The sequence below is a fragment of the Caulobacter sp. GW821-FHT10F06 genome (genome assembly GCF_058809215.1).
Genome location: NZ_JBXASK010000002.1, coordinates 559,122 through 665,384 on the forward strand (window position 1 = coordinate 559,122; position 106,263 = coordinate 665,384).

Below are 106,263 nucleotides of genomic sequence, written 5' to 3' on the forward strand. Positions count from 1 at the left end.
AGGTGTTCGCCATCTCCGGTCTTGCCCATGGCTTGCGCGTCCCCCCTGGTTTGCTACGACCGCTCCAAAACAAGGAGACGGGCCATGAGCCTTCACGGAACCTACGACCCGGACAACATCTTCGCCAAGATCATCCGTGGCGAAATGCCGGCCGTGAAGGTGTTCGAGGACGACCAGGTCCTGGCCTTCATGGACGTCTTCCCGCAGGCGCGCGGCCATATGTTGGTGATCTCCAAGACCTCCCAGGCCCGCAACCTGCTGGAGGCGGAGGCCAAGACCCTGGGGCGACTGATCGGCGGGGTCCAGAAGGCGGCCGCCGCCGTCACCGCCGCCCTGAAGCCCGACGGCGTCATCGTCACCCAGTTCAATGGTGCGCCCGCCGGCCAGACGGTCTTCCACCTGCATTTCCACATCATTCCCCGCTACGACGGCGAGGCGATGGGGCGGCACGGCGATGGCATGGCCGATGTCGAAGAGCTCAAGGCGCTGGCCGAGAAGATCGCCGCGGCGCTCTAGCTGAACCTTTCTGCTGCGTCCTCGTTCAACCGGGGTGAGGGAGCTTCACTGCATGATTGAGTTCGAGGACCGTCCGCGCGGTCTCATGAGATTGATCTACGCTAGCCGGTCCACCGGCGGTGTCGTATCGGGCGAAGTCGCCACGGCGATCGTCGCCAAATCCATCCAGAACAATCGCGTCGCCGACATCACCGGCCTGCTGGTGGTGGGCGGCGATCGCTTTTTGCAGCTTCTGGAGGGCCCCGCAGGCGAAGTCGAGCAGACCTTCGCGCGCGTCAGCCAGGATCCGCGCCACACCAACGTGACGACCGTCGCGCAGGGGCCCGGCGAGAAGCGCCTGTTCCGCGACTGGAACATGGCGCATCGGCAGTTGGGGCCCGCGGACGTCGGGGCGCTGAACGCGGTGGGTCTCGACACCTTCACGCCGGAAGGCCTGGACGAGGATCGGGCGCTGAAGCTGCTCAAATCCATCGGCCAAGCTCACCTGCGCTGACGGCCTAGGCCATCTCTCCTGACAGGCTTTCACCGAGCTTGTCGAGCAGCCAGTTGGTGCCGTGCTCGCGACTGCCGGCGTCGTCATAACCGTCAAGGAACGCGCCTTGCTCGGTCATCACCAGCTTGGTTCCTGTTCCGTCCGGTTTGATTTCGATGGTGGCCACCGAGACCGAGATTCGCGTGTCACCCAGTTTCATGTCGTAGGTGTAGATGATGCGCTGGTCGGGGACGATGTCCTGGTAGACGCAGTTGAATGCGTGCATCACGCCGCCCTTGGGGCCGCCGATGCTGGTTTCGCGACCACCGACCCGGAAGTCGAATTCCGACGGCCCTTTTTCCCACTCGTCGGGACCCCCGAACCATTTGGCCTTGGCGACGGGATCGGCGAAGGCCTTGAACACCCGCGCCGGCGAGGCGGGATAGGTCCGCTCGACGGTGAATATGGCGTGGGTGACGGAGCGTTGCGTCATGGTCTTCTCCCTTGGTTGTCAGTCGTCTTCGCCCTGGGCCAGATAGTCGCCCAGGCGGTCCAGCCGGCGCTCCCAGCCGATGCGGCGGTCGTTGATCCAGCGCTCGACAGCCTGCAGGGCGTCCGGCTCGATCCGGCAGGTGCGGACACGGCCGACCTTCTCGGACTTCACCAGCCCGCTGCCTTCCAGAATGGCCAGGTGCTGCACAACCGCCGACAGGGTCATGTCCAGCGGCTGGGCCAGTTCGCTGACAGACGCCGCGCCCCGGCTCAGGCGCTCGACCATCGCCCGGCGCGTGGGATCGCCCAGGGCCTGGAACATCAGATCGAGCGGCTGCTGATTGTTTAGCATACGCTAAAGTATCAAGGCGCGATGCAGCGCGTCAAGGGCGTGCGATGGGCGCCGGTTTAAGGAACGAGTTTGATGAGTGCGGTCGATACCGCGAGGAGCGTCGCCATCGCGCCAATCAGCGCCAGCCCTTGAAGGCGGATTTTTTCGCTGAGACGGGCTTCCAACGCGGAGATGTCGGTTCTGACGCTGGCGATCTCGCCCTTCAGATCCGCCCGAGCGAGCGCCAGTTCGGTCTTGGTGGCCAAGTCGGTCACATCGGGCAATTCCGTGGTGTCGCGCATGATGTCCACGATCGCCTCGGCCGCGCGTTCGTCCATGCCGGCTTCACGCAGGCGTTTGGAGGCGCTCAGGGTGTCGAAGGCGATCGCAGTCATGCTGGCACATTAATCGGTTGTTCTCGTTTTGTCTACATGTCCTGCGTGAGCGAAATCGAAAGAGGCCCGGATTGCTCCGGGCCTCTTGTTAGTTCCAGTCCTACTCGGCCAGGGCCGGTTCGGCTTCGTCCTCGGGGGCGGCGGAGCCCTTGGCGGGTTTCTCCGGGGTGCTCTCGATCTCGAAGTCGATCTTGCTGTCCTTGAGGATGACCTTTACGTGGCCGCCGCGGACCAGGCGTCCGAACAGGATGTCGTCGGCCAGGGGCTTCTTGATGTGCTCCTGGATGACGCGACCCAACGGGCGAGCGCCGTACAGTTCGTCGAAGCCGTTCTTGGCCAGCCAGTCGGCCGCGTCGTCGGTCAGCGAGATCGTCACGTTCCGGTCGGCCAGCTGGGCCTCCATCTGCATGACGAACTTCTGCACGACCTGGCGGATGATCTCCGGCGTCAGCGGCTTGAAGGCCACGACCGCGTCGAGGCGGTTGCGGAATTCCGGCGTGAACAGGCGCTTGAGGGCGGCCTCTTCCTCGCCGACCACCTTGTCGCGACCAAAGCCGATGGACTGGCGTTGGGCGTCCGAGGCGCCCGCATTGGTGGTCATGATCAGGACCACGTTGCGGAAATCGACCTTCTTGCCGTTGGAGTCGGTGAGCACCCCATGGTCCATGACCTGCAGCAGGATGTTGTAGACGTCCTGGTGGGCCTTCTCGATTTCGTCGAGCAGGACCACGGCGTGCGGGTGCTGGTCGACGGCGTCGGTCAGCTGGCCGCCCTGATCGTAGCCGACATAGCCGGGAGGGGCGCCGATCAGGCGGCTCACGGTATGGCGCTCCATGTACTCCGACATGTCGAAGCGGATCATCTCGATGCCCAACGTCGAGGCCAGCTGCTTGGCGGCTTCGGTCTTGCCGACGCCGGTGGGGCCGCTGAACAGGAACGAGCCGATCGGCTTGTCCGCGTCGCGAAGGCCGGCGCGGGCCAGCTTCATGGCCGAGGACAGCTGCAGGATCGCGTCGTCCTGGCCGAACACGGCGCGCTTCAGGTCCGTTTCCAGCTCCTTGAGCGCCTCGGTGTCCGACTTCGAAACCGACTTGGGCGGGATGCGGGCGATCTTGGCCACGACGGCCTCGATCTCCTTGACGCCCAGGACCTTCTTGCGGCGGCCTTCCGGCAGCAGCATCTGGCCCGCGCCGGCCTCGTCGATCACGTCGATCGCCTTGTCGGGCAGCTTGCGGTCGGTGATGTACTTGGCCGACAGCTCGACGGCCACCTTGATGGCGTCGTTGGTGTACTTCAGCTTGTGGAAGTCCTCATAGTAGCTCTTGAGCCCCTTGAGGATCTTGATGGTGTCTTCCACGGTCGGCTCGTTGACGTCGATCTTCTGGAAGCGACGGACCAGGGCCCGATCCTTCTCGAAGTGCTGACGGAACTCCTTGTAGGTGGTCGAGCCCATGCAGCGCAGCGAGCCCGAAGCCAGAGCTGGCTTCAGCAGGTTCGAAGCATCCATCGCCCCGCCGCTGGTCGCGCCGGCGCCGATGACGGTGTGGATCTCGTCGATGAACAGCACCGCGTTGGGGTGGTTCTCAAGTTCCTTGACCACCTGCTTGACGCGTTCCTCGAAGTCGCCGCGATAGCGGGTGCCGGCCAGCAGCGCGCCCATGTCGAGCGAGAAGATGGTGGCTTCCGCCAGGACTTCGGGGACCTGGTTGGTGATGATCTTGCGGGCCAGACCTTCGGCGATGGCGGTCTTGCCTACGCCGGGCTCACCCACCAGCAGGGGGTTGTTCTTGGTGCGGCGGCACAGGATCTGGATCGCGCGTTCCACTTCGTTCGCGCGGCCGATCAGGGGGTCGACCTTGCCCTGGCGGGCCTTTTCGTTGAGGTCGACGCAATAGGCTTCGAGCGCCTCGCCACCGGTCTTGGTGTTGGGCTTTTCGGAGTCTTCTTCCGTCGTGCTGTTGCTGGCGCCCTTGACGGCCTTGGGTTCGGACGCGCCGGCCTTCTTGGCGATGCCGTGGGCGATGAAGTTCACCGCGTCATAGCGCGTCATGTCCTGCTCTTGCAGGAAGTAGGCGGCGTGGCTTTCGCGTTCCGAGAAGATGGCCACCAGCACGTTGGCGCCGGTGACTTCCTCGCGACCCGACGATTGGACGTGGATCACGGCGCGCTGGATCACGCGCTGGAAGCCGGCGGTCGGCTTGGCGTCTTCTTCGTCATCGACGACCAGCGAGGCCAGTTCGACGTCGAGATAGTTGGCCAGACTCTTCTTCAGGGCGACGAGATCGACGTCGCAGGCGCGCATCACCCCGGCGGCGTCATCGTCGTCGGTGAGAGAGAGGAGCAGGTGCTCCAGGGTGGCGTACTCGTGCTTACGCTGGTTGGCGTAGGCGACGGCGCGGTGAAGGGATTCTTCGAGAGGGCGAGAAAACGAGGGCAATGGGGGAGGCTCCTCAGTCTTTTTCCATGGTGCACTGCAAGGGATGCTGATGACGGCGCGCCGAGTCGATGACCTGCGCAACCTTTGTTTCAGCAACTTCGTAAGTATAGACACCGCACACGCCGACACCGTGTTGGTGGACGTGAAGCATGATCCGGGTCGCGTCTTCGCGCGACTTGTTGAAGAAGCGTTCGAGTACGTACACGACGAATTCCATCGGCGTGTAGTCGTCATTCAGAATCAGTACTCGATACATCGACGGCTTCTGCGTCTTCGGCTTCACCTCAGTGACAACCGAAGATCCAGATCCGTTATTCTGTCCGCCTTGCTTTCGCTCGGCCATCGACCGTTTTCTCCCGACGGGCCGAACCACCCGCCTGCTTAGGATTAGATATGGAAACACGCCGGCTTTGGAAGGGGCCGACGCACCGCTGCGCCGCTTTAACACAGGGGCGCCTTGCAAAATGGCTTCACGATTGGGAGAACGGAGACCGTGCGGTGGCGGTTTCCTGGGCGAGGCGGGGAAATGGTGCGCGGCGATCCGTCGCGCAAGGGGTCTCGTTAACGAACCCACCCAAACGAGTTCACCGGCTCTTCAGGGCTCGTCCGGTGACAACTGCCCCGGCCCCGAACCGACCGCGCAGCGAGTCGATGGCGGTTTCGCTCTTCAGAGCCTGACGCTCGGCGTCGGCGAAGAAGTCGGCCCCCGCGGTCTCAGCGTCGACGAATTCGGTCAGGCCGGCCCCGATCAGCCGGTAATAAGTCCCGCCCGGCTCGGCCGCCAGAAGTTCCCGCGCGACCTGGAACAGGGTGCGGGCCGTCTGGGTCGGCACCGCCAGGGTCCGGCGGCGGGTGTGGACCTTGAAGTCCGGCGTGCGCAGCTTCAGCGTCGCCACGCGCCCGGCCACGCCCTCGACCCGGGCCTGTTTGGCCACCCGCTCGCAAAGCGGCCACAGCTGGTCCTCGAGTTCGTCGCGCTTGAAGAGGTCGTCGTTGAAGGTGGTCTCGGCGCTGATCGTCTTGCGCACCTGGTCGGGGTCGACGGCTCGGGCGTCCTGGCCCTGGGCCAGGCGATGCAGGCGCAGGCCGCTGGAGCCCAGCACCGCCGCCAGATGCTTGAGGTCGGCCTCGGCAATGTCGCCGACCGTGCGGAAGCCCTCGGACGCCAGGGCGGTCACGGTGGCCGGGCCCACGCCCGGCAGGATCGACACCGGCTTGCCGGCCAGGAAGCTCTTGGCCTCGGCCGCGCCGATCGCCGAGAAGCCGCGCGGCTTGTCCAGTTCCGATGCGATCTTGGCCAGGAACTTGTTGGGCGCCAGGCCGATCGAGACGGTCAGTTGGATCTCGGCCTCGATCTCGCGTTGCAGCCGCGTCAGCATCACGGCCGGCGGCGCGCCGTGCAAGCGCTCGGTGCCCGACAGGTCGACCCAGGCCTCGTCCAGCGACAGCGGTTGGACCAGCGGCGTCAGGGCCTCCAGCTTGCCCATGATGTAGCGGCTGGCTTCCTTGTACTTGGCGAAGTTCGGCTTGATGACCACGGCGTCGGGGCACAGCTTCAGCGCCTTGAACATCGGCATGGCCGAGCGCGCGCCGCTCATGCGGGCGATGTAGCAGGCGGTGGTCACCACGCCGCGCTTGCCGCCGCCGACGATCACCGGCTTGTCGCGGATCGAGGGATCGTCGCGCTTTTCGACCGAAGCGTAGAAGGCGTCGCAGTCCAGATGCGCCATCGACAGCGCGCCCAGTTCTTCGTGGAAGACGGTGCGCGGCGAGCCGCAGGACGGACAGCGGGGGGGCTTCACCGCGCCCGTCCAGTCGCAGTCGCGGCACAGCGCCTTCACGTCAGGCCTAGGTAGGCCACAGCCAGACCGCGCCGCGCACGCCGGAGCTGTCGCCGTGCACCGCCTTCCGCACGGGCGTCTCGAAGGCGTCCGAAAAGACATGCGGCGCGATGGCGGCCGGCAGGCGCTCGTACAGCGCCTCGACGTTGGACATGCCGCCGCCCAGCACGATCACGTCCGGATCGATCAGGTCGCACATCGCCGCCAGCGATCGGCCCAGGCGATCGACATAGCGATCCAGCGCCGCCATGGCCGAGGCGTCGCCGCTGTTGACCGCGTCCATGGTCGCCTGGCCGGTCGGATGGCCGGCGTCGCGCGAGAAGGCCGGGCCGGAGATCCAGGTTTCCAGGCAGCCCCTGCGCCCGCACCAGCAGGTTGGGCCGGGATATTCCTCCGGCGCGGGCCAGGGCAGGGGCGTGTGGCCCCATTCCCCACCGACGCCGTTGCGGCCCTCGATGATCCGGCCGTCGACCACCAGTCCGCCGCCGCAGCCGGTGCCGATGATCGCCGCGAACACCACGCCTTCTCCGGCGCCCGCGCCGTCGGCGGCCTCCGACAGGGCCAGGCAGTTGGCGTCGTTGGCCAGGCGGACGGGGCGATCCAGGCGTGTCGTCAGGTCCTGCGCGAAGGGGCGGCCGTTCAGATAGACGCTGTTGGCGTTGCGGATCAGGCCGGTGCGCGGCGAGATCGAACCGGGAATGCCCATGCCCAGTCGTTCGGCCTTCGCCGCGGCCATGATCTCGGCGTCCGCCAGCAGGTCGGCCACGACGTCGAGGGCCGCGTCATAAGCGCCTGGATTGGGCTTGCGCACGCGGGCCACGAACTGACCCTGGGCGTCCAGGGCGGCGGCCTCGATCTTGGTGCCGCCGAAATCCACGCCGAACCGGATCATGCGAACAAACGCGCTTCGATCGCGGTCTTGAGGTCGGGCCAAAGGTCGATCCGTGCGTGACGGTCCGGCGCGCTGGGAGCGAGGGGACGCAGGCGCTCGTCGCTGACCATCTGGAAGCGGCTGATCTCCGGCGCGCTGCCGGCCACCGAGTCCAGCTGCGGCAGGAGGTCGTCGATGAACACCGACTGTCCCGAGGTTCGCTTGGCCAGTTTCGCCGCCGGCGGGCCCTTGGGGCCGCTGTTGATCACCAGAGGATAATCGAAGCCATGGGTCTTCAGCCACTGGATGCGGGCCAGTCGGCCGTGCTCGGGCGCATTGGTCAGGATCACCACCCCGGCCCGGGTCGACAGGTCGGCCAGGGCGTCGGCCGCGCCCTCGGCCGGAGCCAGGTCATCGGCCCCGTCCCGGAAGAAGTCGTCAAACAGCGCCTTGCCGGCGATCAGGTCCAGATGCTCGGCCTCGCCGGGGCGATAGATGTTCTGGAACAGTGCGAAGCGGTCGACCCGCAGTTCGAACCCGTGCCGCCCAATGAACGCGCCGAAGCCGCGCATGAACTGGGCGAGCACCTCGTCGACATCGACGATCACCAGGGGCGTCGACGGATCGATGGTGCAGGCTTCGATGTCGGAGTAACAAGGTTCCATGGTCTGCGAGCAGCCGGTGTTAACGCGATTAGCGGGGGCTTAAGGATATTCGTGCGATCTGGATGCAGAAGACGGCGCGAATCCCTCAGGCGTCGCCACGGACCGTATGGTCGGGGTCAGGATGACGAAGAAGGTCCTCATCGTGGAGGATAATGAGCTGAACATGAAGCTCTTTCATGATCTGCTCGAAGCCCAGGGTTATGAAACCCTGCAGACTCGCGAGGGTCTGCAAGCCCTGTCGATCGCCCGCGACAACCGTCCCGACCTGATTCTCATGGACATCCAGCTGCCGGAGATCTCCGGCCTGGAAGTGACCAAGTGGCTGAAGGAAGACGACGAGCTCGCCCATATCCCGGTGGTGGCTGTGACGGCCTTCGCCATGAAGGGCGACGAGGAGCGGATCCGCGAGGGCGGCTGCGAGGCCTACATCTCCAAGCCGATCTCGGTGGCCCACTTCCTGGACACCATCAAGCGCCTGCTCGAGAAGGAGCCGGCATGAGCGCGCGGATCCTCGTCGTCGACGACATCGAGGCCAATGTCCGCCTGCTCGAGGCCAAGCTCTCGGCTGAATATTATCAGGTGAGCACCGCCAGCGACGGCCCAACGGCGCTCGCCATGGCCGCGCGCGACCTGCCCGACATCATCCTGCTGGACGTCATGATGCCCGGCATGGACGGCTTCACCGTCTGCAAGAAACTCAAGGAAGACCCCGCCACCCGCCACATCCCCGTGGTGCTGGTCACGGCGCTGGACGGCCGCGCCGACCGCATCCAGGGCCTGGAGGCCGGGGCCTCGGACTTCCTGACCAAGCCCATCGACGACGTCATGCTGTTCGCCCGCGTGCGCAGCCTGACCCGCCTGAAGCTGGTCATCGACGAGCTGCGCCAGCGCGAGGCCTCGGGCCGCCGCATGGGCGTGATCGCCGGCGCCGCCACCCGCCTGGACGGGTTGGGCGGACGCGTTCTGGTCGTCGACGACAACGAACGCCAGGCCCAGCGTATCGCCGCCGAGCTGAGCGTCGAGCATCGCCCCGTGGTCGAGTCCGATCCCGAGAAGGCACGCATCAGCGCCGGCGGTCCGGTGGACCTGGTGATCATCAACGCCGCGGCCAAGGGCTTCGACGGCCTGCGCTTCGCCGCTTCGCTGCGGTCGGACGAGCGCACCCGCCACTTGCCGGTCCTGGCCATGGTCGATCCCGACGAGCGGCCCCGGATGGTCAAGGCGCTGGAAATCGGCGTCAACGACATCCTGCCGCGCCCGATCGATCCGCAGGAACTGGCGGCCCGGGTCAAGACCCAGATCCAGCGCAAGCGCTACACCGACTATCTGCGCAACAACCTCGACCACAGCCTGGAGCTGGCCGTCACCGACCAGCTGACCGGACTGCACAATCGCCGCTACATGTCCGGGCAGCTCGACTCGCTGGTCAAGCGTTCGGCGATGGGCGGCGAGCCCGTGGCGGCGCTGCTGATCGACATCGACCACTTCAAGAAGATCAACGACACCTTCGGCCACGACGTCGGCGACGAGGTGCTGCGCGAGTTCGCCCTGCGCCTGGCCTCCAACGTCCGGGCCATCGACCTGCCTTGCCGCTACGGCGGCGAGGAGTTCACGGTGATCATGCCCGACACCCAACTGGCCGACGCCATGCGCATCGCCGAACGCATCCGCATGCACGTGGCCGGCTCGCCCTTCCGGGTGGCCCACGGCAAGGAGCTGTTGACGGTGACCATCTCGGTCGGCGTCTCGGCCACCCTGGGTGAGAAGGACAGCCCTGAAGCCCTGCTCAAGCGGGCTGACGAGGGTGTCTACGAAGCCAAGGCCTCGGGCCGCAACGCGGTCGTCGGCCGCGCGGCCTGACGGCTTTTAAGGCCAAGCTGCTTTTCCGACGCCGCTGATCGTCTCCGTCCTTGCACGGAGCATGCGATCGGGCATTTTGCGTCAATGAATAAGCTTCTTACTTCCGGCGCGCTTGCCTGCGCCGCGCTTGCGTTCGGCGTCTCCGCCTCGGCCCAGGTCCCGATCGCTAAGCCCAACCCCAAGCTGGTGGTCGTGATCTCGGTCGACCAGTTCAGCGCCAACCTGTTCGCCCAGCACCGCGCCGAGTTCACCGGCGGCCTGGGCACGCTGGCGCGGGAGGGGATCGTCTATCCCAACGGCTATCAATCACACGCCATGACCGAGACCTGTCCGGGGCACTCGACCCTGCTGACGGGCAAGCATCCCAACAAGACCGGCATCAGCGCCAACGACTGGTACGACCGGGCCACCGGCAAGCAGGTCTATTGCCTGGGCGACGACGACAGCCCACTGGCCAATGACCCCAAGGGCAGGGCGGTCAGCCCCAAGAACCTGATGGCGACCACCTATGGCGACTGGCTCAAGGCCGTCTCGCCGACCAGTCGGGTGTTCGGCGTCTCGGGCAAGGATCGCGGCGCGATCACCATGTCGGGCCACCACGCCGACGGAGCCTTCTGGTACGTGCCAGGCTTCGGCTTCACCACGTTCGTGCCCCCGGGGACCAGCGCCGAGGCGCGCCTGAAGCCGGTGGCGGCGTTCAACGCCAGGCTGGCGGCCGACCTGAAGAAGCATCCGTTCGTCTGGGACTACGCCAAGAGCCCGATGGACGCCCTGACCGGTGGCTCGGCCAAGCGCTGCAAGGCCCTGGAGGCCGACTACAAGACCGGCGATCGCACCTGGCGCGCGGCCCTGCCGATCCCGGTCGCGCCAGACGAGGCGGGCAAGCTGCGCGACCTCGGCGCCAGCCCGTTCATCGACCAGGTGTCGCTGGAGCTGGCCGCTCAGCTTCGCGATACGTACGGCCTGGGCGACGGCCCTCAGGTCGACGTCCTGACCGTCAGCCTGTCGGCCACCGACTATATCGGCCACCGCTACGGCACGCGCGGGCCGGAAATGTGCGATCAGATGGCCCGCCTGGACGATCGCCTGGGCGAGTTCCTCAAGAGCGTCGGCAAGGCCAAGGGCGAGGTGCTGGTGGTGCTGGCCGCCGACCACGGCGGCGCCGACTTCGCCGAGCGCCTGAACGGCGAGGGCTATGATATCGAGCGCGTGATCGGCAAGCCGTGGCTGGCCAAGCTGAACGCCCAGGTCCGCGCCGATCTTGGCCTATCCTGGGATCCGCTGATCGCGGACGGCGGCATCGACCAGATCTATGTCGTCGGCCCCGACCGCCGCACGCCCTCGATCACCGACCGCGCCCGCATCGTGGCCGCCGCTCTGACCCTGGTGAAGCGCCAGCCCGAGGTGGCCGAGGCCTTCGACGCCAATGCCCTGCTGACCACCGAGGCCGTGCCCGACGCTGTCTCGCCCGAGGAACTGTCGGTGGCCGAGCGCATGCGCCGCAGCGTCTATCCGGGCCGCACCGGCGACATCCTAGTGGCCTTCAAGCCCAATCTCGTGCCCGCCACGCCCAGCGCGACCTATGTCTCCACCCACGGCAGCCCCTGGGACTACGACCGTCGGGTGCCGATCCTGTTCTGGTGGAAGGGCGGCGCCCCCCGCGAACGCATCCTGCCGCTGGACACGGTGGACATCGCGCCGACCATCGCGGCGGTGACGGGTGTGAAGCCGCCGGCGGACGTGGATGGGCGGTGCCGGCCGTTGGGGTCAGGGCACGACTGCTGAGTCACTAGCCCCCTCCTGACCGCTTCGCGGTCTTCCTCCCCCATAGGGGGAAGATGAAGTGCGGACTTGTCTTCCCCCTATGGGGGAGGAGCGCCGAAGGCGCGGAGGGGGCAAGTCCGCAGACACCAGAATCAAAAACGCCCGGCTATCGCTAGCCGGGCGTTTTCGTGTGTCGTCTCGGATAGGCAGATCTTACTTGATCTTGCCTTCCTTGAATTCGACGTGCTTGCGGATGACCGGATCGTACTTCTTCAGCACCATCTTTTCGGTCTTCGTGCGGGCGTTCTTCTTGGTCACGTAGAAGAAGCCGGTGTCGGCCGTGGAGTTCAGGCGGATCTTGATTGAAGCCGGTTTGGCCATGAGAGAATCCCTGCGGTGTCGCGCAGGGTACCCGCGCGTTGGAAATGAGAGGCGCGGAACATACTCATCAACTCGCCAAAGTCAATTGCCGGCGGGACACCGCGTGTAGGGATAGTCCACCGATCGCGCCAGACCGCCGATCTGGCCCTCGATCCGGGCGATGATCGTGTTGGCGTCCACGCGTTTATACAGAATTCGCTGGGGAAAATCGTGGGCGGGCTCCTCGAAGACCACAGAGTCGTCGGTGATCTCCTTGAGCGGAAAGGTCGCCTCGGCCTGTCCCGACGGGTCGGCGACGAAGCCCAGCTTGCCGTCGGCGCCGGGGGCGATTCTCAGAAACTCGTACTCGCGGACCTTGCCGTCCTTCAGCGTGCGACTCATCCCCAGCATCACGCCGCCGCCGGGCGCCATCCACTGCTCGTCGACGCGGCCGTTCGAGCGGACCTGCATCCAGCAGCCGGTCATCCAGTGCAGGCGGTTGATATCCGAGACGGGTAAGGGCGGCGTGGCGGCCATCGAGGCCGCGAAGACCAGAGCCAGCATGTTCGTTCCCCCGCGCGAGGGGCTCAGACGTAGGTGAGCTTCCGCGCGCCGTTAAGGAAACGCATGAAGGGGGCCGGACGTCCAGCGTCGCGCAGCCTCTGGCCGATCTCGCCGACCACGAAGCGGGTGATGTTGGGCAGGTCCAGCGCCATGGCCTCGTCGAAGTCGACCCAGGCGATCTCGTCCAGCTCGCCGCAGTCGGGACGGCGGTCCAGACTGAGCAGCGCCTCGGCCGGGGCCATGAAGAACCGGGCGTCGAAGCGGCGGGTGCGGTAGGGCGGGGTGATGGCCCGGGCCACGAACTGTAGCGGTTCCAGGTCGGGCAGGGCGCCTTGGGCCAGGAACGGCCGCCAGGGCCCAGCGCCGGGCCGTACGGGCGCGGCCTTGGCCAGTAGAAGCCCGGTCTCCTCGAAGGTCTCCCGCACGGCCGCCAGGGCCAGGGCGCGGGCCAGGGCGGCGGGCGACGGGTGACGCGGCTCCTGGGTGAGGCGCGCGACGGTCTCGGGGGCGAGCTCGGTGGCGGCCGGAGCGCGATAGTCGCCGCGATCGACGCGACCGCCGGGAAACACCCACTTGTCAGGCATGAAGGCGTGGCCGCCCGCGCGCCGGCCCATCAGCAGGCGCGGCTTGGCGGCATCGGTGCGGACGATGATCAGGGTGGCGGCGTGGCGCGGCTTGAGCACGCCGGTTCCGGGATCGCGCACCGCCGCGTCGTTGATCGTGTCGAATTTGGCGTCGATCGGCTCGTCCATCCGGCAAGGTTAGACCGATTACGGCAATCGCAAAGCCGCCCCTTACGTCAGCTTGACCGCCAAGCGGCAAGCACCCCAATGTCCGCCGGCTTTTCTGAAGGGATGACGGCTATGCTTGGACGGGTTTCGACGCTGGCGATGATGGCCGGCTTGGCGTTCGGCGCGCCGGCCCTGGCGGCTCCCTCCGCGAAGGTCGAGGCCGCCGCCAAGGCGGTGCAGCCCAAGGTCATCGCCTGGCGTCGCGACATCCACGAGCATCCCGAACTGGGCAACCAGGAGGTCCGCACCGCCGCCATCGTCGCCAAGGAACTCAAGGCCTTGGGCTTCGAGGTCCGCGAGGGCGTCGGCAAGACCGGCGTGGTCGGCATCCTGAAGGGCGGCAAGCCCGGCAAGGTCGTGGCCCTGCGCGCCGACATGGACGCCCTGCCGGTCGAGGAAAAGACCGGCGAGCCCTTCGCCTCCAAGGTCACCGCCACCTGGGAGGGCAAGACCGTCCCCGTCATGCACGCTTGCGGGCACGACACCCACGTGGCCATGTTGCTGGGCGCGGCCACCGTGCTGGCCGGCATGAAGGCCGACATCAAGGGGACGGTCGTCCTGATCTTCCAGCCGGCGGAGGAAGGCCCGCAGGCGGGTGAAGAAGGCGGCGCCAAGCTGATGATCCGCGACGGCGCGCTGGACCAGCCCAAGGTCGACGCGATCTTCGGCCTGCACATCGGCCCGGCTGATGCTCACGTGCTGAACTACCGCGCCGGCGGCTTCTATGCCGGGGCCGACCGCCTGACCATCACCGTCAAGGGCAAGCAGACCCACGGCGCGCGGCCCTGGGCCGGCGTCGACATGGCCAGCGTCTCGGCCGACATCATCCAGGCCATCAACCAGATCGCCGCCCGCCAGGTCGACGTCGGCGTCTCGCCCTCGGTGGTGACGATCGCGACGATCAACATGGGCCTGCGCAACAACATCATCCCCGAAGACCTGAAGATGGAAGGGACGATGCGGACCTTCACGCCCGAGCGGAAGGCCGAGCTGATCGACAAGGTCACCAAGGCGGTGGCCTTGATCGGGGATCGTTACGGCGCCAAGGCCACGGCGGTGTTCAGCCAGCCCTATCCGGTGACCTACAACAATCCCGAGCTGTCCAGCTGGGTGAAGACGTCGCTGCTGAAGGCCTCGCCGGGCAAGGTCGACGACCAAGCCCCGTTGGTGACGGGCGCCGAGGACTTCTCGCTCTACGCGCTGAAGGTTCCGGCGGTGTTCGTGCAGCTGGGCGGACGTCCCAAGGGTGTCCCCGCCGCCGGCGCGCCGGCCAACCACTCACCGTACTTCACGGTGGACGAGGACGTGCTGGAGACCGGCGTGAAGGCTGAGGTGTTCATGGCGCTGGATTATCTGGAGAAGAAGTAAGCGGCTAAATCCTCCCCCTCTGGGGGAGGTGGCCCAGAGGGCCGGAGGGTGTCCTCTCCGGCCTAACCGTTGAGGACCCCCCCAGTCACTCCGTGACAGCTCCTCCAAAAGGGGGAGCATCTGGCTATTTCGCGCTCTGCCCCGCGAACCACGGAACCAGCCGCCGCACCGCCTCCTCGACCTCGGCCGTGGACACCGCGAAGCTGATCCGCATGAACCGATGGCCCTCGACCGGGTCGAAGTCGATCCCCGGCGCCGTCGCCACGCCGGTGTCGCGCAGCAATTGCTGGCAGAACCCCATCGAGTCGTCCGTCAGGTGTCCGATGTCGGCCCAGATGTAGAAGGCCCCGTCCGGCGGCGCGATCCTGGCCAGGCCCAGGGCGGGCAGGGCGTCAAGCAGCAGCTGGCGATTGCGCCGGTAGATCTCGACATGGCCGTCCAGTTCGTCGGCGCAGTCCATGGCGACCAGGCCGGCGTGCTGGCTCAGCGACGGGGCGGTCAGGAACAGATTGCCCATATAGGCTCGCGCCCGGTGGACGTGGTGCTGGGGCGACAGCAGCCAGCCCAGGCGCCAGCCGACCATGCTGAAGTATTTGGAGAAGCTGTTGACCACGAGGGCGTCGGGCTCGAACTCCAGCATCGAGCGGGCCGGACCGACGTAGGAGAGGCCGTGATAGATCTCGTCGCTGACGATGCGGATCCCGCGCTCGCGGCAGACGGCGGCGATGGCGGCCATCTCGGCGTCGGCGATGACGGTGCCGGTCGGATTGGCCGGGCTGGCGACGATGACTCCGGCCGGGGTGGGCTCCAGCGCCGCCAGATGCGCGGCGGTCAGCTGGTAGCGATCCTCGGGCCCGCAGGCGATCTCGACGGGGACCAGGTTCAGGGCCTTCAGGGTGTTGCGATAGGCGACATAGCCGGGGCGGGCCAGGGCGACGCGGTCGCCGGCCTCGAAGTTTGAGGCCAGGGCCATCACCAGGGCCGGCGAGGCCCCGCAGGTCAGGATGATCTGCTCGGGATCGACCTTCACGCCGTGCTTGTCGTCATAGTGCCGGGCGATGCGGGCCTTCAGCGCCGGGCTCTCCCAATAGCCCAGGCCGTCGGTGTCCAGCACGTGGTGGGCGCGTTCGATCGCGGCCTTGGGCGCGCCGGTCGAGGGCTGGCCAAACTCCATGTGGATGATCGAGGCGCCTTGCCCCTTCAGCTGGTGGGCCAGGCGGCTGATGGCGATGGCGTGGAATTGGTCGAGGTCGGGACGCATGATTTCCTGTTAGCGGGGATCGCGCCGCTATGACAGATGGAGCGGCCTGCCTGTTGGAGTCGACCATGCGATCCATCTTTCTCGCCGCGCTCGGCGCCCTGACGCTGTCGGCCGCGCCCGTCGCCGCCCAGACCGCTCCGGAGACCGCCTTGGTTCCCTCTATCGGCGGTCGGGTCGCGCCGGCCCCGCAAGGCGGCCTCGTGTTCGGCTGGCCCGGCGTCTATTTCGAAGGACGGTTCTCGGGAACCTCGGTGACCGTGGCGGTCGAGACCGGCGCCGAGCACCTGGCGATCAGCATCGACGGCCAGGTCCGCGCCGAACTGGACCAGCCAGGCCTGGAACGACGGACCTTCGATAACCTGGCCCCCGGCCAGCACGTGGTGCGGCTGGACAAGCTGACCGAGAGCCAAGCCGGCGGCGCGCGCTTCATCGGCTTCTTCGTCGGACCGGCCGCCAAGCCGCTGGCGGCCGTGGCGCGCAAGCGCCGCATCGAATTCATCGGTGACTCGTTCACCGTCGGCTACGGCGTGCGCTCGACCAGCCGCGACTGCTCCGAGCAGCAGGTCCATGACCTGACCGACACCAGCCTGTCCTTCGCGCCGATCCTGGCCAAGCGCCTGGACGCCGACTATCGCATCATGGCCGTCTCAGGGCGCGGCGTGGTGCGCAACTACGGCGGCTTCGCGCCGGGCGAGACCCTGCTGACCCTCTATCCGCGTCTGATCCCGGGGCAGGCCGCGCCCCTCGTCGATCCGGCCGAGGCCTGGCGGCCGAACCTGATCGTCGTGGGCCTGGGCACCAACGACTTCTCGACGCCGATCAAGGAGACCGAGGGCTGGACCGACGAGGCCGACCTGCGGTCCGATTACCGCGACGCCTATGTCGCCTTCGTCGCCACCCTGTCGCGGCGCGATCCGCAGGCGCGGTTCGTGCTGATCGCCGGCGACACCTTCGATCGCGACGTCGAGGAGATCGCCAAGCGCCTGAACGGCGCCACCAAGGGCCTGGCCACGGCGGTGCGGATCACGGGCATGGACCGCAAGGCCTGCCACTATCACCCCTCGGTCGCCGACCAGAAGATGATGGCCGACCGTCTGGAGCCGGCCGCGCGGGCGGTGCTTAGGCTGAAGTAGGCCGCTACCGCCGCTTCCCGCGCCGCACGCCCTTCGGCAGACCGCCGCGCGGCTTCACCGCCGCCTGGCGTCGCGCGCCAAGCCTCGGCAGCGGGGCCTTCGGATCCGCCGGCAGCGGATCGCTCAGCATCTCGAACAGCAGGCCGCCGGTCACCGGCGTGGCCTCGACCAGCTTGACCTCGACCTGCAGGCCCAGCGGCCAGCGCTTGCCGGTGCGCTCGCCGACCAGGGCGTGCATGCGCTCGTCGTGGACGAAGAACTCCGCGCCCAGGCTGGAGATCGGGATCAGGCCGTCGGCGCCGGTCTCGTCCAGCTTCACGAACAGGCCAAAGCGGGTGACGCCGGTGATCCGGCCATTGAAGGTCGCGCCAACCCGGTCGGCCAGGAAGGCGGCGATGTAGCGGTCGGTGGCGTCACGCTCGGCCGCCATGGCCCGGCGCTCGGCATAGGTGATGGTCTCGGCCGTGTCCTTGATCTGGGCCACGTCCTGGTCGGTCAGGCCGTCGGTCCCCAGGTTCAGGGCGCGGATCAGCGCGCGGTGCACGATCAGGTCGGCATAGCGGCGGATCGGGCTGGTGAAGTGGGCGTACTTGGCCAGGTTCAGGCCGAAGTGACCCAGATTATCGGCGCTGTAGTGGGCCTGCATCTGGGTGCGCAGAACCACCTCGTTGATGATGGCGGCGTGCGGCCCCTCCCGGGTCTCGTCCAGCAACTTGTTGAAGCGCGAGGTCTGCGGGGCCTCGCCCTTGTTCCACTTGATCTCCAGGGTCTGGAGGAATTCGGCCAGGTTCTGGACCTTCTCCTGGCTGGGCGTGTCGTGGACGCGATAGATCAGCGGCGTGCGCTTGGCTTCCAGGCTCTCGGCGGCCGAGACGTTGGCTTGGATCATCATCTCCTCGATCAGCTTGTGGGCCTCGAGGCTGGCGCGGCGGTTGATCGAGGCGATCTCGCCCTCGCGGGTGATGACGATCTTGCGCTCGTCGCTTTCGATGGCCAGCGGCGAGCGGATGTCGCGGCCCTTGCCCATCAGGCGGAAGGCCTCCCAAAGCGGCTTCAGGATCGCGTCCAGAAGGGGCGGGGCCTTGTCGGCGTCCTGGCCGTCGGGCGGGATCACGCCGTCGATGGCGGCCTGGGCTTGCTCGTAGGAGAGTTTGGCGGCGCTGCGCATCAGGCCGCGCACGAAGCGGTGGCTCTTCTTGCGGCCCTGGCTGTCGAACACCATCCGCACCGCCAGCGTGGCGCGGTTCTCGCCTTCGCGGAGCGAGCACAGGCCGTTGGACAGCACCTCGGGCAGCATCGGCTCCACCCGGTCGGGGAAATAGACGCTGTTGCCCTTCTCGCGGGCCTCGCGGTCCAGGGCCGAGCCGGGGCGGACATAGGCCGCGACATCGGCGATGGCCACCCAGACCACCCAGCCGCCCACATTGCCGGCGTCCGGATCGGGATGGGCGTAGACGGCGTCGTCGTGGTCGCGAGCGTCGACGGGGTCGATGGTCACGAACGGCAGGTCACGCAGGTCGTCGCGGCCCTCCAGCGTGGGCGGCTGGGCGGCGGCCGCCTCTGCCTCGGCTGCTTCGGAAAACCCGACGGGGATGCCGTGGCTGTGGATGGCGATCAGCGAGGCGGCGCGGGGATGGTCCTCGCGGCCGACGACCTCCAGCACCTTGCCCATCTTGGGGCCATAGCGGCCCGAGGCCGAACCCACCTGGGCCAGCACAAGGTCGCCGTCCTTCAGGTCCTTGGCCTCCTGCTCGTTGAGGATCAGGACGTCCTTGGACTTGCGGTCCACCGGCTCGACGCGGGTCTCGCGGCGGTGCTTGCGGATCACGCCCAGGACCTTGTGGGCGCTCTGGCCCAGGGTCTTGATCAGCCGGGCTTCCAGCTCGCCGTTCTCGAGGCGCTCGAAGCGCACCAACACCCGGTCGCCCATGCCCGGCGCGGGGCCGGCCTGGCTGTTGCGGGCCGGCGACAGGCGCACCAGCGGCACGTCGTCGTCGGACTTGGTCAGCTTGACGAACATGTCGCCGTCGGCGTCGCGCTCGACCACGTCGGCCACGCCCACCGGCGGCAGCGAGCCGGCCTCGGCGAAACCGCGGCGGCCGCGCTTGCCCAGGGCGCCCTGAGCTTCCATCTCGCGCAGCATTTCCCGCAGGGCCCGGCGGTCGGCGCCCTTCAGCCCGAAGTGGCGGGCGATGTCGGCCTTGCCCGTCTCGCCGGCGTCGCGAAGGAAGGCCAGCAGGGTCTCGCGGTCGGGCAAGCCTTGCGGCGGCTTGGCGGGCTTGGCGCCAGCGGGGAATTTCGAGGATTTGGGCGTGCGCGGTTTGGCCATGTCCTTGCCATAACCCGCCAGCGGGCTGGATGGCCAAGGGAAACACGTCGAACGCCGCGATACTTCTTGCGTTACCAACCCGGCGCGCGGTCATCTTCGCCACCGCAAATTTGACGGGCGATCCAGCGCCTGTCGCACAGGAACGACCCATGACCTTCCAAGCCCGCGGCCGCGCCGTCCTGCTTTCGCTGCTGCTCTGCGGCGCCGCCGCGCCCGCCCTGGCCCAGACCGCGCAAGCGCCGATCCCGGCCATCCTGAAGACCGCCGAGGCGCGCGATATCCACTCCTACGCCCAGCCGCTGGCCGCGCGTGTCACCCACATCGACCTGGACCTGACCGCCGACTTCACCGGCCAGAAGATGACCGGCACGGCCGCCCTCGACATCGCCGCGGCGCCAGACGCCAAGGAGGTGATCCTCGACACCAAGGGCTTGGTCATCCACGCCGTCACCGACGCCAAGGGCAAGGCCCTGCCGTGGACGGTGGGCAAGGCCGACCCGATCCTCGGCGCGCCGCTCTCCGTCCAGCTGAACGGCGCCAAGCGGATCATCGTCCGCTACGACAGCGCCCCGGACGGCGCGGCCCTGCAATGGCTGACGCCCGCCCAGACCGCCGGCAAGAAGAAGCCGTATCTGTTCAGCCAGGGCGAGGCGATCCTCAACCGCAGCTGGATCCCCACCCAGGACAGCCCCGGCATCCGCCAGACCTGGACCGCCCGCATCGTCGCGCCGGCCGGCCTGAAGGCGGTGATGAGCGCCCAGATGCTGACCCCGAACGGCGAACCCGTCGCCGGCGGCGCGCGCGCCTATCGCTTCAAGATGGACAAGCCGGTCGCGTCCTACCTGATCGCCATCGCCATCGGCGACCTGACCTTCACGCCCCTGGGCAAGCGCACCGGCGTCTATACCGAGCCGTCGGTGATGAAGAAGACCGCCTCCGAGCTGGTCGATGTCGAGAAGATGGTCGAGGCCGCCGAAGGCCTCTACGGCCCCTATGCCTGGGGCCGCTACGACCTGCTGGTGCTGCCGCCGTCGTTCCCGTTCGGCGGCATGGAGAACCCGCGCCTGACCTTCGCCACGCCGACCATCATCGCCGGCGACCGCTCGCTGGTCAGCCTGGTGGCGCACGAGCTGGCCCACTCGTGGTCGGGCAACCTGGTCAACAACGCCACTTGGTCGGACTTCTGGCTCAACGAAGGCTTCACCGACTATTTCGAAAACCGGATCATGGAGAAGCTGTACGGCAAGCCCCGCGCCGACATGCTGGCCGATCTGGGCTGGAGCGACCTGCAGGGCGCGATCAAGGACGCCGGCGGCCCCACCGGCGCCGACACCAAGCTGCACCTGGACCTGACCGGCCGCGATCCCGACGATGGCATGACCGACATCGCCTACCAGAAGGGCGCGACCTTCCTGCGGACGATCGAGAAGGCCGTTGGCCGCGCCCGCTGGGACGCCTATCTGAAGGCCTATTTCGCCCGCCACGCCTTCCAGTCGCAGACCACGGCCGGCTTCGTCGCCGACCTGCGCGAGAACCTGATCAAGGGCGATCCCAAGCTGGAAGCCGCGATCGGCATCGACAAGTGGGTCTATGAGGTCGGGCTGCCCGACAACGCCGTCCACATCAAGTCGGCCGCCTTCCCGGCGGTGGACGCCCTGGCCGCCGCCTACGCCAAGGGCGGGCCGGCTCCCGCCGCCAAGTGGAAGGCCTGGAGCACGCCCGAACGCACCCGCTTCATCGCCAGCCTGCCACGCAAGCTGTCCGACGAGCGCCTTGCCGCTCTGGACAAGGCGTTCGGCCTGTCGGCCCAGGGCAACAGCGAGATCCGCTTCGTCTGGCTGGAACTGGCCATCGCCAATCGCTACGCGCCGGCCCTGCCGTCGCTGGAGGCTTTCCTGACCGACCAGGGCCGCCGCAAGTTCGTCGCGCCGCGGTTCAAGGATCTGATGGCCCAGGGCGACTGGGGCCAGCCGATCGCCAAGCGGATCTACGCCAAGACCCGGCCGCTGTACCACGCGGTCACCCGCCAGACGGTGGATGGGATCGTAAAATAGCATCCGCGATGGCGGCGATGGGCTTGAGCCGCGCCGCCATTGCTCGCTCGTTCGGAGAAATCGTGCGCCAACGCCTCGCCAAGGGTCTGCGGACCTCGGTCCTCGCCGCCTGCGTCATGGCCGCAGCGTCGGCTGCCGCGGCCCAGCCAACCGCTGCCGTCCCCAGCCTGGACAGCATCTCCAGCGAGGCCTCGCGATACTCGATCCTGTCCGATGCGCTTTGGGCCATGGGGCTAGACGATCTTCCCGAGCCGCTGGAAGTCGCCCGAGCCGCTGTGGCGGCCAATCCCGACAGCGCCGAGGCCCACCTGCGGCTGGGCCTGGCCATGAGGATGGAAAATCCTCGGGCCGCGCCGCTGATCCGGCTGCAGTACGAGCAGGCCCTGCGCCTGGATCCCAAGCTGCTGCGCGCCCGCGCCCTGATCGGCGAGTTGCTCAGCCACGAAGGCGATGTGGCGGGCGCGGAGTTGAATTATCGGGCCTGGCTGGCCCTCGCACCCAACGACCCCAAGGCTCACCTGTCCTATGCTGTGGCCCTGGCGCGCCTGGAGCGACCAGAAGAGGCCGGCGCCGAATTCGAGCGCTCCCTGGTCCTGGGCCCCACGTCCGCCGCCTATCTGTCCAAGGCCATGATGGTCCAGGGCGACTCGCCCGACGCCGCGCTGGCCGAGCTGGACAAGGCGCTGGCCGTCGGCGGCGGCGAGGCGCGGATTTATCGCTGGCGGGCCAGGATGCGCTGGCAATGGGGGCAGCCGGATTTGGCGCTGGCCGATGTCGCCAAGGCCATGACCTACGCGCCCGACAGCTTTCGCCTTCGCCAACTGCGCGGCGAGATCAATGCCGATGTCGGGCGATACGATCTGGCGATCGCGGAATTCGACGCCCTGATCGCGCAGCAATCGGGCTGGTCCGATCTGTTCAACGACCGGTGCTGGGCTCGAGCCCGGGCGGGAACCGAACTGCCGAAGGCCCTCACCGACTGCGACACCGTGGTCGGCTGGGAACCAGAAAGGTCGGAGGGCTTCGATAGCCGAGGCCTGGTGAAGCTGCGCCTCGGCGATCTGGCCGGTGCGATCACTGACTATGACGCCGCGCTGAAGATCGATCCCGAAACGCCGACCTCTCTGTTCGGTCGCGGCGTGGCCAAGCATCGCGGCGGCGACAACACCGGCGGCGACGCCGACCTCGAGAGGGCTCGTGCTCTGGATCCCGAGATCGAAAAGCGGTTCGCGGGTTTCGGCGTCACGCCGTAACGCTGGGAGGCGCTAGTACAAATCCTCGATCCGCGTCGCCGGCGGGGTCTGAGCCGGCGGCGGGGCGGTGGTGGTCTGGGCCGGGGCGGTGTTCTCGGCGGGCGGCGCCTCGACCACGGCCGGAGCCTCGGCCTCTTCGGTCTTGACCTCGACGGCCTTGACCTTGGGCTTCTCGGGCGGCGCGGGCACATATAGCGGCGCGGGCGCGGCGTCCTTGACGGGCACGCCCGACACCTCGGCCAGAGGCGCGGTCGAGGTGACGTCTGCCCCGCGATCCTTCAGCGCGTTGCTCAGGCCCATGGCGAAGCCCAGGCCGCTGATCAGGATCAGACCGGCGACCACGGCGGACAGCGGCAAGGGTCGTTCGAGCGTCGTCATGACCGCAAGTCTAACCCCGGATCGCCATCATGGGTAGATCAGGCCTCCGCCTTCTTGGCGGGGGCCTTCTTCGGAGCCGCCTTCTTGGCAGCGGGCTTTTTCGCCGGCGCCTTCTTGGCCGGAGCAGCTCCGTCGGCGGCGGCTTTCGCCTTGGCTGGAGCCTTCTTGGCGGCGGCCTTCTTCGCTGGCTTCTTGCCGCCGCCCTTGGCGACGCGCTCGGCGATCAGGGCTACGGCTTCATCCAGCGTAAGCGCGGCGGGATCGGCGCCCTTGGGCACGTTGGCGTTGGTGTCGCCGTGCTTGATGTAGGGCCCAAAGCGGCCCGACAGCACGCGGATCGGCTTGCCGTCCTCGGGGTGATTGCCCAGTTCGGCCAGCGCCGCGGCCTGACCGCGCTGCGGACGCCCGCCGCCGGCCCGCTTGTCGGCCAGCACCGCCACGGCGCGGTTCAGGCCGATGTCGAACACGTCCTCGGGGTTTTCCAGATTGGCGTAGGTGCCCTCGTGCAGCACGAAGGGCCCGAAGCGGCCAAGGCCCGCGGTGATCTTCTTGCCGTCGTCGGGGTGCAGTCCGACCTCGCGAGGCAGGGACAGCAGGCGCAGGGCCTTTTCCAGGTCCAGGCTGGCCGGCGTCCACCCCTTGGGCAGACTGGATCGCTTGGGCTTGTCGCCGCTGTCCGGCGCCGCCGGCTCTTCGACGTAGGGACCGAAGCGGCCGTTCTTCAGCCAAACGGCGCGACCGGTCTCCGGGTTGAGGCCCAGCTCCTTGTCGGCGGCCTCGGCCTCGCCTTCGCCTTCCGACGTGGCCAGCTGGCGGGTGAACCGGCATTCGGGATAGTTCGAGCAGCCGATGAAGGCCCCGAACTTGCCGACCTTCAGCGACAGCTGGCCCGTCCCGCAGGTCGGGCAGGTGCGCGGATCGGAGCCGTCGCCCTTGTCGGGGAAGATGTGCGGACCCAGGGCCTCGTTCAGGGCGTCCAGGACGTTGGTGACGCGCAACTCGGCGATCTCGCCGACGGCGGCGTGGAATTCCTTCCAGAAGTCACGCAGGAACTGCTTCCAGTCCAGCTTGCCGTCCGACACCAGGTCCAGCTGCTCTTCCAGCGAGGCGGTGAAGTCGTATTCGACATAGCGGCGGAAGAACTGCTCGAGGAAGGCGGTGACCAGGCGGCCCTTGTCCTCGGGGACGAAGCGCTGCTTCTCCATCTTCACGTATTCGCGGTCGCGCAGCACGGTCAGGACCGAGGCGTAGGTCGACGGACGGCCGATCCCCAGCTCTTCCATCTTCTTGACCAGGCTGGCTTCAGAATAGCGGGGGGGCGGTTCGGTGAAGTGCTGGTCGGCGCGGGCGTCGAGCACCTTGGCGGCGGCGCCTTCGGTGATCATCGGCAGACGGGCGCTGTCTTCATCACCGTCGTCGTCGCGGCCTTCTTCATAGACCGTCAGATAGCCGGGGAAGAGCACCACCTGGCCGGTGGCGCGCAGACCGGTCTGGCCGTCATGGCTTTCGATGTCGACCGTGGTGCGCTCGATGCGGGCGCTTTCCATCTGCGAGGCGATCATCCGCTTCCAGATCAGCTCGTACAGCCGGCCCAGATCCGGCTCCAGCCGCAGAGAGCCGGGATTGCGGCCCAGGCTGGTGGGGCGGATGGCTTCGTGCGCTTCCTGGGCGTTCTTGGCCTTGACCTTGTAGTAGCGCGGCGTCTCGGGGACGTAGTCCGCGCCATAGACCTTGCCAATCACGTCGCGGGCCTCGGCGATGCCTTCGGGACCCACCGACACGCCGTCGGTCCGCATGTAGGTGATCAGGCCGACGGTCTCGCCGCCGATGTCGATGCCTTCATACAGCTTCTGGGCGGCCTGCATGGTGCGCTGGGCGGAAAAGCCTAGCTTGCGCGAGGCTTCCTGCTGCAGGGTCGAGGTGGTGAAGGGCGGGGCGGGCGAGCGCTTGCCCGGCTTCTTCTCGACGCCGGCGATCTTGAACACGGCCTTCTCGACCGCCGCCTTGGCGGCTAGGGCCGAGCCTTCGTTGGCCAGGTCGAACTTGGTGAGCTTCTTGCCTTCGTGCTTGATCAGGCGCGCGGTGAACGGATCGGCGCCGGCCGAGACGTCGGCGTCGACGCTCCAGTATTCCTGGGTCTTGAAGCGCTCGATCTCCATCTCGCGCTCGACGATCAGCCGCAGGCAGACCGACTGCACCCGGCCGGCCGAGCGGCTGCCCGGCAGCTTGCGCCACAGCACCGGCGAAAGGGTGAAGCCGACCAGGTAGTCCAGGGCGCGGCGGGCCAGATAGGCCTCCACCAGCTCCATGTCGATGTCGCGCGGATTGGCCATGGCCTCCAGCACGGACGACTTGGTGATGGCGTTGAAGGTGACCCGCTGGACGGTCATCCCCTTGACCGCCTTCTTCTTGTTCAGGACCTCCAGCACGTGCCAGCTGATGGCTTCGCCTTCGCGGTCGGGGTCGGTGGCCAGGATCAGGCGGTCGGCCCCCTTCATCGCGTCGACGATGTCGGAGATGCGCTTGGACGACTTGGCGTCGACTTCCCAGCTCATCGCGAAGTCGTTGTCGGGCTCCACCGAACCGTCCTTCGACGGCAGGTCACGGATGTGACCATACGAGGCGAGAACCGTGTAGTCGGACCCGAGATACTTGTTGATGGTCTTGGCCTTGGCCGGGCTCTCGACGACGACGACGTTCATTAGGACTCTTGTACCTTGGGAGGATCGCCTTGGAGGCGAGCGCCGGAAAGTGGGGGCGCGACGGGGGGTCTGTCAACGCGGGGCGGCGAAACAGTGGCGTTTGGGCCGATTTGGTAGCCGCTTGTTAAGGGTGGTTATGCATTGTTCCAAGCTCAACCCCTGACCCTTGCTGGGACCAGCCTTGGATCTGACCGTCAACAGGATCGCGCAGGAAGCGTACGTCTCGCCGATCCGGCCCGTCCGGCCGGTGACGTCGAACGCCGACCGCGCGCAGCTTGCCGACCAGCTCAAGCAAGCCGTGCGCGCCGCGCCGGCCCAGGGCACGGGCCTGATGATCGACCTCTCGGTCTAGATTTTCCGCATCATCTCGTTCGCCAGCGTGTGGCGAAGATTTGAAAAAGCGCCGTCATGTCCGCCTGCTGGAGATAGGGGCTGACATGGTTAGCGGTCGCTCGGGGTGGCGGAAGTTGAGGCCAAGTTGAATTCAAAGGTCCGCTACGAGTGGATGTCGGACGGCTGGCTCAGCAGCGCCCCCTCCGTCACGTCGCCTATCGGCGCCGCGCCACCTCCCCCGCTTCGCATGGGAGGAGAAGACACGCTTCCTCCTCACCCGTGCAACGGGGGAGGTGGCGCGATGCGAATACGCATCGTGACGGAGGGGGCGTCGAGTGGGGCCGCATCGCCAAACATCCGCTCAGGGTCGTAAGCGGTCATCGGCACGAGCGGCCGCATCGAGCGTCTAAACCTTGACGCTCCCTACCGGCTGCGTCGCATCACGTAGAGGCCGCCCTCGGCCGCGCCGGCGCCTTCGCGGCGCAGGGTCGTGATCGCGTGTTCCAGAACCTCGAACGCGGGCGCGGCCAGGTCGCGGACATAGGCGTCGGCGTGGGCGAAGCGGCCTGACGGCAGGACGGTCCAGCCCTTGGCGGCGATCTCGACGCTGAAGGCGAAATAGCTGCCGGGTTTCAGGGTGGTGGCCAGAACCTCGAACAGGTCGGCCACGTCGCCCAGATAGATCAGCACGTCTGCGGCCAGCACCAGGTCGAAAACGCCGGGATGCTCGCGCAGGAAATCGACGACATCGGCCTGGACCAGCTCGGCGTAGGCGCCCCGTTCGGCGGCCTTGGCCAGCATGCCGCCCGACAGGTCGACGCCGGTCAGCCGTCCGCCGAACCGGGCGAACGGCTCGGCCGCCAGGCCGGTGCCGCAGCCTAGGTCTAGGATCTCCGGCAGGGTCTGGACGTGTCTGGCCACCATGTCGGCCAGCAGCGACGGGGCCTGATACTCCAGCAGCTCGACCAGCTGGTGGTCGAACTGGTCGGCGAAGCCGTCGAATTTCGCCGCGACATAGTCGGCCGGCGCGCGGCTGACCGACGGATCGTTCAAGACCCGCAGGTTGTAGGCGTGCACCACGTCGTCGGGACGGCGCTCGGCCAGCCAGGCGCCGACGGCGCGGGCGGCGTCCAACTGGTCGAAGGCCGAGAACACCGCGAAGGCCTCGCGCGCAGCGCTCATCTGGTCATCGGCCTCGCGGCTGTAGAGCGACAGGGCGTCGTCGATCAGCACGCCGTTGATCATCGCCACCATGGCGCGGGCCCGAGCCCGGACGAGTTCGGCGTTGGCGGGCAGGCCCCCCAGTCCCTCGGCGCGGTCGAAGGCCTCGACGGCGCCCGCGAAATCGCCGGTCAGATAGAGCGCCTGGCCCAGGCAGACCAGCCAGATGGGTTCGGCCCGCCGCGAGCCGGCGGCGCGGCGCAACGGCTGGACCGCCTCGGTGAAGCGTCGCGCGGCCATCAGGGTCAGGCCCAAGCCGAACAGGGCCTCGGCGTGATCCGGCTCAAGGGCGAGAACGCTTCGGAAATCGGCTTCGGCTTCGACGTGCCGACCCTCGCCGCTGGCTTGAACAGCGCGGTTGAACGCGTCGATGACGGTCTGCTGGCTCACCTGCGACTCCGGATAAGGGCGGGCTTGCCGCCGATGTCGGGTCTTCGCCCGCCCGGGCGCAAAGTTACAGTCAAATATCAGCGAAGGCGGCGCTTGCCGGTGAACTTGGGCGTTTTGTCGTGGTCGTCGGTCAGACCGAAGATCTGCATGAAGCCGACCACGGCGGCCGGCGGCGGCGTCGGTCGTGTGGCCAGCACCGCCAGGGGCGTCGGCGCAACCACCTGCACCATCAGCGGGGCGACGACCCAGCGGGCTGGAAAGGGCTGGAGGTCGGCGTCGGCATGGGCCCGCAGATGGGGGCAATGCTCCATGGAATGGCGGGCGCACGCTTCGTGCAAAGGCGGGATCGAGCCGGCGTCGACGATGATCTGGTCGTCGGGCATGGCCGGCGGCAGATAGACGCCCAGGCCCTTGGCGCGCAGGGCGGCGGCGGGCTTGCGATGGGCGATCTGGGTCCAGCGGTCGCCGTCGGATGTCGGCTGACCGCACATCGGGCAGCGCATCTGGATGACGGCCTCCCGCTGCCGCCGGAAGTGATTCATTGAGTATTCGGGCCGCCCGAAGCCCGGTCGCTCGACCTGGCAGACCGCCAGCCGCCCACCGATGCTGGGGCAAGGTCGCACGCCCAGGCCTTCCTCCTCGGACCAGCTGGTCATCCAGGGCACGTCGACCCCAACCTTCAGTCTGGATTGCGGCATGGCGGTCCCTTGGCGGCGCGAGAAACCCACAACGCGCCAATCGGCCGAGCGTGGCAATGTTCTGGCGTTTTCAGACGCCGGCCACCATGCCGCCGGCCAGCAGTTCGGCGCGGTCGGCCAGGGACAGCTCGACCAGCGCCGCCATCACCGCCGAGGTCGGGGCGCCGGTGGCGCGGACCAGTTCGTCGCGGGAGACGGCGGTGGGGGAGAGGAGGGCGGCGACGGCCTCCCGAAGGGCGTCGAAGTCGACATCGGCCTCCGGCTCGGCGTCGTAGCTTCGGTCGCGCTCGCGCAGGTGGGTGTGGCCCGACAGCGACCGCAGCACGTCCTCGGCGCCCTCGCACAGGATCGCGCCCTGGCGGATCAGGTCGTTGGTCCCCCGGGCCCGCGGATCCAGCGGCGAGCCGGGCACGGCGAAGACGTCGCGGCCCTGCTCGGCGGCCAGGCGGGCGGTGATCAGCGAGCCGGACTTCAGCTCGGCCTCGACCACGACCACGCCCAGCGACAGACCCGAGATGATGCGGTTGCGGCGCGGGAAGTCCTTGGCCTGGGCCCGGCGGTCGGGGGCGCTTTCGCTGACCACGCAGCCCTCGGCGGCCAGGCGGGCGTGCAGCTTGTCGTGCTCGGGCGGATAGACGTCGCCGATGCCGCCGCCCAGCACGGCGACCGAGCCGGTGCGCATCGAGCCCTCGTGCGCCGCGCCGTCGACGCCGCGCGCCATGCCCGAAACGATGACGTGGCCGGCCTCGCCCAGCTCCATGGCCAGCTGGCGCGCGAAGCGCTGGCCGCCGGCCGAGGCGATGCGGGCCCCGACGATGGCGATGCTGGGCTGGGGCAGCAGCTCGGCGCGGCCCAGCGTCCACAGCACCGGCGGGGGCGGATCCAGGGCGGCCAGGCGGGCAGGGAAGTCCGGCTCGCAGCCGCACAACAGCCGGGCGCCCATCTTGGCCCCGACGTCCAGTTCGCGCTCGATCGTCTCGCGCAGCGGAATGTTGAGGGGCGTGGCGCGACCGCCGCGTCGGGACAGGTCAGGCAGGGCGGAGAGCGCGCGTTCGGGCGTGCCGAAACGCGTCAGCAAATGGTCGAAGGCGACGGGGCCGACCGTCTCGGTGCGCGCCAGCCGCAGCCAGGCCAGGCGCTGGATGTCCGAGAGGCGGCCCTGAATCATGCGGACTCGGGCTTCTTCTTGCCGATGCGCGGCTCCTCGCCCTTCAGCAGGCGGGCGATGTTCTCGCGGTGGCGGATGAAGATCAGCACGGCCATGAACAGGCAGAGGGCCAGCATCGGATAGGGCTGGTCGGTGGCCAGGGCGAAGGGCGCGGCCAGGGCGGCGGCGACCAGGGCGGCCAGCGAACTGATGCGCAGCAGGGCGGCTACGGCCAGCCAGGTGATCGCGGCCAGCACGCCCACGGGCCAGCAGGCGGCCAGCAGCACGCCGTAGAAGGTGGCCACGCCCTTGCCGCCCTTGAACTTCAGCCAGACGGGGAACAGGTGGCCCAGGAACGCCGCGCCGCCGGCGAGGGCGACGATGGCGGCGTTGTTGTGGGTCAGGTAGCGCGCCAGCAGCACCGCCAGCACGCCCTTGCCGGCGTCGCCCAGCAGGGTGATCGCCGCCAGGTCCTTGCGCCCCGAGCGTAGCACGTTGGTCGCGCCGATATTGCCCGACCCGATCTTGCGGATGTCGCCCGCTCCGCCCAGGCGGGTGGCGATCAGCCCGAACGGAATGGAGCCCAGCAGATAACCGCCGATGACGGTGATCGCGAGAGTCAGATAGACGGCGGCGGCGAGATCTTGCACGTTTCGACCCTAGGGCGAGTTGCGCGCGATTTCAACCGCTGCGCAAGAATTGCGTTCAGGGCGAAGGTGTAGAGCAGACTCAGGGTGGGAGCAAAAACGAGAGGGCTTAGCTCCCCTGCAAGACCTTCATCAGCGCCAGGGTCGGCGGGGTGAACGCCAGGGGGCCGATCAGAACCATGCTGAGCAGGATCGCGCTCACGCCCCAGAAATAGGCCGGGTGGACGCGCTTGCGGGCGATCAGGTCGGCGATCGGGCCGGCCAGGGCGAAGGCCAGGATGACGCCGAACATCACCAGGGGCGCGGCCTTCCCGAACGAGGCCATCGGCAGCAGGCGACCCAGGCCCGGACCCAGGATCGAGATCGTCGCGCACAGCATCAGGCGCTTGTGCCATTCGGACTTGCGCCGAAGCGCCACGCCGCCGGCCACCAGCCCGCCGAACACCAGGATGCCGATCAGGTTCATCACCAGGAAGATGCTGGGCGGGAAGAACGGCGGAACCATCTTGTAGCGGATCGCGAACAGCGTCGCGGCCACGCCCATGATCACCATGGCTCCGGCCAGGCCCGCGCCAACCATGCCGATCTGGCGATGCAGCTTGATCGATCCGCGCGCGATGAAGGCCGGCTGTGCGACGAAGACGAGCACCCACAGGGTGAACACGGCCCCATGCACATGTAGCAGCAGCGGCAAGCCGGGCGTGGGGGCGAAGTCGCCGGGCACGGTCTGGGAAAAGCCGCCGATGAACACCGCCGCCATCAGCAGCGACATGACCAGGTAGAACCGGCGGCCCACGCCAGTCGCGGGCGCACGGCCCATATCCACTGCGGTCATCTCATCCCCCAGGAAACGCCCACGCCCGATGCGGGAGGGTGCGCGCGGTTCAAGGGGTTTTCAATGGTGTAACGGCGATATTCGAGCGTGGGCCGACCGGCGCCTGTTCCTTTGGCGGCTTATCCCTCCGCCCGGTGAACCACCCGTCCATCCACCAGCGTCATTAGCACCTGCCCCTGCAGCCGCCGCCCGTCGAACGGCGAGTTCTTGGACTTGGACAGCAGCTTGCCGGCGTCGACGATGATCGGCGCATCGATGTCGCACAGCACGAGATCCGCCGGAGCGCCCGGCGCGATGCGGCCGCCGCGCAGGCCCAGCAGCTCGGCCGGAGCCAGGGTCACGGCGCGGATCAGGTCGACCAGCGGCAGGCGCTCGTCGTGATACAGCGACAGCAGGGCCGGGAGCAGGGTTTCCAGACCCACCGCCCCCGGCGCGGCCTCGTCGAACGGCAGGCGCTTGTCCTCGGCGGGAGCCGGGGCGTGGGCCGAGACGACGATGTCGATCAGACCCGACGCCAGGGCCTCGATCAGCGCCTGGCGGTCGTCCTCGCCGCGCAGGGGCGGGGTGACCTTGGCGAAGCTTCGATAGTCGCCGATGTCCAGTTCATTGAACGACAGGTGGTTGATCGACACCGAGGCGTGCAGGCGCAGGCCCTTGGCCTTGCCGCGCGCCAGGGTCTCCAGCGCGCCGGCGCTGGTGATCTGGTCGACCAACAGTCGGCCGCCGGTGGCTTCCAGCAGGGCGATGTCGCGCTCCAGCATGATCCGCTCGGCCATCGGCGAGATCGACGGCAGGCCCATGCGGCCGGCGAACTCGCCGCCGATCGCCGCGCCGCCCTTGGCCAGCCACGGGTCCAGCGGCCGGTGGGCCAGAAGGGTGTCGAAGCCCTTGGCGTAGGTCAGGATGCGTTGAAGGACCTTTGAGTCGACGATCGGGCGGTCAGCGTCGGTGATGTAGACGCAGCCGGCCTCGCGCATCAGGCCGATCTCGGCCATCTGCTCGCCGCGCAGGCCCTTGGTCGCCGCGCCGGCGCAAAGGATGCGGGCGCTGTCGATGTCGCGCGAGCGGCGCAGGATGAAGTCGACCACGCTGGGATCGTCGATGGCTGGATCGGTGTCGGGCTGAACGACGATCGAGGTCACGCCGCCTGCGGCGGCCGCGCGCGCGGCCGAGGCCAGGGTTTCCTTGGTCTCCGAGCCCGGCTCGCCGGTCTTGACCCGCAGGTCGATCAGGCCCGGCGCCAGCAGCGCTCCGCCGCAGTCGATGATCCGCACGCCCTTGCCCAGCTTGCCGAACTCGCGGCCCTTGGCGACGTCGGCGATGACGCCTTCGGAGACGATGACCCCACCGGGACCGTCATAGCCGCTCTCGGGATCGACCAGGCGGGCATTGGTGAAGGCGAAGGGCTGGGGCGAGCTCATTGGTCGGCCTCCAGGCGCGCGGCGAGGCTGGTGAGGACCGCCATCCGGGCGGCGACGCCCATCTCGACCTGGTCCTGGATCAGGCTGACGGCCGGATCGTCGGCGACGTCGCTGTCGATCTCGACGCCCCGGTTCATCGGTCCGGGGTGCATCACCTTGGCCCCGGGCGCGGCGCGGGAAAGCTTTTCGCGATCAAGGCCGTAGAAGCGGAAGTACTCGCGGGTGGACGGCACGAAACCGCCCTGCATGCGCTCCAGCTGCAGGCGCAGCATCATCACCACGTCGGCCCCGGCCAGGCCCGACTTCATGTCGTTGTGCACGGTCACGCCCCAGCGCTCGGCCTGGGCCGGCATCAGGGTGGCGGGGCCCACCAGCCGCACGCTGGCGCCCAGGGTGTGCAGCAGCGAGACGTTCGAGCGGGCCACGCGGCTATGCAGCACGTCGCCGCAGATCGCCACGGTCAGGCCAGAGACGCGACCAAAGGCGCGGCGGATCGACAGGGCGTCCAGCACGGCTTGCGTCGGGTGTTCGTGCTGACCATCGCCGGCGTTGATGACGTGGCCGCTGACCTTCTGGCTGAGCAGGCTGGCCGCGCCCGACGAGGCGTGGCGGATCACCAGCAGGTCGGGCCGCATGGCGTTCAAGGTCACGGCGGTGTCGATCAGGGTTTCGCCCTTGGTGATCGACGAGGTGCGCGGGCTCATATTGACGACGTCGGCGCCCAGGCGCTTGCCGGCGATCTCGAAGCTGGACTGGGTGCGCGTGCTGTTCTCGAAGAACAGGTTCATCAGCGTCCGGCCCTTGAGCAGGTCCAGCGACTTGGAGGTCTGGCGGTTGAAGGCGACGAAGGCCTCGGCCAGGTCCAGCAGGTCCGCAGCTTGCGGCGCGTTCAGGTCGCCGGCGGACAGGAAATGGCGTTTGGGAAAGGCGAAGGCGCGCTTGCGGATCGCGTCGATCGCCGCGCTGGCGGGGTCATGGGCTGTAGCCGTCATGAAGCGGTGTCTTAGGCGGCTTTGTCGGGCGAGGGAAGGCGGAGCGCGCGGTTCACCGAAGGGGGCGGGGATAAGTGACCCTCTCGCGGACCATTGCGGGTCCCGCTGCGATCAGCTGATCACCTTCGCCCCCTCCACCGCTCATCCCCGGGAAGGCGGGGACCCAAGCGGTGACAAGGGTTTAGCCACGATTCAGCTCTGTCGGCTGATTCAACTTGGGTTCCCGCCTTCGCGGGAATGAGCGGTGTTCTAGCGTCACGCTCCTTCCGAAGAGCGTGAGCATTCGCGCCGACTTATCCTACGCATCCAGAATGGCCGTATTCTATGTCCACCTCGTCGCGAGGAAAGGGCGCATGGCCAGCGACCGTTGCGACGGCGGGGGTGATCGAGCGGGAAGCTCAATCGATGGCGGGTGAAAGCCGCCAACCTCGTGTGTTTCCTTGGCGGCGGTCGGCCTTGCAGCACAGAAACGACAGGAGCACGAGGGTCGAGAGAGCGGCAGGCTGGTCCGGAAGGGTCAGCGGTCCGGGTTGGAGGCTAACCAGCCCGCCCGTCGGAGGCTTCAAGGCGGCGAGGCTCTAACAGAGCTCGGGCGCCGCGCGCTTCCGGATAACGGTCACGCGGAGCGGACGGCTTCGTCGAAACGGTACTTATCTATCTCTTCCCGGACGTCGTCCGGACGCTCCGCGACCCTTTCCATTCCTCAGCGAGTTGATCGCGTGAGGCTGCGGACGCACGTCTTCTCCCTGCCATCCAAGGCGGAAGGGCGTGCGCGGAGCTAATGGAGACCAGCCTGCCGCTAAACCTTTCCCGCCGCCTCGCGAATCCCCCGCATCCGCTCGAGGGCCCCTTGCAGGATCCACCCGGCCGCCATCTTGTCCACCACCTCGCCGCGGCGCTTGCGGTTGACGTCGTGCTCCTCGATCAGCACCCGGGTCACGGCCGCCGTCGACAGGCGCTCGTCCCAGAAGGTGATCAGCAGGTCGGGGTTCAGGCGCAGCAGGTTGCGGCCCAGCGCGCGGTTGGACTGGCAGCGGACGCCTTCGGTGCCGTCCATGTTCATGGGCAGGCCGATGACGACGCCGGCGGCCTTGCGGCTGTCCATCAGCTTGAACAGCGTGGCGGCGTCCTCGCTGAACTTGGTCTTCTTGATCAACGCCAGCGGGCTGGCGACGGTCAGGGTGACGTCGGACACGGCCACGCCGATGGTCTTCTCGCCGGGGTCGAGCCCCACGATCGGCTTGTAATCGGGAATGGCGGCGGAAAATTCTTGGATGTCGAGGACGGGCATTGCCTCTCTTATCACGGGGAAGCGCTTGTCAAAGCGCCCCTCCGGCGGCTAACCCACGCGCTTGGAATTCAGGAGGCACCCATGGCCATTGACGTCGCCACAGTGCGCAAGGTCGCGCGGCTCGCGCGGATCGCCACGCCCGAAGATCGCCTGGAGCCCCTGGCCCAGGAACTGAACGGCATCATGGCGTGGATCGAACAACTGGCCGAGGTCGACACCGACGGCGTCGAGCCGCTGACCAGCGTCGTCGGCGCCGGCGCGCCGCTGCGCGCGGACGTGGTGACCATGGGCGGCGACGCCTCGATCGTCACCTCCAACGCCCCCAAGTCCGTCGACGGCTTCTTCGTCGTGCCCAAGGTGGTCGAATAATGAGCGCGCTTACCTCTCTGACTCTGAAGGGCGCGGTCGACGGCCTGGAAGCCGGCGACTTCACCTCGGTCGAGCTGACCACGGCCCACATCGAGGCGATCGAGGCCGCGCGCGTCCTGAACGCCTTCATCGTCGAGACCCCGGAGCAGGCCCTGGCCATGGCCGCGGCCTCCGACGCCCGTCGCGCTCTGGGCGCGGCGGGTCGCCTGGACGGCGCGCCGCTGGGCATCAAGGACCTGTTCTGCACCAAGGGCGTCCAGACGACGGCCTGCTCGAAGATCCTCGACGGCTTCGTTCCCGAATACGAGTCGACCGTAACCAGCCAGCTGTGGCGCGACGGGGCGGTGATGCTGGGCAAGCTGAACCTCGACCAGTTCGCCATGGGCTCGTCGAACGAGACCAGCGCCTTTGGTCCCGTGACCAATCCCTGGCGCTCGACCGCCAGCAACAAGGCCCTGACCCCGGGCGGCAGCTCGGGCGGTTCGGCCGCCGCCGTGGCCGCCGACCTGTGCCTGGGCGCCACTGCCACCGACACCGGCGGCTCGATCCGCCAGCCGGCCGCCTTCACCGGCACCGTCGGCATCAAGCCGACCTATGGCCGCTGCTCGCGCTGGGGCGTCGTCGCCTTCGCCAGCTCGCTGGACCAGGCCGGCCCGATCGCCAAGACCGTCGAAGACGCGGCCCTGCTGCTGACTTCGATGAGCGGCCACGATCCCAAGGACAGCACCAGCCTCGACATCCCGGTTCCGGACTTCACCCAGTTTGTCGGCAAGTCGATCAAGGGCCTGAAGATCGGCATTCCCAAGGAATACCGCGTCGACAACATGCCGGCCGAGATCGAGAAGCTGTGGGAAGACGGCATCGCCTGGCTGAAGGAGGCCGGCTGCGAGATCGTCGACATCAGCCTGCCGCACACCAAGTACGCCCTGCCGGCCTACTACATCGTGGCTCCGGCCGAGGCCTCGTCGAACCTGGCTCGCTATGACGGCATGCGCTACGGCCTGCGGGCCGAGGGGCATAATCTCACCGAGATCTATGAGAACACCCGGGCCGAAGGTTTCGGCGACGAGGTCAAGCGCCGCATCCTGATCGGCACCTACGTGCTGTCAGCCGGCTATTACGACGCCTACTACCTGAAGGCCCTGAAGGTGCGTCGCCGCATCGCCGAGGACTTCGACAACGCCTGGGAAAAGTGCGACGCCATCCTGACCCCGACCGCGCCGTCGGCGGCGTTCGGCCTGGGCGAGAACAGCAACGACCCCATCGCCATGTACCTCAACGACGTCTTCACGGTGACGACGAACCTGGCGGGTCTGCCGGGCCTGAGCCTTCCGGCCGGTCTGGACGCCAACGGCCTGCCGCTGGGTCTGCAGATCATCGGCAAGCCTCTCGACGAGGCCACCGTGTTCTCCGTGGCCGGGGCCATGGAAAAGGCGGCCGGCTTCAACGCCAAGGCCGCCAAGTGGTGGTGAAATAAGAAAAGGGCGGCTCCCGCGAGGAGCCGCCCTTTGTCGTTACATCGGGTCAACCGGGGTGACCGGAGCCGGCGTGGACGCCGGAGCCACCGGGGCCGGGATGACCAGCGGGGTCGGATCGGGAACGATCGCGACCGGGGCCGGAACCGTCGCGCTCACATTGCTCGACGCCGTGCTGGCGTCCGGCGCCGAGGCTCGGGCCGGAGCGGCGCGGCGGGTCACGACGGCCTTGGGCGCGGCGCGAGCCGGAGCCGGGGCGGCGGCGCGGGGCGCGGGCGTCTCGACCGCGGCCGTTTCGTACGGCGTCGGGATCGGAGCCGGCGTCGCGGCGGCCGGAGCCACGGGCTGGGTGACCGGCGCTGTGTCGGTCACGGCCATCTGGGCCGGCTTGTCGGTGTCGGTCGGGGCTTGGGCCGGGTTGGCCATCATCGCCCAGGCCAGAGCGCCGGCGGCGACGAGAACAACCGGCGCGCCGACCAGCAGGGGCAGGTTGTTGGACGCCTTCTTCTTCGTCGTGCGGGCATAGACCGGCGCGGCGGGGAAGAGCGGCGAAGTATCCACGGTGTCGGAAACGGGCGTGGACTTGACGACGGTACGCGGCGTACGAGCGCCAACCGGTTCAATCGAGTCCAGGTTCAAGGTCTGATTAAAAGCGGGCATGGTGTCCTCCTCAGCTTTCCTTACTCAGGGAAAGAAACGGGAGGTTGGCGTTGAGGTTCCGTCGAGCAAACAATGGCGCCGTTTCCGACAAGATGTCGCCTTAATCGAAAATCTAACTTGGCTGTTGGTTCCATGTCCTCAAAGCTTATTTGAAGTCAGCTGCGACAGCGGCGCTTTAGTGATCCGTGGCGTGCGAAGGCGCGTTCGGCCACTGGCTTTGAAAGCCGGCCGCCTAAGGCTTTTCCGTCCAGCCGCGCTCGGTGTAAGAGAGGCCCCATGACGCAAGATTCCAAAACCATCCAAGGCCGCACCGGCCCCTGGGAAATCGTTCTGGGCCTGGAGATCCACGCTCAGGTGGCCAGCAAGTCCAAGCTGTTCTCCGGCGCCGCCGTCGGCTTCGGCGCGGGTCCCAACGAGCAGGTGAGCCTGGTGGACGCGGCCATGCCCGGCATGCTGCCGGTGCTGAACGGCTTCTGCGTCGAGCAGGCGGTGAAGACGGGCCTTGGCCTGAAGGCCCAGATCAATCTGAAGAGCCGCTTCGATCGCAAGAACTACTTCTATCCCGACCTGCCGCAGGGCTATCAGATCAGCCAGTTCGACCAGCCGATCGTCGGCGAGGGCGTCGTCACCGTCGAGCGCGACGACGGCACGACCTTCGATGTCCGCATCGAGCGCTTGCACCTGGAGCAGGACGCCGGCAAGTCGCTGCACGATCAGGATCCGAACGCCACCTATGTCGATCTGAACCGAGCTGGCACGGCGCTGATGGAGATCGTCTCCAAGCCCGACATGCGCACTTCGGAAGAAGCCGCCGCCTACGTCAAGAAGCTGCGCACGATCCTGGTTTATCTGGGCACCTGCGACGGCGACATGGAGAAGGGCAACCTGCGCGCCGACGTCAACGTCTCGGTCTGCCGTCCGGGCGACTACGAGAAGTTCCGTGAGACCGGCAGCTTCAGCCACCTGGGCACGCGCTGCGAGATCAAGAACGTCAACTCGTATCGCTACATCCAGCAGGCCATCGAGTACGAGGCCCGTCGCCAGATCGAGATCCTGGAAGATGGCGGCAAAGTCGATCAGGAAACCCGCCTGTTCGATCCGAACAAGCTGGAAACCCGCTCGATGCGGTCGAAGGAAGAGGCGCACGACTATCGCTACTTCCCCGATCCGGACCTGCTGCCGCTGATCCTCGACGCCGACTGGGTCAAGGAACTGGAAGCGACCCTGCCGGAACTGCCGGACGCCAAGAAGGCCCGCCTGCAGAGCCAGTACGGCCTGTCGGCCTATGACGCCGGCGTGCTGATCATCGAGAGCGACCGCGCCGACTACTTCGAGGCCGCCGCAAAGGGCCGCGACGCCAAGCTGGTGTCCAACTGGGTGACCAACGAGCTGCTGGCCAAGCTGTCGGCCGGCGGGCACGAGATCGCCAACTCGCCGCTGCCGGCCTCGGACATCGCCGAGATGGTCGAGCTGATCGAGAACGGGACCATCAGCTCCAAGATCGCCAAGGAGCTGTTCGAGCACATGTGGGCCGGCGAGGGCCGTCCGTCCGAGATCGTCCAGAAGCGTGGCCTGGTCCAGATCAACGACACCGGCGCCATCGAGTCGGCGATCGACAAGCTGATCGCAGCCAATCCCGACAAGGCCGAAGCCGTGAAGGAAAAGCCCCAGGCCATCGGCTGGTTCGTCGGCCAGGTGATGAAGGAAACCGGCGGCAAGGCCAATCCGGCCACCGTCAACGACCTGCTGAAGTCCAAGCTGGGCCTCTAAGGGCCGGCGCAAGACAAAGGGCCCGCCGCTTTCGCGACGGGCCCTTTTTCATGGCGTGTGGCTAGCTATTGCGGCTTGGGCGCGTCCGGAGACGGCTCGGTCGTCGTCGTCGAGGATGACTTCTTGTGCTTCTTGGCCTTGGGCGCCGTCGTGTTCGGGTCGGTCGCCGTCTTCTCGTCCGCCGTGGTCGCGGAAGTCGGGCTGGCCGAGGTGGTGGCGCTGTCGGCCTGCAGGGCGGGATCGGGCGTCGGCTGAGCGGCGGGATCCTGAACCGGCGCCGGGGCGGTGCTGGTCGCCGGAGCGTCCGTGGTGGTCTGGGCGGGCGGCGGAGCGGTCTGCTGGGCGAGGGCCGCGCCGGCGTAGCCGGTGAAGCCGATGATCAAAACGGCGGCGGAGATGCGCAGGGTCTTCATCGAGAGCGCCTTCGATTGCTGCAGCGTCGGATTGTGACGCGAGCCCTACGCTGGCCGTGGATTGCGGTCGAAATGACTTCGCAATCAGGCGCTTTGGTCGGATGCGTGGCGGTGAGGCGGCGCAGATGGCGACAAAGCGGCGCCCCAGCTATTGGCCAGGACGCCGCTCGTCGACCTCAGGAGGAGTTCAGGTCTAGTAGTTGGAGATCACGTCGAAGATCAGGCCCGTGGCGATAGCCGCCAGGACATAGTCATTGCCGGTGCGGTACCAATAGTAGCCGCGGGGCGGCGGACGCAGGCGATAACGGCCATAGTCGTGCACCACATAGCCGCCGCTGCGGTAGTAGGTCGGCAGATAGGCGCCCCGACGCCAGGACTCGTAGCCCGGGCGATAGCCGGGGCGGCCGTAATAGGCGACCGGCGGTGCGCCGTAGTGGAAGCGGTTGCCGTAGTAGTAGCCGTTATGGCGACCGCCATCCCAGCGGTCGTCGCGGCGACCATCCCGGCGATCGTATCGATCGTCGCGACGATCGTAGCGATCGCCCCGACGGTCATCGCGTCGATCATCACGATGATCCCAGCGGCCGCGATCCTGGGCGGCTGCGTCCGTGGCCGTCATGGCCATGGGGCCGGCCACCGAGGCGACCGCGGCGATGGTAAGTAACAGACGTTTCATCTCGTCACTCCTTAGTGGTCGGGCGGGTGTCACGCCGCCAAGTCCCTCGACCTTGAAACCATCCTGGCGGGCGTCGGCTGAACCGCGCCTGAATGATGTTGTCAGGCGAACGCGCGATTTCCGTCGCGGCTCCCGTGACGCGACGCGTCGGTCGGGAAGGGTTTCGTCTGCGGCCAATTGTCCGTCGGCGGCTTCGCGACCCCGTTGCGGGTTGTTCCGCTGAAAAACCTGAGCATTATTTTGGACGAGTTTTCGGGCCGGGAAGCGGGGTTTGAGCCTTTCCGAAGCGCCCGAAAGCGCACAGCCGAGCTTCAGATCTGAAGCCGAGCAGCTGTCTCAAGGCCTTGTCGCAACAGGAAAAGCGGCGAAAGAGGCTCGAAAAGTGCTTTTTGGCCAGCGAGCCCGTTAACTCGCTGTATAGAGCTGTTTACGCCGAGTAATATCCTTGAACAATTCATGTATTCGTTTTTGAATTCATGATGTTCTCGCGCTTAACTATATGTTCAGCGGAGATGGACTTTTCTGCTTTCAGGCCCGCGATCGGCAGAACGTCGTAAGGGGTCTGGAAGAGGAGATGAAGCCATGATGATGAACATCGAAGCGCCCCCCGCCCACGTCCTGCCGCTGCCGACCGCTGAATCGTCGGGCGACGAGCTGTTCCGCATGGGCCTGCTGTATTCGACCGGTCAGGGCGGCGCGCCGCTGGACTACGTCTCGGCCCACATGCTGTTCAACTTGGCCGCCATGCGCGGTTCGGTCGAAGCCAAGGTCTATCGCAAGGAACTGTCGCAAGAGATGGCCAGCGAAGACGTCGCCGAAGCCCAGCGTGCGGCTCGCGAGTGGCTGGCCCACGGCTGAACCCGGTCTTCGGGTTCGGCGCTCCCGCTTGACGGCGGTCTGGCCTACTGGCCGACGCCGTTGATCGCGTAGCTGAAGCTGATGGGCAGCAGGTCGCGGAAGTACTGCTGCATGAACAAGCCCGTCTCGGCCGCGCCGCTGCGCGGCACGTAGACGATGTCGAACCGGCGAAGCGGGACAGGGTCCACGCCGCTGCCGGGATCGGTCAGGCCTCTCAAGAGGTCCGCAGTGCGCATCATCGCCCGACCATTCGGGCCGCGACGAATGATCACAACTTGGCTGCGCTTGGACGTGCTCTTGAAGCCGCCAGCCTGGATGACGGCCCTCAGGGCGTCCACATCGCCGGGCATGTCGTAGACGCCTGGATTGCCGACCTCGCCCCCCACGAACACCTTCAGCGGCGTCGCGGACTTCACCGCCACCTGCACCTGCGGGCGCAGCAACTGGCTCGAATAGGCCTGGGTGATCGCGCCCTGCAGTTCGTCGATCGTGCGGTCAGCCGCCATCACCGGCCCAATCAGGGGCAGGGCGATCCGCCCGTCCGGCTGGACGACGGTGGATTTATTCAGTTCTGCGGCCGACGGCACAGTCACCTCGACCTCGTCGCCCGGATAGAAGCGGTAAGACGGCTCGTCCTCGCTCCAGTCCGCATAGCCGATGTTCGGAAAGCCGCCCGTCGGGCGAGGGGCGGGGGTCAGGGGTTCGCCGTCCACGTGGCCGCAAGCGGTCACGCCGCTGGCCAGCAGCAGGATGGCCAAAGCCGTCGAGAGGTGCGTGCGCCTTTGCATGCGACAAGTCTTAACAGGAATGGGTAACGAAGCCTTAAGGGCGGGCGGACCAGTTTGGGATCGAGATTGAACCCTTCGGATTCGCATGTCGACGACGAGCGCCTGGACCAGTGTGCCGCATGACCCGCCGTCGCAACGCGACTGGGCGACGCGTGCGCGCTATGCGCCGACCGACTTCATCACCCTGCTGTGGCGCGAACGCTTCCTGATGCTGGTCGTTTTCGTCGTCATCGTGGCGCTGGGCGTGGCGTTCTCCACCACGCTGAAGAAGAACTACACCGCCGAATCCAGCCTCTTCGTCCGTCTGGGCCAGGAATATGTCTACGAGCCCCGAGCTGGCGACGCCGGCCGCGGCGCGGTGCCGAACGTCGACCAGGTGATCCAGTCGGAAGCCGAGATCCTGGGCAGCGGCGAGCTGCGCGAGCGCGTGATCCGCAAGATCGGCTTTGCCAACATCTTCCCCGCCCAGGCCCACAAATACGCCGGCGCGACGCCCGAAGGTAAGCGCAAGCTGATCGCGCTGGGGCGCGACAGCATCGGCAAGAGCCTGAAGATCGAGACCGCGCCCGACAATTCCATCATCCGGCTAGCCTTCAAGGATGCCGATCCGCAGATGGCCGAAAAGGTGCTCAACACCTTGCTCGAAGAATATCTGACCTACCGCAAGGGCTTGCTGATCAACAGTGACGGCGAGGTGCTGCAGCGCCAGCGCGACATCTTCGAGCAGAAGCTGGCCGACACCGACGCCAGCTATCAGTCGTTCCTGTCGACCAACGACATTGGCGACTTCACGGCCCAGAAGAACACCCTCACCCAGCTGCAGTCGCAGGTGGAGCAGCAGAAGTACTCGGTCGAGGCCCAACTTCAGGACCGCACGGGGCGGCTCGCCGCCGTCGAGGCCGAGCTGGCTCGGACGCCGTCCGAGACCTTGCTCTATCGCGACTTCGACACCACGGCGTCCTCCAAGCTGAATCAATTGAAGCTGGATCGTGAAGGCCTGCTCTCGCGCTATCGCGCCGACGCCCAGCCGGTCCGTGACGTCGAGGCGCAGATCGCTCAGCTCGAGCAGGGCGTCGCCTCAGGACGAACGATGGGCGATGGCGCGCGTCGCAGTGGTCCCAACCCGATCTGGCAGACCCTGCAGACCACCCGCAACGACCTGAAGGCCGAAGTGGCGGCGCTGCGCGACTCGCTGGCGGCCTACAACCAGCAGGTCGGCGACGTGAACCAGCGCCTGCTTCGGCTGGCCCAGCTGGAGCCGCAGTTCAACGCCCTGACCCGCGACCGCGACATTCTGTCGACCAACGTCAAGGACTACACGGTCAAGGAACAGCAGGACGAAGCCCAGCGCCGGATGTCGTCGGAAAGCAGTGACAATATCCGCATCGTCCAGCGCGCCGTGGCGCCGTCGACGGGCAAGAGCCTGAAGAAGCCGGTCCTGGCCCTGGCCATCCTGTTCGGCGCCTTCACCGCCCTTTGCGCCGGCCTGGTTCGGATGTTCCTGCGGCCGGGTCTTCAGACCCCGGCCTCGGCCGCTCGCACTCTCAACTTGCCGGTCCTGGCCACCGCCGGGGTCAAGCGTTGAGGCCAGCGCGATGTCGCCTTGCGCGGTGAGTGCTTTGGTCGCCTTTCGCCCCTCAGGGGAATGACGTTAACTAGTAAATCCTGAACGCGCGGCGATTCGACGGATGGTGGATTTGAACGCCGAGATGGCGGAGTTGTGGAGCTCACTGGGCGCGCCAGCGCCTGGGCGCCCGCACGTCATCCAGATCATATCCGCCCGGCGGGGCGAGGGTGTCTCGACGGTGGCCCGCGAACTGGCCCTGTTCACCGCCCGTCGCGCCGGTCGCAAGACCTGGCTGGTCGACATGGACCTCGGGACCTCCGCCCAATATCAGGCCATCGCCGCCGAGCCCGAACGGTTCGGACGCCTGGGACCGGCCGCCGCCGCGTCGCCCGACCACTCGGCCTTCTTCACGGTCCAGCCGCCGGCGCCCCGCGCCGATGGCGGCGTCTGGCCCGACGCCAAGTATCTGGCGGCCCATAGCGTCGGCGACGCGCGGCTGTGGGTTACGCGCTTTAATCGCGACGCCCTGCGCGGCCGGCAGAAGGTGCACATCATTCCAGGGGCCGAGTACTGGTCGGCCCTGCGTCGTCACGCCGAGATCGTGATCGTCGACAGTCCTTCGACCGATCGCTCCCAGGCCGGACTGACCGTGGCCCAGCACATGGACCAGTCGATCCTGGTGGTGTCGGCCGAGCAGCCCGACGTGCAGCCGCCAGCCCAGCTGCGCGACGCGCTGACGGCCGTAGGCGGGCGCTGCGCCGGCCTGTTCTTCAACAAGGCTTCCGTGCAGGCGCCGGCGTTCCTGAAGGCGATCCTGCCGTGACCTCGCAGAGGAGGGCCGGGCCCCTCCTGCCGCAGATCGCCGTCTTCTGCGCCGCCGTCTTCATGCTGCTGCTCTATAGCGGCGGCCTGGAGATGCCGCTCTTCGGCGAAAACGCCGATCCGTCCTCCAGCGGTCTGATGCGGGTGATGTACCTGCCGGCCTATGCGGCGGGCTTCCTGCTGATCGCGCTCAACCCGCGCAACCTGTTCCGCGCCGGCGTCCGCCAGCCGTTCCTGATCCTGGTGCTGACGGTGCTGGTGGCCTCGTACTTCTGGTCGATCGCGCCGGACGTCACCGCGCGCCGCGCTTTCGCGGTGGTCTGCACCACGCTGGGCGGGGTGGCTCTGGCGGCGCGCTTCAAATGGGCCGAGTTGGCCGAGGTGGTGGCCACCGCCTTCGCCGTGCTGATCGTCGCTTGCTTCGTGGTCTGCCTGGCCGTGCCCAGGATCGGCGTGATGGTCGAGCTCTTTCCGGGCGCCTGGCGGGGGCTATGGCAGGAGAAGAACGCATTGGGGTCGCTGATGGCTCTGGCGTTCTGTCTGCTGTCCGCGGCGGCGCTGCTGAACCCGGTGCGCGCCAGGCTTTGGTTCGGCTTTGCCTTCTTGGCCTTGATCCTGGTGTTGATGTCGACCTCGAAGACCTCGCTGGTGTCGCTGATGCTGGGAGGCGTCGCGATCGTCTTCGTGCTGATCGTGCAGTCGGGGCCGGCCGCGGGCGCGGCGGCGCTCTGGGCCGGGGTAACCGGTGTGATGATGTTGGCGGCCTTCCTGCTGCTGGCCGCCGACGTGTTCTTTGCCCTTCTAGGCAAGGACGCCACCCTGACCGGCCGCAGCCAGATCTGGGCGGCGGTGATGCGCCAGATCGAGGAACGGCCCTGGTTGGGCTACGGCTACTCCGCCGTCTGGGACAACAAGAACGCCTATAGCCCCTTCGCCTGGATCACCAAGGACGCCGGCTTCCAGGCTCACCACGCGCACAATTCCTGGCTGGAGCAGTGGCTCGGCATGGGCTTCTTCGGCCTGATCGCCTGGGGTCTGTTCTATCTGCAGACCATGGCTCTGGCGCTGGTGGCGGTGTTCCGCGACCGAGGGGCGCTGCTCGCGTTCCCGTTCCTGATCGTTTACAGCCTGGTGACCATGACCGAGAGCATCGCGGTCGTTTACAACGACTTCCGCTGGGTGCTGTTCGTGGCCTTCGCCACCAAGCTGGCCTTCTCCGATCGCCAGCAAGCGGCCTGATCGCGCTGCCCCGCACCAAGTTTTAACCGCGAAGCCCTATCCCTGGCCTGCGGGCGCCTTTGACGGCCTCGCGGAACGCGGAGCAGGATCAGTGAAACCCGCAGCGCTGCAAGGCGACACGGACGATCTCGCCATGACTTTCGCGCCGTCGCGGGAGGTCGCGCGGGCGCGTCCGGGCAACACGCGCATTGCGGCGATCCTCGGCTTCCTGGCCTATCTGGCGCTCACCGGCGCCGTGTGGTGGGGCGCGCTGAAGATCGCGCCCACCACGATCGCCTTCACGGTCCTGGGCCGCACGCTGGACACCAGCTCGGTCCACGAGCACCTCAACAACATCTTCCTGATCTTCATGCTGCTGCCCTCGGCCTTGTGGATCGAGGCCGCGACGGTCGGCTGGAGCGGCAGCTCGGCGCGCCAACTGCTGATCGCCCGCAGCGCTTCGCTAAAGACCGATCTCGCCTGCTTCTTCCTGGGCCAGGCCCATATCCTCGACGTCGCCGGCCGATTGCTGATGCTGGGCGTCTCGATGATCTCCGGGGCGTGGATCCACGACTGGCTGAAGGCCACGACCGGCGTCTCGTTGGGGCCGGCGCCGCTGCCCCTGCTGTTGCAGGTCGTGGTCTATTTCTTCGTCTACACCTTCTTCGACTACTGGACCCATCGCATCGACCACACGCGGTATTTCTGGCCGCTGCACCGCTATCACCATTCGGCGACGGAGTTCGGGGTCATCACCTCGATCCGCCAGCATCCGGCGGCGTTCACGGGCCACTTCATCGTCAACCTGCCCATGGCCATTCTGGGCGCGCCGGCCGACGTGATGCTGTACGTCAACGTGCTGGTGGTCGGGATCGGCTTCCTGATCCACTCCAAGATCGACGCCGACTGGGGTTGGGTCGGGCGCTATGTGATCCAGTCGCCGAACCATCACCGCCTGCACCACAAGCTGGACATGAGCCATCCGACCGGCCATTTCGCCATGGCTCCGATCTGGGACCGGCTGTTCGGCACCTGGTACGGCGATGCGGACGCCTCGATCGCCATCGGTGTCGACACGCCCTACAATCACGGCCTGTTCGTGCCGCGCGACATGGCGCGCGACTACTACCATTTCTGGATCGGCTTCTTCGGCGGCCGCAGCGACGGTCCGCTGTCTGACGTGAAGCTGTTCCGGAAGAAAGAGCCCGTCGAGGGCTAGAGGCCGATGCGCCGCGCGCCTTCGGCGACGGTGACGACATCGAAGCCGGCGTTCATCGCGCCGTCCACCAGCCGCTCCAAGGCGCCGACGGAGCAGCCCCACTGAGACGGGGTTTCCGATACGTCGTGCGTATAGAGGATCAGCCACGCCTTACGGGCGTGCGCACGATCCAGCCAAGTCAGGGCCGTGGCCTCGCCGTCTTCGCCCTCGACGCCGACGGCCGGAGCTTGGTTGAGATCCGCGCCATTGGCGATCAGGCCGTGATGCAACGCCCGTACGGTCTTGAAGCGTCCCGCCAGCAGGGTCTTGGCCGCCGAACCGACATCGCCGTACGGATAGGCGAAGCTGACCGGCTGGCCCGCGCCCCACGACGCCAGGGCCTGGGCGTTGCGGTCGATGTCCGCCAGGGTCGTCTCACGCGACGATTGCCCGCAATCCAGGTGAGAGAAGGTATGGCAGCCGATCTCGTGGCCGGCGGCGTGCAGGCGCGCGGCGTCCTCGCCGGTGGCGAAGCGGCCCATCGGACCGACTCGACCCGTCAGGCCGGCGGCGAAATAGTAGGTGCCGCGCAGCCCACGCGATTCCAGAATCTTGGCGCCGGCCTCGCAGGCCGTGGCGGGGGCGTCGTCGAAGCTGAACGACACCATCGGCCGCTCCAGCTTCACGCGGGCGGGACGGCGATGCGCCAGGCGGATCAGCCGGCGACGCAGCTTGCCCTTCAGCGTGCGGTCGGGCTCGTAGGCGTCGACCTTCTCGTGGGACACTTGCATCAGACGGCCTCGATATAGAGAGAGGCTCGATAGAGCCGCATGGCGAACGCGCGCAGCTTCAGGGGCGCGGCCTCGTTCAGGGCGAAGGATTTCAACATCGGCCGCCAGGTGTCGCGCAGGGGCAGGGGCTTTAGCGCGCTGGCGACCTTGTAGCTGGGATAGGCGCTGACGATGTCGCGATGCATGGCGACGACCCGCGCGAAATTGGCGGCCGACTGCTCGTACTTGGCGGCCATGGCGGGCGCGGTGTCCAGGCCCAGGTGGCTGGCGGAATTGTCGATGTGCAAGATTGGGTGGTCGCGGCCGACTCGCATGGCCCATTCGACGTCTTCCCAGCCCCAGCCGGTGAAGCCTTCGTCGAAACCGATGCCTTCGAAAACGTCGCGACGCACCAGCAGGTTCGAGGTGAAGACGTGCTTTTCCGGCTCCCGGGCTCGAGCCGGGGCGGGCGTGCAGTCGCTCTTCAGCGCCATGGCCCGATGCAGCGCGTGCTCGGGTCGGCGGGGCGTCTGATCCAGGGTGAAGCCGCCAAACGCGATCGGCGTGTTCTCGCCCTCGGCCAGGGCCGCCCAGCGCGACAGGAAGTCGGCGGGATCGGGCAGCATGTCGCTGTCCAGGAACAGGAAATGGCCGGCGCGGGCGTGGCTGGCCAGGCGATTGCGGCCACGGGCGCGGCCCTGGTTGGTCGAGATCTGAACAAAGCGCGCCGGCGTCCGCAGGCGCTCGATCCGGCGGACGATGCGCTCGGCCAACGCGGGCGCGCCGCCGCCGTCGTCCAGCACCACGATCTCGGCATGGGCGGTGGGATCGTCCAGCGCCTTGATCAAGGCTGACGGGTCGTCCTGATAGGTGGGGATCAGCACCGAGAGGCGCGGCTTGGCGTCCGCCCAGGCGGCGTTTTCGACGATGGTCTCGACAACGGGTGAGGTCATGCCGGTCGCGCCTTTCGACGGGCGAGCGTGGAAAGCTTGCCGCGAAGACCGTCTACATCGAGTCCCAGCACGACGCCGCCATAGATGACCGCGCCGACGCCGGCTTTCAGCACCAGTTCCAGGATCCCGCCAGGCGACGGCAGGGTCAGGATCGCCAACGCCATCAGAACGCAGGCGCCGCCGGCCTTCAGCAGCGTGTTCCACGGAATGGGCAGAGGCTGCGCTTGGCGGCCCAGGACCCATGCGGCCAGAACGCCGACGGCGTAGCTGGCGGTGGTGGCCCACAGCGCGCCGTCCAGGCCAAACCTCGGGATCAGCACCAGGTTCAGGATGAGGTTGGCGACGGCCGGGACCGACATGCTGGCGATCAGCATCGGCGTGCGCCGGCCTAGCGTGAAGGCCTGGAGCAGATAATAGGTCGTCACGCCCGACAGCCAGCCGCTGGCGGCGATCCAGGGGGTTACGTGCGCCGCGCCGACATGTAGCGCCTCGCCGACCATCAGTTGGGCCAGGGGCTTGGCGACCAGGGCCAGGCCGACGGCGGCGGGCAGGGTCAGCAGCGTCATCAGCGAAGCCTGCTCCCTGGCCGCGTCCTTGACGGCCGCCGCGCCGCCGCGCTCAAGAGCTGCGATCAGGGCAGGACCGCCGGCCATGCCCAGCCAGATGAAGACGACGTCGAGGATGCGGCTGCCGAGCGAATAGCCTGCGTGATAGACGCCCACCGTGGCCTCGCCCAGATAGGCGGCCAGCAGGAAGCGGTCGGTGCTGGACAGCACCAGCGCCAGAACCAGAGACAGCGACACCGGCACGCCGTAGCTGGCGTAGTCGCGGGCCATGGCCTTGTCGAAACGCCCGCCGCGCCTCCGGGCCAGATCGGCCGGCAGGACGAAGAACAGGCACAGCAGCGAGATGGCGGCCGATCCCAGCAACGGCGCCGCGCCGCCCAGGCCCAGCCAGGCCAGCAGCAGACCCAGCCCGAACGCGCCGACCGTCTGGACGATGTCGAGCAGAGCCGCGCCCGAAACCTCGCCGGCGGCTCGCCGGCGTTCCTGTGACAGCTTGGCCAGGCTCTTGACCAGCACAGCGGCGAAGGCGGCGGCCATGGCGGTCTTCATCGAGGTCGACATCGGAATGAGGACCAGCACCACCGTCGCGATGGCCGGCGCGCCGAGAGCGGCCAGGCTCCACAGCCTGTAGATCGTCGCGAAGTGGTCGGGCAGGCGTCCGTCCTCGACGCGCTTGGCGTGAAAGCGCGCCATGGCCGCTTCGGTCCAGGTCAGCAGCACGGTCTGGGTCAGGCTCGAGACCGCGAAGGCCAACGCGTAGGTTCCGTAGGCCTCGGGCGTCAGGACGCGCGTGAACAGCACGATGGTCAGCAGGCCGACCACGCCCTGGGCTATGTTGACCGGCAGATAACCGATGACGCCGCGCCAGAACATCCCGCGCCTCAGCGCACCGTGGACCGGTCCCCCAGCAGGCAGGGGATCGTCATGAAGATGATGTAGAGGTCCAGCCAGAACGACTGGCGCTCGATATAGTCGACATCCAGGGCGACGCGTTCGCGCACCAGTTCCGGCGTGTCGACCGGACCGCGCGAGCCCTTGATCGCCGCCCAGCCGGTGACGCCCGGCTTCATGCGATGGCGATGGGCGTACTGCGCCACCAGCTTGGCGGACTCCACATCGCCGGTCTTCATGCCCACGGCGTGCGGGCGCGGGCCCACGATCGACATCTCGCCGCGCATTACGTTGAAAAGCTGGGGCAATTCGTCGAGGCTGGTCCGGCGGATGAACTTGCCGACCTTGGTGACCCGGTCGTCATTGGCGCTGATCTGGCGCGCGGCCCGGGCGTCGGCCATCTCGTGGCGCATCGAACGGAACTTCCAGACGAGGATCTCCTCGTTGTTGAAGCCATGGCGACGCTGGCGGAAGAAGATAGGACCAGGACTGTCGAGGCGGACCGCGACGGCGACGATGGCCATGATCGGTGAAGCGACCACCAGGCCCAGTCCGCCGATCACCACATCCTGGGCGCGCTTGATGAAGGCCTTGCGCGCGTCGATCTTGGCGCCCGACAGCTCGGTCAGGGCGGAGTCGGCGATCCGCGACACGGCGGCTTCGCTGTCGTCGTCGCGACCGACGTCGACGAACAGGCTGATCGGATTGGGCAGCACGTCCAGCTTGGCGACCAGCTGGCGCACGCGGCCTTGGGCGGCCGAGCTGACCGCGATCACCACGCGGTCGACATAGGGCATGACCCGGTGGTCGATGAGCGCGGACGTATCGCCCAGCACGGGCACGCCCAGAATGTTCTCGGGCGCGCGATCCAGGCGATCGTCGAAGATGCCGAGCACGTTCACCTCGCCCGTCCGCATGGCCGCCTCGATCAGGTGCTGGGCGTTGGCGGTGGCGCCGACAATGACGATGTTGGGCGTCAGGCGGCCTTGGCTGCGACCGCGCGCCATGATGTGCCACCAGGCCGCGTGAAAGGCCGTCAGTACCGGCGCCAGGGCCATGAAGCCCAGGACCGGAGAAATCCGGTGACCTTCGGAGGGAGACAGGGTCATCATGGCGATGAGCGTCGCGGACGCGCCGCCGCCGAAGGCCGCGAAGACGCGCAGCAACTGGCGGGGCAGGGGCTCCCGGCGCGCGAAGACATAGGCGTCCAGTCCGCGCAGGGCCAACAGCAGCGCTCCGCCGCCGATCGCCAGGGCGAAGGCCGCGGGCAGGTTGGCGAGCGCGCCGACGGCCTCGGACTGGATCAGAAAGATCGAGACGCAGCCGACGATGACGGCCAGAGCGTCCGCGGCCCGAAAGACCCGCGACAGCGCCTGCGTTTCGATTCGTGCGCGGGCCGGCACCAACTGTTCCGGACGGAACGGACCGCGTTGCGACCGATCCTTCAGCCGCCGCGGCGGCTTGATGGCGACCACCGTGACCGCGGGCGCGGGAGACTCCGGTTTCCCCGCCTCAAGGGGGGAAACAGCGGCCTCTGGATCGCGGGTCATGACTGGCGGCATTGGGCTCTGAACCGATAAAACAAGGTTCAACCTAGCGTCGCCGTCTGAGCTTCGCGTTAACGCGCGATTTTCCGCCAACGCGTCATTGTCATGTCGCCGCGAACAGGCTATCCAGCCGCTCCTCTCAGGAGGGAGACGTGGCCGAGAGGCTGAAGGCACCGCTTTGCTAAAGCGGCATACCTCAAAAGGGTATCGAGGGTTCGAATCCCTCCGTCTCCGCCACCACCCCTTTCCAGCAATGTCCACCAGCGTCCGTCCGGGTCGCTTAAGTTCCCTGTTCTACAAGGGAAATCGCGAGATCGTGTTTAGACGCGTCCACCAAGATCCAGCACGGTCGACGCGATGACCGTGGGTAGGGACTGGGGTAGAATGGCCCGGCTCTTTGAGCGTTTGAAACCACTCAGGTGCGTCGACTCGGCAAAGGCCTGCACCCCGATGGCGGCGGCCTTTATCTGCAGGTCACCGGTGAGGCGGGCCGGTCGTGGATTTTTCGCTATTGGGTCGATGGCCGTGAGCGACAAATGGGTCTGGGCGCGACCCACGCCGTGTCGTTAGGCGAAGCCCGCGACGGCACCCACGACGGCACCCGCGAGGCGCGTCGACTGCGTGCCGCAGGCCTTGATCCGATCGAAGAGCGCCGCAAGATCGAGGTCGAGCAAAAGCTCGAACGGTCCAAGAGCGTCACCTTCGACGACGCCGTGGACGCGTTTATCAAGGCCAACAAGGCCGCCTGGGGAAACGAAAAGCACGTCAAGCAGTGGAAGAGCACGCTGACGACCTACGCCACGCCGCGCATCGGCAAGCTGCCGGTCGGTGAGGTGGAAACGCGTCACGTCGTGGCCGTGCTCGAGCCCATCTGGCAGTCCAAGACCGAGACAGCCAGCCGCGTGCGCGGCCGCATCGAGAACGTACTCGACTGGGCCACGGTCTATGGCCACCGCGCGGGCGACAACCCCGCCCGTTTGAAAGGTCATTTGGACAAGATCCTGCCGGCCAAAACCAAGGTGCAGAAGGTTCAGCACCATGCCGCCTTGCCGTTCCCCGAACTTCCTCAGTTCATGAAACGCCTGGCCAAGGTCGAAGGCGTGGCGGCGCGGGCGCTGGAATTTACGATCCTGACGGTCGCGCGCACCAGCGAGGTTCTCGGCGCGGTCTGGAGCGAGATCGACCTGGTCAAGAAGGTCTGGATCATCCCCGCAGAGCGGATGAAGGCCGACCGGGAGCACCGCATTCCGCTGAGCGCGCCGGCGATCGCCATCCTCAAGGCCATGCATGCGCGGTGGCTTGAGGTCGACGCCAGGCGCTGGCGGGGGAGGGGCGCGCCGGAACAGTCGGCCGAACCCGCCGGGCCGGTGTTCTTTGGTCTGCGGGCAGGCAAGGGCTTGAGCAACATGAGCTTGCTCAAGGTCCTCAGGAGTCTAAAACGCAGCGACCTGACGACCCATGGCTTCCGCAGCACCTTCAGCGACTGGGCAGCCGAGACCACTAACTATCCCGGCGAGCTGATCGAGATGGCGCACAAGGTCGCCAACAAGGTCGAAGCCGCCTATCGGCGCGGCGATATGTTCGCCAAGCGTCACGCGCTTATGAACGACTGGGCGAAGGCCGGCGCGCTCGCCGCTTGAGCGCGTCGCCAGCCTCTTCCAGACGATCGAGATAGGCCAGGAGTTCGCTCCGGCGCACCAACGTGCGTGATCCGTCCTTCAACACGCGGATCTCACCGGCGGCCACCAACTCGTAGAAGCGGCTGCGGCTGATCGCCAGGCTTTCGGCGGCTTCCTTCACCCGATAGGCGAGCCGCTCCGTCGTTTGAGGTCGTTCCGGGGCGGTGAGATCGAGGTGTCGCATGCCGCAAGCTCCGGGGTCATGCGATGAGTTTCAGATTTGGCTCCGCGAGGGCAAGGCGTTCGCCGGCGTCATGTACCCCACAGCGCGAAAGACAACGAAACGGCAGGATCGCAAGCGTCCCGCGCGACCAGCCTTGAAAGCGAGCTCCGTAGAACCTCATTGATGTCGCCGGGTGGGCGTCCTCCAGGCGCATAGGTTCGAGCCGACCCCATGTTTCGATAATCGCGTTCATTTTTGCCGATCTTTGCGAGTGCGAACCTTCCTATTAAGGCTATAATTTTCCAAAGGAAATTTCTCAACGACGGGCATTTCTGCCAATCTTTTTGCCGATCTTGTAGTCGGCCTTCGCCGCTAGAGGGTGGGCACCGGCGGATCGACGTATCGAAGCCTGTCTAGCAACACGGAGTCGCCGCGATTGGCCCATTTGGAGAAGATCTCGATGTCGCTCGTTTCGCCTGGCGGATAGGTGAGTCCTAGACCCTCGAACGTCACGTCGGGCAGGCTTCCGTCCGCAGCCTTCCCGATAAGCTCCAGGCTCGATTGACCGGCATAGTGTTCGCGAAAAGCGCAGTACCAAGCAACTTCCTCGACACCCGCCTCTCGGAAGGCGGCCGGTAGGCCCAGCCGCGCGGTCGTGGCAAAGTGCTCGTCATAAAGCCGGGTCAGGCCGTAAAGCCCCGAGCGGGAATAGCTTTCGCCGCGTGCGACCATGTTCACGACCTGCTCGCTCGTCATGCCGGCCCCGAACCGCTCGACCAGGGACAGCAGCGCCGGCACGAATTCGGCGGCGCGCCATAGCCCGGCGTGGGGACCTAGGCCGATCATGTCCTCGACGACCTTGGCTATGGTCCAGCTGCGGCTGGCCGGGTCCACCGCGCCCAGGACGTCCATCACCCCATTGAAGAGCTTTTGATCTCGGTTGGCTCGGGCGACCTCGACGAGCTCCCTTAGCGCCAAGACCGTGGTGGTGTTTTCCTGGCCGCGGGCGATCCGCTGCAACTGACCGCTCAGTCCCGAGGTGAGCGTCTGGGCGGCCGGGACGTGGACCGTGACGGTCTCGGTGACCGGCGCGGTGGCCAACCGGGCCTCGTTGCGCAGCATCCAATCTTGCAGCCAAACCCAGTAGGCGGCGCGCGTCGTCACGTCTGCGGCGACGAGTACGACCGGGATGCGAAACTGCATGGCGTAGTCGAGATAGTCGCGCCCGAGCGACACCGAGATCACCGAGCGAGAAATCGTCCAGTCCTCGCTGCCCTTGACCTGGATCTTGATGAGCTTGCCGGTCAGTTCCTGGCTTTCACCGACAGGCAGGGCCAGTTCGGCTTCCAGATCGACCCCGAAATCACGGTCCTGCCGCCGGCCGAGCCACGCCGGGTGACCATCGATCAGCTCATGGACGAACCCTTCGCCGCGATCACCGATCCGTTGCGGCTTGGATCTGGTCGGCGCCATATCGTTCTCCGTTTCCGGCCCGAACGCTGGAGGGCCATCTGGCGAAGGAACGCGCGCCATGCAAGCGGGCGGTCGGTGGATCGCACCGCGCGGGGCCAAATCGTCTTTCCTCCCTAGCGTGGCAATCCGTCCATGATCGCCGTCAGCGCAAGGACGTTCTGGGCTTCGAGCGCGCTGTGACCGGCGCTCGTCTTAACGAACGACGCCGGCGCGGCACCGACGGCGGCCAGGGCCGACACGAGTCGGGACGCCTGGGTCAGGGGCGCGACCTGGTCGAAACGGCCATGCACGACATGGATAGGAATAGCCGCGATCTCTCCGATGTTGCGAACCACGTAGTCGGGTTCCAGGAAGAGACGGTTGGCGAAGAAGTGCGCTTCGATCTGGGCAAAGCAGAGTGCGAAGTCGGCATGCCCGAACTTGCCCGAGTCAGCCGGCTCGGGGACGAGGTTGGAAATCGCTCCCTCCCAAACCGACCAGGCCAAGGCTGCGCGCAACTGCCGCTCGCGTTCGGTGTCGTCGGCGGGCTTCATGTCGAAGATCGCCTTGTAGGCGGCCATCATATCTCCGCGACCGTCCGGCGGGATGACTTCGACGAACGCCTTCCACTCGTCCGGATAAGCCACGTACGAGCCCGGCTCGGTGACTTCGAAAGGGTTTTCGCCGAACGTCTCGGCGTTACCCTGGTACATGTATCGAAGATCCTCCGCCGCCCCCAGGAAGACGCCACGCAAGATCAGCGTGCGAACCTTTTCGGGGTGCCGGATCGCGTAGGTTAGACCTAGGGTGCTGCCCCAGCTGCCGCCGAAGACGTGCATCGGATCGCCGATATCCAGCGCTTCGCGAAGCTTGTTGATGTCGTCGACAAGGTGGTTGGTGGTGTTGTTGGTCAATGCGACTGCCGGGCCCGCAGAAGTCACGTTCGGCTCGCTCTTGCCACACCCGCGCTGATCGAAGAGCACTACGCGGTAACGCTCCGGATCGAAAAAGCGCGAGAGGATCGGCGCGCAGGCGCCGCCGGGGCCGCCGTGGAGGAAGACCACCGGCTCGCCGTCGCGATTACCATATTCCTCCCAGTAAAGCTTGTGTCCGGCCTCGGCGTCGACGAGCAGCAGCCCCTCGCGGTTCGCTGGCGTCTGCGGGTACTTCCACTCGTCGTGGACCTTGCTGGCTGCTTGCAGTTGAGAGAAGTCCATAAGGTCAGGTCTCCCTCGATGTTAATGCTTCGCGCTGGAAGCCTTGGTGACGAAACTGCCGGCGTCTATTGCGCCGCGGTCAGGGGTTCGAGCGAGCCCAGCGACATCTTGGCCGCTAGCAGCCCGGCCTGTAGGTGACGCAGGATGAAGTTTCGCTCGACCCGATCGGACCATGAAAGCTCGGCCGACTCCGATCCAGTCTCCTGCAAGAAAGCAATCTGCTTGTTCGCGGCCGCGGGGGAGGGGGCCGCCAGATAGTCGGCGACACGCAAATAGAGTTGGGCCGACAACGGGCCATCGCCCATGTCGAACTCGGCCAAATCCTGGCGCACCTGCTCGGCGGCATGGCTCACGGCATCGACCGAGTAAGTCTCCTCGGAAAGATCGTCCATCAAGTGAGCGAAGATCGAGCCGCCCAGGAGGTTGATGGTGGCGTGCGTGCGGACGCGCCCGGCGATGTAGAGATCCTCGGTCTCGAAATCGGCGACTTCGGCCAGGGCCTTGTTCATCTCGATCATCGCTAGGTCGAACTCGTGCTTGACCTTATAGGCGTCGATGAAATCGAGCTTTGATCCCAGCTGCTTGGCTGTCTCGGGATAGGAATTCTCGATCGTCTCGGCGATGGTGGCCGTCAGGATTAGGGCCGCGCGCTCGACACGGTCCCTGGGCGTCGCCAAGCTTCGATCGAAGTTGGCGATGTTCTCGGAGAGAATGTGCCGGGCTTCCTCGACCTCGGCGCGGGAGTTCATCGTCAGGCGTAACGCCAAGGCCTTGCAGTAGTGGGCCTCGCGCGCCCATGCACCGAACCGCTGACGTCCGACGAGCGTGTCGAAGCACAGCTCCGCGCATACCCTCGCCGAGTCCCAGGCGCCGATGCCGAAGTAGATGCTGCTGGCCAGAAGGCGGCAGGCGGTCCTGTAGGAGGGCTCGTTCCAAGTTTGCTCGAGGCGGGCCACGACGCTCTCCAGAACCTCGTCCTGTCCGGCGGGCTCCTCGCGGATGGCCGAGAGCAGCTGTTCAAGGCGGATCAGCGCGCTGGCGTTTCGCGCCCCGGGCACGCGCACCGGGGCCAGATAGTCCACGCCGATGAGTTTGAGCGGCGCCCGGTGCGCCCTGGGCTGATCAGAACGCTTGCGAATACGGTTGCGAGTGCTTGTCAGCCGTCGAAGCGCCAGACCCGCCAGCTCTTCGGCATGCTGTCCGCGGATGCCGGTCAGGGTCGACGAAAGCATCTTGGCCGTGGCGGCCAAGACATCGGGCGCTTGTAGGATGTCCGTGATGCCACGCAGAACCTGCTCGTTCTCGGTCGCATCCATGGTCAGGTACTGGCCGTTGACGACGACCAGTTTCTCGGCGGCCATCGACCACTTCTGGACGTTTTCGACGACGCTCCAGTGGGTGGCATACTTTCCCGCCGTGGTCTCGACCTGATCGAACGGAAACAGCGCCTTCACCGCTTGCTCGACCTCGTTGAAGACCTGCCGGACTTCCTGGAGCTCGGGCGTGTTTTCCAACATCGTTCGGTGCATGGCCGAGAAATTGAGCAGCGGCATGTACACCCGAGGATCTCGCAGGAAGTAGTGGATGCCTTCCCGGTCCAGGCGTCTCTTGTTCTCGCGCAGGGCCGCGTCAATCGTGCTGTCGGCAGATACGAACACGAACCGCACCTGCGGTTCGCTGCCGCCGGCCTCCGGGTTTTCGCGGTAGAGCGCCTGGATCGTCGCGAGAGTCATCGCGTCGTGCTGGATGTTGCGGGTCTTCAGCGCGCGGGCGCTGCGGGGCGGCTCGCCGCGGCGCTGGTCCTGGGCTTGGCGTTTGGCGTCCTGCTTGAAGAGGCGCTTTTGCAGCTCCTGGGTCCAGAACCGGACGTCTTCGCTTCGGATGGCGTCGGAGGCCGCCGCCCAAAGATCAGAATAGCTCACGTCGCGAATGGCGGCCTGGCGATCGAGACTGCCGGCAAAGACCGTGCGCAACCGAACGTCGGCCGACGCCGCCTTGGCGACCGTGATGAAGGTGGCGCCGAGATTGAGGTTTTCGGCGACTTCCAGCAGAGCCTTGGGCGAAGAGCGGTGGTGTTGAAGCTCGGCGAGGGCTTGGGTCAGGCTTCTGCGAATGGGCTGCTGGACGGGCACGGCGCCTTTAGCGCCCTGGGCGTTCTGATCCGAACGGCTGGTTGAAGGACTGCGTCCCCGCGCGGCGATCTCGTCGGCGCGTCCCAAAACCTCGTTCCAGTGGTACTGGCTCATAAAGGCAGGGGCCTCACCCTGTCCGGGCAACTCGCCGCTGAAGAGGTATCTCAGGGTCAAGCGGCTGCTGATCGCCGCGGCGTCGGCGGTAAAGAGCTCCCCCGACCCGAAGGCCCCGCCGAGAAAAGCGCTGTCGCCCCGCAGGTAGGCTTCGACGACGTTGGTGTCGAAGAGATAGACAATCGCGTTGCCGTCGGCGGCGAACGAGCCGTCGTCCCGGTTGGTGGCGATCGCCTCCTTGAGCTGGCGCGAGGCGCGCAGGTAGCTCTTTGCCGACGGTGTGCTCATGTGCCCACCAGCCTTGCGAGGGCCGGGTGGTCGTCGGGCCTCTCGGCCTCGGGAGCCCGCACGAACCCGGTCACGCCGCTGGACTTGCGAGCTTTGGCCTTTTTTCGCAGCGCCTCGGCCGCGCCCTCGTAGGCTGTCCAGTCCTCGTCGTTCTCCAGCTCGGCTCCGATCATCTCTAGGAGCTCGTCGTCGGACTTGCCGGCGGCCAGCGACGCTTCGATTTCTTCGGCGAAGGCCGCGAGCTGACGGTCCACGAGGTCTTGGTCTTTCTCCGTGGTCTCGCCGGCCGCCTTGGCTTCTGCCTGTTCGCGCCGCATGGCGCGCATGCCCAGGACCGCGTAGCTCGGGGTCCAAAAACTTCCGTCACGCTTGAGCCACTGAAAGAACGCCGATTGGGTGGCCGAGCTGGGCCGGGACGCGTCGACGGCCTGGCAAACCGCGGCGACCACCTGATCGACTTGGCGCGTGCGGGCGGGATGGAGTCTGGCCAAGCGGCCCAGATAGAGCCGCGCGTCCGCCGCACTGGCTTTCGAGGGCGCAAGGTGGGCCAGCAACCGCCACAGGTCTTCGTCCAGTTCCAGATCTTCTCCGGTGACCAAAGGGCGTTCCTGCGCGAGAGATCCGACGACGGCCTCGCGGATCCTGAAAGGCACGCTGAGCTTGCCCATGGCACCCTCGACCAGTGCGCCGGCCAGCTGTTCGATCAACCGGTCGCTCGGGAAAAGCCGCAACGGCGCGAAAGCCAGGTGGGCCGTCGGGTAATGGTCGCGCGCCGACCTTAAGCCCGCTTCGAGCCAACTAAGGCATTCCTGGGAGGCAGCCTGGTCGAGCTTTTCTTCGAGCATCAGCAAGTCTTGCAGTTCTCGGAGAGTGGGGGTTCGCACCCCGATGCCGCCCTGTTCGAAGGTGCGCCTGGCCCCTTTGGAAAAGCCGCGAACGATCGAGCGAATGCCCGCTGCGTGACCTTCGGCCATTACGGCGCTCAAGCCTCCGCGCGCCGAGGTGATCTCGTTTTGCACCGCAGCGAGCTCCTCGGTGCTCGCGTGTCTAACGGCCATGGCCGCCAGACGTTCGAATGTGCGCACGGCAAGATCGTCGCCGACGTCGGTATGGAAATCGAAACGCGGCACGACCTCTTCCCTCCAATATCGGAGGCCCGCTAGAGGGGCCCTTTCAGCCAGTGAAAAGAGCGTCGCGAACGTTTCGGTCAGCTCTTCCCAACGCTCCTTGATTCGCGCGTTCGTCTCGTCGGTTCCCGCGCCCATTCTCAGACATAACCCTTTCGTTCCATCACCTCGGCCCAGGCTTGATGAAGCTGGCCGCCCGTGGCGCCCGTCGATTGGCGGTAGGCAATGCCGACGATGTCGCCGATGATCTCCTGACCCATGACTTGAGACCAGCTGTCCCGCACCTGCGGCTCCCGATACGGCGGCAGGAGCACGTCCTGAGTACGGGCCGTCGCGAGTTCCAAACGCCATGCTCGCGAGGCTTCTCGTCCGCCGAGGACCGACGCCACGTTGATGTCTAGGCCCTCGACCACGAACTTGCAGAGCGCCGCTCGCAGCTTGATCTCTTCCCAACCCTCGTCAGTCAGCTCGTGGATCGCGTCGATGGTGAACGCCAGGCGCTTGGAGCCGCCAAGCACCGTCTCTTGGATCGTGATCATCGCTTCGCACAGAAGGCTGACCATGGCGTCGGCGATGTCGGTGGGCCGCACCTCCTTGTCGCGGACGATATTCTGGACCCGCGGCCGCAGCCTGCTGCCGATGTGGCGCGCGAAATAGCGGCCCAAGATCGCCGCCCGGCGATCATACCAGTGTTCCGAACCCGCCTCGATCGCGGCCCCAGTTGCCTTGTCGATCACTTGGCTAAGCTTCATGATCTCTTCGATCAGGTCGAGCGCCTCGAAGAGACCGCCGACTGTCATCACGAAGATCTTCTTGCCCAGCGCCTTTTCCAGGCGCCGCCGCCGTGAGGATTGCAGGTCGATGAGAGGTTTTTGGCCAAACCTCGAAAGCTCGCGCCAGATCGCCCAGCAGATGTCGAAATCCCGGAAGTAGGCCTCGACGTTCTCGAACTCGGTCGCCTCGTCGACGGCCTGGACCATGGCGTTGCGGACCAGCACCAAAAGCTCGGGCAGCCACATGTGCCGGGTAGGGACGAGGTCGACCGCGATGGTATGGCGGGTGCTGCCAGCGAAGTTCATTTGGCCGACGTCGTCGCGGAATTGATGAAGGGTCCGAGACACCCCACCCCGCGGCGCTTGGCTGGTCACCATCGTCGACTGGAAATGGCGAAAGCCGTGTTCAAGCTCGCGATGGATCGCGTGCGGCCGAACATAGGGCGCGGTGCGGTCCTTCGCGTACGCTTTTGCGGTGCTTGGCATCTACCCCCCGAGAGTAAACCTCGATCGGCCAGGACAAGTACGCGTCTGGTCACCGCCGAGGGCGGACAACTAAAGCTTAACCATCATAGCTCGGTGTTGCTTCGATCTGTCAACCACGGGTCGCATATTCGCCGAACCGTTTCGGGTATGCCCCCGGCCAAATCCCGGGCGCCTGTTTTCGGGCAAGCGCCCGGCCGCACCGACCGTCGGTGGGCGCGCTCGCCGCGACACGCGCGGGAAGACGGACATCTATGTCGCCCGGCTACACCAATCGGGAACCGCGTCGGGGCGAGCGAAGTGAGGATTGCCGAGGCTCCAGTGGCCGTCCCGGGCGCCCGAGTGAAGGCTGGCGGCCGATTTCAATCCGCGCGAGCTGGTCAAAGCGAAGGGAAGGGCGGTGGCGGGCTTTCGCCACGCCACCAGGGTAGATCGCCGTCCTCAGGCGGCGCCGGACACCGGCGCGCGCGCGGGGAAAGTCAGCTGTTAGTCATCACGCAGGCCTGGGCGCGACTCGACGTCCCAGGACAGGAACTGTTGCCTGGGCCACAAACAGTTCCGGGTACTGATAGAACGAGCCGTGGTTGGCGGCGGGATAGAGGATCAGCTGGGCGTTCGGCAGGGTCTGCAGCAGGGTGTAGGAATTGATCGTCGGAGCGATCACGTCGTTATGGCCCTGCACGACCAGCGTCGGCTGGCTGATCGACTTGAGGTAGTCGAAGACGCTGTCGTAGCTGACGCCGTACTTGCCCAGCGCTTCGATCTGGCGCGGACCGACTTGGTCATTGACCTCCGGATCACGGCCTTCCTGGCGACGATGCTTACGTTCCAAGAAAGCGCGGCCAGCAGCCTGGCTCGCCGCCGATGGCGAGAAGTGCACGGCCAGCCACAGGTTTTCCGGCGGGTCGTAGGTGGCGCCGAAGATTTTCGCGGCTTCATCCGTCATGGGCGCGATGCCCACGCCGCCGCGAAGACCCGTGGGGTTCCAGCCGGTGCCTGGCCTCCGCTTCGCCTTGTGATGGCGGTGGTCAGCCCTGCACCATCTAGTAGGTGCAGCCGTTCGATTTGACCAAGCCACCGCCGGATGGGGGCGATTGGCTATCGAAGAATGGGGCGCGCCTGTAGCGGCCAACAATGCCCGCCCTCGGGGCAACGCGATTCAAAATTAAGAACGCCGTTCTCTCAGCTTGACGGTTAATTCAATTCACGCTCAAGCTGCAACTTGCTCGCAGAGGTTTCGCGGCGCTCTCCGCCGTGAGTACCGGAAATAACTTTTGTCGTTATCGGCGAAGGCGGGGGCGGGCCGGGGGGCGAGATGAAAAACTACGGCATGGGCGTAATCTTCGCGCTATTGGCGGCCGTGATCGGCGCGAACCTCCTGCACGGTCCGGTCGGGGTGGCGGAGATTTGGGGTGGTAATCGCGCCCAAACTTGGGCGATCACCCTGGCGCTCTTCAGTGTGATCCTTCTCGTCGCCGGAAAGGCCGGCAAAGGACGATGGGACGGCGTGTTTATCGATGAGTTCAATCGTATCAGCCTGTCCCGATTTCAGCTGATCTGCTGGACGATTGTTCTGATCGGCGGCCTTTTTACGGCCGGATTCAGCAATGCCTGCGTTGGGAAGCGCCCCCTAAGCGACATGAAAGGCGTATTGGATATCGCCATTCCGTCCCAGATCTGGGCTCTTCTTGGTTTGAGTAGTTTTTCGGCGTTTTCGGCCCCTCTTCTTCTAAAGATGAGGGCGGAAAGCAAGCAGTCTGTCGTCGCAAATGACAAATATTCTGATGCGTCGTGGATCGAGCTAATCATGTCCGATACCGTGGAGGGCACGGTCGATATTACGAAGGTGCAGCACCTAGCCTTCACCGTTTTGCTCGCCTGCATTTACGCCGGAGATCTTTGGGGCCTCTTCGCCGCTCTGACGGAAGTGCCGGCAACCAAGCTCCCGCCTGAGCCCGCCAAATGGGTCGTTGGACCGATCAGGGGATTTCCAGGCGTAAGTGCGGGGTTCCTGGCGCTTCTGGGCATCAGCCATGCGGCCTACCTCGGCGGTCGGACACCCAAATCGTGAAGGTTCGGCCAGAACGAGAGCGACCATCCCTTGCTCGATTTTCGCGGAGGCAATGCGTGATGCGACGGGTCGGCTTGTTGATCGTGGCGACGTCAATGCTTTTGGCGGGTTGCGCGACGCCGGGCGCCTATCGAGTGGAAGGCGGGATCATCTATCAGCCCTATACGCGCACCGGTGGCGACGGCCAGACGACGATCGATATCCCTGCCCCTTTATCGAAGAAGAGCCATTGCCCGCGCCCGGTCGGCACCCAAACCTTGTCGGCCCGAAGGGTCGTCCTCCAGGCGGATCATCGTATCAAGCCGGCGATCCGCTTCTACGGGCCCAAGACCAGCTTTCAGTCGGCGAATGTTCTGGCCGGCTTCTTCAATGTTTGGGCCGACGCGCAGCCGGCGGGCTGTACGCTGCAAAGCGAGGATCGGGCGATGCTGTTGCGCAATCTCGTGGCGCAGCGACCGCTCGCCATGGAGAGTGCGATCGAAGCTTGGTTCGGCACGGGGGAAGGCGATGACGCCGCCCGCGTGATCGTGCTTCGACCGGGGATGCGGATCTGCGTCAGCGACGTGGTGCAGAGTGGCGACGGCTCCACCAGCTACGCCTTCGCAGGCGAGAGTTGCGCCAGGCTCGCTGACGGCCCTAAGGGGCCCGTGCTCGATCCCATCGTCAGCCGGTTCACCGCGCCCCTCATTTCATCGGACGGACAGAACGCGAAGGACGCCGTCAGGACCGTCCAGAGCTGGCCCGAGATCTCCTATCCCGATTGGGAGAGGCGCGGCTTTGTCGTCGTTCAACCCATAAACATGCCCACCGTGCCCGGACAACGGCCGGAGGCCGGTTACTATTCCCTGCTGATGATCGTCGACTCCGATGCGGACATTCGTGTGGCTCCGTCCACCGGAGGCGCAAAGGTGTTTCCGATGATCGCCGGCATAATGGCCGCTACCCAGGTCGACGGGCGGATCGCCGAGATCTGCGGCGAAGGCGCCCAGGATTTGCGTTGTGTCCGCTTCGGCGAGCGTGGCGTCTACCGAGTCGACCTCACCATCTCGCTGAACGGCACGACAATAGACGTGCCGGTGGGGACCACACTGGCGGGCATAGCTGGCATGGTCGCTCTGGACTTCGCCGGATCCTACCTTACGGGCCGCTCCCCTCTGCGGAACGATGCGATCGCCCAGGACCGCACGCGACGTAGCTACGAAAAACTTAAGCTACGGAGGTGGTTCGACGGTCGTCGCGTCACGGTCGTGCTGCCTGCCGATCCCGGCTCCATGGTGCTTCAGCCCGGAGATCGCATCACATGGTGATGTTCCGCCGCCTGACCGGCCAAATCTACCTTGAGCCCGTCTATCACGCGGACCCCGGTAGGGCGCGGGTGGCGTTCGTGGGGCGAACGGCGATCGCGGACGATGAGATCGATCCGATCAGCAAAATCGAGCAGGGCTGCTTCGTCATATATCCGGAGCTCGCCGATTGGGCGGCGTTCGCCGCGGGCGCGCGAAAGTTGCTGGACACCGCCAACGCCTCGAAAGATGCGCGGGTCGCGATCCTGACGCGCGGCGGAACGATCCCTACCAACCAGCTGGTAAGGGCCGCTCAGCTGGGCGCGCCGATCGTCAACACAAGACTGTGGATCGGGCAGAGAGCCGCCAGCACGGGCGGCGGCTTCACGCCGCCGACGGGCAACGACAAATGGGCGATCGCGCTCAGCAACTGCGTTCTATCCGCTGAAACAGACCGCCGTGGCCTACGGATGAAGTTTCAGGACATGGCGGACAAGCCGGGGCTGACGGTGGGCAACGGCGTCTTCGTCTCGCCCCCCTCGGCTGCGCAATATGTGCGATTGGCGATCACCGGCGACGATCGCGGGCTGTGGCAAATCCCGGCGATGCTCGATGCAAGTCTGTTGGACCTGCTGGGCGTGGGCCCCACCTATTTCAAGGCCAAGTCGACCACGGTCCTCGACCGCTTCACCTACCCCTTGTTCGACTTCGCCCCGGGTATGCGCGAGCGGTTCGACTTCCATTTCGATCTCGGCGATCCGTACAACAAGCTCGGCGAGGGCGCGCGGTCGCGCCTGCAATTGCCAACCTCCGAGTTGCCGGTACATCTCCACGCGGTCCACGGGCAGCGACTTTTCCTGAAGGCGGCGCCCGGCGGTGGGGCGCTCGCTCTGCTGCGTTCTCCCGCGCAATTGGTCGGCGGCTCCGGCCCGCCGGTGCTGCGAGCGCTCGAGCACCATTTCGCGCCACAGGGCGATTTCGAGCTGCACGTCGATCAAACCGGCATCGACGCTGTCCGGTTGGGTCTCGGTGTCTCCAACCTTGAGTCGGTGGCGGTGCGCGTCGGCGCGTCCGGAGATCTTTTGAACTTTACCGCCCGAGAAGCTCTCGTTGTGGACGACAAGGGAGCGAAGCTTTCAGGGGGCGCATCGACGGGCGATCCGCTACCGCTCGATGGCTTGGGCGGGCTATGTGAAACCTCTTGGTTGAACGTGGTCAACGCGGGCAAGGCGCCTCATGCCTTGCAGCTGGCGCTCGATGCGGAAGGCATGCAGGCTTACGCGCCCGTCGCCGGCGGTTTGATGCAGTTTGACCCGAGCCGGACCGGCTTGGCGCCCGAACCGCTTCCGTGGGTGCCGATACTCGGTGTCAGGCAGGCTGCGGGCTTCGATATCGAGCGCGAGTATCTGTCGCGGGCGCGGCGGCGGCAGGCGCTTCCCAAGCGCTTGATCGTTGCAAAATCGCCTTCGACCGCCGGGGCGCAAGACCAGTTGCGTACGCCCCAGGGGTACTGGGTGTCTCGCGCCGCAGAACCCGGCGCGTTCGCCGAAATCACTTTCGGACGCACGTCTGCCTATCAGGCGGACACGGCCGCCGCGACCGAGTTGCCGGATTTCGGGCTGCGCCCTGTGCCCGGCAATCCGCAGAGCGCCGAAATCCTCGCCAATCTTCTCGCGCACAACCGACTGTTCGTCGTCACCAAGCTCAGCAAGCTGATCAACTACTTCGAGCCGACGATGCTTGAGCGCATCTACATGGCCAATTGGCGGGTGGGATGGACGCCGCACGACCGATCGGGACGAGATCCGTGGGTTATTCTAAAGCACGACAACCGTCCGGTCAGCGCCTTGGCGGAGGACGCGGGTCAATGGAGTAATCCGATCGGAGGGCTGGCCCTCGATGTCGGTCAGCGACAGACCGTGCGCCAACTGATCGCCGGGATCGTGACCAAGGCGAAAACCGATCCGCTCTATCGGCCGACGCGCGACCGGCTGACCGATCCCAACTGGAGCGGCTTGCTGCTTCTCGATCTCGATCTAAGCGCATTGCCGCCTCAACTCGGCGCGCTGGAGGCGCTGCTCGACGGGGCGCTCGCGGTGAACCATGTCGGGATCGACCTGACCGCCATTCGCCCTGGCGGCACCGACCGTTCGAAAACGGCGGTGTTCGGTCTTATCGATTTCGAGAAGTCGGACGGCTCCTTCCTGCCGGAGGACAAAACAAGTTTTCAGTTGCGACTGACTAAGTTGAAGCTTTTGGTCGACAACGATGCGGTAAGGGATTTCACCTGCCAGATACAGATCAGTGTCGGTGATTTTCTCGATACGACCGTAAAGGCGGCAAAGCCCATTACCTTGCTTGGTCGATACGATTCACGCGTTACTGAAGATGGGGAGCGGCGAGAAAGTTATAGTTTCTCGGTCGAAACCGATGCCACGTTTAAATTTGACGACGACAATTTCCTAAAATCGTTTTCGGTTCGACGTATTTCTCTTGTCACTGAAGGGCGTAAATCAGGTAAATTGCTTATAGATGGCTCGGTTTCGTTCAATACTATCGGGGGGAATTTCGACCTCCTGGGTATTGAGGAGCTAGATTTTACCGATTTGGCCGTTCGGTTCGATAAAATCAAGAATTTCGTTCTTTCTTTAGATTATCCAAATCTCCGGTTTGATTTTGGTGCGTTCAATCGGCGTGGTCCGGGGAATAAGCCGAGATCGGGCTCCTTTCTTTCGAAGCTGCCTATTAAAGTGCGGGGCTTCAGGTTCGGTGAGTTCAAGCTGCCGGACTTGGGTTATTTCGACTTCTCGGGTTTACCGAGCATAGAGCTGGTTCCGAACTTCAAGCTCGCCTTCGACTTTGACGTCGACTTGGGGTCGTTAGGATCGCTCGCCAAGAAGTTCGAGCGGTTCAAGCTCAACCTCCTGATCGGTTGGACGCCGGGAAAGGACAAGCTGCCGAAAGTCGCCTTCGGATTCCGGATCGATGCAGGCGAAGGGGGCGGGGCCCTCGATTTCGGTATCCAGGGCATCATGCGGTTGACCGCGGAGCACTTCCGGCTGTCGAGCGCCAAGTCCGGCGGTCAGGACGTCATTATTATGGCGGCCTCCAATGCTCGGCTGAAACTCTTTTCGATCGACGTGCCGTCGTCGAAATCGACGCGGTTCGATTTCTATCTTTTCGGCCCGATCAAGGGCGGCTTCCCTGGCGCCGAGAAGCTTGGTTGGTACATGCGGCTAAAGGACGACGCTCCTCAGCCGCCGATCGCCGTGCGCAGTCTAGCGCTTGGCCAGCGGATCGCCATGAAGCTCGGCGCGGTCGACGAACCGACGACGGTGAGCGACACGATCGAATGGCTGGACGCGCAGCAGCAGTTTCAAACCGACAAGGATTTCATCGATTTTGCCGCCAAGCCCGATAGCCCCCTAAACTATGCCCCTGATCGCGAGTGGTTCGCGGCGATGGCGGGCAGCTTTTTCGAGATCGCCGAAATTCAATTGTTGCTGAGAGATCCCGATCTCTACGGGGTTTACTTTAAGCTACTGGGTCAGGATTCGCTTGCAGTCGATCTTCTCTATCAAAAACTGGCCGACGGCGTCGGGCGCTATGCCGCCGAAATCATGTTGCCCGCCGAGATGCGCAACTTCGATTTTGGCGCGGTTGCACTGACGATCGGGCTCATCCGCCTCGAGCTCTACACCGACGGCGGATTCTTGATCGACTTGGGCTTTCCCGAGGAGTTTGACTACACGCGTTCCTTTGTGGTGCAGGGCGGGCCGTTTATCGGCAAGGGCGGCTTCTACATCGGCTGCGTACCGCGCGAGGCGATGCCCAGCATACCGGCCTATCCGACGGGGCGAGCCTTCCGCGTTGGCTTCGCGCTACGCATCGGCCTTGGTCGCGAAGTCGAGAAGGGGCCGCTCCGCGCTTCCCTGAGCGTATCGGTGTTCGGGCGTTTCGAGGGGTTGATCGCCCGTGCGAAGCAAGACCCCGGCGCCTCTCAGGCGCTGCAGGCTTCGAGCGCCGGAACGGCGATGCTCGCGGATCGCGGCTACTACGTCTGGCTACAGGGCGAAGTAGGGATCATCCTCGAAATCGAAGGACGCGTGGACCTCAAGCTTGTCCAAGCCCGCGTGCTCGCCCGCGCGTGGTTGGCGGTCGGCGTGACGCTCGAGACCGAGCAACCGATCCTGCTGCACGGCGTCGTCGGTATCGAAATTTCTCTGGAAATCGTGATCGGTAAGGTTCGCGTCTTTGGCAAGACGTTCAAGATCACGGTTCACGTCGGATATTCCACCCAGCTTCGTTACGAATGGACTTTGCCCGCGCGCTTCCCGTCGACGTTGGCTCTCAAGCGGCAGATGAAAACCGGCTGGAGCCTGCCGACCTCGCGCGGCGCGCCCGCTCCGTTCGCCCTCAAGCTGCTGGTGGACATCAGCCGTTCTATCGACGGCGGTCCGCCCAAAGCCGTGCTGATCCCCACAGCGTTCGTCATGGAGGACACTTCCGACTTCGAAACGCGCAATCCCTACCTTACGCTTGGCCGCGCGTTGATGAATTGGGCGGTGGAGCTTTGCGGCAAAGATCCCGCCACCGTAACGCTGCGTCGCACCGAGCCGCTGGCCGGCGATCCGAAAACCGATCTGTTTGTCGGCGACATTCAGGAAAAGCTACGCGATTTCGATACGCTGCCGGACGCGATGCTCGACCAGTTCTTTGCTGGCCTCTTCGCCGGCTCGACGATCGATGTCGCGTTCGGCACGCCCGCAAGGGGGGGCAAAGAAGACGAGCCCGCCCCGAACAACACCCCGGCTTTCGCATTTCCGTTGCCGCCGGGGCTAAAGCTCGTGCTCGGAGCGCGCCAATATGATTTCGCCAAGATCGGGCTGATCTCCGACAGCGATATCGGTACGATCAGCGATACGCTCGCGCGCCAGTTCGCCCAGCAGCAGAGCGAGCCCAAGGCCGCGCGGGCAGTCGCGGCGCCGGATCGACCGATGGTCGAGCATCTCTTCCGAGGCTGGTGCGAACTCTTCGCCTTGACCACGCTCGAGACGCTGATGGCCGACTGGGCTCCCAACGAGCCGAGCGTTCCGCTGTCGAGGCTGCTCGCCGGCTTAAAATGGCGGATCGCGGCGGCGCGCACGGGACGGACCGCGCTGGGCGGGGTTCGGATCCCGGCGACATCGGGCACGGTTCCTCTGTACGGCCGCGCCGGCCTCTTGATCGAAGCGGCGAAGGGCGACGAGGTTTTTCGGATCGCCGGGCTCTCGGGCGCAACTTGGCTTGCTCCCGGCACTAGCACCATGACCGTCATCGGCGCGAACGCGACGCGCATGGCCGACGCAGATCCCGTGATCAAGTCGACCATTGTGCAGCCGCCCGCGCGAAAGACGATCAGGCGCAGTTTCCTCCAGCCTCCCTCTGACAAGCTGCGCTTGCTTGATACTGGGCAAGAGCTTGGCCTGCTCAATCCGTTCAGCGCGGATCTTTGTGGTCGACTGCTGCTGACCAAGTCGGGGCTGTTGCCGCCGCTTGAGTATCGCGCCCGGCACATGGATACCAAGTCCGGCGAAAAAGTCGTCGAGGAACAACCGATGACGGCGCCGCTGCAGGCGCTGCATTTCGAGATGATGGTCGATACGGTGCAGCGCTCGCGCGATATCGGCGCGTCGGCCGGCACGCCGGTGCTCGATTGCCTGCAGATCTCGGGCACCAGCGAAGCCGAGCGGCGCCCTCTCGATGCGCTGCTCAGCAAGCTCGGCGGCGGCGACCCGGCGGCGCGCCTGAAGGGCGCAACGATTTACCTGGGCGTACGCGATCCAGCGGGACGCGTCGATCTCATCGAGGCCTTGCAGCCGGACCTTCTGCTCGCCCGCTCGACCGTTTCGATCGAGCGTCGTCCCGCGCCGGCTTTCGCCAAAGCCCTCCCACCGTCGCTCGACGACGACACGGTGTTTCTGGCGGGGGCGCAGGATCCGGTCAGCTTCCTGGGGCTGTTGCAACGCGCGGCGATCGTCAACTCCGGCGGAACCTATCTGCTTCTGCCGCGCAATGGCGCGCTCTACAAAAAACTCACTCAAACCCAAGGCTCCAAGCTCAGCGTCGTGGTCGTGTTCGCCGCGACGGCACTCCTACCGCCCGGCGCGGTGAACGGGATCTTGATGAAGGGGGCGGACGCGCGACTGCTCGACCAGAGCGACGGTGGCGCACCGCGGCGGCTTGCGGTTCGCGCCGCGTCGAGCGCCGATCCACTCGCTCTTCCCGAGTTCTTCGAGACCGCGCTGGTTCGCGAGCCAGGATCGGTGTTGTTGCGCGTGTGGCGTGACCGGCCCGGTACCGTCAATCCATCGGATCCGCCAAGCCCGATGGAATGTGCGGCGCACTTGGAGCACCAGCTCGACATGCTGGAGTTCGGCGTGGAGCGCGACGGCAAGTCGCTGCTCGACATCGACAGGTCGCTGCCGATCGCGTCGGAAGAAGCCATTCCGACCGAGGCGACGGCTGAGCAGAAGGAGGACCTGCTCGCCACGCTCCCGCAAGGTCGCATCACCACCGAGTTGCTGCGCTACGATCTACTCGTCCCAATCTGGCGCTTTGCGGACGCCAAGGATCCGGAGAATCCCTATGCCGCGATCGATGGCAAAAGCTATCGCGTCGTCTTTGGGTGGCGTGACGTCTACGGAAATCGTCACGGCAAAATTTCCGGCGAGGCGATCGTCGATCTTCGCTACCAAGATGCGATTATCCCGGTATCGGCTTGGCCGGGTGTGAGCGCCTGGTTTAGTGCGGGCGACCGCGCCAAGACGCTCAAGCTGGCGTTCGCCGCGCTCGACGCCGGCAGCGCCGCCGCAGACGCGCTACAAGACGGAAAGCGCAAACTCCTGCAAGTCATCCATCAGCTTGAAGGACCGGGCGTGACCTTGTCGTTGCGCTCGAGCCTTGGCGCGGTGACCGCGCCCGCCAAGCTCAGCGGGAAGATCGCGGAGTGGCTCCGCTTGGTCCATGGTGGCGCGGCTTCCGCCCCCCTCGAGATCGAGCTGCCCATCAAGATCGACGAAGTCAGTCCGCATCGAATGCTCGACCTCGCGCTCGATATGCAACGCGCGACGGCGTTTTGCGATCGTGACGCGAGCGGGGACGTGAGCGCGATGACGAGCCCGATCGCTCTGCGTCGTCGCAAGGCGAAGGCCGAAGATCCCGCCGACGATCGTGAGGCGATGCTGATCGCGACCGACATGAGAGCGACGTTCATTAAGCATTGGGCCGCGCTTGGAACCAACGACGCCGGCGGCAACAGTTGGTGGTTGGTCGACGAGCGTCTGTTCCCCAAGGCCACGGGAGAGCCCATCGCATACGCGCAGCCTCCGCTCGCGCGCGCGCCGATGAGTGTTGCCGAGGTCGCCTATCCGGATCTGCGTGACGACGGCTCGATCTCCGAGCCTCCTCCCCGCAGAAGCGGCCACGACCTGGACACCGACGCCCTGATGGCCGCGTTCCTGGAGAAGGTCGAAGCTTTCCTTGCGCCGCCGCTGGCGGTGACGATCGCTCGGCTGCCTGGCGTGGGCGGCAAGGACGGCGCCTTCGCCCGGGTGATGGGGGCCAAGCACGCGATGCTGAGCGCGCAAAGCACGACCCAACTGCTGCGCCATGTCTCACCGATCTTCGTCAAGGACGTGAAGGCGGGGAGTAGCGCCAAACAGGCCGCGACCCGAATACTGCGCGACGCCTGCGCGGCCAAGCTGACCCGGTTCCACGAAGTGGCGAGCGTAGCGGTTCAGCCTTTGGTTTATGACTCTAGCGCGCCGACGGGTTGGTTCGGTGCCGAAGGCGAGGACGATCAGCTCGCTCCGAAGCTCTACGGTCGCATGCGTTTTGGAACGGAAGCCGCCGGCCCGAAGGCCCCGAGTGCGATCAGATCCTTGGATCACGGCGTGCCGCTGATGGCGGGCTCGACGACGCTTGCCTTCGCACTGTTGCCGCCGGCCGACGCGGCGGGAGGAGCAAGCGGACAGATCGATCTCACCGACCGCGTGTCGTACGAGATTACCCACGTCGAACGTGAAGTGGATACGCGCACGGCATCCGGCGGTTCTTCGCGGATCGCGCCGCCTCCCGCGCCGTCACGCTGGCTCAGCATCGTGCCGATTGCTGCCTCGGCCAAGCTGCCGACGATCGACATCTCGCGGGGTAATCAAGTAATAGCGCCCGCGCCGGTGAGGCGTCTGCCCAAGGCTCTGGGTATCACCACTCCTGAGATTACACCCGTGGCCAAGAGCCTGCCTGCGGACTATCCCGCCGCGATCAAACAGGCGCGTAGCTGGAACTACGGTCTGGACCTGGTCGGGCTTGTAGAGAACGACCAAGCCTGCTGTCGTTTCGTCTATAATGCCGGCGTCGGATCGGACACGTTGCCGCCGACCCAAACGCCGGCCGCCCCTCTGTTCGATATGCTCCTACCAAGCCTGCTGGCGTTCGACGCGGCTATGGCGCCGCAACCAGGGGAGCTGGAACGTCCGGGGCTGTGGGGGCGCATCAGTACGATGCTGACGGGTTCTCCCGATCCTCAATTCCCCAAGGCTTGCGATCTCTTCGCCGACCTGGTCGAGGCGGTGGCGGACACGCTCGACCAGGTCGGCGTCAATCGCGTAAGCCCGCCCGCTCTGGAAGATCGATTCATCGTAAGCTGGTCTCAACTTCCGGCCGGCGCGAACAGCACCGAAACCTCGATCTTCTTTGTCGATCACCTCCCACCTCCGGAACTCAATGTTCCCGTGCAGGACGAAAAGCCGCTGGCGCCTCATGCGGGGGCAGGCGCGCCGACGGTGGAGATCGCTTTCCCCGGCGCACAGGCAAAGAGCGGCGCCGTCGATCCAGTGACGTTGCGTAAGACCTTCGCCTTTACGGAGAAAATGCCGAAGGCACCTTCGTTGACGCTCAAGCTCGGAGCCATGGACACGATCAAACTGCAGAGCATTTGGCCCGCAGCTTCGATCCGACGTAATGCGATGCTGGCGGGTTTGCCGGTCAACTCCAATTTCATCTACCGTACGGCAGAAATCTATTTGCAAGAGCCGCGGGTGCCCCACCTCAAGGAGACGCGCCCGATAAAACTTGCCACTGCGGCCAAAGCCAGCCTGGTCGAGCGGCTCACGAATGCGCTCAAGCCGATCATGCTGGGAGCGCAGCAACCGCTTCCAGTTCAGCTGCGCCTCGGCGTTGAATCGGTGCGCCTTTCGCAAGCGACGGAGGGTGCCTCGGGCTCCTCTCCGTTCTTCCCCGAACCTGACCCCAAGGTGCAGTTGGTTGTCGAGATGGGGGAGGCCGATGTCGCTGCGACGGCGCAGCGGCTTGCGAACGCGCTGACGCAAATGCTGCAGAACGAACCTCTAGGCGCCCCGGCCGACGCTCAGTTGATTTTGTCCGTCGTGGTGCGGACGGACAAGCATCAGCCGATGTTGGAGATCTCCCGGATCGTCATCCCCCTGGGGTGAGTTGGAGCGCGCCCGTAAGCTTTCAATGCAGTCCAAGGACGGTGTCGCCGAGCGCGATGGAGAAAGGTGCAATGCCATGAACGGCGATGAGGGTCCGCGACCAGACGGGTTCGAAACGGCTCGTCCCGAAAAGAAACGCCATCGTGGGGCGGCGACCGATCGGACACCGCTCACGGAAGCGGACTACAAGCACCACTTCGAACTCTTGGATCGTTATCAAGCCTTCTCGGCCGAAATCGCGCGGATCGGTCTGCTTGCGATCGGCGCTATGGGCATTTTTCTGGCGGCCGAGAGAGGCCTGGCCGAGCAACTTGGCAGGTCTCTAACCCGAGGTCCCGCCGTTGTTGTGCTGGGCTGCGGCTTAATGTGCTGCGTGTGTGCGGCGTCGGCGGCGTTGCTGCATAGGTACGTCTCCTGCGACGTCATGTACTACGTCCTGCGGGCCTATCATCGCCCCCTGAGCCGAGCGGAAACCGCTGCCCGGGATCGCATGTTCGACTTGTCCGAAGCCGCGATCTTGAGCGCACCCGTGATCCTGATCTTGGGCATCGCCCTGCTGGCCGTGGCGGTGATCTTAGGCCTGGCGCAACTGCCTCTTCCAACCTCACCGGCCTGAACCCGATGTGGCCGTCGGTTTGGGGGGCGGGTTGGACATTTGGCGCGCGCGATCGCGCGTCTTCGCAGGCGGGCGACGTTCGAGCGTGTACGCGTATCGGCAACCCAATGGGCAAGGATGGGGGCAGAAGTGGAAGAAAAATCAAAGATCGCATCTGGTATTATCGAGGCAAAGCTGGCGTCCGAAGACGTATTCTCGATCCTGGAAGCTGTCGGTCGTGCCGATCAAATACTGGATCAGCCGCGCACCACGTCGGCGCAATCTACGACCTTGCTGACCGTTCGAGGGATGCTTTTGCAGGATCTGGAGGCGATCCTCACGCAGCGCTTGATCGTCAATGAGGCCGCTCTTTGGGCTCCTCTGGAGCCCTTGGCCCAGGACGCCGTCGAATTTTGGTCGAGCTTTATGGATTTCCGCTATGGAAGCACCAACGTTACGCCCTTGGGCGCGGCCCAGAAGGCTCGACTGGTATGTATTACGCGCGCCGTGTCTTGGACCGAAACGCGACACGGGTCGGATACCGCCAATCACGGGGACCGCGACCCCATGCAGATGGGGCACCCGGCGGATGCTTGGTGGCGGTCTTTGACGAAGCAGGCTGCGGCCTTCGAGCGCTTCGTGGGCGGGCCCAACGCGAAGAACTATTGGAGCCACGAATTACCGGCAAAGGCTAAACCCGGTATCCCTGCCGACGCCGATGTGACGGGCATCGACAAGGCCAAGGGCCACGACGATCCGAACTTTCGCCCTGCCATGAGCTTCTTTTTTGGCATTCCCTACCTGATCCTTCGGATCAACGGCGATCCATTCTTCAAGTGCGGAGATCTCGCCTACAGCGCGCTGTTCGAGGGCGCGGTTCGCTACAATGGCAATCCGACGGTGGAGCCGGAGTACCGCAAACGGTTAACCGAGAATCTCAATCAGACACGCTGCCTACAATAAGCGACCTCGCGGACGCTGCGGAATCCGCGCCGCATTTCGGTCGAGGGTGTCCGGTTGGCGCGCTTTGCGGGGAGCGGCGATCGGCGGGGTAGGGGCTGCGACCCTGCTCGACCGCGGCTGCGTGTCCTGCCGGGCCGATCGCAAGTGCGTGTCGGGTCAATTCGCGCCGACCTTGATACCGTCTTGGTCTAGCGGACACCCCGCGGCCGGAGAAAAACAGAGCCGAAACGGCGATGTCGCGGCTGGCGACCGTGGGTAGGAACTGGGGTGTGGGGCGTAGGGCGGACAATTTAAGTATAGTAGAAATAGAGGGAATTTTTTATCTTGGCGGACTCCGTCTCCGCCATCCCCTATCAGCCGTTCATTTTGCTGCATGAAAATGCAGATGGGCTGATGCCTGACTTGAGGGACGGATTCATCGATTTCGCGCTTATCGATGCTGGTGGCGTGGACGTACGTTTCGTGCGTGAGGTCCATCAGATCGCCGCGAGGCTGCGAACTCCTCATCGATCACGAGGATCGGCCGCTTTCAAAACAGCCTCATCGACGACATCGCCGAAAGAACGCGGCCCATTGTCGTGGAAAGAGCCTCAGCCGTGAGGCGCGCAACGACGCGGCAGGGTTATCGCGAGCGCAAGTTTAAGCTCATACTGTTTGTGTTATAAACTGTTGTCGATCGTGGCCAGATCGATTCCGCGCGAACCGAGGTCCATGCTGGGCCTCGGTTCGCGCAGGCCAGCTCTGTCGCCCGCCTAGCGCATACGGACGTGTCGCCCATGAAAGTTTCCGCGGACCTGTCAACCGTCGAGGAGGGCGCTGATCCCGGCCTGGACTTCGACACGCTGGACCAGGTGCTGGGGTTTCATGTCCGCCAGGCCCAGGGGACCATGCACCGGCATGTCATCGCGGTGCTCAACGCGGTTGAACTCACCCAGAAGCAATCGGCCACGCTGTGGCTGATCGGCTCCAACCCGGGCGCTTCCCAAATCGCCATTGGCGGCGCGCTCCGCATGGACCGCGCCACCACCATGGCGGTGATCGACAAGCTGGAAGCGCGCAACCTGGTCGTCCGCAAGCGCTCGGCCGTGGATCGTCGCCGCCACGAACTGTATCTGACGCCAGCCGGACAGAAGCTGCTGGTCGAGGTCAAGGCCATGGTCACGGCGCACGAGCAGGCCTTCGCCCGCCGTTTCACCGCCGAGGAGCTGGACACCCTGGTCGCGCTGCTGAAGCGTCTGTACGTCTGATCACGCCAAGATCGCGACAGTGTCCCGTTCTCAAATGATTTGCGAAATAAACGATCTGATATACAAACAATTATAGACGCCTGGTCAGGGCGCGACGGATCGCCTGGAGGAACCGCATGTCTGAGGCCCGCATCGAGCCTGGCGCGCAAACGATCGCGCCAACTCCCGCGATACGCTGGCGGCCCTATCAGATCTACATCGTCGCCCTGCTGCTGCTGATCACGATATGCAACTATCTGGATCGCATCGTCCTCAATGTTCTGCAGGAGCCTATCAAGCGCGAGCTAGGGCTTAGCGATTGGCAGCTGGGGCTGCTCAGCGGTCCGGCCTTCGCGCTCTTCTATTCCGTCGCCGGCATACCCGTGGCGCGGCTGGCCGAGCGGGCCAACCGCGCGCGCCTGATGGCTGCGGTCGTCGCGGCCTGGTCGATGATGACGGCGCTGTGCGGCTTCGCCCAGGGCTTCGTTCAACTGCTGCTGTGCCGGGTCGGCGTCGGCATGGGGGAGGGTGGCTGCTTGCCGGTTAGCCACTCCTTGTTGGCCGACAATTTCGGCATGCGCCAGCGCGGCACGGTGATGTCGATCGTCAGCGCCGCGCCGTCCTTCGCCACCATCCTTGCCCCGATCATCGGCGGACTGGTCGCGCAGCAATGGGGATGGCGCAGGGCGTTCCTGGTGGTGGGGCTGCCGGGGTTGCTGCTGGCCTTGATCACGTGGCTGACCTTGCGAGAACCTCGCGACGAGGCGACCGCCGCCGTAAAGGCCGAGGCCGCCGCGCGCCCGAAGTCGACCTTCGCCGCCGACCTCGGCTGGCTGCTGCGCAACCCGGCCTTCGTCCTCGTTGTGATCGGCGGCGCCTTCATCGGCTTGGCCTATAACGGCGTCACGGTCTTCACCGTCTCGTTCATGATGCGCAGCCATGGCCTGACCCTGGCGGAGGCGGGCGGCGTGGTCGGCCTCAGCGGCATGCTGGGCCTGGCCGGCACCTTCATCGGCGGGTTCGCGGCCGACAAGCTGTCCGATCCGCGCGGTCGCGCCTATGTGCTGGTGCCGGCGGTCGGCGGGATCCTGACCTGCCTGTTCTACGTCCTGGCCTTCACCCAGCAGAACTGGAGCCTTGGCCTGCCGTTCCTGCTGGCGGCGGCGGTGGCCTACAATCTGAAGAACGGTCCGATGTACGCGGCCGTGCAGAACATCGTGCCCGGCACCATGCGCGCGACCGGGGCGGCGGTGTTCATGTTCGGCGCGACGGTGGTGGGCAGCATGGGCGGACCGCTGCTGGCCGGCGGGGTCAGCGACAGCGTCGCCTCGCGCGCCTTTCCCGCCGCGTTGGGTGCGTTCCACGCGGCCTGCCCCGGCGGACGAGCCCCGAAAGGCGCGGCCGCCGAACTGGCCGGCGCCTGCGCTCAGGCTTCCGCGTTTGGCCTGCAGACGGCGCTGGTGGTGGTGTCGTTCGGGTTCGTGCTGGCGGCGCTGTTCCTGGTGCTGGCCAGCCGGTCGCTGAAAGCGCGGGACCCGCAGGCGGCCTGAGGCCGCCTATTCGGAAACGTCGACGAAGCAGTGCTTGTAGAGCTTGTCGAGCAGGCTCTGCAGCATGAGCCGTTCGGCGTCGGTGAGGGACGCGTTGATGGCCGCCTCGTTTTGTCGCGCCAGGCCGTTCATATCCTTCAGCGCCGTCTGGCCGGCCGCAGTGACGAACAGCAGGTGCCGGCGGCGATCGGTCTTGGACCGCTGCCGCATGGTCCAGCCCAGGCGTTCCATGTTGTCGAGAATGGCCACGATCGTGGCCTTGTCGAAGCCGACCTCGCGGGCCAGCGTCTTTTGCGACATGCCCGGATTGGCGGCGATCAGCGCCAGGGCCGAGAACACGCCGGGCCGGATCTCCTCGCGGTCAAGCAGGGCGTTGAACGAGCGCGACAGATGGTTCTGAATCCGGCGGATGCGGAAACCGATTAGGTCCTCAAGGATCCCGAGTGAGATTTCGCCCTGGGGCTCGTCAGGCTCGACGGTGGCGATGGGCTCGGGTTTCGACGGCATCGGGTTCCAGGAGGCGATTGGTCGGGGGCGGAGCAACTTCCTTGTCCATTCGCGCGGCCGGGGTCAATGGCCTGCGCGTCATGCGCCGTCGGCGGCCGAGAAGATGACGCGCTCGCCCTGCCAGGCGAAGTCGGTCTTCAGCCCGGCCTGGCGGCTGATGCGCGCCACATAGTCCGCCACCGCTTGGCCGCGTTCATCCGAACCCAAGGGCTCGGGCTGGCCGGTGGGACGCATCCAGATCGGCCGGAAGCCAGGGTTGATCGCGCCATCGGCGTCGATATGGCAGGCGGCGACCATGCCGTTCTTGGCCTCGGGGTGGAACGGATACAGCGGATAGTCGGGGTCGGGCTCGAAGCCGAATAGCACCTTGCGCTTCTCGGCCCAGGCGCGACGCTCGGGGCTTTCGTTGCCCTCGACCGAGAGGGCGCGGGTCACGGTGATGAAGTTGCCCAGGCCGTGGAAGATCGGCTTGCCGCGCCAGATCTCCACGCCGCGCAGGATGTGGGAATGGTGGCCGATGATGATGTCGGCTCCGGCCTCGATCGCCGCCCTCGACACGGCCTTTTCGTACATGGCGATATGGACGGGCGTATGGACCACGCCCTTGTGGAAGGCGACCACCAGCACGTCGACCTGGGCGCGCACGGCGGCAATGTCGGCCTGCATGGCCTCGACCGTGTCGGGATCGGCGAAGGTATAGACCTTGGGCGGACCGCCGGGATTGGCGTTTTCCAGCTCGTAGTGGGTGATGATCTTCAGATAGGCGCAGCCGGCCCGTTTGGGACCCGCCCAGCCCTCCTTGGGGCCCACGCAATTATAGCTCAGCAGGCCCACGCGCAGGCCGCGCTTGGCGACCACGGCCGGCCGGCGCGCCTGAGCGAGATCCAGGCCGGCCCCGGCGCTGGCCACACCCTGTTCGGCGAGGTTTGCGACGGTGTCGGCGATGCCTTCGCCGCCGCGATCGTGGATGTGATTGCCGGCCAGGCTGACCATGTCGAACCCGGCTCGCCCGACGGCGCGCAGGTTCTCAGGATCGCTGGCGGGGGCGGGGATATCGCCGACCGACTCTGTGCCCCGGGTGGTGTGCGGCACCTCGACATGGCCGATCAGCAGGTCGGCTTCGCGCAGCATCTCTCGCGCCGGGTCGAAGAAGAAGTTGGCGTTGGGCTCGTCGAGCACCAGGTCGCCGGTCATGTAGAGCTTGAAGGGCTGGCTCATTGGCCGGCCGCCATGAACGGCAGCACCACGCTGGAGGGGGTGTCGCCGCCGGTGTGCACCGTCAGGGTCGGGGCAGGCGTAACTTCGATCCTAGCGCGCTCGCGCGGGTCCGATCCCGACACCGCCAGGCGCACCCGGTGACCGGCGGGCACGACATAGGACACCGCCAGCAGGTCGAACGACACCTTCACCGGCTCGCCGGCCTTCAGCGGCGCGTGGTCCTCCGTCCAGCTACGCCGCCACGGCGTGCCTATGGTTTCCCATTTTGCGCTGACAACCTTGCGCAGCGAGGCGCGCTGTCGGCCCTCGCTGATGGTCGTGACCGCGCCATCGGGCGCAACGTCCTCCAGATAGGCGAAGACGGGCTGCTCGGGCGCGGTCGACGAGATCCACAGGTCGGCGATCGGCGTGCCGGTCAGCTCTGTGGCCGCCTTCAGGACGGGACCGGTATAGGCGATGCTGGCCCGCGCCGGATGGCAGGGCTGGACGAAGGGGCCCATATTGGGCTGGACCGGATCGGGCGGACAGGTCGGCGCATAGTCTGCCGTTACGCTGGAGGCCTGGGCCTTCTTATCTGTGCGAGCGCGAAGCTCGTCCTGCGCCAGGAACAGGCGGTTGCGTTCCTGCGGGCGGGGCCACTGGTCGGTCGCCCGCCACTCCTGGCCCTTGGCCGCGCCGATCGTGAAATAGTGGATCGGCTTGTCGGTCTCGATGCCCGTGGCCTTGCCCTTCAGATAGTGGTCGAAGAACCGCAGCTGTTCGGCGCGCAGGTCGAAGCCGTTGTTCAAGCAATGACGCCAGGGGCCGATGACGATGCGCGCCTGGCCAGGCAGGTTGGCCTGGGCGATCAGGCCCTCGGTGCGGAAGTCGTCGTACCAGCCGCCCTGGATGTAGAGCGGCACTTTGCTGGCCTTCACCTGGTCCAGATAGGCGCCGATGCTGACCTCGCCCCAGAACTTGGCCATGACCAGCGGCGACCAGCTGTCGCGGTAGGGCATGGACTTCATCAGCTCCAGCAGGTTGGTCGACTTCAGGTGCTCCTCGGCCGCCTGGCGCAGCTGGGCGCGGTCCTCGTCGCCCTGGACGGGCGTGGCCTTCATGTCGTCCTCGATCGTCCGGGTCGGGCCGGTGCCGTACTGCGAGATGATCCCGCCGCGAGTGTGGCCGTCATAGCGATCCCAGGCGAAGCACCCGGCGAAGGCGGCCTTCAGATGAGGCGGTCGCGCGACGATGGCGTGCATCACCGCCTCGCCGGTGTTGGAGCAGCCGTACATGCCGATCTGACCGTCCGACCACGGCTGGGCCGCCAGCCATTCGGTGATCTCGTAGGCGTCGAAGCCCTCGGTGAAGTCCTCGTAGCCGCGCCGCGTGCCGAACGAGGCGCCGTTGCCGCGCCGCGCCACCACGGCCACGACATAGCCGCTGCGGGTCAGCTCCGGCAGCGGCTGGCGGTCGGCGGACGTCTTGCCGGTGTCGCGCACGCCGGCGGCTTCGATGTCCAGCGTGTGGTGCCAGATCACAGGCAGCGGCGTCTCGACCGCCTTGCCGTTGACGGCGGGGCGATGCAGCGAGACCGCGATCTTCGTGCCGTCGCGCATGGGCAGGTAGAACGAGGTCACCACCTGCTGGGCGTAGGCGTCCTGCGGCTGGTAGGCGCCGAACCCGGCCGGCGTAGTCTGCGCGAAGGCGGGCGAGCTCAAGGCGGTGGCGGCCAGCAGGGTTGTCAGGGCGAGGGCGGCGGCTCGGGTCATGGCGGGCTCACTAAAAATAACGGCGAACCGCCCCCGAAGGGTCGATCCGCCGTCAGTTGTCCGAGGGGAGAAATAGGGGTCACCAGGCCTTGGAGATTTCCAGCGAGATGAAGCGGCCGATCGCTGACGCGTTCTGGCTGTCCCACGAGGAGGTGCCGTTGATGACGATCGGCGGATCCTTGTCGAACAGGTTGATGGCGTTGGCCGAGATCCGCACGCCCTTGCCCCAGGCGGAGTCGTCACCAAACACATAGGAGGCCGTAGCGTCCCAGGTGGTCTGGCTCTTGACCTTCACATTGGGGGTGATGGCGGTGTTCTTGTAGCTGTCGACATAGTTGGCGAAGAGGTTGGCCGAAGCCCCGCCCTTGCGCCATCCCAGCGCGCCGCGCACTCGCAGGTCGACCGGGTTGCCGAAGGTGTCGAGCACGTCGATCCAGGGCGAGGCGGCGGCGCTCTTGCGTTCCAGCTTGGTGATCTTGGCGATGTCGGTCCCGACTTTCCAGTCGCCGATGGCGGTGGGGAAGTCGTAGCTGATCGACAGGTCGTAGCCGCGCTGGTCCAGCTTGCCGAGGTTCTGGCGGCGGCCGTCCAGCAGGACGTTGATGTTGGACACCGGCTCGACCGGGTTCTGCAGGTCGGTGCTGGCCATGGCCTGGGCGACCAGGGCGTCGAAGGCGGCGGTGGCCGCCGCGTCCGAAGCGGCCGGACGACGGATGAAATAGGCCGCATAGACCGAGCCGTTGGTCAGGGCGGTGGTCGGCGGCACGTCGATGCGGTTGTCGTAGACGATCTTGTACCACGTGGCCGAGACCTGCAGGCCGTCGATCGCCTGCGGCTTCCAGTCCAGGCCGGCCGACCAGGTCTTGGCCTTTTCCGGACCCAACTGGCTGTTGCCGCCGTTGGTGAAGACGCCGCGCGTCACGCCCGTCGATGAGGTGGGGTCGGTCAGGTTCTGGATGAAGATGTTCTTGATCTGGTCGGAGCTGTCGACCAGCGACGGCGCGCGGAACGAGGTGCCGTAGGTGGCGCGCACCGTCAGGTCCAGGCCCGGCGAATAGATCAGGCCGATCTTCGGATTGCTGGTCGTGCCGAAGTCGGAATATTCCTCGCGGCGACCGGCCAGCGACAGCTCCAGGCGCTGTACGCCGGGCAGGGCGTTGGAGCCGCTGACCAGCGGTACGAACAGTTCGCCATAGACCGAGTGAATGTTGCGGCGGTTCTGGATGATCTTGTATGTGGCCGCGCCGCTGGCCTGGACGTTCGTGGCCTCCAGCGTCTGCTTGAAGGTGTTGTTGTGATACTCCGCGCCCAAGGCCACGCGCACCGCGCCGGCCGGCAGGTTGAACAGCGGTCCGTCGGCCTTGATCGAATAGTCCTGGGCGATGTTGGTGCCCCAGGTCGCGCGGTTGGCGTCGATGATGTCGAGCAGGGCGGCGTTGTTGCTGCGATTGAACGTGCCGTTGCCGAACGGGTTGAACGCCGTCGCCGTGCTGCTGCTGGCCAGGGCCGCGGTGAGGGCGGCGTTGTTGAGGACGTTCTTACGATCCTGGAAGCCGCGGCTCATGCTGTGGTCGATATAGGCCGACAGGCGCCACTGGCCGCCGACGTCGAAATTGAAGCCGATGGCGTTCTGCTGGGCGTTCTCGAAGCCGGTCGAGTTGGGGTCCAGGTCGTCGGTCAGGCGGTACTCGACCGTCTCCGAGGTCTGGCCGGCGGGCGAGACGTACCAGGGATTGGTGTTGCGCACCGTCAGGCTAAACAGGGCCGGCGGCGCGGCCAAGTCGTATTTGCGGCGGGTGTAGAAGCCCTCGTACCAGACCTCCAGGTTCTCATCGACATTCTGGCGGATGTTGAAGAGGACGGTGTTGCGGTTCTGCTTGGGCAGCAGGTCGGCATAGGCGGCTTCATCGTAGCGATTGGCCGTGCCGGCCACCAGCGCGCCCGGCGTCACGCCCACGCCATTGGTGTTCGGCAGGGCGTAGCGCACGCCGCCTATGACGATATTGCCCGGAGCCGCCGTGAAGGGGCGGGCGTCCGTGCCGCCACGGGCCGTGCGGTTCTGGCTGGCGAAGTCGCGGTCCGCGCCCGACAGATGGCCGCGATCATTGTGCTCGAACGAGAAGAACAGTCCGCCGCCGTCCCAGGTCTTGCCGAAGGTCTGGCTGAACTGCTTCTGCTCGACATCGTCGGCGAAACCGTAGCGCAGGGTGGTCTCGGCCCCGTCGAAGGGGCGGCGGGTGATCAGGTTGACGACCCCGGCCACGGCGTCCGAGCCGTAGATCGCCGAGGCGCCGTCTGTGACCACCTCGATGCGGCCGATGGCTGAGGCGGGGATCTGGTCGAGGTCGCCCAGGGCCTTGATGATGCCGTTGGGAGCCAGGCGGCGGCCGTTCAGCAGCAGCAGGGTGGCTTCCGGCCCGATGCCGCGGAGATTGACGCTACGAACGGCGGTGGCGTTGGCGGCGGCGTCCTGCGCGCCGCCCGTGAAGGTGCTGCGGCTCTCGTCCGCGCCGAGGTTCAGCACCTGGGGCAGCATGCGGGTGGCGTCGCTGATGCTGCTGGCTCCGCTTGCCTTGATCTGCTGCAGGTCGACGCCGACCGTCGGCGAGCCGGCGGCCGCGACGCCGCGGATGCTCGTGCCGGTGACGACGACCTCGGTCACGGTGGTGTCCTCGACCGGCGTCGTCTGGGCCTGGGCGACCGAAGCCGCCGACCAGAGCGCGGCAGTCAGGGCCAGGCTCGAGGCGCAGGCGCGTGACATGGAATGTATGGTCTTCATAGCGTCCCTCCCGTGACCCATCCGGCGTTGCGGCGAGTCATCCTTGTTATGTGGAACTTAAAATCGTTCGCTGTAAAATAGTATGTAAGACAAACTATATTTGTTCAAGTCGGTTTTTTGACCTTGGGGAAAGCTTCGTCCGCATAGGCCTTGGCGTTGCGCCATTGGACCTCGGCGTCCGGCGTCAACAGCCAGCGCTGCTTGACCAGCGCGTCGAGCCGGGCGCGAAACTGGGTCAGGAACTGCGTCTCGCCCTCGGGATAGAGCCGCGCCAGGACCTCGGCGCTCAGGGGGATGCGCTTGACGCCCAGATAGCCGCCGCCGGGGCCGCCGCGCGGGGCGCAACCGGTTTCCACGCCAGGCTCGACATAGGTGGCCAGCGGCGCGTCCAGCTGGGCGGCGCGAACGCCGCCCCTCGGATTGCCGACCGGATCCTTCAGCGATCGTCCGATCGCGGGGTCGGTCAACAGACGTTCCGCATGCGGCGGGGCAGGGCCGCCGGACAACCAGCTGTCCATGTTCTCGAGCGCCGCGTGGGCGAAGTGGCCGATCGGTACGTCGCTGGCGGCATAGGGACAGCCGTCAGTCGGCACGCGCGGGCGATCATCGTCGCGCAGCCCGTCGCCATGGGACAGGCCGGGCAGCTCATAAAGCCGATGCCGGCTGCCCGGCGCGTCGCTCTCGGGCGCTTGAGGGTTGGTGTTGGTGACCGCCTCGTTCTCGCTCATCAGCTCAATGACCGGGACGTCGATCGAGCGTGTCGTGCGCACCGGATCGCCGACAGGACGCACCGGCTCGGCGGCGTTCAGCGCCACGTAGCCTGAGCGAAAGCCGCCTGAGGAGATGCCGATCAGATAGCCATCGATCCAGGGGCGACCGGCCTTGTCTCGAGCGCGATCGTGGAAGCCCTCGTTGATGAAGGTGCGCAGGAAGCTGCCCGTGAACGACCAGCCCGACGCGAATAGGCGACGAGTCTTGAGATCCCCCAGCACCTGGCCGCGCTTGATCGCCTCGGCGGTTTGGGCGAACGCGTCCCAGCGCACGCCGTCCTCGTCGGGCCAGTCGATCGGCGCGTAGCGCTGCGGATTGAACGGCTTGAGCACCAGGGGCGCCGAGACGGGCTTGCCGTCCTTGGTCGCGGCGCGCGAGGGACCGTCGCCGCCGGCCATCACCGCCACGAAGGCGTCGTTGTGCGCCAGCACATAGGTCCTGATCCAGGCCCAGGGCGTCTCGGACGACATCGGATGGATGGCGATCAGGTGCGTGCGGCCGCTGAACCTAGCCGGGTCGCGCGGGCGGATCACCACCAGTCGCGTGACGTACGGAACATCCCGGCGCTCAACGACGGCCTTGCCCTCAGGGTCATAGCGATAGACGTCGGCGCGGCCGGACAGGAACCGCTCTTCGCGAACAAAGCCGCGAGCCGTAAGCTCGGCTTCAGCGGCCGAACCGGGCGGCGCGGGATCACTGTAGATCGGCGAGGCGGGCGTGGCGGCGGGGGCCGGCCAGACCTTGTCCAGCGACGCGGCCTGGGCCGAAGACAAGGCGGAGGCGCAGAGCAGCATCGCAACCAGGGGCGCAGCGACGGATCGGCCCGACGACGACATGGCGTTCCTCCAAAAGCCGGCGTTGACCGCCGTTGCCGCCACCTGATCGCGCCTTCGCCATCTCGTCAATAAATAGTTTGCGACACAAACGATTTATTGACATGCTGAATTGGGTTTTCCGACATATCGCTGTCGGAGCTCGCTTTCCAGTCGTCATCTTCAGGTGAATTCGTGACCGATTCCGCAGCCGCTCCGTCTCCCCGTCCGCTCGAAGGCCTGCGCGTCATCGATCTGACGCGAGCCTTGGCGGGACCCTATGCGACCCTGCTGCTGGCGGGGCTGGGGGCGACGGTGATCAAGGTCGAGGACCCGCGCGGCGGCGACCTGGCGCGCGACAACAGTCCCTATGTGGGCCGTGACGGCGTCGGCGTCGAAAAGCGCCACGAGGACGATCTTTCGATCTCGCACCTGACCCGGGCGCGCGGCAAGCATGGGGTCAGCCTGAACCTCAAGCATCCCCAGGCCCGCGAGGTGTTCGCCGATCTGGTGCGCAACGCCGATGTGGTGGTGGAGAACTTCACCAGCGGCACGGCCGACCGGCTGGGCGTGGGCTACGCCGCCGCGCGGGCCGCCAATCCCGCGATCATCTATTGCTCGCTGAGCGGTTTCGGCGCCGACGTGGCCGAGGGCAGCAAGGCCATGGACGTGCTGATCCAGGCGCTGAGCGGAGCCATGTACACCAGCGGCGGACCTAATGAGCCGCCGGTGCGGATCGGTATTCCGATGGCAGACATGCTGGCGCCGATGTTCGGCGTCATCGGCATCCTGGCCGCCTTGGCCCATCGCGAGAAGACGGGCCTTGGACAGCAGGTCGACGTCTCGATGCTGGGGGCCCTGACCTCGTTCGTCGCCATCGAGAACTGGCAGGCCATGGCCATGGCCGGCATGGAGGCCCGCACGGGCCTTACCGTACAGCGCCTGTCGCCGTTCGGTGTCTTCCGTTGCGCGGACGGCTATGTCTCGATCGTCGCCGTGCACGAAGGCCTGGCGCGCGGCCTGTTCCGCGCCATGGAAGAGCCCGAGTTGAGCGACGATCCGCGCTACGCCTCGCGCGACCGTCGCGTCGCCAACGCCGCGAACCTGGAGGCCAGGATCGAGGCCTGGTCCAGCCAACTGCCGACCGCCGAGGTCGTGCGCCGCCTGGAGGCCGAAGGCGTGCCCGCCGCGCCGGTCCGCCGTCCCGCCGAGGGGCTGAACGATCCGCGCGTCGTGGCGCGCGGCGAGACAGTGGCGGTGGCCCATCCGTCCTATCCGCGCGACGATGGCCTGATGACCTCTGGCGTGCCGATCCAGTTCTCGCAGGGACGGACCGGCTTCGACAAGGTGCTGCCCGTCGAGATCGGCCAGCACAACGCCGAGATCTTCGGCGACCTGCTGGGCTATTCGGAAGAGCGTATCCGCGACCTGACCCAGGCTGGGGCCATCTGATGGATCTGGACGTCCCGCGCCACGCCGTCGAGGCGGCCGTGCGCGCCTACCATGCGGCGGGCGGCTTGGTGCTGGCCCAGGTCGGCGTCGATATTCCGGCCGAGCTGGTCAGGGCGGCGGGGCTTTTGCCTTATCGCCTGTCCGCCGACACCGCGTCGCGCAGCGCGGAGTTTCCTGGCCAGTCGCCACGCTCCACGGCGCTGCTGACGCGGCTGACGACGGATCCCTTGTTCGTCGGCGTCGCCATCGCCCATGGCTGCGTCGAGGACGCCCAGCTGTTCGCCGTGCTGCGAGAACTCGCGCGCCTTGGCCGGGGCGTGGGCAAGCCGGTCGCCTATGTCGACGCGCTGCATGGCCAGGGAGCCGAAACAGGCCGGTACAACCGCGCGCGCCTTGACCAGTTCAAGGCCTGGCTCGAGGGGCTGGCGGGACGACCCATCACTCCGGAGGCTCTAACCGCCGAGATCCGCGACGCCAACGTCCGACGCGCGCGTCTCCGCCGGGTGCTCAGCCTGCGCACCGAGCCTCAACCCCGGCTGAACGGCGTCCAGGCGCTTGAGCTGATCCGCGCGGTCTCGCGGTCGCCGACCGAAACCGCCGAGGCCTTGATCGCCGATGTCGTCTCGACCGGCGCGCCGCTCGCGGGCCGTCGCGTGCTGGTCACCGGCGGCGCCCACGAAACCTCCGCGGTCTATGCGGTGATCGAGGCGGCCGGCTGCGTGATCGTCGGCGAGGATCACGACTGGGGCGAGCCCTGGGCCAAGCAGGATGTCGATGAGACCCTCGATCCCTTCGACGCCCTGGTCGAGCGTTGGCGCTCGCCCGCGCCCAGCCTGCCCACCGCGTCGAGCGCTGCGCGCGCCAAAGCCCTGGCCGAGAAGGCCGAGGCACGAGCCGCGGAAGCCGTGCTCCACATTCGCTTCCCTGGTGACGAATCCGCGCCGTGGGATGTCCGCGACAGCCGCAAGGCGCTGGACGCCATCGGCGTGCCGATGCTGGCTTTGAAGCTCAGCCCCAGTCCGACCGAGGATCAGGTCAAGGCGCTGGAGGCGCAGCTCGCCGCGTTCTTTGACGATCCGTCCTTGGCCCAGCCGAAGCCGGCTGTCGCCCGGCCTGCCGCCGCCGGCGCGTCGACGCCGAGCAAACCTTCAAAGGAGACGGCGGGCCGCCGCAGCCGCAAGGCCTTGGCCTCGACCTCCGACTTTGGAACCTGGCAACGCGACTGGTTCGCCGACGTCCAGCGGCGCGCGGCGGACGGTCCGTTCGCGGTGGTCAACGCCGATGCGCCGCAGGAAATCCTGCGGGCCATGGATATCCCCTATGTGGTCAATCAATGGTGGGCCTCGATCGTGGCCGCCAAGCAGCGCGGCCGCGACTACGCCGGCCTGCTGAAGGCCGCCGACTATCCCGCCGACGTCGAGAACTATAGCGCCCAGGGCCTAGCCGCGGCGCTGGATCCCGACGCGGCCAATGCGCCGTGGGGCGGGCTGCCCAAGCCCGACATCCTGGCGGTCGTGCCCGGCTCGGACGCCGGATCGAAGATCTACGAGGCCTGGGCGCGGGAGACGGGCGCCGAGCTCTTCGTCTTCGAGCGCTCGATCGACAGCCGCTGGGATCTGCCGACCGCCTGGTGGTCGGACCTGCCCGAGCGCTGGGATGAGGCGCTGGAACCCGAGCGGCTGGACCTGATGACCGCCCAGCTGACCGCCAGCATCCCGCGCCTGGAGGCTCTCACGGGGCGCAGGTTCGATCCGGCGCGTTTCGTCGAGGTCATGCGCCTGGTCAACGAGCAGGAAGACTATTACCGCCGCACCCGCGACCTGATCGCGGCGACCCGGCCCGCGCCCGCCGGCATCGCCGACACCATGCCCGCGACCATGGTCCCGCAATGGCATCGCGGTACGGTGTGGGGACGTGATGCGGCCAAGCGGTTCTACGAGGAAGTCGCCCAGCGCGCGGCCGACGGCGAGGCGGCCTGTCCGAATGAGCGGATCCGCTTGATGTGGGTCGGGCGCGGCCTGTGGAGCGATATGGGCTTTTATCAGCGCTGGGAGGAAAGCCACGGCGCGGTCTTCGTTTGGTCGATGTATCTGGGCCTGGCGGCCGACGGTTATCTGCGCGATTTCGAGGGCGAGGCGGACGCGATGCGGGCCCTGGCGGCGCGGTTCGTGACCATGGGCGATGAGCTGCGTATGCCCACCTGGGCCGGCGCCTGGCACGTCAAGGAAGCCCAGTCTCACGGCGTGCACGGAGCTGTGGCGATCGACGACGCCGACCCCTTCGTGCTGGAGGCCCTGGAACGCGCCGGCATACCGGTGCTGCGCCTGCCGATGGGCAATATGAGCGTTGAGGCCGACGCCTTGGAGGCCGCCGTGACGACGTTCCTCGAGACGGTTGTCGGCGGAGCGGGGCCTGAGCTTTGACGCGGTCGCCGCACTGATCGCTGGCTGCCGCCGGCTTGCCGCCTTAAAAGGATGGGCGAGCCGCCATGGGGCGCTGGCGATGTGGAAGTCTGCGCCTTGATCAAGCAATACGGATGGTCTGGCGCGCTGGCCGAGGCCTTTGCGCAGCATGAACGCGCCGGCCACGTCCCGGGACGCGTCGTCGCCCAGCATCGCGACGGCTATCAGGTGGTCACCGAAGACGGCGAGCTGCGCGCCAAGGCCTCGGGCCGTCTGTTTCACGAGGCGCGTGAAGCCGACCATCCGGCCGTGGGCGACTGGGTGGTGCTGTCGCCTGATCTCGTCGAGCGCACCGCGACGGTCCACGCCGTTCTGCCGCGCCGCACCGCCTTCGTGCGCCGGGCGGCCGACAGCGTGCAGACGCTGCAAGTGATCGCCGCCAATATCGACGTCGCCTTCGTGGTCACGTCGCTGAACGCCGACCTCAATCCGCGCCGGATCGAGCGCTATCTGGCCGCCGCTTGGCAAAGCGGCGCGCGGCCCGTGGTGGTGCTGACCAAGTCCGACCTCGCCGAGGATACGCAAGGACAGGTCGAGGCGATCGCCGCCTTGGCCGCCGGCTGCCCGGTGCTAACGGTCTCGGCCCGGCAGGGTCAGGGCCTGGACGCTCTGCTGGCCCAGGTGGCGCCGGGCGAGACCTGCGTGCTGATCGGCTCGTCCGGGGTCGGCAAGTCCACCCTGGTCAACGCCTTCCTGGGCGAGGACCGAATGGCGACCCAGGCCATCCGCGAGACCGACGACCATGGCCGTCACACCACGAGTCATCGGCAGCTTGTCCTGCTGCCCGGCGGAGGCTTGATCCTCGACACGCCGGGCATCCGCGAGGTGGGCCTCATCGACGCCGAGGAAGGCCTCGGGGTGGTGTTCGACGACATCGAACAGCTGATCGCGACCTGCAAGTTCAACGACTGCGGCCACACCGGGGAGCCCGGCTGTGCGGTGCGCGGGGCGCTGGACAGCGGCGCGCTCGACCCCGCCCGCTGGGCCCACTTCCAGAAGCTGGGCGCCGAACTGGCGGCCGTCGAAGCCAAGGCCGAGCGCCTGGCCAAGGACGCCGAACGCCGCCGCCTGGCCGGACTTCAGAAAGCCTACCGCGCCAGCAAGAAGGACGCGCGGGGCGGGGATTGATCGAGCCGCATCGGCCCTTCTCGGAAGTTATTCCAGAATTTAGCGCTCATTCCTGAGCGAACGGGCCTAGGTGGGAGTCCCTTATTCAAGAGAGACGCCCATGCCCGCCTTCACCATCGTCACGACCAGCGCGACCCAAGGCAGCGAGGCGGTGGAAATCAGCAGCCTGAGCGACGACTTCTCCAACGAGAGCGAAGCCCTGGGCTATTCACGCCGGATGGCCGAGGAGATGGTGGGCATGGCCCATCAGTTGTCGCTGGACTTCGACTTCAGCACGGTCGGTCTCTATGACGGCGATCTGATCGACGAGGATGTCGACCCATCGCATGCCGCCTTCCTGGGTGCATGGGTTCTGGATGAAGATGGCGCCGCCTTCGTAGGCGCGGAAGAATTCCGGAACGGCGAAATCGACGCCGACGCGCCTTAGCGGCCGGTGTTCACCGATAGCAAAATTTGAACCGGAGCCATGCCGCGCGCAGAGCGTTTGACCCCCATCAGTAACGGTGGCGCGCGTCATGACCAGCTTCTCACTCCGTCGGGACCTCATCACCCGGCCGATCTTCCAATGGGCGCAAGGCGTGATGCCGGCCCTGTCCCAGACCGAGCGCGACGCGGTCGACGCCGGCGACGTCTGGTGGGACGCGGCGCTGTTCACCGGCGATCCGGACTGGAACGAACTGCTGTCGTTCCCCAAGCCGCAGCTGCGTCCCGACGAGCAGGCCTTCATTGATGGGCCGGTCGACACGCTTTGCGCCATGCTCGACGACTGGGAGATGACCTGGGAGACTCGCGACCTGTCGCCGGAGGCCTGGGCGTTCCTGAAGGACAACAAGTTCTTCGGGATGATCATCCCCAAGGAACACGGCGGTCTGGGCTTCTCGGCCTTCGGCCACGCCGAGATCGTCCGCAAGCTGGCGACGCGTTCGGTGTCGGCGGCGGTGACGGCCATGGTGCCCAACTCTCTGGGCCCGGGCGAGCTGATCATGCGGTTCGGCACCAAGCAGCAGCAAGCCTACTGGCTGCCGCGACTGGCCGACGGCCGCGAAATTCCGGCCTTCGGTCTCACCAGCCCTGAAGCCGGCTCCGACGCCTCGGCCATGGTCGACGAGGGCGTGGTCTGTCGCGGGACTTGGGAGGGCAAGGACGTTCTGGGCATCCGCCTGAATTGGCACAAGCGCTACATCACGCTGGGACCGGTCTGCACGGTGCTGGGTCTGGCCTTCAAGCTTCGCGATCCTGACCACCTGCTGGGCGAGCGCGAGGACATCGGCATCACCTGCGCCCTGGTCCCGACCGGCACCCAGGGCGTCAGCATCGGCCGCCGTCACCTGCCGGCGTTCCAGACCTTCCAGAACGGTCCTAACTGGGGCGAGGACGTCTTCATTCCGATGGACCTGGTGATCGGCGGCGTCGATCGCGTGGGGCAGGGGTGGAAGATGCTGATGACGGCCCTAGCGGCTGGCCGTGGCATCTCTTTGCCGGCCCTGTCGGGCGCAGCGGCGGCGTTCAGCGCCCTGACCACCGGCAGCTATGCCCGCGTGCGCAGCCAGTTCAACGTGCCGATCGGCAAGTTCGAGGGTGTGCAGGAGCGCTTGGCCCGTATCGCCGGCAACGCCTATCTGGTCGACGGCGCGCGCCGCCTGACCTGCGCGGGCCTGGACCAGGGCAAGCATCCGTCGGTGATCTCGGCCCTGCTGAAGTCCGGCGCGACGGAGCGCATGCGCATCGTCGTCAACGACGCCATGGACGTGCACGGCGGCAAGGCGATCATCGAGGGGCCGCGCAACTATATGGGCGCGCAGTATCGGGCCATCCCGGTCGGCATTACCGTCGAGGGCGCCAACATCCTGACCCGCAGCCTGATGGTGTTCGGTCAGGGCGCGATCCGGGCGCACCCCTACATGCTGCAGGAAATCCTGGCGATCGGCGACGCCAACGCCGAGCGAGGTCTGGCCCAGTTCGATGAAGTGTTCTGGAAGCACGTGGCCCACGCCATTCGCAACGGCATCCGCACGTTCGCCCGCAGCTGGAGCAACGGCCTGCTGTCGCCGGTTCCGAACGCGGGCCGCGCTACCCGGTTCTATCGTCAGATGGGCCGCTACAGCGCCGGCTTCGCGCTGGCTTCGGACATCGCCCTGCTGACCCTGGGCGGCGAGCTGAAGCGCAAGGAGATGCTGTCGGCGCGGCTGGGCGATATCCTGTCGGAGCTCTACTTCCTGTCGGGCGCCCTGAAGCGCTGGGAGGACGAGGGTCGCCAGGACGCCGACTTCCCGCTGCTGCAATGGTGCATGGACAGCGGCTTCGCCACCATCGAGCAGCGCTTCGATGAGGTGTTCCACAACCTGCCCAACCCACTGGCCGGTTGGCTGCTGCGGGCTGCGATCCTGCCGTTCGGCGCGAACACCCGCGGACCGTCCGACCGCGTCACCCGCGCCTGCGCCGAGCTGCTGCTGCAACCGTCCGAGACCCGCGATCGCCTGGTCGAGAACGTCTATGTCGGTGGTAAGGACGAGGCTGTCGGCCAGCTGATCGACGCCTTCAACCGCGTTGTGGCGACCCAGCCGATCCACGATCGCCTGAAGGCCCAGAAGATCCGCGACTGGAAGGTCGGGGTTGAGAAAGGTATGGTTACATCGGACGAAATCGCCGCCTTGGAGGCCGCCGACAAGGCGGTCGCCGAGGTGATCGCGGTCGACGACTTCGCCCATGACGGCCTGGCCACCCAGGTTGTTGCTCAGGCGCGGCCGGGTGTGGTGAGCGCTAAGCGGGCGAGGGCCCAGAGCAACGGCGACGACATGGAGCCGCCGGCTGTCGATCTCGAGGAAAGCCGCACCTTCGGCGAGGTTCGTCAGTGAGCCGTCCGGTCTATGTGATCGACGGCTCGCGCACTCCGTTCCTGAAGGCCAAGGCTGGCCCAGGTCCGTTTACGCCGGTGGATCTGGCGGTGCAGTGCGGGCGACCGCTGCTGCTGCGCCAGCCGTTCGCGCCCGACGCCTTCGACCAGGTGATCCTGGGCTGCGTCAACGTCATCGCCGACGAGCAGAACCCGGCCCGCGTCGCCGCCCTACGCCTGGGCTGCGGACCGGAGATGACCGCCTTCACGGTGGCCATCAACTGCGGCTCGGGCATGCAGTCGATCGACACGGCGTTCCGCTATATCCGCGAAGGCTCGTCCGACCTGATCCTGGCCGGCGGGGCCGAGGCGCTCAGCCATGCGCCGCTGGTGCTCAAGCAGTCGGCCGTCGAATGGCTATCGGCCCTGCAAGGCGCCAAGTCGCCGCTGGACAAAGCCAAGGTCGCCACGGCCTTCCGGCCCGACATGTTGCAGCCGATCATCGGCCTGGAGCGCGGCCTGACCGATCCGATCACCGACCTGGGAATGGGCCAGACCGCCGAAGTGCTGGCTCACTATTTCGACATCAGCAGAGAGGCCGCCGACGCCTATGCCGTAGAGAGCCACAAGCGCTTGGCCAGGGCCCAGGCCGAGGGCTGGCTGAGCGGCGAGGTCGAACCCGCCTTCGCCCGCGACGGCACAGTGTTCGACCACGACGACGGGGTGCGTCCCGACAGTTCGGTCGAGAAGCTCTCAACCCTGAAGCCGGTGTTCGAAAAGCCGTTCGGCAAGGTCACCGCCGGCAATAGTTCGCAGATCACCGACGGCGCCTCATGGGTGATCCTTGCCTCGGAAGAGGCGGTCAAGAAACACGGCCTGAAGCCGCGCGCCGTGATCGTCGACAGCGAATGGGCGGCGCTGGACCCGTCGATCATGGGCCTGGGCCCGGTGCTGTCGTCTTCGGCTCTGCTGAAGCGGGCCGGCCTCTCGCTGGGCGATGTCGACCTGTGGGAGCTGAACGAGGCCTTCGCCGCCCAGGTGCTGGCCTGCTTGGCCGCCTGGGAGGACGAAGCCTTCGGCCGCGAGATCCTCGGCCTGCCCGGCGCGGCTGGGACGATCGACCGGGCGCGGCTCAATGTCGACGGTGGCGCGGTTAGCCTCGGTCACCCCGTCGGCGCCAGCGGCAACCGCATCGTGCTGCACCTGATCAACGCCATGGAGCGTCTCGACCTGAAGCGCGGGATCGCCACCGAGTGCATCGGCGGCGGCCAAGGCGGCGCCATGCTGATCGAGCGGGTCTGAGGAGATGGCCATGCAAGACCGCACCCTGACCCTGCTCGCCCCGCGCGATATCGATCTGGGCCCCAAGAGCGCCGGCGAGCAGACCCTCAAGCACTGGCGCGTCACCCGCGACGCCGACAACCTGATGTGGGCCGTGCTCGACAAGGCCGACTCCAGCGCAAACACCCTCAGCGACGCGGTGCTGTTCGAGCTCGACAAGATCCTGGACCGCATCGACGCCGATCGTCCGGCGGGCTTGGTGATCCGCTCGGCCAAGCCGTCGGGCTTCATCGCCGGGGCGGACGTTTCGCAGTTTCGCGGCGCCAATGACGTCGGCGAGGTGGAACAGCGGATGTCCGGCGCCCACGCCATCGCCGACCGGCTGGAGGCGCTGACCATCCCGACCATCGCGGTGGTCCACGGCTACGCGCTGGGCGGCGGGCTGGAGGTCGCTCTGGCCTGTCACACCCGCATCGCCGTCGACGGCGCGCGGTTCGGCTTTCCCGAGGTGCAACTGGGCCTGCATCCCGGCCTGGGCGGGACGGCGCGGTTCACGCGGCTGATCGATCCGCTGCAGGCGATGAACTTCATGCTGACCGGCAAGACCATCTCCGCCAAGAAGGCCAAGGCCCTGGGGCTGGTCGACGCCGTCGTGCCCGAACGCCACGTCTGCGCGGCGATCCAGGCGGCGGTGAGAGGTCAGTTGAAGAGCGACGGCCAGAGCCTGATCGATCGCTTGAAGGACTCCGCACCGGCCCGCCGCTTCGCCGCCCAGCGCATGCGTGTCGAGGCCGAGAAGGCCGCGCCGTCCAGCCACTATCCCGCGCCTTACGCTCTGATCGACCTGTGGGAAAAGTTCGGCGGCGACTTCGAGGCGATGAAGACCGCCGAGATCGGCTCGTTCGCCCGGCTGATGGTGTCGGAAACGGCGCAGAACCTGATCCGCGTGTTCTTCCTGCGGGAAAAGCTGAAGGGTTTGGCCGGCGACGGCTCGAAGATCCGCCATGTCCACGTGATCGGGGCTGGGGCCATGGGCGGCGACATCGCCGCCTGGTGCGCCTGGAGCGGCCTGACCGTCACCCTGACCGACGTGAAGCCCGAGCCGATCGGCGGGGCGATCAAGCGGGCGGCGATCCTCTATGGCAAGATCGGCCATGACGATCGGCTGAAGGTGCGCGATGCGCTGGACCGCCTCGTGCCGGACCTGAAGGGCGAAGGCGCGCACCATGCCGACCTCGTCATTGAGGCCGCGCCCGAGAAGGTCGACCTGAAAAAGGGCCTCTACGCCAAGCTCGAACCGGTGATGAAGCCGGGCGCGATCCTGACCACCAACACCTCGTCGATTCCGCTGGAGACCCTGCGCGAAGGCCTGCAACGCCCCGAGCGGCTGGTGGGCCTGCACTTCTTCAACCCGGTCTCGCGCATGCAGCTGGTCGAGGTGGTGCGCCATGACGGCCTGGACGCGCAGGTCGAGGCCGCCGCCCGGGCCTTCGTGGGCGTCATCGACCGCCTGCCGGCTCCGGCCAGGAGCGCGCCGGGCTTCATCGTCAATCGCGCCCTGACGCCCTACCTCGTCGAGGCCATGGCCATGCTCGACGAGGGCGTGGCCAAGGAGACGATAGACAAGGCCGCCGAGGCCTTCGGCATGCCGATGGGCCCGATCGAGCTGGCCGACCAGGTCGGCTTGGATATCTGTCTGGCCGTGGCCGACATGCTCAAGCGCGAGCTGAACTGGCCTTTGCCCGACGCGCCGCAATGGCTGCGCGACAAGGTCGAGCAGAAGAAGCTCGGCAAGAAGACCGGCGAAGGCCTCTATGTCTGGAAGGACGGCCACGCCGTGAAGGCGCACGGCGCGCCCGCGCCGACTCCGGACATGGCTGACCGCCTGATCCTGCCCCTGGTCAACACCTGCGCGGCCCTGCTGGGCGAGGGCGTCTCTGAAGATCCCGACGTCATCGACGCGGCGATGATCTTCGGGGCCGGCTTCGCGCCGTTCCGAGGCGGACCGCTGCACTACGCCAAGCAGCGCGGCGTCGAGGCGGTGAAGGCGCGGCTGGCCGAACTGGAGACCCAGTACGGCGAGCGCTTCAAGCCGGCGGCGGGATGGTCCAAGCTGGAGGGATGACCGCCCGCTTCATTGACCCCGACCTACTGGCCCAGGCCATCATCGACAAGGTCGGCCGCAAGATCGTGCTGGGCCTGCCGCTGGGCCTGGGCAAGGCCAATCACGTCGCCAACGCCCTGTTCGCAAGGACGATGGCCGACCCGTCGATCCAACTTCATGTCTTCTCGGCCCTGACCCTGGAACCGCCCAGGCCCAAGTCGGATCTGGAGGCGGCTTTCCTGGGACCGGTGATCGCGCGGACCATGGGCGGCTATCCAGCCCTGGCCTATGCCGAAGTCCAGCGCCGCGACGCCTTGCCGTCAAACATCCAGGTCGACGAGTTCTTCTTCCAGGCCGGCACGCGGCTGGGCGTGCAGAGCGCCCAGCGTTCGTACATCTCGGCCAACTACACCCATGCGGCGCGCTACCTGATGGATCGCGGGGTCAATGTCCTGGCCCAGATGGTGGCGCGGGAGGGCGAGCGGTTCAGCCTGTCGTGCAACACCGACATCACGCTCGACCTGCTGGCCGCGAGGAAGGCGGGCAGGGCGGATTTCCTGCTGGTGGGACAGGTGAACGACGAACTGCCGTTCATGCCGGGCGACGGCGACCTGCCGGCCGAGGCCTTCAGCGACATTCTCGATGGCGAGGCCGTGCAGTTTCCGCTGTTCGCCCCGCCCAAGGAGCCGGTCACCGACGCCCACTACGCCATCGGCTTCCACGCCGCCGGCTTGGTTCCCGACGGCGGCACGCTGCAGATGGGCATCGGTTCGATCAGCGACGCGGTCGCCCAAGGGCTAATTGTCCGCCATAGCCAGCCCAAGGCCTTCCGCCAGACCCTCGAGCGGCTGTCGCCCGGATCGCCGCCCCCGCATGTCGAGCCGTTCGAGCAGGGGCTCTACGCCGCCACCGAGATGTTCGTCGACTGCCTGCTGGATCTCTGGAAGGCCGGGGTGCTCAAGCGCGAGGTCGACGGCGCGGTGCTGCACGGCGGCTTCTTCCTGGGGCCGCGCGCGTTCTATGCCACCCTGCGTGACATGCCGCGCGAGGACCGCGCCAAATTCCAGATGAAGGCCATCTCGGTCATCAACGAGCTCTACGGCGACGAGGACGCCAAGCGCGCCGCGCGGGTGGGCGGGCGCTTCGTCAACACCGCCATGATGGTCACCCTGCTAGGGGCGGTGGTCTCCGACGGACTGGAGGACGGCCGTGTCGTCAGCGGCGTGGGCGGCCAGTACAACTTCGTCGCCCAGGCCTTCGCGCTGGACGACGCCCGCTCGATCATCACCCTGGACGCCGTCCGCGGGGCGGGGCGCAAGGCCAGTTCGAACGTGCTGTGGTCCTACGCCCACGGCACCATCCCGCGCCATTTGCGCGACATCGTCATCACCGAATACGGCGTCGCTGATCTGCGCGGCCGTACGGACCGTGACGTGATCGCGGCGCTGCTGAACATCGCAGACGCGCGTTTTCAGGGCGAACTTCTCGAGACCGCGAAGGCCGCCGGCAAGATCGAGCGCGGCTACGTTATCCCGGCCGCTTTCCGCGACAACACCCCGGAGCGCATCGCCGCCGCGCTGGCGCCGGCCAAGACGGCGGGGCTCGCGCCCCTGTTGCCGTTCGGCTCGGATTTCGATGAGGAGGAACGCGCCCTGTTGCCGGTGCTCGGTCGCCTAAAGGCGGCGCAAGCCGATCCGCGCGTCTTGGCGGGCCTGGTTTGGAAGGGCCTGGGCGCTGGGCCGTTTTCCGACGGCCTGCGCCGCCTGGGCCTGGATCGTCCCAAATCCCTGCGTGATCGCCTGACCGCCTTGGCCGTGAGGGGCGCGGCGACTTCCTAAGGGCAGGTTCGGGTCTCGCCGCCGAGCCGTCCGCGGCCGGAGGGGGGAAGGGAGCGGGCCGAGGAGTCTCCAGGACTCGTCCCGGCGGCGAGGTGTGTACTAAATCATCTAGTTATAACTGATGTCAAAGGGGGATTGCTTGCCGCGCATCGTTATGCGACGAGCAAGAATGCGTTGCTGGATAATAAGTTGTGTAATTACTGTTTTTGGGTGAGAAGGAATTTTCCAGCAGGCCATGTCCTTGGTCAGGAGACGACATGCCAAGACCCGCCCCCGACGCCGCCAAGGCCGCTCAAACCAAGGTGCTGCGGCAGGAAGCCGGCCGCTGGCTGAAGTCGGCTCGCGAACAGGCGGGGCTCACCCAAGCTCAGCTCTCCGAACGGGTGGGGCTGCGCTACTACACCTTCGTTTCGCAGGTCGAGAGCGGTGTCGGCCGCCTGCCGATCGAGATGCAGGAAGCCTGGGCCAAGTCGGTTGGTCTGGATACGACCGAGTTCGCCAGGACGCTGCTGGCCTATTACGAGCCCGAGCTGTACCGGCTGCTGTTCGAGACGCAGGCCTCGTCCAGCCGGGCGAGCGCCTAGGCTGCCGGGCGGACTTTCGTCATGGGCACCATCCTCTCCTTCGCCCGCGACAGCGGTCAATGGACAGCGTCCGAGCGCAGCCGCCTCGAGGCGTTGACGCACAAGGTGCTGGGCGGCGGCGAGAACCTGCAGGTCGTCTACGGCGCCACCGATGACGGCGCGCCATGGTGCGCCGTAATGAACGAGGATGACGAGGTGCTGGTGCACGTCGCCCGCGTCGCCGATCAATTCATCGTGCACTTCGTGACCGAGGATGTCGTGACCCGAGGCGACAACCTGCGCGAGGCGCTGGGCCAGTGGCTGAGCCCCGAACCCGAGCGCAGCGGCGTCGTGGTGCCGTTCCGGCCGCAGACAGGTCCCGAGGTCGCCATCCTGGCGGCGATCGCCGCCTTTCTCGAAACCCAGCTGCGGTTCGCCGAGGCTCTGGCGCCTGGCGATACGGTGTCGCCCGCCACCGATCACCACCTCGAAGCGGAGACCGCCTTGCCGGCCGAGCCGTCCTCCGAGGACGAGGCGGGCCACGGTCAGGACGAAGCGAGGGCGCAGGCCTCCGAGGACGATGAGCCGGCGTCCCATGCGAGCGTCGTTCAGACCCCGACGGCCGAGATTGACGCCGACGCCCTGCCGGCGCGGGTCGCGGAGCCGGCTTCGATCGCGCAGGTGGCGGTTTCCACGGAGGTGCCGCCTGAACCCCAGGCCGTGCCGATCGCGGTGGCCGCGGTGATCCACGGCGGCGACGGCGACGATCTTCTGGTCGGGGGCCCTCGCGCGGAGCGGCTGCTCGGCGGACTGGGGAACGACACGCTGATCGGCGGCGGCGGGCGCGACACGCTCGAAAGCGGGGCGGGCGATGATCGGATCGTCCTGACCGGCGAGGCGGTGGCCTCCGGCGGCGCCGGCGCGGACACCTTCGTGATCACCGCTCCGGTGGTGATGGATCATTCCGACACCCTGCTGGGCACGATCCTCGATTTCAACGCGAAAGAGGGCGACAGGCTGGTGGGCGCGCAGGGTGACCTGGTCATCGTGTCCGCCCCTGACGGCGTCCTGACGGCCCTCGGCCCGACCAATCCGCACACCGACAAGCGGGTCGAAATCGACTTCAACGGCGACGGCAAGTCGGACGGCTATGTCCTGCTGATCGGTTCGCCTCACGGTGGCGGCGAGGCTCATGCGCCCGTCGCCACCGGATCGCTCTTCGATAGCGCCGATCCCTTCGGCTGACGGCGTCGCGCAATCCAACAGGCGTCCGCGTGACAATGAGATATAGTAATAACTAGACATATAACTACGCGATATCGTAGGTTCGAGGAGTCGCTGTCCGACGTGGTCGGCGATCAATCCTCGCCAGGGGAGCGCCGCTCACCGCCAAGCCGGCTTGGGCTTCACTTTCACGCGACGGCGCAGCGCCGATCGCCAGTCTGGATCGACCCATGACTTTGCACCTCGAACACGGCGCGCGCGACGCGCTGCGCGCCGTCGCGCCCGTATCGCAAGCCTATCCCAGCGTGTCGGTGATCATCTGCACGCTCGACGAACACGAGGCGATCGGCGGCGTCCTGGACGACGTGGGCGCCGAACTGGCGGGCACGCCCTACGAGATCATCGTGGTCGACGATTCTGTCGATGACCGCACGGCCGACGTGGTTCGCGCCCGGGCCAGGATCAATCCCGCGATACGCCTGCTTCGTCGCGAAGGCGCGGGCGGCCTGGCGTCGGCCGCCATCGCCGGATGGGACATCGCGCGAGGCGATCTTCTGGCGATCATGGACGGCGATGGTCAGCACGATCCGCGCCTTGTCGGCCGCATGGTCGACCGGATGAGCCGTACGCCTTTCGATGTCATCGTGGCCAGCCGCTATCTGGGCGGCGGCGGTTCGGGGCTGGCCGGATATCGGCATTGGATCAGCCGTGCTGGCGTGCGGGTCTCGGGCCTTCTGCTGGGCCTGCGTTTGGCCGATCCGATGAGCGGCTGCTTCGTGATGAGCCGGACCTGGTACGCCTCGGTGCGCCCCAACCTGTCGGGTCTGGGCTTCAAGATCCTGATCGACATCATCGCCTCCGACCGTCGCCGACCTCGCGTCCTGCAGGTTCCGACGGCCTTGCGGCCGCGTGTCGGCGGCGAGTCCAAGCTGGACCTGCGGGTGGTCTTTGATCTCCTGGCCCTGCTGGTCGAGAAGCGCACCCAAGGCGCATTGCCCGCGCGCATGACCCAGTTCCTCGCGGTGGGCTTGAGCGGCCTGGCGGTTCACCTGCTGGTCCTCGCGACGTTCAGTGCGGCGGACGCGCCGTTCTGGCTGGGCCAGAGCGCCGCCATCCTGCTGGCGATGAGCTGGAACTTCCTGCTCAACAACGGCCTGACCTTCCGGGATCGCCGCCTGCATGGATCCGCCTTCTGGCAGGGCCTGATCAGCTTCTATGTCGCCTGCCTGGGCGGGGCGGTGGTCAGCGAAGGCGTAGGGGCGGGGCTGCACGCGCTGGATGTTCCGTGGTTCGCGGCCGGCGCGGCGGGCGCGCTGCTGGGAGCCTTCTGGAACTATCGCGCGGTCCAGCGCCTGACCTGGCGTCCGGCCAAGGCGGTGCGCCGCGCGGGCGCCATCCTCGCCGCCCTGACCGAGCGTGCGGCCCGATGACCGAGGCCTTCCAAACCTGGCGCGCCGCGCTGAACGGCCGTCGACGGTGGGTCGTCGTCAGCCTGATCTTGCTGTTGGCGGCCTTCGCCATTCGCTGCTGCCAGTTCGGCAATCCGCTGATCCATGTGGACGAGAACTTCTACCTGTTGGTCGGCGATCGGATGCTGCACGGGGCGCTGCCCTATGTGGACATCTGGGACCGCAAGCCGGTGGGCCTGTTCGTGCTGTTCGCCGGCATACGCCTGCTCGGCGGCGATGGGATCCTGCAGTACCAGATCGTCGCGACCCTTTTCGCGGCCGGTACGGCCGTAGTGATCGCTCGCATGGCCGCGCCGATGGCCGGGCTCGTCGCCGCCACCGTGGGCGGGGTCATCTATCTTCTGCTGCTGGGTCTGGTCGGTGGTTCCGGCGGCCAGGCGCCGGTATTCTACAATCTGTTCGTGGCGGGCGCGGCCCTGGCCACTCTGATCGCCGTGACGCGACCGGGCGTCACCCCCGGCCAGATCCGACGCCTGGGCGCCGTCGCCATGGGCCTGATCGGCTTGGCGATGCAGATCAAGTACACGGCCATCTTCGAAGGCGTGTTCCTGGGGCTGGCCCTGATGTGGGCCTCCTGGCGGACCAGCGGCTGGCCCGCCCGGTTGGCCCAGGACGCGGCGCTGTGGATCACGCTGGCCTTGGCGCCGACCCTGGTCGCCCTGATCTGGTACGTGGCGCTGGGCCACGGTCAGGCGTTCCTCTACGCCAATTTCCTGTCCATCGGCGACCGCTCGGGAGCGCCGGCCGGTGAGTTGCTCCGCCGCCTGGCCAAAGCCTGGAAGGCGCTGCATATCCCGCTGTTCGCCGTGGCCCTGGCCGCGCTGCTCGAGCCCTGGCGACGGTTCGAGGGCGGGGCGAGGACCTTCGGGTTCTGCTTGGCTTGGCTGGCGGCCGCGATCGGCGGCTATATCGCGTTCGGCACCTATTTCGACCACTACTCCCTGCCGCTGTTCGCGCCGCTGGCGGTCGCCTGCGCGCCGTTGTTCGCCTATCGTCCCCGCCGCTTCGGCCTGGTCGCGGCGACGTTGATGCTGGTCTCCGGCGGCGTCGCCAATGCGGTGATCGTGCGCAAGACCCAGCTCAAGCGCGGTCATCAGGCGGAAATGACAGCCATGGTCGAGGCCATCCGACCCCGCCTGAAGGGATGCCTCTATGTCTGGAACGGCGATCCGCTGCTCTATCACCTGACCGGATCCTGCCTGCCGACCCGTTATCCCTTCGCGGGCCATTTAAACCTGCTGCGCGAGCATGGCGCGATCGGCGTCGACCAGGCCACGGAGGTTCGGCGTATCCTGGCCGGAAAGCCGAGCGTCATCGTCGATCACGAACCGGCCGCGCGCGACTTCAGCTTCGCCGTGGTCTCCATCGTTCGCGCCGAACTCAAGCACGCCTACAGGCCCGTGAAGGTGGTTCCGCTGAAGGGCTCGCGCCTGGTCGTCTACGAGCGCGCGCCGGGCCGCTAGGACGTTGGGCGGACGGGTTTCAGGATCGCGGCGGTGGTGCGGGCCAGCTTGGCCAGCCGACGCAAGGTGCGCGCCCGGCGAGGGTGATCGGCAAGGCGAGCGGCGGCGGCCAGGTCGTCGGCCTCGGCCAGCAGCCGCGCCTTGACCGAAGATCTCGGCGGTGGACGATTGTCGTTGACCATCGATGGCTCCGCTGACGGCTGCATCGATAACGTCGTTACCCGAAATCGGTTCTCGGCTGAGCGGTTGGCGATGCCGACGTCGACACAGCGGCAAGACGTTCGGCCGCCAACAGCGTGACCAGCATGGCGATGGCCAGAACGCCAAGGGCCACGCCCAGGCCTGGCCACCCCCAACGGCCAACCACGAGGCCGCCCAGAGGCGGTCCGATCAGCGCGCCGCCAGCCCCGAACTGCGTCAGCAGGCCGTTGGCGGCGGCGATCCTGGGATCGTCCGGCGTGCTGGCGCCGGCCAGGTTCGGCAGGCGGGCGAAGACCAACGGCGATGCGACACCGCTCAGCATCACCGCCAGGGCGGCGACGCCGGCGACCAGGATCGTCGCGTGGGTCATCGGCCCCAGGAAGACGAAGGGCGAGATCGCCGCCGTCGCCAGAAGCGCGGGAACGATCACGATGGCCATCCGGCGTTGGTCGAGCGGCGCGGAGCGCAGGATGCGGATGGCGATCGCCGAGCCGGGCAGGGCGGCCAGCGAGACCAGACCCGTCGCCAGGCTCGCGCCAGCCAGCGTCGCGCCGACCCGTTCGATCAGGAAGCTCGGCAACAACATGGTCATGGCGCAGATGAAGACCGTGTAGAGGCCAAAGCCCAGGGTCAGAAGCCAGGCGGCCGGGCGCGGCAGAACCATCTTCGTCCGGTTGGGCGCTGCTTTCGGTTGGCCCATCGCTGCGGCCAGTCCAAGCGCGCAGAGCCCGGCCCACAGCAACAGGGCGCCGCGCGGGCTGGTGATCGCCAAAGCCAGACCGGTTACGCCGCTGCCGATCGCTACGCCCACCGCGACGAACGTGCTCCAGAGCGCCAGGGCCGAGCCGCGATCACGGTCCGTCGCGATGGCGGCGATCATGGTTGGCGCGGCGATGACCACCAGAACATAGCCGACGCCCTCGATGGCGCGGGCGACGAAAAGCATGGACACCTGCGAGGTCATGGCTTCTACGAGGCTGGCGGCGACGAGTACGCCGAGACCCATGACCAGGAAGCGGCGTCCTCCGAAGCGCCCCAGCGCCAGCCCCGCGACGACGCCGAACACCGCGCCGCCGATCTCGAGCAGCGACACCAGCAGGCCGACCTGAGCCAGCGAAAGATCGAAGGTCCGCCGCAAGGTCGGCGCCAGCACTGCGAGCTTGGGAAGTTGGGCCGCGGCCAGTACGCCGATGAGCCACAGCGCGACGATCTTGGGCCAGGGACGGATCATGCGCCGTGACTAGGGCGATGCGGCCGAGGAGGACACGAAAAACTTATGCGTCAGGCCAGGGTCGTGGTCAGGCGGCCGACGCGGCCGTCGGCCAGCGGGATCGTCTCCCACTGCATCAGGCCCGGCTTGACCGGTATCTCGGCGCTCTGGTTCGAGCCGGTCTGGAACCGCAGCCGCTGATAGGGACGCTCGAACCAGCCGTTGTCGGCCAGACTGTCTTCCGCCGAGGCGATCTCCGGGCTCGCGAACCGCCACAGCGACATTCCCAGATAGTCCCCGACGTCGACGTTCCACGACGCCGCGCGCGCCGGCGACACGGCCAGCAGGCGATGGGTGGCGTCACAAACCAGATGGACGGGCAGGGACGACGTGGCGACCAGCCGCTTGAGCGCCGTATCGCCGCGATGATCGGCCCGGGCCGCGATCATGGCGATGATCCGCTCGCGGTGGATGTTCTCCGGTTCATGCGCGCCGCTTTCCCAACGCGAGACCGTCCCTTGCGACACCGCCAGCAACTCGGCCATGTGGCCCTGCTTGACGGCGTTGAGACGACGAAAGCGCCGCAGCGCCCGCCCGACGGCCAGATCGCGGATCATGACCTTGATCTACCAATCCGACCGTAACAGGCCAAGCTGGAACCCTTACAATGAATTAGTACGATGACTGTGAAATAGGCCGATACTGTGAGCGGCCCTATTGGGAGTTTGATGAAACCTACCAGCCTGTCGCAACTAGAACGATAAAGGCGTCTTCGAGATTTTCGGGCCGCTTCAGAGTCTTAGCGGAAAACAACAAGACCATAGATCGTCAAATATGTTGCCGCATTCCGCAGCTCTCTTCGCTGTGCATCTGAACGACCGAATGGCATGGAGGGCGCTCACCGGTTTCGACGCCGAATGAAGCTATTATAAATTAACATCTTCAATGTGTATGCAAGTGTCCTTTGTCGATGAAAATTTACGTACACATGTGTTCGCCTGCTGTGATTGTCGCCGCTCTTAACGATAACGGTGCTGGCTGATTGAGCGAGTACACCACAAAGTCGAAATAATAAGCTTGTCACTTGCCTTGTCGCTGCAAGTGCGCGAACTACCCACCTACTGTTGTGTCCCGTGTGTTGGCGGGTGAAGTGGGGGATCCATGCGCGTAGCGATGATTGGCACGGGTTATGTGGGCCTGGTGTCTGGGGCGTGCTTCGCCGATTTCGGTCACG

The 106,263-nt window shown here is 66.5% G+C and carries 87 protein-coding genes and 1 tRNA gene (1 of these 88 cut by a window edge); 41 read left to right on the forward strand and 47 right to left on the reverse strand.

Annotated elements, in window-relative coordinates; all coding sequences use genetic code 11:
* Positions 1-29, reverse strand: partial view of a DUF4287 domain-containing protein gene (locus AC1RUS_RS05890; protein ID WP_492913962.1) — the start only. Its footprint begins 559 nt before the window's first position; only the first 29 of its 588 coding nucleotides appear in the window; its start codon is at positions 27-29; the stop codon falls past the left edge of the window.
* A gap of 55 nt (positions 30-84) precedes the next feature.
* On the opposite strand from AC1RUS_RS05890, the gene AC1RUS_RS05895 reads away from it, so the two are divergent.
* A complete protein-coding gene (locus AC1RUS_RS05895) occupies positions 85-516 on the forward strand; it encodes an HIT family protein (protein ID WP_492913964.1) in 432 nt (143 codons plus the stop codon).
* Between the two features lie 85 nt (positions 517-601).
* A complete protein-coding gene (locus AC1RUS_RS05900) occupies positions 602-1,009 on the forward strand; it encodes a BLUF domain-containing protein (RefSeq protein ID WP_492913966.1) in 408 nt (135 codons plus the stop codon).
* A 4-nt stretch (positions 1,010-1,013) separates the two neighbouring features.
* On the opposite strand, the gene AC1RUS_RS05905 is transcribed toward AC1RUS_RS05900, so the two are convergent.
* The 8 genes from AC1RUS_RS05905 to AC1RUS_RS05940 all read right to left on the reverse strand — a co-directional run bounded on the left by AC1RUS_RS05905 (position 1,014) and on the right by AC1RUS_RS05940 (position 8,020).
* Positions 1,014-1,481 (reverse strand): SRPBCC family protein, encoded by a 468-nt coding sequence (locus tag AC1RUS_RS05905; RefSeq protein WP_492913968.1) that lies wholly within the window; start codon positions 1,479-1,481, stop codon positions 1,014-1,016.
* Between the two features lie 18 nt (positions 1,482-1,499).
* Positions 1,500-1,832 carry an ArsR/SmtB family transcription factor gene (locus AC1RUS_RS05910; protein WP_492913969.1) on the reverse strand — a complete coding sequence of 111 codons (333 nt, stop codon included), beginning with the start codon at positions 1,830-1,832 and terminating at the stop codon, positions 1,500-1,502.
* Between the two features lie 56 nt (positions 1,833-1,888).
* Positions 1,889-2,206, reverse strand: a complete 318-nt coding sequence (locus AC1RUS_RS05915; protein WP_492913972.1) for a CCDC90 family protein — start codon at positions 2,204-2,206, stop codon at positions 1,889-1,891.
* A 100-nt stretch (positions 2,207-2,306) separates the two neighbouring features.
* Entirely contained in the window at positions 2,307-4,643 is a 2,337-nt protein-coding gene (gene clpA / locus AC1RUS_RS05920; RefSeq protein WP_492913973.1) for an ATP-dependent Clp protease ATP-binding subunit ClpA, read from the reverse strand.
* A 13-nt stretch (positions 4,644-4,656) separates the two neighbouring features.
* Positions 4,657-4,986, reverse strand: coding sequence for an ATP-dependent Clp protease adapter ClpS (clpS, locus tag AC1RUS_RS05925; RefSeq protein ID WP_492913975.1), 330 nt, complete (start codon positions 4,984-4,986; stop codon positions 4,657-4,659).
* Positions 4,987-5,227: 241 nt separating this feature from the next.
* Entirely contained in the window at positions 5,228-6,484 is a 1,257-nt protein-coding gene (locus AC1RUS_RS05930) for a DNA polymerase IV (protein ID WP_492913978.1), read from the reverse strand.
* Positions 6,485-6,491: 7 nt separating this feature from the next.
* Positions 6,492-7,376 carry an ROK family protein gene (locus tag AC1RUS_RS05935; protein WP_492913981.1) on the reverse strand — a complete coding sequence of 295 codons (885 nt, stop codon included), beginning with the start codon at positions 7,374-7,376 and terminating at the stop codon, positions 6,492-6,494.
* Positions 7,373-8,020: a hypothetical protein gene (locus AC1RUS_RS05940; protein ID WP_492913982.1), complete on the reverse strand. Its 648-nt coding sequence runs from the start codon at positions 8,018-8,020 to the stop codon at positions 7,373-7,375. Before AC1RUS_RS05940 ends, AC1RUS_RS05935 begins: the two co-directional genes overlap by 4 nt.
* Before the next feature lie 121 nt (positions 8,021-8,141).
* Between AC1RUS_RS05940 and AC1RUS_RS05945 the strand changes: the two genes are divergently transcribed.
* The 3 genes from AC1RUS_RS05945 to phoY all read left to right on the forward strand — a co-directional run bounded on the left by AC1RUS_RS05945 (position 8,142) and on the right by phoY (position 11,665).
* The gene (locus AC1RUS_RS05945; protein WP_492913985.1) at positions 8,142-8,519 is read left to right on the forward strand and encodes a response regulator; all 378 of its coding nucleotides are present in this window, start codon (positions 8,142-8,144) and stop codon (positions 8,517-8,519) included.
* On the forward strand, positions 8,516-9,880 hold the full coding sequence (locus AC1RUS_RS05950; RefSeq protein WP_492913987.1) for a PleD family two-component system response regulator: 1,365 nt from the start codon (positions 8,516-8,518) through the stop codon (positions 9,878-9,880). Before AC1RUS_RS05945 ends, AC1RUS_RS05950 begins: the two co-directional genes overlap by 4 nt.
* Before the next feature lie 84 nt (positions 9,881-9,964).
* Positions 9,965-11,665 (forward strand): alkaline phosphatase PhoY, encoded by a 1,701-nt coding sequence (phoY, locus tag AC1RUS_RS05955; protein WP_492913989.1) that lies wholly within the window; start codon positions 9,965-9,967, stop codon positions 11,663-11,665.
* A gap of 192 nt (positions 11,666-11,857) precedes the next feature.
* On the opposite strand, the gene rpmG is transcribed toward phoY, so the two are convergent.
* The 3 genes from rpmG to AC1RUS_RS05970 all read right to left on the reverse strand — a co-directional run bounded on the left by rpmG (position 11,858) and on the right by AC1RUS_RS05970 (position 13,320).
* Positions 11,858-12,025, reverse strand: coding sequence for a 50S ribosomal protein L33 (gene rpmG, locus AC1RUS_RS05960; RefSeq protein ID WP_007673017.1), 168 nt, complete (start codon positions 12,023-12,025; stop codon positions 11,858-11,860).
* A gap of 81 nt (positions 12,026-12,106) precedes the next feature.
* Complete coding sequence (locus AC1RUS_RS05965) at positions 12,107-12,568, reverse strand: DUF6265 family protein (protein WP_492913992.1); 462 nt, start codon at positions 12,566-12,568, stop codon at positions 12,107-12,109.
* 23 nt (positions 12,569-12,591) lie between these two features.
* Positions 12,592-13,320, reverse strand: coding sequence for an NUDIX hydrolase (locus tag AC1RUS_RS05970; protein WP_492913994.1), 729 nt, complete (start codon positions 13,318-13,320; stop codon positions 12,592-12,594).
* Positions 13,321-13,431: 111 nt separating this feature from the next.
* Here AC1RUS_RS05970 and AC1RUS_RS05975 point away from each other — a divergent pair, with 111 nt between their 5' ends.
* A complete protein-coding gene (locus AC1RUS_RS05975) occupies positions 13,432-14,727 on the forward strand; it encodes an amidohydrolase (RefSeq protein ID WP_492913996.1) in 1,296 nt (431 codons plus the stop codon).
* Between the two features lie 124 nt (positions 14,728-14,851).
* Here the strand turns inward: AC1RUS_RS05975 and AC1RUS_RS05980 are convergent, their stop codons facing one another.
* Positions 14,852-15,988 carry a pyridoxal phosphate-dependent aminotransferase gene (locus AC1RUS_RS05980; protein WP_492913998.1) on the reverse strand — a complete coding sequence of 379 codons (1,137 nt, stop codon included), beginning with the start codon at positions 15,986-15,988 and terminating at the stop codon, positions 14,852-14,854.
* Positions 15,989-16,053: 65 nt separating this feature from the next.
* On the opposite strand from AC1RUS_RS05980, the gene AC1RUS_RS05985 reads away from it, so the two are divergent.
* Positions 16,054-17,121, forward strand: coding sequence for an SGNH/GDSL hydrolase family protein (locus AC1RUS_RS05985; RefSeq protein ID WP_492914000.1), 1,068 nt, complete (start codon positions 16,054-16,056; stop codon positions 17,119-17,121).
* Between the two features lie 4 nt (positions 17,122-17,125).
* Here the strand turns inward: AC1RUS_RS05985 and rnr are convergent, their stop codons facing one another.
* Positions 17,126-19,450 carry a ribonuclease R gene (gene rnr / locus AC1RUS_RS05990; protein WP_492914002.1) on the reverse strand — a complete coding sequence of 775 codons (2,325 nt, stop codon included), beginning with the start codon at positions 19,448-19,450 and terminating at the stop codon, positions 17,126-17,128.
* Between the two features lie 149 nt (positions 19,451-19,599).
* Between rnr and AC1RUS_RS05995 the strand changes: the two genes are divergently transcribed.
* Entirely contained in the window at positions 19,600-21,504 is a 1,905-nt protein-coding gene (locus tag AC1RUS_RS05995; RefSeq protein WP_492914004.1) for a M1 family metallopeptidase, read from the forward strand.
* 62 nt (positions 21,505-21,566) lie between these two features.
* Positions 21,567-22,757, forward strand: coding sequence for a tetratricopeptide repeat protein (locus tag AC1RUS_RS06000; RefSeq protein WP_492914006.1), 1,191 nt, complete (start codon positions 21,567-21,569; stop codon positions 22,755-22,757).
* A gap of 12 nt (positions 22,758-22,769) precedes the next feature.
* On the opposite strand, the gene AC1RUS_RS06005 is transcribed toward AC1RUS_RS06000, so the two are convergent.
* Both AC1RUS_RS06005 and topA read right to left on the reverse strand, forming a co-directional pair.
* Positions 22,770-23,135 (reverse strand): hypothetical protein, encoded by a 366-nt coding sequence (locus tag AC1RUS_RS06005; RefSeq protein WP_492914008.1) that lies wholly within the window; start codon positions 23,133-23,135, stop codon positions 22,770-22,772.
* 38 nt (positions 23,136-23,173) lie between these two features.
* A complete protein-coding gene (gene topA, locus AC1RUS_RS06010; RefSeq protein ID WP_492914010.1) occupies positions 23,174-25,837 on the reverse strand; it encodes a type I DNA topoisomerase in 2,664 nt (887 codons plus the stop codon).
* A gap of 181 nt (positions 25,838-26,018) precedes the next feature.
* Here topA and AC1RUS_RS06015 point away from each other — a divergent pair, with 181 nt between their 5' ends.
* Positions 26,019-26,189 carry a hypothetical protein gene (locus tag AC1RUS_RS06015; RefSeq protein WP_492914012.1) on the forward strand — a complete coding sequence of 57 codons (171 nt, stop codon included), beginning with the start codon at positions 26,019-26,021 and terminating at the stop codon, positions 26,187-26,189.
* A 404-nt stretch (positions 26,190-26,593) separates the two neighbouring features.
* On the opposite strand, the gene AC1RUS_RS06020 is transcribed toward AC1RUS_RS06015, so the two are convergent.
* The 8 genes from AC1RUS_RS06020 to ruvX form a co-directional block, all read right to left on the reverse strand.
* On the reverse strand, positions 26,594-27,781 hold the full coding sequence (locus tag AC1RUS_RS06020) for a class I SAM-dependent DNA methyltransferase (RefSeq protein ID WP_492914013.1): 1,188 nt from the start codon (positions 27,779-27,781) through the stop codon (positions 26,594-26,596).
* A gap of 77 nt (positions 27,782-27,858) precedes the next feature.
* Positions 27,859-28,479 carry a hypothetical protein gene (locus AC1RUS_RS06025; RefSeq protein ID WP_492914015.1) on the reverse strand — a complete coding sequence of 207 codons (621 nt, stop codon included), beginning with the start codon at positions 28,477-28,479 and terminating at the stop codon, positions 27,859-27,861.
* 70 nt (positions 28,480-28,549) lie between these two features.
* Complete coding sequence (dprA, locus tag AC1RUS_RS06030) at positions 28,550-29,647, reverse strand: DNA-processing protein DprA (RefSeq protein WP_492914017.1); 1,098 nt, start codon at positions 29,645-29,647, stop codon at positions 28,550-28,552.
* The gene (plsY, locus tag AC1RUS_RS06035; RefSeq protein WP_492914019.1) at positions 29,644-30,276 is read right to left on the reverse strand and encodes a glycerol-3-phosphate 1-O-acyltransferase PlsY; all 633 of its coding nucleotides are present in this window, start codon (positions 30,274-30,276) and stop codon (positions 29,644-29,646) included. Before plsY ends, dprA begins: the two co-directional genes overlap by 4 nt.
* Positions 30,277-30,382: 106 nt before the next feature.
* A complete protein-coding gene (locus AC1RUS_RS06040; protein ID WP_492914021.1) occupies positions 30,383-31,108 on the reverse strand; it encodes a hypothetical protein in 726 nt (241 codons plus the stop codon).
* Between the two features lie 119 nt (positions 31,109-31,227).
* Positions 31,228-32,529, reverse strand: coding sequence for a dihydroorotase (gene pyrC, locus AC1RUS_RS06045; RefSeq protein ID WP_492914023.1), 1,302 nt, complete (start codon positions 32,527-32,529; stop codon positions 31,228-31,230).
* Positions 32,526-33,521 carry an aspartate carbamoyltransferase catalytic subunit gene (locus AC1RUS_RS06050; protein WP_492914025.1) on the reverse strand — a complete coding sequence of 332 codons (996 nt, stop codon included), beginning with the start codon at positions 33,519-33,521 and terminating at the stop codon, positions 32,526-32,528. The genes pyrC and AC1RUS_RS06050 overlap by 4 nt, the downstream gene beginning before the upstream one ends.
* A gap of 799 nt (positions 33,522-34,320) precedes the next feature.
* Positions 34,321-34,812: a Holliday junction resolvase RuvX gene (gene ruvX / locus AC1RUS_RS06055; RefSeq protein WP_492914027.1), complete on the reverse strand. Its 492-nt coding sequence runs from the start codon at positions 34,810-34,812 to the stop codon at positions 34,321-34,323.
* 81 nt (positions 34,813-34,893) lie between these two features.
* Here ruvX and gatC point away from each other — a divergent pair, with 81 nt between their 5' ends.
* The gene (gene gatC, locus AC1RUS_RS06060; protein ID WP_492914029.1) at positions 34,894-35,181 is read left to right on the forward strand and encodes an Asp-tRNA(Asn)/Glu-tRNA(Gln) amidotransferase subunit GatC; all 288 of its coding nucleotides are present in this window, start codon (positions 34,894-34,896) and stop codon (positions 35,179-35,181) included.
* The gene (gatA, locus tag AC1RUS_RS06065; RefSeq protein WP_492914031.1) at positions 35,181-36,653 is read left to right on the forward strand and encodes an Asp-tRNA(Asn)/Glu-tRNA(Gln) amidotransferase subunit GatA; all 1,473 of its coding nucleotides are present in this window, start codon (positions 35,181-35,183) and stop codon (positions 36,651-36,653) included. The genes gatC and gatA overlap by 1 nt, the downstream gene beginning before the upstream one ends.
* A 42-nt stretch (positions 36,654-36,695) precedes the next feature.
* Here gatA and AC1RUS_RS06070 read toward each other — a convergent pair whose 3' ends face one another.
* On the reverse strand, positions 36,696-37,316 hold the full coding sequence (locus tag AC1RUS_RS06070; RefSeq protein WP_492914033.1) for a hypothetical protein: 621 nt from the start codon (positions 37,314-37,316) through the stop codon (positions 36,696-36,698).
* A 276-nt stretch (positions 37,317-37,592) separates the two neighbouring features.
* Here AC1RUS_RS06070 and gatB point away from each other — a divergent pair, with 276 nt between their 5' ends.
* Positions 37,593-39,086 carry an Asp-tRNA(Asn)/Glu-tRNA(Gln) amidotransferase subunit GatB gene (gatB, locus tag AC1RUS_RS06075; RefSeq protein ID WP_492914035.1) on the forward strand — a complete coding sequence of 498 codons (1,494 nt, stop codon included), beginning with the start codon at positions 37,593-37,595 and terminating at the stop codon, positions 39,084-39,086.
* Between the two features lie 65 nt (positions 39,087-39,151).
* Here gatB and AC1RUS_RS06080 read toward each other — a convergent pair whose 3' ends face one another.
* The gene (locus AC1RUS_RS06080; RefSeq protein WP_492914037.1) at positions 39,152-39,499 is read right to left on the reverse strand and encodes a proteophosphoglycan 5; all 348 of its coding nucleotides are present in this window, start codon (positions 39,497-39,499) and stop codon (positions 39,152-39,154) included.
* A 193-nt stretch (positions 39,500-39,692) separates the two neighbouring features.
* Entirely contained in the window at positions 39,693-40,175 is a 483-nt protein-coding gene (locus AC1RUS_RS06085; protein ID WP_492914039.1) for an RcnB family protein, read from the reverse strand.
* A gap of 585 nt (positions 40,176-40,760) precedes the next feature.
* On the opposite strand from AC1RUS_RS06085, the gene AC1RUS_RS06090 reads away from it, so the two are divergent.
* Positions 40,761-41,033 carry a sel1 repeat family protein gene (locus AC1RUS_RS06090; protein WP_492914161.1) on the forward strand — a complete coding sequence of 91 codons (273 nt, stop codon included), beginning with the start codon at positions 40,761-40,763 and terminating at the stop codon, positions 41,031-41,033.
* A 44-nt stretch (positions 41,034-41,077) separates the two neighbouring features.
* On the opposite strand, the gene AC1RUS_RS06095 is transcribed toward AC1RUS_RS06090, so the two are convergent.
* Entirely contained in the window at positions 41,078-41,821 is a 744-nt protein-coding gene (locus AC1RUS_RS06095; RefSeq protein ID WP_492914041.1) for a polysaccharide biosynthesis/export family protein, read from the reverse strand.
* An 85-nt stretch (positions 41,822-41,906) separates the two neighbouring features.
* On the opposite strand from AC1RUS_RS06095, the gene AC1RUS_RS06100 reads away from it, so the two are divergent.
* The 4 genes from AC1RUS_RS06100 (at position 41,907) to AC1RUS_RS06115 (ending at position 46,647) form a co-directional block, all read left to right on the forward strand.
* A complete protein-coding gene (locus AC1RUS_RS06100; RefSeq protein WP_492914043.1) occupies positions 41,907-43,406 on the forward strand; it encodes a GumC family protein in 1,500 nt (499 codons plus the stop codon).
* Between the two features lie 103 nt (positions 43,407-43,509).
* On the forward strand, positions 43,510-44,211 hold the full coding sequence (locus AC1RUS_RS06105; protein ID WP_492914045.1) for a P-loop NTPase family protein: 702 nt from the start codon (positions 43,510-43,512) through the stop codon (positions 44,209-44,211).
* Between the two features lie 62 nt (positions 44,212-44,273).
* Positions 44,274-45,449: an O-antigen ligase family protein gene (locus AC1RUS_RS06110; RefSeq protein ID WP_492914163.1), complete on the forward strand. Its 1,176-nt coding sequence runs from the start codon at positions 44,274-44,276 to the stop codon at positions 45,447-45,449.
* 133 nt (positions 45,450-45,582) lie between these two features.
* A complete protein-coding gene (locus AC1RUS_RS06115) occupies positions 45,583-46,647 on the forward strand; it encodes a sterol desaturase family protein (protein WP_492914047.1) in 1,065 nt (354 codons plus the stop codon).
* On the opposite strand, the gene hfsH is transcribed toward AC1RUS_RS06115, so the two are convergent.
* Genes hfsH through hfsE form a run of 4 tightly spaced genes read right to left on the reverse strand, consistent with a single transcriptional unit; the run spans position 46,644 to position 51,356 of the window.
* Positions 46,644-47,417 carry an oligosaccharide deacetylase HfsH gene (hfsH, locus tag AC1RUS_RS06120; protein WP_492914049.1) on the reverse strand — a complete coding sequence of 258 codons (774 nt, stop codon included), beginning with the start codon at positions 47,415-47,417 and terminating at the stop codon, positions 46,644-46,646. The two genes, AC1RUS_RS06115 and hfsH, sit on opposite strands and share 4 nt — an antisense overlap.
* Positions 47,417-48,349 (reverse strand): polysaccharide biosynthesis protein HfsG, encoded by a 933-nt coding sequence (gene hfsG / locus AC1RUS_RS06125; RefSeq protein ID WP_492914051.1) that lies wholly within the window; start codon positions 48,347-48,349, stop codon positions 47,417-47,419. The genes hfsH and hfsG overlap by 1 nt, the downstream gene beginning before the upstream one ends.
* Positions 48,346-49,788, reverse strand: a complete 1,443-nt coding sequence (gene hfsF, locus AC1RUS_RS06130; RefSeq protein WP_492914053.1) for a polysaccharide biosynthesis protein HfsF — start codon at positions 49,786-49,788, stop codon at positions 48,346-48,348. The genes hfsG and hfsF overlap by 4 nt, the downstream gene beginning before the upstream one ends.
* A gap of 8 nt (positions 49,789-49,796) precedes the next feature.
* Complete coding sequence (gene hfsE / locus AC1RUS_RS06135) at positions 49,797-51,356, reverse strand: polysaccharide biosynthesis protein HfsE (RefSeq protein WP_492914055.1); 1,560 nt, start codon at positions 51,354-51,356, stop codon at positions 49,797-49,799.
* 143 nt (positions 51,357-51,499) lie between these two features.
* Between hfsE and AC1RUS_RS06140 the strand changes: the two genes are divergently transcribed.
* Together AC1RUS_RS06140 and AC1RUS_RS06145 are read left to right on the forward strand one after the other, a co-directional pair.
* Positions 51,500-51,590 (forward strand) — tRNA-Ser (locus tag AC1RUS_RS06140).
* A gap of 182 nt (positions 51,591-51,772) precedes the next feature.
* Positions 51,773-52,993, forward strand: coding sequence for a tyrosine-type recombinase/integrase (locus AC1RUS_RS06145; RefSeq protein WP_492914057.1), 1,221 nt, complete (start codon positions 51,773-51,775; stop codon positions 52,991-52,993).
* On the opposite strand, the gene AC1RUS_RS06150 is transcribed toward AC1RUS_RS06145, so the two are convergent.
* The 7 genes from AC1RUS_RS06150 to AC1RUS_RS06180 all read right to left on the reverse strand — a co-directional run bounded on the left by AC1RUS_RS06150 (position 52,953) and on the right by AC1RUS_RS06180 (position 61,727).
* A complete protein-coding gene (locus AC1RUS_RS06150; RefSeq protein ID WP_492914059.1) occupies positions 52,953-53,216 on the reverse strand; it encodes a helix-turn-helix domain-containing protein in 264 nt (87 codons plus the stop codon). The genes AC1RUS_RS06145 and AC1RUS_RS06150 overlap by 41 nt on opposite strands.
* A gap of 351 nt (positions 53,217-53,567) precedes the next feature.
* Complete coding sequence (locus AC1RUS_RS06155) at positions 53,568-54,668, reverse strand: DUF4365 domain-containing protein (protein ID WP_492914061.1); 1,101 nt, start codon at positions 54,666-54,668, stop codon at positions 53,568-53,570.
* A gap of 113 nt (positions 54,669-54,781) precedes the next feature.
* On the reverse strand, positions 54,782-55,864 hold the full coding sequence (gene pip / locus AC1RUS_RS06160) for a prolyl aminopeptidase (protein WP_492914063.1): 1,083 nt from the start codon (positions 55,862-55,864) through the stop codon (positions 54,782-54,784).
* Positions 55,865-55,929: 65 nt separating this feature from the next.
* Complete coding sequence (locus AC1RUS_RS06165; protein ID WP_492914065.1) at positions 55,930-58,398, reverse strand: hypothetical protein; 2,469 nt, start codon at positions 58,396-58,398, stop codon at positions 55,930-55,932.
* Positions 58,395-59,663, reverse strand: a complete 1,269-nt coding sequence (locus AC1RUS_RS06170) for a hypothetical protein (RefSeq protein WP_492914067.1) — start codon at positions 59,661-59,663, stop codon at positions 58,395-58,397. Before AC1RUS_RS06170 ends, AC1RUS_RS06165 begins: the two co-directional genes overlap by 4 nt.
* A gap of 2 nt (positions 59,664-59,665) precedes the next feature.
* Positions 59,666-60,784 (reverse strand): hypothetical protein, encoded by a 1,119-nt coding sequence (locus AC1RUS_RS06175; protein ID WP_492914069.1) that lies wholly within the window; start codon positions 60,782-60,784, stop codon positions 59,666-59,668.
* Between the two features lie 490 nt (positions 60,785-61,274).
* The gene (locus tag AC1RUS_RS06180) at positions 61,275-61,727 is read right to left on the reverse strand and encodes an alpha/beta fold hydrolase (RefSeq protein ID WP_492914071.1); all 453 of its coding nucleotides are present in this window, start codon (positions 61,725-61,727) and stop codon (positions 61,275-61,277) included.
* 369 nt (positions 61,728-62,096) lie between these two features.
* Here AC1RUS_RS06180 and AC1RUS_RS06185 point away from each other — a divergent pair, with 369 nt between their 5' ends.
* The 8 genes from AC1RUS_RS06185 (at position 62,097) to AC1RUS_RS06220 (ending at position 77,963) form a co-directional block, all read left to right on the forward strand.
* Positions 62,097-62,852 (forward strand): hypothetical protein, encoded by a 756-nt coding sequence (locus AC1RUS_RS06185; protein ID WP_492914073.1) that lies wholly within the window; start codon positions 62,097-62,099, stop codon positions 62,850-62,852.
* 56 nt (positions 62,853-62,908) lie between these two features.
* The gene (locus AC1RUS_RS06190; protein ID WP_492914075.1) at positions 62,909-64,159 is read left to right on the forward strand and encodes a hypothetical protein; all 1,251 of its coding nucleotides are present in this window, start codon (positions 62,909-62,911) and stop codon (positions 64,157-64,159) included.
* Positions 64,153-73,629 carry a hypothetical protein gene (locus AC1RUS_RS06195; protein ID WP_492914077.1) on the forward strand — a complete coding sequence of 3,159 codons (9,477 nt, stop codon included), beginning with the start codon at positions 64,153-64,155 and terminating at the stop codon, positions 73,627-73,629. Before AC1RUS_RS06190 ends, AC1RUS_RS06195 begins: the two co-directional genes overlap by 7 nt.
* A 25-nt stretch (positions 73,630-73,654) precedes the next feature.
* The gene (locus AC1RUS_RS06200; RefSeq protein ID WP_492914079.1) at positions 73,655-74,245 is read left to right on the forward strand and encodes a hypothetical protein; all 591 of its coding nucleotides are present in this window, start codon (positions 73,655-73,657) and stop codon (positions 74,243-74,245) included.
* A 39-nt stretch (positions 74,246-74,284) separates the two neighbouring features.
* Positions 74,285-75,187 (forward strand): hypothetical protein, encoded by a 903-nt coding sequence (locus AC1RUS_RS06205; protein ID WP_492914081.1) that lies wholly within the window; start codon positions 74,285-74,287, stop codon positions 75,185-75,187.
* 324 nt (positions 75,188-75,511) lie between these two features.
* Positions 75,512-75,787, forward strand: coding sequence for a hypothetical protein (locus AC1RUS_RS06210; protein ID WP_492914083.1), 276 nt, complete (start codon positions 75,512-75,514; stop codon positions 75,785-75,787).
* Between the two features lie 176 nt (positions 75,788-75,963).
* On the forward strand, positions 75,964-76,434 hold the full coding sequence (locus tag AC1RUS_RS06215) for a MarR family winged helix-turn-helix transcriptional regulator (RefSeq protein WP_492914085.1): 471 nt from the start codon (positions 75,964-75,966) through the stop codon (positions 76,432-76,434).
* A gap of 116 nt (positions 76,435-76,550) precedes the next feature.
* On the forward strand, positions 76,551-77,963 hold the full coding sequence (locus tag AC1RUS_RS06220; RefSeq protein WP_492914087.1) for a spinster family MFS transporter: 1,413 nt from the start codon (positions 76,551-76,553) through the stop codon (positions 77,961-77,963).
* A 6-nt stretch (positions 77,964-77,969) separates the two neighbouring features.
* On the opposite strand, the gene AC1RUS_RS06225 is transcribed toward AC1RUS_RS06220, so the two are convergent.
* From AC1RUS_RS06225 to AC1RUS_RS06245, 5 genes are all read right to left on the reverse strand, one after another.
* Positions 77,970-78,470, reverse strand: coding sequence for a MarR family winged helix-turn-helix transcriptional regulator (locus AC1RUS_RS06225; RefSeq protein WP_492914089.1), 501 nt, complete (start codon positions 78,468-78,470; stop codon positions 77,970-77,972).
* Positions 78,471-78,548: 78 nt separating this feature from the next.
* Positions 78,549-79,688: a CapA family protein gene (locus AC1RUS_RS06230; protein WP_492914091.1), complete on the reverse strand. Its 1,140-nt coding sequence runs from the start codon at positions 79,686-79,688 to the stop codon at positions 78,549-78,551.
* Positions 79,685-81,439 carry a CocE/NonD family hydrolase gene (locus AC1RUS_RS06235; RefSeq protein ID WP_492914092.1) on the reverse strand — a complete coding sequence of 585 codons (1,755 nt, stop codon included), beginning with the start codon at positions 81,437-81,439 and terminating at the stop codon, positions 79,685-79,687. The genes AC1RUS_RS06230 and AC1RUS_RS06235 overlap by 4 nt, the downstream gene beginning before the upstream one ends.
* 79 nt (positions 81,440-81,518) lie before the next feature.
* Entirely contained in the window at positions 81,519-84,200 is a 2,682-nt protein-coding gene (locus AC1RUS_RS06240) for a TonB-dependent receptor plug domain-containing protein (protein WP_492914094.1), read from the reverse strand.
* A gap of 122 nt (positions 84,201-84,322) precedes the next feature.
* Complete coding sequence (locus AC1RUS_RS06245) at positions 84,323-85,825, reverse strand: alpha/beta hydrolase domain-containing protein (protein WP_492914095.1); 1,503 nt, start codon at positions 85,823-85,825, stop codon at positions 84,323-84,325.
* A gap of 171 nt (positions 85,826-85,996) precedes the next feature.
* Between AC1RUS_RS06245 and AC1RUS_RS06250 the strand changes: the two genes are divergently transcribed.
* The 12 genes from AC1RUS_RS06250 to AC1RUS_RS06305 all read left to right on the forward strand — a co-directional run bounded on the left by AC1RUS_RS06250 (position 85,997) and on the right by AC1RUS_RS06305 (position 103,618).
* Positions 85,997-87,253, forward strand: a complete 1,257-nt coding sequence (locus AC1RUS_RS06250; protein WP_492914097.1) for a CaiB/BaiF CoA transferase family protein — start codon at positions 85,997-85,999, stop codon at positions 87,251-87,253.
* On the forward strand, positions 87,253-89,676 hold the full coding sequence (locus AC1RUS_RS06255) for a 2-hydroxyacyl-CoA dehydratase (RefSeq protein WP_492914099.1): 2,424 nt from the start codon (positions 87,253-87,255) through the stop codon (positions 89,674-89,676). Before AC1RUS_RS06250 ends, AC1RUS_RS06255 begins: the two co-directional genes overlap by 1 nt.
* A 96-nt stretch (positions 89,677-89,772) precedes the next feature.
* Positions 89,773-90,843 (forward strand): ribosome small subunit-dependent GTPase A, encoded by a 1,071-nt coding sequence (gene rsgA, locus AC1RUS_RS06260; RefSeq protein ID WP_492914101.1) that lies wholly within the window; start codon positions 89,773-89,775, stop codon positions 90,841-90,843.
* 100 nt (positions 90,844-90,943) lie between these two features.
* The gene (locus AC1RUS_RS06265; protein ID WP_492914103.1) at positions 90,944-91,270 is read left to right on the forward strand and encodes a hypothetical protein; all 327 of its coding nucleotides are present in this window, start codon (positions 90,944-90,946) and stop codon (positions 91,268-91,270) included.
* A gap of 88 nt (positions 91,271-91,358) precedes the next feature.
* Positions 91,359-93,698: an acyl-CoA dehydrogenase gene (locus AC1RUS_RS06270; protein WP_492914105.1), complete on the forward strand. Its 2,340-nt coding sequence runs from the start codon at positions 91,359-91,361 to the stop codon at positions 93,696-93,698.
* A complete protein-coding gene (locus AC1RUS_RS06275) occupies positions 93,695-94,978 on the forward strand; it encodes an acetyl-CoA C-acetyltransferase (RefSeq protein WP_492914107.1) in 1,284 nt (427 codons plus the stop codon). Before AC1RUS_RS06270 ends, AC1RUS_RS06275 begins: the two co-directional genes overlap by 4 nt.
* 10 nt (positions 94,979-94,988) lie before the next feature.
* On the forward strand, positions 94,989-97,082 hold the full coding sequence (locus AC1RUS_RS06280; RefSeq protein ID WP_492914109.1) for a 3-hydroxyacyl-CoA dehydrogenase NAD-binding domain-containing protein: 2,094 nt from the start codon (positions 94,989-94,991) through the stop codon (positions 97,080-97,082).
* Positions 97,079-98,899, forward strand: a complete 1,821-nt coding sequence (locus AC1RUS_RS06285; protein ID WP_492914111.1) for an acetyl-CoA hydrolase/transferase C-terminal domain-containing protein — start codon at positions 97,079-97,081, stop codon at positions 98,897-98,899. Before AC1RUS_RS06280 ends, AC1RUS_RS06285 begins: the two co-directional genes overlap by 4 nt.
* A 257-nt stretch (positions 98,900-99,156) precedes the next feature.
* Positions 99,157-99,483 carry a helix-turn-helix domain-containing protein gene (locus AC1RUS_RS06290; RefSeq protein ID WP_492914113.1) on the forward strand — a complete coding sequence of 109 codons (327 nt, stop codon included), beginning with the start codon at positions 99,157-99,159 and terminating at the stop codon, positions 99,481-99,483.
* A 21-nt stretch (positions 99,484-99,504) separates the two neighbouring features.
* Positions 99,505-100,707: a hypothetical protein gene (locus tag AC1RUS_RS06295; RefSeq protein ID WP_492914115.1), complete on the forward strand. Its 1,203-nt coding sequence runs from the start codon at positions 99,505-99,507 to the stop codon at positions 100,705-100,707.
* 209 nt (positions 100,708-100,916) lie between these two features.
* Complete coding sequence (locus AC1RUS_RS06300) at positions 100,917-102,116, forward strand: glycosyltransferase (protein ID WP_492914117.1); 1,200 nt, start codon at positions 100,917-100,919, stop codon at positions 102,114-102,116.
* Positions 102,113-103,618, forward strand: coding sequence for an ArnT family glycosyltransferase (locus AC1RUS_RS06305; RefSeq protein WP_492914118.1), 1,506 nt, complete (start codon positions 102,113-102,115; stop codon positions 103,616-103,618). Before AC1RUS_RS06300 ends, AC1RUS_RS06305 begins: the two co-directional genes overlap by 4 nt.
* Here the strand turns inward: AC1RUS_RS06305 and AC1RUS_RS06310 are convergent.
* The 3 genes from AC1RUS_RS06310 to AC1RUS_RS06320 are packed head-to-tail and all read right to left on the reverse strand — an operon-like array spanning position 103,615 to position 105,646.
* Entirely contained in the window at positions 103,615-103,800 is a 186-nt protein-coding gene (locus tag AC1RUS_RS06310) for a hypothetical protein (RefSeq protein ID WP_492914121.1), read from the reverse strand. The genes AC1RUS_RS06305 and AC1RUS_RS06310 overlap by 4 nt on opposite strands.
* Before the next feature lie 35 nt (positions 103,801-103,835).
* Complete coding sequence (locus AC1RUS_RS06315) at positions 103,836-105,050, reverse strand: MFS transporter (protein WP_492914123.1); 1,215 nt, start codon at positions 105,048-105,050, stop codon at positions 103,836-103,838.
* Between the two features lie 50 nt (positions 105,051-105,100).
* Entirely contained in the window at positions 105,101-105,646 is a 546-nt protein-coding gene (locus AC1RUS_RS06320; protein WP_492914125.1) for a transcriptional regulator, read from the reverse strand.
* 544 nt (positions 105,647-106,190) lie between these two features.
* Here AC1RUS_RS06320 and AC1RUS_RS06325 point away from each other — a divergent pair.
* On the forward strand, positions 106,191-106,263 hold a 73-nt coding region (locus tag AC1RUS_RS06325), incomplete at its 3' end, for a hypothetical protein (RefSeq protein ID WP_492914165.1).

Coding starts and splice junctions, on each gene's coding strand:
- AC1RUS_RS05895 (WP_492913964.1), top strand. CDS start 85: ATGAGCCTTCACGGAACCTACGACCCGGACAACATCTTCGCCAAGATC.
- AC1RUS_RS05900 (WP_492913966.1), top strand. CDS start 602: ATGAGATTGATCTACGCTAGCCGGTCCACCGGCGGTGTCGTATCGGGC.
- AC1RUS_RS05905 (WP_492913968.1), bottom strand. CDS start 1,481: ATGACGCAACGCTCCGTCACCCACGCCATATTCACCGTCGAGCGGACC.
- AC1RUS_RS05910 (WP_492913969.1), bottom strand. CDS start 1,832: ATGCTAAACAATCAGCAGCCGCTCGATCTGATGTTCCAGGCCCTGGGC.
- AC1RUS_RS05915 (WP_492913972.1), bottom strand. CDS start 2,206: ATGACTGCGATCGCCTTCGACACCCTGAGCGCCTCCAAACGCCTGCGT.
- clpS (WP_492913975.1), bottom strand. CDS start 4,986: ATGGCCGAGCGAAAGCAAGGCGGACAGAATAACGGATCTGGATCTTCG.
- AC1RUS_RS05935 (WP_492913981.1), bottom strand. CDS start 7,376: ATGATCCGGTTCGGCGTGGATTTCGGCGGCACCAAGATCGAGGCCGCC.
- AC1RUS_RS05940 (WP_492913982.1), bottom strand. CDS start 8,020: ATGGAACCTTGTTACTCCGACATCGAAGCCTGCACCATCGATCCGTCG.
- AC1RUS_RS05945 (WP_492913985.1), top strand. CDS start 8,142: ATGACGAAGAAGGTCCTCATCGTGGAGGATAATGAGCTGAACATGAAG.
- AC1RUS_RS05950 (WP_492913987.1), top strand. CDS start 8,516: ATGAGCGCGCGGATCCTCGTCGTCGACGACATCGAGGCCAATGTCCGC.
- phoY (WP_492913989.1), top strand. CDS start 9,965: ATGAATAAGCTTCTTACTTCCGGCGCGCTTGCCTGCGCCGCGCTTGCG.
- rpmG (WP_007673017.1), bottom strand. CDS start 12,025: ATGGCCAAACCGGCTTCAATCAAGATCCGCCTGAACTCCACGGCCGAC.
- AC1RUS_RS05965 (WP_492913992.1), bottom strand. CDS start 12,568: ATGCTGGCTCTGGTCTTCGCGGCCTCGATGGCCGCCACGCCGCCCTTA.
- AC1RUS_RS05970 (WP_492913994.1), bottom strand. CDS start 13,320: ATGGACGAGCCGATCGACGCCAAATTCGACACGATCAACGACGCGGCG.
- AC1RUS_RS05975 (WP_492913996.1), top strand. CDS start 13,432: ATGCTTGGACGGGTTTCGACGCTGGCGATGATGGCCGGCTTGGCGTTC.
- AC1RUS_RS05980 (WP_492913998.1), bottom strand. CDS start 15,988: ATGCGTCCCGACCTCGACCAATTCCACGCCATCGCCATCAGCCGCCTG.
- AC1RUS_RS05985 (WP_492914000.1), top strand. CDS start 16,054: ATGCGATCCATCTTTCTCGCCGCGCTCGGCGCCCTGACGCTGTCGGCC.
- rnr (WP_492914002.1), bottom strand. CDS start 19,450: ATGGCCAAACCGCGCACGCCCAAATCCTCGAAATTCCCCGCTGGCGCC.
- AC1RUS_RS05995 (WP_492914004.1), top strand. CDS start 19,600: ATGACCTTCCAAGCCCGCGGCCGCGCCGTCCTGCTTTCGCTGCTGCTC.
- AC1RUS_RS06005 (WP_492914008.1), bottom strand. CDS start 23,135: ATGACGACGCTCGAACGACCCTTGCCGCTGTCCGCCGTGGTCGCCGGT.
- topA (WP_492914010.1), bottom strand. CDS start 25,837: ATGAACGTCGTCGTCGTCGAGAGCCCGGCCAAGGCCAAGACCATCAAC.
- AC1RUS_RS06025 (WP_492914015.1), bottom strand. CDS start 28,479: ATGCCGCAATCCAGACTGAAGGTTGGGGTCGACGTGCCCTGGATGACC.
- dprA (WP_492914017.1), bottom strand. CDS start 29,647: ATGATTCAGGGCCGCCTCTCGGACATCCAGCGCCTGGCCTGGCTGCGG.
- AC1RUS_RS06040 (WP_492914021.1), bottom strand. CDS start 31,108: ATGACCGCAGTGGATATGGGCCGTGCGCCCGCGACTGGCGTGGGCCGC.
- pyrC (WP_492914023.1), bottom strand. CDS start 32,529: ATGAGCTCGCCCCAGCCCTTCGCCTTCACCAATGCCCGCCTGGTCGAT.
- AC1RUS_RS06050 (WP_492914025.1), bottom strand. CDS start 33,521: ATGACGGCTACAGCCCATGACCCCGCCAGCGCGGCGATCGACGCGATC.
- ruvX (WP_492914027.1), bottom strand. CDS start 34,812: ATGCCCGTCCTCGACATCCAAGAATTTTCCGCCGCCATTCCCGATTAC.
- gatC (WP_492914029.1), top strand. CDS start 34,894: ATGGCCATTGACGTCGCCACAGTGCGCAAGGTCGCGCGGCTCGCGCGG.
- gatA (WP_492914031.1), top strand. CDS start 35,181: ATGAGCGCGCTTACCTCTCTGACTCTGAAGGGCGCGGTCGACGGCCTG.
- AC1RUS_RS06070 (WP_492914033.1), bottom strand. CDS start 37,316: ATGCCCGCTTTTAATCAGACCTTGAACCTGGACTCGATTGAACCGGTT.
- gatB (WP_492914035.1), top strand. CDS start 37,593: ATGACGCAAGATTCCAAAACCATCCAAGGCCGCACCGGCCCCTGGGAA.
- AC1RUS_RS06080 (WP_492914037.1), bottom strand. CDS start 39,499: ATGAAGACCCTGCGCATCTCCGCCGCCGTTTTGATCATCGGCTTCACC.
- AC1RUS_RS06085 (WP_492914039.1), bottom strand. CDS start 40,175: ATGAAACGTCTGTTACTTACCATCGCCGCGGTCGCCTCGGTGGCCGGC.
- AC1RUS_RS06090 (WP_492914161.1), top strand. CDS start 40,761: ATGATGAACATCGAAGCGCCCCCCGCCCACGTCCTGCCGCTGCCGACC.
- AC1RUS_RS06095 (WP_492914041.1), bottom strand. CDS start 41,821: ATGCAAAGGCGCACGCACCTCTCGACGGCTTTGGCCATCCTGCTGCTG.
- AC1RUS_RS06100 (WP_492914043.1), top strand. CDS start 41,907: ATGTCGACGACGAGCGCCTGGACCAGTGTGCCGCATGACCCGCCGTCG.
- AC1RUS_RS06105 (WP_492914045.1), top strand. CDS start 43,510: ATGGTGGATTTGAACGCCGAGATGGCGGAGTTGTGGAGCTCACTGGGC.
- AC1RUS_RS06110 (WP_492914163.1), top strand. CDS start 44,274: ATGCTGCTGCTCTATAGCGGCGGCCTGGAGATGCCGCTCTTCGGCGAA.
- AC1RUS_RS06115 (WP_492914047.1), top strand. CDS start 45,583: ATGACTTTCGCGCCGTCGCGGGAGGTCGCGCGGGCGCGTCCGGGCAAC.
- hfsH (WP_492914049.1), bottom strand. CDS start 47,417: ATGCAAGTGTCCCACGAGAAGGTCGACGCCTACGAGCCCGACCGCACG.
- hfsG (WP_492914051.1), bottom strand. CDS start 48,349: ATGACCTCACCCGTTGTCGAGACCATCGTCGAAAACGCCGCCTGGGCG.
- hfsF (WP_492914053.1), bottom strand. CDS start 49,788: ATGTTCTGGCGCGGCGTCATCGGTTATCTGCCGGTCAACATAGCCCAG.
- hfsE (WP_492914055.1), bottom strand. CDS start 51,356: ATGACCCGCGATCCAGAGGCCGCTGTTTCCCCCCTTGAGGCGGGGAAA.
- AC1RUS_RS06150 (WP_492914059.1), bottom strand. CDS start 53,216: ATGCGACACCTCGATCTCACCGCCCCGGAACGACCTCAAACGACGGAG.
- AC1RUS_RS06155 (WP_492914061.1), bottom strand. CDS start 54,668: ATGGCGCCGACCAGATCCAAGCCGCAACGGATCGGTGATCGCGGCGAA.
- pip (WP_492914063.1), bottom strand. CDS start 55,864: ATGGACTTCTCTCAACTGCAAGCAGCCAGCAAGGTCCACGACGAGTGG.
- AC1RUS_RS06165 (WP_492914065.1), bottom strand. CDS start 58,398: ATGAGCACACCGTCGGCAAAGAGCTACCTGCGCGCCTCGCGCCAGCTC.
- AC1RUS_RS06170 (WP_492914067.1), bottom strand. CDS start 59,663: ATGGGCGCGGGAACCGACGAGACGAACGCGCGAATCAAGGAGCGTTGG.
- AC1RUS_RS06175 (WP_492914069.1), bottom strand. CDS start 60,784: ATGCCAAGCACCGCAAAAGCGTACGCGAAGGACCGCACCGCGCCCTAT.
- AC1RUS_RS06180 (WP_492914071.1), bottom strand. CDS start 61,727: ATGACGGATGAAGCCGCGAAAATCTTCGGCGCCACCTACGACCCGCCG.
- AC1RUS_RS06185 (WP_492914073.1), top strand. CDS start 62,097: ATGAAAAACTACGGCATGGGCGTAATCTTCGCGCTATTGGCGGCCGTG.
- AC1RUS_RS06195 (WP_492914077.1), top strand. CDS start 64,153: ATGGTGATGTTCCGCCGCCTGACCGGCCAAATCTACCTTGAGCCCGTC.
- AC1RUS_RS06200 (WP_492914079.1), top strand. CDS start 73,655: ATGCAGTCCAAGGACGGTGTCGCCGAGCGCGATGGAGAAAGGTGCAAT.
- AC1RUS_RS06215 (WP_492914085.1), top strand. CDS start 75,964: ATGAAAGTTTCCGCGGACCTGTCAACCGTCGAGGAGGGCGCTGATCCC.
- AC1RUS_RS06220 (WP_492914087.1), top strand. CDS start 76,551: ATGTCTGAGGCCCGCATCGAGCCTGGCGCGCAAACGATCGCGCCAACT.
- AC1RUS_RS06225 (WP_492914089.1), bottom strand. CDS start 78,470: ATGCCGTCGAAACCCGAGCCCATCGCCACCGTCGAGCCTGACGAGCCC.
- AC1RUS_RS06230 (WP_492914091.1), bottom strand. CDS start 79,688: ATGAGCCAGCCCTTCAAGCTCTACATGACCGGCGACCTGGTGCTCGAC.
- AC1RUS_RS06235 (WP_492914092.1), bottom strand. CDS start 81,439: ATGACCCGAGCCGCCGCCCTCGCCCTGACAACCCTGCTGGCCGCCACC.
- AC1RUS_RS06240 (WP_492914094.1), bottom strand. CDS start 84,200: ATGTCACGCGCCTGCGCCTCGAGCCTGGCCCTGACTGCCGCGCTCTGG.
- AC1RUS_RS06245 (WP_492914095.1), bottom strand. CDS start 85,825: ATGTCGTCGTCGGGCCGATCCGTCGCTGCGCCCCTGGTTGCGATGCTG.
- AC1RUS_RS06255 (WP_492914099.1), top strand. CDS start 87,253: ATGGATCTGGACGTCCCGCGCCACGCCGTCGAGGCGGCCGTGCGCGCC.
- AC1RUS_RS06265 (WP_492914103.1), top strand. CDS start 90,944: ATGCCCGCCTTCACCATCGTCACGACCAGCGCGACCCAAGGCAGCGAG.
- AC1RUS_RS06270 (WP_492914105.1), top strand. CDS start 91,359: ATGACCAGCTTCTCACTCCGTCGGGACCTCATCACCCGGCCGATCTTC.
- AC1RUS_RS06280 (WP_492914109.1), top strand. CDS start 94,989: ATGCAAGACCGCACCCTGACCCTGCTCGCCCCGCGCGATATCGATCTG.
- AC1RUS_RS06285 (WP_492914111.1), top strand. CDS start 97,079: ATGACCGCCCGCTTCATTGACCCCGACCTACTGGCCCAGGCCATCATC.
- AC1RUS_RS06290 (WP_492914113.1), top strand. CDS start 99,157: ATGCCAAGACCCGCCCCCGACGCCGCCAAGGCCGCTCAAACCAAGGTG.
- AC1RUS_RS06295 (WP_492914115.1), top strand. CDS start 99,505: ATGGGCACCATCCTCTCCTTCGCCCGCGACAGCGGTCAATGGACAGCG.
- AC1RUS_RS06300 (WP_492914117.1), top strand. CDS start 100,917: ATGACTTTGCACCTCGAACACGGCGCGCGCGACGCGCTGCGCGCCGTC.
- AC1RUS_RS06305 (WP_492914118.1), top strand. CDS start 102,113: ATGACCGAGGCCTTCCAAACCTGGCGCGCCGCGCTGAACGGCCGTCGA.
- AC1RUS_RS06310 (WP_492914121.1), bottom strand. CDS start 103,800: ATGGTCAACGACAATCGTCCACCGCCGAGATCTTCGGTCAAGGCGCGG.
- AC1RUS_RS06315 (WP_492914123.1), bottom strand. CDS start 105,050: ATGATCCGTCCCTGGCCCAAGATCGTCGCGCTGTGGCTCATCGGCGTA.
- AC1RUS_RS06320 (WP_492914125.1), bottom strand. CDS start 105,646: ATGATCCGCGATCTGGCCGTCGGGCGGGCGCTGCGGCGCTTTCGTCGT.